Below are 93,931 nucleotides of genomic sequence, written 5' to 3' on the forward strand. Positions count from 1 at the left end.
GCGAATTCACCGGGCAGCACCGCGACGATCCCGCCGCCCACGCCGCTCTTCGCGGGCAAACCCACGCGGTAGACGAAGTCGCCCGCGGCGTCGTAGGTCCCGCAGGTCAGCATCAGCGCGGAGAGGCGCTTGGTCGAACTCGCGTCGAGCACGCGCTCGCCGCTCGCGGGCGAGACACCGCCGTTCGCGAGGAAGAGCGCCGCGCGCGCGAGCTCTACGCAACTCATCGAAATGGCGCACTGCCGGCAATACGCGTCTATGACGGCATCGGCGGGCATCTCCAGATTGCCGAAGCTCGCGATGAAATGGGCCATCGCGCGGTTGCGCTCGGCATGCGTGAGCTCCGACTGCGCGACGCGCAGGTCATAGCCGATGCCGGGCTCGCCCGAGAGCCGCCGCACGAAATCGACGAGCGCGGTTTCCGCCTGTACGAAGCGGCGGCACAGCACGTCGGTGACGACGAGCGCGCCCGCATTGATGAACGGATTGCGCGGCTTGCCCGCTTCGAATTCGAGCTGCACGAGCGAGTTGAACGCCGTGCCCGAAGGCTCGCGGCCCACGCGTTGCCACAGCGCGTCGCCGAGGAGCTGGAACGCGAGCGTGCAGGCGAAGAGCTTGGAAATGCTCTGGATGGAAAAGCGCATGTCGGCGTCGCCGGTGCGGTAGACATGGCCGTCCACCGTCACGATCGCCATGCCGAAGTGATCGGCGCGCACGTGGGCAAGCTCGGGAATGTAGTCGGCCACGCGGCCCGTGCCGAAATGCGGTTGCAGGTCGCGATGGATCGCTTCGAGGATGGGGGCGTAGTTGAATGTGTGATTCATGGGCGGCGCGGTGAAGTCGCGGCGGAGCGCCCGCCGCGGTCCACGCGATTGTAGCGGCTCCCTTCGCGTGCCGCGATCGTGGCCCTGCTGCGTACGAGCGCACAGTGCGCAGGCGCGTGCGTCGTGCGCTATTCGGCGTCCGCCTTTATCTCGCGCAAATGCTTGTACACCGTCGCGCGCCCCATGCCGAGCACCTTCGCCACGTAGTTGGCCGAGCTCTTGCCCTTGAACGCGCCTTCGGCATGAAGCGCCTCGACCAGTTCGCGCCGGTGCTCGCGCGTGAGCGAGTTGAGCGCGATCTGGCGTTCGCGCAGCCAGCCGTGCAGGAAGGTGTTGATGCGCTCCTGCCAGTCGTCCCTGAAAAGCTCCTCGGGCTGCGCGATCACGCCCGCGCCGCGCAGGAAGAGGTTGAGCGTGGCCTGCACGTCCTCGAAGGCGGCGATGTTGAAGTTGATGCACATGACGCCCGCGGCTCGCCCTTCGTCGTCGAAGAGCGCCGTGCTCACGCAGCGCATGCGCCGCCCGTCCCAGTTCACCTTTTCGTAGGGGCCGAGCAGCTTGTTGCGCGTGGTTTCCTCGACATCTTCGAGCGCCGAGTCGTCGCCGATCTCGCGCTTCGACAGGTTGTTCGAGATGTACGCCACCGTCTGGTCCGAGAGGTCGTGAATCACGACTTCCGCGAACGGGAAAAAGAGCGTCGTGATGCTGTCCGCCACGTGAGCGTAGCGCGCGAGCAGCATCTCGCGCGACGTTTTCGGGCTGGCGGACGGCTTCGCTTTCTCGTTGGCTCGTTTGTGCATCGGACTTTGACCGTGTTGCGGCGGGAAGGACGTCGATGATACTGCGTTCGGCTTTGTTAGCGGCTTTCGCGCAGATGCGCGTACAGCGCGTGCGCGACGGCGATATCTTCGAGGCCGAGGCCGATCGAGCGGAAGAACGCGTGGCGCGCATAGGCGGGCCGCGGGCACGCGTCGTTCGCGAGTTCCGCGAGATCGCCCACGATCGCTTGCGGCGACCAGCCATGCTCGCGCGCGGCCAGCACCATCTCGCCCGCGCTTTGCGGCGTGGTGTGGCGATAGTCGCAGTAGACGTCGAGCGAGGGCAGCGCGGCCGGATCGATCTCGTGCGCCAGGGCGACGTTCGTGCTGATCGACGTGATGAGCGCGGGTTTCGTGAGGGCGTCCAGCGCGAGCACGGGTTTGCCCGAGGAGGTGCACAGCATTACGACGTCGGCGTCCTGCACGCAGGCTTCGGCCGTCGCGGCCACGCTCGCGCGTGCGTCGAGCGCGCGGATTTCGGCCTGCCGCCGTGCGTCTTCGGCCAGTTTCGGCGAGTACACGCGAATGCTTTCCCACGCGCGCAGCGGCGCCACATGGCGAAGGTGCGCGAGCGCGACGGCGCCCGAGCCGATCACGGCAAGGCGGCGCGCCTCGCGCGGCGCGAGCTGGTCGACGGCGAGCGCCGTGGTGCCCGCGGTGCGCTCGGTGGTGAGCAGCGCCGAGTCGCACCACATGAGCGGCTGGCCCGTTTGCATCGACATCAGCGCGGTCCATGCGGTGATGACGGGCGGCTCGCCAGCGGCGCCAGCGATGTACGGCGAGAGCTTCGCGCCGAACACGCCGGCCTCGGCGAGCACGCCGAGATAGGTGATGAAGTCGCCGGCCTGCTTCGGGAACAGCGCGAGCGTCTGCGGCGGCTGGACGGCGTCGCCGCGGCCGAGCGAGGCGAACATGCGCGCAAGTTCGCCTCGCACATCGAGAGCGGGCAGGGCCGCGCGCACCTGCGCGGCTTCGACGACGAACGGTGCAGCGGCGGGTTGGGACGTCTCGTTCATGTTGGGGCTCCAGAGTCGTGCTGTAGACATTTTTGTCCATTCTAGACTTTATTTTTATTTTTCGTCTATAGTGCTCCTGCGGCCGCGGCTCTCGGGAGAGGGCGCCGCAAAAAGCGCATGGCGCTCGAACGGATACTTATTACGAAACAAGGTGACGACGATGAACAGGAAGACGATTCGCTTCGCGGCTGCGGCCAGCCTCGCTTGCTTTGCGGCGATGACGGCGGGCGCGGCCCACGCGCAGGACCCGAAAACGCTGCGTTTCGGCGTGGAGGCATCCTATCCGCCGTTCGAGAGCAAGACGCCCTCGGGCGATCTGCAGGGCTTCGACATCGACATCGGCAATGCCGTGTGCCAGAAGCTGCAGATGAAGTGCGTGTGGGTGGAGAACAGCTTCGATGGCCTGATCGCCGCGCTCGAGGCGCGCAAGTTCGACGTCATCAACTCGGCGATGAACATCACCGACAAGCGGCGCCAGCAAATCGCCTTCACGCCCGCCATCTACGTGATGCCGATCCAGATGGTCGCGAAGCGCGGCTCGGGCCTCGAGCCCACGGCCGCGAGCCTGAAGGGCAAGTCGGTCGGCGTGCTGCAGGGCTCGACGCAGGAAGACTACGTGCGCAAGCACTGGGGCACGCAGGGCGTGAACATCGTCACCTACGAGAACCAGGACCAGATTTTCGCGGACCTCGCGGCCGGCCGTCTGGACGCCGCCGTGCAGGAAGTGCAAACGGCCACCGACGGCTTCCTTTCGAAGCCCCAGGGCAAGGGCTTCGATTTCGCGGGCGCGCCGCTCAAGGACCCTGCCACGCTCGGCGAAGGCACGGGCTTCGGCATGCGCAAGGACGACGCGGCGCTCAAGGCCAGGGTGGTCGCGGCGATCGATTCGCTGCGCCAGGACGGCACGCTCACGAAGCTGTCGATGAAGTACTTCGGCCGCGATATCGTCGCGAAGTGATTTTGCTTACTTCGGCATCCAGAGTAAATCTATGACAAGGAGCGCGATCGTTCTCGGCGCGGGCATCGTGGGCGTGAGCGTCGCGCTGCATCTGCAGGCGCGCGGCGTGCAGGTCACGCTCGTCGACCGGCGCGGGCCCGGAGAGGAAACGAGCCATGGCAATGCGGGGCTGATCGAGTCGTCGTCGGTCGTGCCGTACGGCTTTCCGCGCGACTGGCGCACGTTGCTGCGCCTCGTGCGCAACGACTCGACCGTGCTGCGCTACGACGTGCGCTCGCTGCCCGCGTACGCGCGCTGGCTCGCGTCGTTCTGGCGCGAGTCGTCGCCGGCGCGGCTCGCGCTTGCCGCGCGCGACATGCTGCCCCTCATCGAGCGCAGCGTGGCCGAGCACGACGCGCTGATCGCGCGCGCGGGTTTGCGCGAGATCGTGCGGCCCACGGGCTGGCTCGAAGCGTGGCGGTCGTCCGCTGGCTTCGAGCGCGAAATGCGCACGGCGCAGGGCGTGGCCGACGCGCACGGCCTGCACGTGCGGATGTTCGACGCGCCGGGCTTGCGCACGCTGGAGCCGTCACTGGCCGCAGGCTACGCGGGCGCGATCCACTGGGTCGATCCCGCGAGCGTGGCCGATCCCGGCGCTTTGACGAAGGGTTATGCCGCGCTGTTCCTGCGCGAAGGCGGCGCGCTCGCGCGCGGCGATGCGCGCACGCTTGCGCGCGAAGGCAAGGGCTGGCGGGTGCAGACCGACGCTGGCCCCGTGAGCGCCGAACTCGCGGTCGTGGCGCTCGGGCCGTGGTCCGATTGTGTGACGCAGCCGCTCGGCTACCGCGTGCCGCTCATGGTCAAGCGCGGCTATCACATGCACTACGCGAGCGAGGCGTCTGCGCCGCTCGTGCGCCCGGTGGTCGACATCGAGGGCGGCTATGTGGTCGCGCCGATGCGCCGCGGTTTGCGTCTCACCACGGGGGTGGAGCTTGCCACGCGCGAGCGTCCGCCCAACTATGCGCAGCTCGATGCGGCCGAGCGCGAGGCGCGCCCCGTGTTCGGCCTCGGCGCGCGGCTGGACGATACGCCGTGGATGGGCCTGCGCCCCTGCACGCCCGACATGCGCCCGCTGCTCGGGCCCGCGCCGCGCCATGCGGGGCTGTGGTTCGCCTTCGGCCATAACCATCACGGGCTCACGCTCGGGCCGGTCACGGCGCGCCTCGTTGCCGAGCAGATCGTCGGCGAAACCCCGTTCGTCGATCCCACGCCATATTTGCCCGCGCGTTTTGGCTGACACATCGATACGCCATCGACGCGACACCGAGGCGAGGCGGGTCAATGCGCGCCCGCCGCGCCGCCTGCGCCGCCCCTCGTCGACTTCGTGATCCAGATGAGCGGAATGATCATGAGAAAGATGATCGCCGAGATATAGAAGATGTCGTTCAGTCCCATCATCGCGGCCTGCGTCGTGAGCTGAAAATCGAAGAGCGCGCGCGCGGAGGGCTCGCTCAGGTGCAGCACCTTCTGGGTCTGGTCGATTGCCTGGACGAAGGTCGGATTGTTGACCGATGCCTGCTCGGTGAGCCGCGCGTGATGGAGGATCGTGCGGTTGTTCCACGCGTTCGTGGCGATCGACGTCCCCACCGCCCCGCAGAACACGCGCACGAAATTCGAGAGGCCCGCTGCCGCCGGCACGCGGCTCGGCGGCTGCCCTGCAAGAATGATCGCCGTGAGCGGCACGAAGAAGAGCGCCATCGGGACGCCTTGCAGCAGCGTGGGCAGCACGAGGTGGAAAGTGTCGATCTCGATCACGTACTTCGATCGCATGTAGAACACCAGCGCGAACAGCACGAACGCGATCGTCGCGATGATGCGCGCGTCGGAGCGCGGCAGCAGCCGGCCCACCACGGGCGAGAGCAGCAGCGCGAAGACGCCGAGCGGGGCGGTGACGAGGCCCGCATCCACCGAGCGGTAGTTGAGGTACTCCTGCATCCACTGCGGCAGCAGCACCAGATTGCCGAAGAACACCGCATACGCCACCGAGATCGCGATCGTCCCGCCGAGGAAGTTGCGCTGCCCGAAGAGCCGCAGATCGACGATCGGATGCGCCTCGGTCAACTCCCACACGAGAAAGAACGCGAAGCTCACGAGCGCGACGATGCCGAGCGTGACGATCACGGGCGAGTTGAACCAGTCGAGGTCCTTGCCCTTGTCGAGCATGATCTGCAGCGAGGCGACCCAGGCAACGAGCAGAGCGAGCCCCACCACGTCGATGGGCGGCTTGCGCGTGGCCGATTCGCGATGGCGGTAGATCGACCACGTCACGAAGGCCGCGAAAAAGCCCACCGGTATGTTGATATAGAAGATCCACGCCCAGTTGTAGCTGTCGGTGATCCAGCCGCCGAGCGCGGGCCCCGCGATCGGCCCGACGGTCGTCGTCATGGCCCAGAAGGCGAGTGCGCTGGCCGATTTGTCCTTCGGCCAGGAGCCGAGCAGAATGGCCTGCGAGAGCGGAATCAGCGGGCCGGCCACGGCGCCTTGCAACACGCGCGCGACGAGCAGGAAAGGCAGGCTCGGGGCGATGCCGCAAAGCCACGAGGCGAGCACGAACGAGAGGATCGAGGTGACGAAGAGGCGCACCTGCCCGAAGCGCTGCGTGAGCCAGCCGGTGAGCGGAATGGACACGGCGTTGGCCGCCGCGAACACGGTGATGACCCACGTGCCTTCATCCACGGAAACACCGAGATCGCCGGAGATGGTCGGAATCGCGACGTTGGCGATCGACGTGTCGAGCACGTTCATGAAAGTCGCGAGCGAGACCGCGACGGTACCGAGGATCAACTGGCCTCCGTGGAGCGGAGGCGGCGGCGCGGGCGGCGCGGATGACGCTGCGGGCTGGCTCAAGCTTGTTCTCCGTGGGTCCGGTTTGAGGCACAGAATACCTGCATTCGCCCGCGGCGAAACGGGCGCCTGGAAGCATCCCCATGCCGCGCAGGGTCATCGCGACAGCGAACTGGCACCCGGTGGAGGGGCTTTACGTAACGTGAGGAAATGCAGTCTTTCATACACGCGGCGGGGGGCGCGCGTATCCTTGCGCCTGCCGCACCGCGCATAATGCGAGCGCTGGACACACAATACTCACAATTCGACAACGCCCTCGAGGGGAGACCCGACCATGAGCTGGGAAGCATTCGAAGGAGGCTGGCGTCTTGCGCCCGCCGCAGGCGCCGCGCGCGCACTCGTCGTGCTGCTGCACGGCGTGGGCAGCAATGCCCGGGACCTGACGCCGCTCGCCGATGTCTGGCGCGACGCGCTGCCCGACGTCGCGTTCGTTTCGCTCGATGGCAGCGAGCCGTTCGATGGGGGCTTTGGCGGCCGACAGTGGTTCAGTCTGCGCGATATCAGCGAGAGCAATCGGGAGGCGCGCGTGATTGCCGCCTCTCAGGTGTTCGAGCGCCGGCTCGGCGCCGAACTCGCCCACTGGGGCCTCGGCTCTGACGCGCTCGCGCTCGTCGGCTTCTCGCAAGGCTCCATCATGTCGCTCTATCACGTGGCCACGCAGCCCTCGGGCGCCGCGGCCGTGGTCGCCTATGCGGGCCGGCTCGTCACGCCCGTGGTCGCGAAGAGCCGCACCGTGCTCACGCTCGTGCACGGCGAGGACGACGAAGTGATTCCGGCCAGCGAACTCGAGCGCGCGGCCTCGGCGTTCAGCGACGCGGGATTTGCGGTCACTGCCTTCGCTCTGCCGGGCGTCGGCCATACGATCACGCCCCAGGGCGTCATGCTCGGGCGCGACGCGTTGGTTCGCGCGCTCGATCACGCTTAGCCGAGGCGGCGTCGACACGAGGTCGGACCCCGTTAATCGGCGCAAATCGGCACAAACGAGGCATCCGCTGCGTGGGCGGGTGTCTTATTTCGGCCACTTTTGCCGGCTAATCTATGCAGTTTTTCTGGGCACGGTTAAAGTTCGCGCCGGTCGCGGCCGTTAAAACGGGGAGTCGCCGCGAACCTATGGGCCGCGTCGGCCCGTTCCGCCCGGCGCGCGGTGACTTCGCGCTGGATAGACGAGGACGCCATCGGGAATGCCATCCGGCGGTGTTTCGTCTGCCGGGCTGCTAAAAAAACGCACATCAGACCAATATGGCCCGAGCCAAGCCGCATTCCCTCTTTTCCAAAAGCCTGTTCCGCCAGGACGTGGCGCTCGATCTTGGCACGGCCAACACGCTGATCTATACCGCCGACAAAGGCATCGTGCTGAACGAGCCCTCCGTGGTCTGCTTCGAGCGCCGCGTCGGCGCGAGCGAGACGACGGTCGCCGCCGTGGGCAGCGAGGCCAAAGATCTTCTTGGACGCACGCCGGGCAACCTCGAGACGGTGCGTCCGCTTTCGCACGGCGTGATCGCCGACTTTTCCGCCGCCGAGCACATGATGCGCCGCTTCGTGGCGATGGCGCAGCCGCGCCGCCTGCTCGGGCGGCGCGCGGCGTTCACGGTGTGCGTGCCGGCCGGCGCGACTCGCGTCGAGCGCCGCGCCGTTCGAGAGGCGGCCTTCGCGGCGGGGGCGGCGAGCGTGAACCTGATCGGCGAGTCGCTGGCTTCGGCGCTGGGTGCGGGCCTGCCGGTGCACGCGGCGACGGGTTCGATGGTCGTGGACATCGGCGGCGGCACGACGGAAGTGGGTATCGTCGCGCTCGGCGGCGTGGCGTGCAGCGGTTCGGTGCGCGTGGGCGGCGACCAGTTCGACCGCGCCATCGTCGATTACGTGCGCGCGCTGTACGGTGTCGTGCTCGGCGATCAGACCGCCGAGCATGTGAAGAAGACGATTGGCTGTGCGCTCTACGGCGAGCCGATCGAACGCATGCGCGCGACCGGGCGCAGCATGGAAGACGGTCTGCCGCGCACCATCGAGATCACGAGTCACGACGTGGTGGACGCACTGGCCGCGCCGTTGCGCGTGGTGATCGGCGCGGTGCGCCAGGTGCTCGAGACGGCGCCCGCCGAACTCGTCACCGATATCGCCGACAGCGGCATCGTGCTCACGGGCGGCGGCGCGCTGCTCGGCAGGCTCGACCAATGCCTCGCGGCGGAGCTTGGCGTGGCCGTGCGCGTGGCCGACGAGCCGCTCACCTGCGCGGTGCGCGGCGCGGGCGCGGCGGCGTCGCTCATGAGTGAGCACGCTTTCGAGATGGTCGAGTAAGCGGCCGCCCGCCGCCTGCATAAAGACGCTGGCGGGCGCATGAGGCAGCACCCTCAGCGCACCGGCATTTCGCGGCGCGGGCATGGGACAATACGCCACTTTGCCGGCGTGCGCCGCGACGGGCCTCCCTTTGCCGCGCGCCGCCGATCCGTTGTTTCCTTATCGTCCAGCCGTGAACCCAGCCGCTTTTCCGGCCCCCGGTACGTTCATCGAATTGCCCGGCGGCTTGCCCATGCCCTATGTCGAACGCGGCGAGGGCGAACTCCTTCTCTTCGTGCACGGCTCGCTTTGCGATTACCGCTACTGGCAGCCGCAGCTTGCGGGTCTCGCGCGGCAGTATCGCTGTGTCAGCGTGAGTCTCACGCACTACTGGCCTGCCGGCGACGCGGCGCGTGGGCAACCCTTCAGCTGGCGCAGCCATGTCGACGAACTGGCGGTGTTCGTCGATGCCCTCGGCGCGGGGCCGGCCCACGTGATCGGCCATTCGCGCGGCGGCAGTGTCGCGTTCCAGTTCGCGCGGCGCCATCCGCGGCATGTGCGCACGCTCACGCTCGCCGATCCAGGCGGCCCGGTGCAACAGCCGGGACAGACGCTCGCCACGCTGCCGGAGACCGTCAACGCCCTGCGCGCGCGCGCGGTGACGCTGATCGAGTCGGGGCAGGTGGATGCGGGGCTGGAGTTGTTCGTCGATTCGGTGAGCCGTCCGGGCTTCTGGGCAAAGAGCACGCGCGCGTTCCGCCGCATGGCCACCGATAACGCGCACACGCTCGGGCCGCAGTTCAAGGATCCGCTGCCTGCGTATACGCGCGAGAGCGCCGCCGAGGTGCAATGTCCGGTTCAGCTGATCGATGGCGCGTTGAGTCCCGAAGTGTTTCACCGGGCCGTGGCCGCACTCGACGCGTGGCTACCCGACGCGCGGCGCGCCAGCGTGGCGGGCGCATCGCACGGGATGAATCTGGCGCGGCCCGCGGCCTTCAACGAATTGATCGATCGATTCGTGAGCGGCCACGGGCGCTGAAGCGGGAAGGGCGGGCCCTTCCGTCGGTTCCTTTGATGCGTGAAATGTCGTAGTCCGAACGACTTCCGCTCAATCGCGGCCGTGCGCGTGGGCGTCGAGCTTGTGCTCGGCAGCTTCGCCCACGAGGCCCGCGTAGTAGAGATGGACGCCGATCGCGAGCGAATCGTTGCGGATTTCGTGGAAGGCCTTCCATGCCTTCACGGGATCCTTGAACACGAGATAGTGCGCTTCCTGCGCAACCAGGCGGGCCACCTGATGCAGGCCGTGACCGTGCAGCGCGTCCACGAGGGCGTCGAGGCTGCGGTGCGTGCGCGCGTCGGTACGCGGATACAGCATGTGCAGCACGGCGACGCGTTCGCTGGCGAGCGCCGCCGAAAGCGCGACCACGATGTCCTGGTGATTGAGTGCCGTGACGACGGCGCCCGCTGCTTGTTCGTCTTCCGCGAACAGGGTGTCGACCGAAATGTTCATCTGTTGCTTCCTTACGTTTTTGCTTTAAGCGTGCGTGGTGATGAAAAGCCCGCGAATGAGAACGGGTTCATTACAAAATGCAAGTAATGGAAAACCCTTGCATGTCAAGCAGTATCGCAAAGGTGGGGTGCGACATGTTGCGCTGCAGAGCAAAATATTGTTGCGGGAATCGACGTTAAGGAAGCCGCAAGGTTCGCAGTGTTGCGGGGTGGAGGAGGGATTGTTGCGAGCTGCGCTATCAATCGATGCTGCACCGCGCCTTAGAATGCGGCGAGCGGTCGCGGCAACGCCGGCCCGGACGATGAAAGACCGGCGGCTGCGTCCTGTTGCGAAATGACAGCAATTCAAGGACATCAAATGATCGATTCGAAGACACACGCCACGCTCACGATCCCCGGCTTCGCTGAAGGCGTTCAGTTGCCGGTCTACAAGGGCGCCATGGGCCCGGAAGTGATCGACATCCGCAAGCTGTACGGCCAGACCGGCATGTTCACGTATGACCCGGGCTTCATGTCCACGGCGTCGTGCAACTCGGCGATCACCTATATCGACGGCGACAAGGGCGAGCTGCTCTATCGCGGCTACCCCATCGACAATCTCGCGCAGAACGCGGACTTCCTCGAGAGCTGCTACCTGCTGCTCAAGGGCGAGCTGCCCACGCAGCAGCAGAAGGACGAATTCGTGGCCTCGGTGAAGAACCACACGATGGTTCACGAGCAAATGCACTTCTTTTTCCGGGGGTTCCGCCGTGACGCACATCCGATGGCGATTCTGGTGGCGGCGGTCGGCGCGCTGTCCGCGTTCTATCACGACTCGCTCGACATCAACGACCCGCGGCATCGCGAGGTGTCGGCGATCCGCATGATCGCGAAGCTGCCGACGCTCGTGGCCATGGCGTACAAGTATTCGATCGGCCAGCCCTTCGTGTATCCGCAAAACGACCTCTCATACAGCGCGAATTTCATGCGCATGATGTTCGCCGCGCCCACCGAAGAGTACAAGGTCAACGACGTGTTAGTGCGCGCGCTCGACCGCATCCTGATCCTGCACGCCGACCACGAGCAGAACGCTTCGACGTCGACTGTGCGTCTCGCGGGTTCGTCGGGTGCGAATCCGTTCGCGTGTATCGCCGCGGGTATCGCGTGTCTGTGGGGTCCGGCGCACGGTGGCGCGAACGAAGCCGCGCTGAACATGCTGGAAGAAATCGGCTCGCCGGACAAGATTCCCGAGTTCATCAGGCAGGTTAAGGACAAGAACTCGGGCGTGAAGCTGATGGGTTTCGGCCACCGCGTGTACAAGAATTACGACCCGCGCGCGAAGCTCATGCGCGAGACTTGCTACGAAGTCCTGAACGAACTCGGCCTGCACGACGACCCGCTGTTCAAGCTCGCCATGCAGCTCGAAAAGATCGCACTCGAAGACGAATATTTCGTGTCGCGCAAGCTCTACCCGAACGTCGACTTTTACTCGGGCATCGTGCAGCGCGCGCTGGGCATCCCGACCTCGATGTTCACCTGCATCTTCGCGATGGCGCGTACGGTGGGCTGGATCGCGCAGTGGAACGAGATGATCGCCGACCCCGAGCAGAAGATCGGCCGTCCGCGTCAGCTCTTCGTCGGCGAAACGCCGCGCGCAGCGTTGCCGATCGCACAGCGCTGAAGCTTGCGGCGCGCCGCTAAAGGCGTGCTGCGCGTACATTGAACGATATTGCCTCCACGGGCGCCCGCACGTCATACCGTGCCGGCGCCCGCAATTTTTTCCGCGCACGTTCCTTGCAGACGCCGCGCATCGCGTCGGTTTCGATGCCTGCGTCATGCATTCATCGCCAACGCATCCGCCGAAGCCACTACAATCGAGCGGAAGCGAATGTACCGTAACTCACCTTGATGTGACCGGAGGCATGCAATGCAGGATCCTGAAACACTCGGTGGCGTCACACGCTCGAGCGGCGTGGATCATCCCGTGCAAGACGCCCGGGAAGCCGATAGCGCATTCATCGCGCCCGAAACCCCCGAACTCGCGAGCGCCGACCAGCACGTGCTGAAGTCGGGCGGCACTTTCATCGTCAACGATCCGCTCGGCGACATCACGGGCATCGACGACGGCCTCTTCGTCAATGACACGCGCGTGCTCTCGTCGCTGCGCCTCACGTTTGGCGGGCGCGTGCCTTCGCTGCTCTCGGGCAGCGTGAGCAGCGACAACGCCGTGTTCACCGCCCACCTCACGAATCGTCCGCTGCCGCCGCTCGGCGGCGCGACCACGCCGGAAGGCGTGATTCACGTGGAGCGCGAGCGCGTGCTCTCGGGCACGATGTTGACCGAAGCCATCGAACTCACGAACTACGGCACGCAAGACGCCGTGGTGCCGCTTTCGATCTCGTTTGCAAGCGACTTTCGCGACATGTTCGAAGTGCGGGGCCTGAAGCGCGAGAAACGCGGCACGCTCATGCCGCCGCGCGTGGAGGACGGCGAGGTGCGGCTCGAGTACATCGGGCTCGACAAGGTGGCCCGGCGCGTGCGCATCGAGTTCTCGCCCGCCCCCAGCAAGCTGTTCGCCGACCGCGCCGATTTCACGGTGGATCTCCCTCCGCAGGCCTGCGTCTCGATCTATCTCACGGTGGCGATCGAAGTCGAGGCGCTGCCCGGTGCCGCGCCGGGCACGCAGAGCGCGGGCATCTTCCAGCCCGCGCATTGCCTCGCAAACTCGAAGGAGCAGCGCGTGGGCCGCGCGGCCGTGCGCGCCGCGCTGGTCGATTCGCATATCGTCATGCGCGAACGCCGCCGCGCCGCAGGGCGCCTGCGCTCCAGCAATCCGCTTTTCAACGCGTGGATCAACCGCTCGATTGCCGACCTGGGCCTGCTGACCACCGATCTGCCGACCGGCCCGTATCCTTACGCGGGCATTCCGTGGTTCTCCACGCCGTTCGGCCGCGATGCCGTCATTACTTCGCTGCAGACGCTGTGGCTCACGCCCGAACTCGCGCGCGGCGTGCTGCGTTTTCTCGCGGAGCACCAGGCGCGCGAGGACTCGGCGTTCCGCGACGCGGCGGTCGGCAAGATCATGCACGAGATGCGCAAGAGCGAGATGGCGGCCACGGGCGAAGTGCCGTTCGCGCTCTACTACGGCGGGGTGGACACCACGCCGCTCTTCGTCGTGCTGGCGGGTGCCTACGTCGAGCGCACGGGCGACCTCTCGCTCATCGACGAACTGTGGCCCTCGCTCGAACTGGCAACGGCCTGGGTCGCGGGTGTGTGCGACCGCAACAAACTCGGCCTGCTCGACTATCGGCGCGAATCGGAGGGCGGGCTGGCGAACCAGGGATGGAAGGACAGCCACGATTCGGTGTTCCACGCAGACGGCCGTTTCCCCGATGGCCCGATCTCGCTCGTCGAAGTGCAGGCGTATGCGAGCGCGGCGTTCGAGACGATGTCGCGCTTCGCCACGCATCGCGGCCAGGTGGAAGACGCGGCCCGCTATGCCGCGCGCGCCGCGAAGATCCGTCAATGCGTGGAAGAGAAGTTCTGGATGCCGGAGTCGGAGTTCTACGGCATTGCGCTCGACGGTCATGGCGAACTGTGCCGCGTGCTGGCGTCGAACGCGGGGCATCTGCTCGCGTTCGGCCTGCCGCAGGAGGAGCGCGGCCGCGCCGTGGCGGAAATACTCGAATCGGCGCTCTTTCACACGGGCTGGGGCGTGCGCACGCTGGCGGCGAGCCAGGCCCGCTTCAATCCCATGGCCTACCACAACGGCTCGGTGTGGCCGCACGACAACGCACTGTGCGCGCGCGGCCTCGCACGCTATGGCCGCAAGGCCGCGGCGGTGCGTCTCCTGCAGGCGCTGTTCGAGGCCGCGGTGACGTTCGACATGCGTCTGCCCGAGCTTTTCTGCGGCTTTCCGCGCCGCCGTGGCGAGCCGCCCACCGCGTATCCCGTCGCTTGTCTGCCGCAAGCCTGGGCCGCGGGCTCGCCGTTCATGATGCTCGAAGCATGTCTGGGCGTGACCATCGACGCGGCGCGCAACGAAGTGCGTGTCGAGCAGCCGATGCTGCCCGAAGGCATCGACTGGATGGAGGTGGGGGATCTGCGCGTGGGCAAGAATACGGTGACGCTCATGTTCCGCCGCGTGGACGGCAAGGTCGTGGCGTCCGCCGATCGCAGCGACGTGAAGGTGGTGGCGCTGCTTTGAGCGTCAGCGCGGGCGCCGCATTCCATTGGCGGCCCGCGTCAGCGCTTCATTCTTGCTTGCCAGGCGGGTGATCGACGCGCTCCAGTGCGAACCGGGGCGCAACGCGACCCGTCTCGACGCCCATCGTGTTGACGATGGGCGGGGCGTCAAATTTGCTTAGTCCTGCGATCTGTTCCGTGGTGCCGATGCCCAGTTGCCTGAGCACCGCCACGACGGTTGTATAAAGCGCGGTCTGATCGCCGTCTTCGATCTTGATCGCGATACCCAGAGCGGGGCCGCCCGTGTGCCGAGCGGTCGCTGCGCTTGCGCGCACGCCGATCGCATAGCTGCCCGCCGCGCCCACCTTGCCGACGAGCGCGCCTTCGAACGCGCGCATGAGCGCCGTGCAGAAGCGGCCTTCGCCTGCCACGAGTTCGGGGTATGACGTCATCGCGCGATAGATGTGCGCGAGCGCCTGCGTGCGCGTGTCGGTCGGTGCGCTTGCGGCATCCGCGCGATCCTGCGCATCGGCGAGCTTCACGAAGAGCCGCGCGAGCCGCTCCAGCGGGAACGCGGGCGTGGGCAGATTGCAGCCGTCGATGGCCCACTCGACGCCCGTCTCCGGAAGATCGCAGACCTCGGCCACGACACGCTTCACATGCTGCTGCAAGGGGTGCGACGGGAGATGGTAATCGGCCAGCGCGGCGCCGATGGAACGCGCGCCGGCCAGCATGCCCGCGTGCTTGCCCGAGCAGTTGCTGCACACCGCGCCCGGCGTGAAGTCGCGTTTGATCCACGCCCTGTACACGGCGTCGGAGAGCGGCGCGTGGCCGCCGCAACGCAGGTCCGCTTCTGAGGCGGCAACCTTGGCCAGCATCGCGCGCACGCGTTCGATATGGCGGTCCTCGCTGCTGTGCGAGGCGCACATGAGCGCGAGATCGGCGTCGTCGAAGCCGAAGCGCGCGAGCGCGCCGGTCTCGGCGACAGCGAGCGCCTGCGCGGGCTTGGCCGCCGAGCGCACGAGCGTCATGCGATGCGGATTGCCGAGCGCGTAGAGGAGGCGGCCATGGGCGTCGACCACGGCGATGTGGGCGACATGCGTGGTTTCGATCACGTCGCCGCGCAGGACTTTTATGGCGGGTTGGGAGGCGCTCGTCGTCATCGCTGAATTACCTTTGATCTCGGGTTTCGATCTCGCTTGCCGCCTCAGGAACGGCGGCGAAAGCGCGCGTTGCGCGCGGTCGCCGTGCGATTCTAATCCGTGCGCGCGGACGGTGGACGCGCCCGCATCCTCTCAGCGCATTTGCCGTGCGACGCGGCAAGCCGCGAGATCCCACGCGCCGCTGCCTACCGTCTTCAGCAGCACGGGACTGTCGTAACGTGCCGCGCCGGCTGCCACGGCGGCGCCGATCGAGCGCACGTTCGCCCAGTCGATGCCGGCCTGAAGCAGGTCGCCGGCTTCTTCGCGCGCGGCCGCCAGGTCGTCGACGAACAGGCGGCTCGCGCGCACCGTTTCCTGCGCGATCTCGGCGGCGTCCGGGGTGAAGGAGCCGACGCCGATCACCAGCCGGTCCTTGCGCGCCGGGCACTCGTACACGGGCGTCTTGCTCGTCGTCGCGGCGATGACCGTATCGACCTCGTCGGGCACCGCGCCGCGCGCGGGCGTCAAGCGCACGCCGGATTGCGCCATGCGGGCGCGGAATGCTTCTTCGGAAGCCTCGGTCCTGCCTTTTACGTAGAGCATTGCTTCAGGATGCAACTGGCCGATCGCCTCGGCATGAAACCGCGCCTGCTGTCCCGTGCCGATCAGGAGAAACGCGCGCGGCTTGCCGGCGTGCAGCAGGCGCACGCCCAGCATGGAGAGCGCAGCGGTGCGCCGGCCGGTCACCGTCGGGCCGTCGAGGATGAACTCGGGCTGGCCCGTCGCGCCATTGCATACCGTCACTGCGCCGAAGATCGTCGGCATACCCAGCGCCACGTTGGCCGGGCACACGCTCACGAGCTTGTGGATGGCGATGTCGTCGGCGCTGGCGGGCATCGAGAGCATGACGCCGTTGCCCTTGAGCGGCACGCCCGTGCGCACGGGGGCGTGAATGCGGCCCGCGTCGTGTTCCTGCGCGGCCGTGGCGAGGGCGTCGATCAGCACGCCGAAGTCGAGCAGGCGCGCCGTGGCGGCTGCGTCGTAGATTGCGATGGGCTCCATCCAGTGTTCTCTCCTGACGAATGTTGCGGTTGCGGTGTGGCTTCCGCCCACCGGCTTCGAAGCCGAGCCTCAAAACCGGTCGATGCGAAACGGCGCGAGATCGATGGCGGGCGCGACGCGCGCCATCAATTGTGCGACGAGTTCGCCGGTGAGCGGCCCGAGCGTGAGGCCCAGATGCTGATGGCCGGTCGCCACGAACGCGTTACGCACGCCGGGCATCTCGCCGATCACCGGCAGATAGTCGGGCAGCGTCGGGCGCTCGCCGTACCAGCGGCTCGCGACCTGCGGTGCGCTCGCGCCGGGAAAAAGCGTTTGAAACTGCGTGGCGAGCAGATCGGCGCGGTGCCAGTCGGGCGCGCCGCGCGCGCCGAGTTCGACGGTTCCGGCAAGACGAATGCCTTGCGCCATGGGATTGCAGGTGAAGCCGCGCTCGACGAAGCTCACGGGCACGCGCAGCGTGTCTTGCGAGGGGGCGGCGAGCTGCACGTGATAGCCGCGTTCGTTGGTCAGCGCAATGTTTGCGCCGAGCTGGCTCGCAAGTTCGGCGCTGCGCGAGCCGGCCGCGATCAGCACCTTGGCGACGGTGCGAGTCTCCCCATTCAGCATGACGCCGATGCGGCCATCGGGGAGGGCGCGCAACGATTCGACGGCGGCGCGCGTGAAGCTCGCACCCGCCGCGAGCGCCGCTTCGAAAATACGCTCGACGACCTGCTGCGGATGCGTGACCGAAGCCATGCCCGGAAAATAGCGCGCATGGCTGATATGCGGCGTGAGCGACGGCAAATAGTCGCGCCGCACCTGCTCAGCCGTGAGATTCTCGTAGCGCACGCCATGCCGTTCGAGCAGATCGAGCTGCGCGCGTTCCGTTGCGCTCGCAACGGGACGCTCGTACACATAGAGCGAGCCGATGTCGCGAAAGAGTCCCGTGGCGATGTGTCTGTCGAGCAGACGGCGCCAGGCGTGCGCCGCCACCGTGACCAGGCTCGCGAGCGCGCGCGTGTTGCGCCGAAAGCGCGGGCGCTGCGCCTGGGCGACGAACTCCAGCAACCAGGGCGCCATGCGCGGGACGCTGCGCTTGTGCAGACGCAACGGGCTGTCGCGGCGCAGCAGCATGCGGGGCAGGCCGGCGATCGTATCGGGGCTCGCGAGGGGCGCGACGTGGTCCACCGCGATCAGTCCCGCATTGCCGGACGAGCAGCCTGAACCGGGCGGCGCGCTGTCGACGATATGCACGCGCATGCCGCGCTGCGCCAGGTTCAGTGCGGCGCATGCCCCGATGATGCCCGCACCGATGACGACGACGTCTTCCATGCCAGTCTCGCGACGAAGAAGTGGTTTGGTCCGATGCTAACCCAACTATTTCCGATAAGAAACTTTTTTCTTATCGTATGTTGCGCGGTGGGCTACCGGGATCAGGCACGACCTTGCGAGGCGTTATAGGCGCTCGCGTGCTCGAGCAGCCATGCGCGAAAGAGTTCCAGCGGCTTGCCGTGGCTGAGCTCCGTGGGATAGACGAAGTAATAGCCGCCATCGGCCACGGCCGCGGTGTCGAACGGAATGACGACGCCAAACCGTTCGAGCTGGCCTTCGACGAAGAACTTCGGCACCAGTGCGATGCCGAGCCCGGCCGCTGCTGCGGCGATCAGCATCGTATGCAGTTCATAGCGCACGCCATGCATGGTGGCGCTGTCTTCCACGCCGAGATCGGAGAACCAGCGCGTCCAGGCGTCGGGCCGTGTGGTGGAATGCAGCAGCGGGTAGGCGAGCAGTTCATGCGCTTTCTTGATGGGACGCGCGAGCAGCGATGGCGAGCAGACGGGCACGACCTCCTCGCCGAACAGATAGTCGGCCGAGGTGCCGGGCCAGGTTGGCTTGCCGTAGTGGATGGCGGCTTCGAAATGCGATTCCTCGAACGAAAACGTCTCGGTGCGCACGCCCATGTTCACGCGCACGTCGGGCGTGCGGTCGTAGAAGTCCTTGAGGCGTGGAATCAGCCACTCGGAGGCGAAAGTCGGCAGGACGGCCAGTTCCAGGTAGCCGCCGCCACTGCCGTGCGCAATGATGGAAAGCGTGTCGCGGTCCAGATTCTCAAGCGCACGGCGCACCTGCGTGCTATAGAGCCGGCCCGCACGCGTGAGCACGACCCGCTGCTTGGCGCGCACGAACAGGCGCACGCCGAGGTTCGATTCGAGCGTGGCGATCTGGCGCGACACCGCGCTTTCGGTGAGGAACAACTCCCTCGCGGCGTGCGTAAAGCTCTCGTGCCGCGCCGAGGCCTCGAACGCCGTGAGCGCACCGATGTTCGGGATCTTGAACTTGCGCATGTTGATTCCATAAACTCATCAAGTGACAATTTAATCTCGCTTTACGCGGCGTGCAACCATTCGAATAATTCATTTTACGTATACCCGGCCACGACACATGGCCGGTGGCCTGTTTGATCACCGCTCTTCGGCGGTCGTTTCCTGTGAGACTAGCGATGCACAATTCGAACGTAGAACGCTTGTTGTCGGCGCTGCTCGGCCACGAGAAAACCGAAGCCCTTTTTTCGACGCTCAACTTCCCTTCGATTCTCGAAGACTGGGAAGCCGGCACCGTCACGCGCGCCGAGCTCGCGCAGGCAATGAACATGGCGCTGTTCGAAGGCCTGCTCGCGCGTTCGCCCAATGGCCGCACCTACACGAACGACGCGGTGGCGCAAGGCGGCACGGTGTATTTCGATCACGGGGCGCTGCGCACGGTGCGCTGGGCCCATAACGGCGCGCTGCCTCCGGGCGAAGCGGCGTTCACGCGCATCCTGCGTCCGCTCGGTTTTCGCTTGAACGGCCGCTATCCGCTCGACAAGCTCGGCATGACGGGCCGCGCCTATGCCCACGAAGACGCGCCCGACGAGATCGCGCAATTCTTCGTGAGCGAACTGCACCCCGAACGCTTTTCTGCTGCGTTCCAGCAGGCGGTGACGAACGTGGTGGGCGCGTCGAAGGATCCGCTCACGCCGCTGGCCATCGCACAGCTTTCCGAACTGGAGCGCGATGGCTCTCTGCCGCTCGATGCGGCGCTGCAACTGCTGCCCGTGATCGTCAGTGCGTTCGCCCGTCAGCACGAGGCGCCATTTATTTCGGATTACGAGACGTTGCTGCGTGAATCGGCGGAGATGGCCTGGATCGCGACGGAAGGCAATGCCTTCAATCACGCGACCGACCGCGTGGAAGACGTCTTCAAACTGTCCGACGACGAGAAGGCCAAAGGCCGCCCGATGAAGCCCGAGGTCGAGCGCTCGCGCTCGGGCCGCGTGTTTCAGACGGCGTATCGCGCTGACACCGTGGTGCGCGAGTTCCGCGCGGCCGACGGCCAGCGCGTGACGCGCGAGGTGCCGGGCTCGTTCTATGAGTTCATCACGCGCAAGCGGACGTTCGATCAGGTCACGCGCCGCTGGCAGACCGATTTGCGCTTCGACGCGGGCAATGCCACCGGCATCTTCAAGATGACCGCGAACGCGGCATAGAACGTGGCCTGACCGTGCCGGATCAAATGCCCGGCGCGCCGCGATCGCCATCGCGCGTGTCCGGGTGCGGCTCGTTGATGAGCCAGAGGACTTCGGCGTCTTCGTCGCTCGTGGAAACGGCCGCATGCCCCGTGCGGCTGTCGAAATAGATGCTGTCGCCCGCTTCGAGGTGGGTCGGCGCGTAAAGCTCCGAGTAGAGGCAAACCGAGCCGCTCAGCACGTAGAGAAATTCCTCACCCTCGTGCCGGCCCCATTCCGTGAACTCGTCCAGCGAGTGCGCCGTGACGCGGATGCGAAACGGGTGCATCGACTTGTGCGCGAGTTCCGTTGCCAGCAGTTCCATCTGATAGCAGCCCGCCGAATGCTGCTGGCCGCCGCCCTTGCGCGTGAGTGCGCGCCGTCCGCTCGCGCGTGGTTTCGGCACCGAACCGAACAGCTCGCCCAGATCGATCTTCAGGCCGTGAACGATCTTCTGGAGGACGTCGAATGTCGGCGACATCACGCCGTTTTCCACTTTCGAGAGCGTGGAGCGCGACACGCCGCACGCGCGGCTGGCCGCTTCGAGTGTGTAGTCGTGCTTCAGACGGGCCGCCTTGACGCGCTTGCCCAGTTCCACCGATGCGTTTTCTGCGGGCTTGAGAGATGGGGTTTCCATGCGGGAAGTGGGGAGGTGTTCGCCGGTTGTTCGTATCTTACTCTTTGTTTCCGATCATAGCATTCGCGTTTCGAGTGGCGTTCATCGGTACCGCGTTGTTATGAATAGCATGACGCAGCAAGCGGCGAGGATGATGATTCTGATGCGAACCGCGATTGCACGAGGCATGGAATCCGCCGCTCCATGAAGTCAACGCACAATCCGGTGTATCCGCGCAACCGGGTATCTCCCAATGCCTGCGAGGTGACGCTTCATATCGGCGCACCACGCGTGAGCATGGGGCTTGATGAGAAAAACGAATCATGTGGTGATTAGATTTCGTTTGATGCGCCTCAACGGGCTGCCGACAATCCGCTTACGTCCCGCCCCCTGGCAGCGCGCGGCGAGAGACGAACGCCGTGCGCCGAAGGTCCGTGCGACTGACGGGACGCATCGAGTGCCGATTTCCCATACCGAAGGAATATCCTATGCATCCCCGTTTCCTTGCTTCTCGTCGTGGCTGCGCGATCGCAGCGTCGTTGATGTTGGTTGCCGGCGCCGTGAGCGCGCAGGAACGGGTCGTGAAAATCGGTGTGGCCAGCCCGCTCACGGGCGGGGGCGCGGCGTATGGCAAGGACATCGAGAACGGCGTGCGTCTCGCCGTGGACGAAGCCAACGCGAAGCATCCCACCATCGGCGGGAAGCCGGTCAAGTTCGTGATCGATTCGCAGGATGACCAGAGCGACCCGCGCATTGGCGTGCAGGTCGCGCAGCAACTCGTGGACGACAACGTGGCCGTGGTGATCGGCCATTTCAATTCGGGCACGACGCTGCCGGCCTCGAAAATCTACGCGAAGGCCGGCATTCCGATGATCACGCCGGCGGCGACCAACCCGGCCATCACGCAGGGCGGCTTTCCGAGCCTCTATCGCGTGATCGCCACCGATGCGCAGAACGCGGGCAACGCGGGCAACTATGCGGCGACGGTGACGAAGGCGAAGCGTATTGCCATCATCGACGACCGCACGGCCTTCGGCCAGGGCGAAGCCGACGAGTTCGAGAAGGCCGTGAAGGCGGGTGGCGGCACGATCGTGGCGCGCGAGTTCACGAACGACAAGGCCGTCGATTTCAGCGCACAACTCACGAGCATCAAGCGCACGAATCCCGACCTCGTGTTTTTCGGCGGCCTCGACGCGCAGGCGGCCATGATCGTCAAGCGCATGCGCCAGCTCGGCCTGAAGGCGCAGTTCCTCGCGGGCGGCGGCGTCATGGATGCGAACTTCATCAAGCTCGCGGGCGATTCCGCCGAAGGTGCCTCGGTGTGGGAATACGGCCAGCCGCTCGACACGCTGCCCAAGGGCCGGGACTTCGCTGTGAAGTTCAAGCAAAAGTACGGCATCGACATGCTCGCCTACGCGCCGTTCGCCTATGACGCGACGTGGGTCGCCATCACGGCGATAGAGAAGGCGGGTTCCACGAGCCCGGCCGACTTCAACGCCGCGCTGAAGGCGACGAGCTATGACGGCATCACGGGCAAGATCGCCTTTACCGCCCAGGGCGATCTGAAGGGGCCGAGTTCGACGCTCTATCAGGTCAAGAACGTGGCGTGGGTGCCGGTCACGACGCGCACCGCCGACTAAACCCGGGAACCGGTGCCCCCCGGCTGACGCCCGCCTGGTCGGGCGTCAGCAGTCTGTTTCCGATAGGAAATGCATCATGCGCCCGCGCTGCGGGCGTATGGTTTGGCAACAGGCGCGGTGCGGCCCGAAGCTCCGCCCATGCAATGCGCGTAAGATGGCTAAATTGCCGTAATTTTCGTATTGTCGCCGCCCCATTGCGCGTGTATAGTTTCCGAAAGTAGCAATGTTTCGTATCGGAAATTCTTTTGAGGGATTGTACCTATGAAAGCTTCCACCATCCTGTCGGATCTCGGTATTTCCCACCTCACGGAAGCGGGCGACATCGCCGTGCATTCGCCGATCAACGGCGAGCTGATCGGCCGCGTCGCGAGCCAGTCGGCGGCCGACGTCGACGCCGTGCTCGCGAAGGCGCAGGAGGCGTTCAAGACCTGGCGCAATGTGCCGGCGCCGCGCCGCGGCGAACTCGTGCGCCTGCTCGGCAACAAGCTGCGCGAACAGAAGCGCGCGCTCGGCAGCCTCGTCACGCTGGAGACCGGCAAGATCTTCCAGGAAGGATTGGGCGAAGTGCAGGAGATGATCGACATCTGCGATTTCGCCGTTGGCCTCTCGCGTCAGCTTTACGGTCTCACCATCGCTTCGGAGCGTCCTGGCCACCGCATGGCCGAGACCTGGCATCCGATGGGCGTGTGCACCGTGATCTCGGCTTTCAACTTTCCCGTTGCCGTGTGGTCGTGGAACGCCGCGCTCGCGCTCGTGTGCGGTAACGCCGTCGTCTGGAAGCCCTCGGAAAAAACGCCGCTCACCGCGCTCGCCGTCAACAAGCTTCTGCAGGACGTGCTCAAGGAATTCGGGGATGCGCCTGAGGGCCTGACGAGCCTCGTCATCGGTGGCCGCGAAGTGGGGGCGAAGCTCGTTGCGGACCCGCGCTCGAGCATCGTGAGCGCCACGGGCAGCACGGAAATGGGCCGCACGGTCGGCGTGGAAGTTGCGCGCCGCTTCGGCCGCTCGCTGCTCGAACTGGGCGGCAACAACGCGGGCATCATCTCGGCGACCGCCGATCTCGAACTCGCGTTGCGCGGCATCCTTTTCTCGGCCGTGGGCACGGCGGGACAGCGCTGCACGTCGCTGCGCCGCCTCTTCGTGCACGAGAGCGTGTACGACAAGGTGACCGAGCGCCTCAAGACGCTGTACGGCAAGGTTGCGATCGGCAATCCGCTCGAACAGGGCACGCTGATGGGGCCGCTCATCGACGAGCAGTCGTTCACTCGCATGCAGGCGGCGCTCGAGCAGGCGAAGCGCGAGGGCGGCAAGGTGTTCGGCGGCGAGCGTCATACCGTGGCGGGCAACGAAAAGGGCTTCTACGTGCGTCCGGCAATCGTCGAAATGCCTTCGCAAACCGAAGTCGTCCTGAAGGAAACCTTCGCGCCCATTCTCTACGTGCTCAAGTACCGCGACTTCAACGACGCCATCGAGGCGAACAACGCGGCCCACCATGGCCTCTCGTCGTGCGTGTTCACGACGGACCTGCGCGAGAGCGAGCGTTTTCTCTCGGCCTCGGGCAGCGATTGCGGCATTGCGAACGTGAACATCGGGCCGAGCGGCGCGGAAATTGGCGGCGCGTTCGGCGGGGAGAAGGAAACGGGGGGCGGGCGCGAGTCGGGCTCCGATGCGTGGAAGGCCTATATGCGCCGCGCGACCAACACGGTCAACTATTCGTCGGCGCTGCCGCTCGCGCAGGGCATCGATTTCAACGTCGAATAAGCGCGTTTGGCGTGGAGGTCCGGGCGCATCGCGCGCCCGGACCCTGCACTGATTCACTCGATGTCGTCTGGCGCACGCGCGCAGCACTTACCCGTTCTGGAGCAAGTCGTGAGTTCTCAAGTCGTTATCGTTGGCGGCGGAGTCATCGGTAGTTCTATTGCTTACTTTCTGCGCGCAACCGACCCAACGGTTTCGGTGACCGTGTTCGAGCGCGACCCGAGTTATGCGCGCTCGTCTTCGGCGCTTTCGGCCGCGTCGATCCGGCAGCAGTTTTCCACGCCGCTCTCGATCCAGATGTCGCTCTTCGGCATCGAGTTCCTGCGCGGCATTGGCGAGCGGCTCGAAGTCAACGGCAGCCGTCCGTCGATCGATCTGCACGAGGGCGGCTATCTTTTCCTCGCCACCGAGGCGGGCGATGCGACGCTGCGCGAAAATCACGCGCTGCAGACGCGCCTCGGCGCAGACATCGAACTCATGTCGCGCGACGCGTTGCAGGCGAAGTTTCCATGGCTCAACGTCGAGGATCTCGCAAGCGGCGCGTATGGCCGCAGCGGCGAGGGCTGGTTCGACGGCTACGGCCTCGTGCAGGCGCTGCGCAAGAAGGCGCAGTCGCTCGGCGCGCGCTATGTGGCGGCGGATGTGACAGGCGTCGTGCGTAGTGGCCGCAAGGTCACGCACGTGATCGCGAGCGACGGCGAACGCCATGCGTGCGACACGCTCGTGAACGCGGCAGGCGCGTGGGCACGCAAGCTCGCCGTGATGATGGACATCGACATTCCGGTTTACGCGCGCCGCCGCAGCATTTTCAATGTGTCGTCACCGGCGCGGCTGACCCATTGCCCGTTACTGATCGATCCGTCCGGCGTGTATTTCCGCCCCGAGGGCAACACGTACATTACCGGCACGTCGCCGAGCCCGGAAAACGATCCCGATGACCTGCCGCTCGACGAGGTCGATCACGCCATTTTCGACGACGTGATCTGGCCCACGCTGGCGCACCGCGTGCCGGAGTTCGAGGCGCTGCGCGTGGAGAATTGCTGGTCCGGCTACTACGAGTACAACGTGCTCGACCAGAACGCCATCATCGGGTATCACCCGGCAATCGACAATTGCGTGTTCGCCAACGGCTTCAGCGGGCACGGTCTGCAGCAAGGGCCGGCAACGGGGCGCGGTGTGAGCGAACTGATTCTGAATGGCAGGTACACCACGCTCGATCTTTCTTCGCTCGACTGGTCGCGCGTGCTGGAAAATCGTCCTATCGTCGAGAAGAACGTGGTGTGATGCCGCAGTGACGATCGAGTCAGGCGACGCAAACTTGAGGCCCGTATCACGGGCCTCTTTCGTTTGACCCGCCGCCTCGCCATGAACGAAGGCGCGCGGGACGCTTGATGAGCAAACCGCAAGATGTGGTGATTAGATTTCGTTTGATGCGCGCAGGCGGCCCGACCACAATCGAAGCTTATCCGGCCACCGCCATTGACGACATGTACGACTTCACCGCACCTTTCCAGCATCCGGCCGGTTCGCCGATTCGAGAGCTTTTCAGGTACCTGGCACAACCAGGCATGATTTCCTTCGCCGGCGGCTATCCCGCCAGCGATCTTTTCGACGAGGAAGGGTTGCAGGCGGCTGCCGCGCGCGCATGGCAGGCCCCCACACAATGCCTTCAGTATGGTCCGACCGACGGCTTGCCGGAGCTGAAGGCCCAGATCCTCGCACTCATGGCGCGGCGCGGCGCGATATGCGCGCCCGAGGAAATGCTGATCACCACGGGCTCGCAGCAAGGGCTCGATCTCTTGTTGCGTGTGCTGCTCGATCCGGGCGACACGGCGTTGACGGAGCAGCCTGCCTATCCGGCCACGCTGCAGGCCCTCAGGCTCCAGCAGGCGCGTGTCGTGACGGTGCCGGTGGACGGTGACGGCATCGACGTCGATGTGCTCGCCGCCCGGCTCGCATCGGGCGTCATTGCGCGGCCGAAATTGCTGTACACCGTGCCGACCTTCGCAAACCCTACCGGGGCCACGCTCACGCGTGAACGTCGCCTCGCGTTGCTGCGCCTCGCCGTTCAATACCGCTTTGTGATCGTCGAGGACGATCCCTATGGCGATCTGCGTTTCGCCGGCCAGGCCATGCCCTCCCTGCTCGCGCTGGCGAGCGAAGTGGAGGGTGCGCGCGCCTGGGTCGTGCATTTTTCGAGTCTTTCGAAAGTCGTCGCGCCCGGCTTGCGCGTGGGCTGGACGATCGCCCCCGCCGAAATCGCGCGGCGCTGCGTGATCGCCAAGCAGACCGTCGACCTGTGCAGCACACCGTGGACGCAGGCGATCGCCGCGCACTATCTGGAAGCGGGCTCGCTCGAACAGCATCTGCCGCGTATCACACAAGCGTATCGGCGCAAATGCGAGGCGCTCTGCGATGGCCTGCGCGCGGAATTCGAGGGCGAAATCGCGTTTCATCAGCCCGAAGGCGGCATGTTCGTGTGGGCGCGCATGCCGGGCCTGGCGATCGATGCGCTTTTGCCGAACGCGATCGCCAGCAACGTAATATTCGTGCCGGGCAAGGCGTTTTTCGCCGACCATCCGGATAGCGCCTCGCTGCGCCTTTCGTTTGCCGCGCCGAACGTTGACGAGATTCGCGAAGGGGTGGCGCGTCTGAAGCAGGCGGCGCAGGCTACGCGCGCGGCGCAGGTCGCGTCGGCGCGTGCGTGAAGTGCATTGAATCGCGGCGTTGCCCCTCCAGGGGCGTGTCACGCGGCAGACCGGCTTACCGAACGAGGAAGCCGTAAGTCAGCGGGTCACGCTCGTCTACGATCCACGTTGCGAAGCCGCACACGAACGCGTTGCCTTCGACTTCCGGAATGACTGCACGGAAGCCGCCGACCGTCGTTTCGCCGAGCACACGTCCCTTGAAGACGGTGCCGATGATGGATTCGTTCACAAGGGTCTCGTCCTTGCCGAGTTCGCCTCGCAGATACAATTGGGCGACGCGCCCGCCGGTTCCGGAGCCGGTCGGCGAGCGGTCCACCTCGCGGTCCGCAAACACGCAGCAGTTCGCTTGCGTCGAGCCCGGGTGTCGCGGTGCGCCGGCAATGATGGTTCCGTATATGTGATTGATCTCCGGAATCTCGGGATGGACGACAGGGTACGCCTTGTTGGCGGCTTCCTTGACTTCGGCGCCGAAGCGGATGAGCGCCTCGGCCGACGACTCGCGAACTTCAAGACCATGCGGGTGACCGTCTGTATAAAAATAGAACGCGCCACCGAAGGCGATATCGCCCTTGACGGTGCCAAAGGAAGGCGTCTCGACGGTCACATCCCGCTTCCAGATGAAGGACGGGACGTTCACGAACCGCACATTGCCGGCGTGCTCGCCATCCCACTGAACGTATGCCTCGATGAAGCCGCAGGGAGCGTCGATGCCGACCCGCGTTTCCGGCACCTGGCGCTGCACCCAGCCAAGCTCGACCGCGGCGGTGGACAGTGCGATGACGCCGTGTCCGCAGTGATCGCTATAGCCCTCGTTGTGGAGGAAGATGATGCCGAAGTCGGCGCTCGGGCTGACCGGTTCGGTCAGATAGCCGCCGTACATGTCGGCATGGCCGCGCGGCTCGAACATCAACGCGGTGCGGATTTCGTCGGCGTTTTCCTTGAGCCACGCACGACGCTTGACGATGGTGTCGCCAGGGAGGCGGGGGAGGCCGCTGGTGACGATGCGGAAGGCTTCGCCGCCGGTATGGACTTCGACTGTCGAAATGGTACGCGTAGTTTTCATGGTGTTTTCACGTGCGATGCGTGGTTGTAACGACATCCGTCTGGCTCGTCCTGCGCGGGTGAAACATAGGCGCCGGGCGCGGGCTTCCAATGCGCGAGGACAGGCAAGCAAGCGTCAACGGAGAAAGCGCCATAAACTGTAGCGGAAATCGCGAGCGGAAAGGCTTCAGCATGGCGACATGCGTTTGTGCATACGCTCGACGCACCGTGGTCTCCGTCAACGACAGCAGGGAGGCGCAATCGTGGAACTGACCGACTTCGACCGGCTGACCTTTGACTGTCATGGCACCCTGTTTGACCGGAAGAGCGGCATTTTCGATGGCCCAAAGACCCTGCTCGAACACGCCAGGGCGCCGCTCGCACGCGACCAGGTGCTTGACGCACGTGCACGCCACGAACCATGACCACGCCTTCGGGACAAGATTCGCTGATAGCACGTCTTGCGCAGGCTCGGCGGCTGCTCGCACTCGCGCAAACGGGTTTGCACTACGCAACGAGCCCCTTCGACACGGAAAGATACGCCGAGATCGCACGCATCGCGCATCTTCAACTTGCAGAGATGGCTTCCATGCAAGCATGCGATGTCGCCGCGCTCTTCGCGTCGGAAACGGGCTATGCCAACCCCAAGCTCGATGTCAGATGTGCCGCCTTCAACGAGGCCGGGCAAATCCTGCTCGTGCGGGAGGCCGTGGATGGCTTGTGGTCCCTGCCCGGCGGGTGGGCCGATGTGGGCGTCTCGCCCGCCGAGAATGCGGCGAAGGAAGCCCGCGAAGAAAGCGGCTATACGGTGAACATCGTCCGGCTGCTTGCCGTGTGGGATATGCTCAAGCACGGTCATCCGCCTTCCGTGTTTCACATCTGGAAGCTGGTTTTTCTTGGGGAAATCGTGCAGGCGGGCGAGATATGCGGCGCTGAAACCGACGCAGTCCAGTTTTTCGACGTCGATGACCTTCCCGCTCTATCGCAGGGGCGAATTCTCCCTGAACAGATTCGACGCCTGCATGCGTTGCGCAACAGCGGCGATGTCGAATTCGACTAGGACCAGCGGCGCAGTACGGCCGTTTCGTTAGAACGCTACATTTGTGTCGACCTTATCGAATGCAAAGCGAACCGCAAGTCAGTGTGATCCGGCAGATTCCGCGCAGTGTCTGGGTGCTCGGGTGTGTCAGTCTGTTCATGGACATTTCGTCCGAAATCATTCACAGCCTGCTGCCGATGTTCCTGGTGGCAAGCCTCGGCGCGAGTGCCGGCGCGATCGGCATCATCGAAGGCGTCGCCGAGGCAACGGCCCAGATCGTCAAGGTGTTTTCGGGCACGCTGAGCGACTATCTGCACAACCGCAAATGGCTCGCAGTGGCCGGCTATTCGCTCGGCGCGTTGAGCAAGCCCATTTTCGCCATTGCGCCGACGGTTGGGGTCGTGGTCACGGCTCGTGTCATGGACCGGGTCGGGAAGGGTATCCGGGGTGCGCCTCGCGATGCGCTCATCGCCGATGTCACGCCGCCGCAACTGCGCGGTGCGGCCTTTGGCCTGCGTCAGGCGCTCGACACGGTCGGCGCGTTGCTCGGGCCGCTGCTGGGCGTCGCCATCATGCTGGTGTCGGGAAACAACTTTCGGCTCGCATTCTGGATTGCCGTCATTCCCGCAGTGCTCACCGTCACACTGCTGACATTCGGTGTCAGGGAGCCCGTGCATGAGGCTTCCGTCAAGAAGGGCAATCCCGTGACCTGGACGCGCCTCAGGCAGCTCGGCACGAACTATTGGTGGGTGGTCGGCGTGGGCGCTGTTTTCGCGCTGGCGCGATTCAGCGAGGCGTTCCTGGTGCTTCGCGCAATGGGCAGCGGCGTATCGATCGCGCTGGTTCCGCTCGTCATGGTGGCGATGAATTTCATCTACGCACTCTCGGCATATCCGTTTGGCAAGCTCGCGGACACGATGAGCCACACCCGGTTGCTGATAGCCGGCCTCGTCGTATTGATCGGCTCCGATATCGTGCTCGCGCACGGCGCGCACTGGAGCCTGGTCCTCGTGGGAGTTGCACTGTGGGGGCTGCACATGGGCATGACCCAGGGTCTGTTTTCCGCGATGGTCGCCCACACGGCGCCGCCAGATCTGCGGGGCACCGCGTTCGGCTTCTTCAATCTGCTGAGCGGTGTGATGACGCTGGCGTCGAGCGTCGTCGCGGGCCAGTTGTGGGAACGTTTCGGCGCAGCCACTACGTTCTACGCAGGCGCCGCATTCTGTGCGGTTACCGTTGTGCTGCTCCTGGTCCATCCGACGCCGATCGCCAGCGAGGGGCGCTAAGTCAAGGACGTAGCCACCTTTCGATCGGGAATCACGTGGCTGGCTTCTGGGAACGGGCGGCCTCGTGCTGCGCGGCCCGTTCCTCTGCATGGGCCTTCGCAAGGTGATGTCCGACGATGCAGCCGCCTACCGCGCCCGCGACTGCGTGGTGACCCGCATAGTGTCCCGCGACACCGCCGACGACCGCGCCCTTCAGGCAGCCGGCGGCGTGGGCCGATCCGGCTGCCGCCAGTGCCAGACCAGCAGCCGCGGCAAGTGTCCTGATACGGTTATTGAAGTTCATGTGCTCAGCTACTGATGTGAAGGTTCAGCGGTGAAATCGGCTCAATAGCCCCAGCGATCATGGTCGCGCCAGGCTCGCTCACGCCATTGGTGCTCGCGCCGTTCGTGTTCTCGCCATTCGCGTTCGCGCCACTCACGCGCACGCCAGTCGTCGTCGCCGCGCCAGGCGACCGCGACCGGTGGAGGCGCATACTCAGCGGGCGGCGGAGCGACATAAACAGGCTGGGCCGGGGCGTAGGCCACGCCAGGTACTTCAACGCCCAGTGCTACATCTACGTGGGCGAACGCTGCGCTCGACGCTGCCAGCGCCGCCGCACCCAATACCACGCCGAGAATCGTCCTTTTCATTTCGCTGCTCCTGCGCACTTGATGTGCGTTGCTGGTGGGTACGGTTCGCAGTGTAGGCGGCGGACCCGGACACAGGTGCAACGGCGATGCTAGATTCGTAACGTTGCATTATCGGGTCTGCGCGTTCGGTTTTGCAGCCACGAATCCTGCAAAGGCGTTGGCTTGTGATAAGCACCCCGCGAGCTAACGCGGACAAAAAGAAACGCCAACCTGAAGCGGTTGGCGTTTTGCGTGGGGTATTGCGAGTATCAGAACTGGTTCATGGTGTTGTCTTTACCCGCCGCTTTCAGGGCTGCTTCGCCGCTGAAATACTCCTTGTGGTCGTCGCCGATGTCCGAGCCGGACATGTTCTGGTGCTTGACGCATGCGATGCCCTGGCGGATTTCCTTGCGCTGCACGCCAGCCACATAACCGAGCATGCCCTGGTCGCCGAAGTATTCGCGGGCCAGGTTGTCGGTCGACAGTGCCGCGGTGTGGTAAGTCGGCAGCGTGATCAGGTGATGGAAGATGCCGGCTTCGCGCGCCGCATCGGCCTGGAAGGTGCGGATCTTTTCGTCGGCGGCGAGCGCCAGTTCGCTTTGGTCGTATTCCGCGCTCATCAGTTGGGCGCGATCGTATGCCGACACATCCTTGCCTGCGGCTTTCATCGCGTCGTACGCCTGCTGACGGAAGTTCAGGGTCCAGTTGAACGACGGGCTGTTGTTGTACACCAGCTTGGCATTCGGGATGACCTTGCGGATCTCGTTCACCATGCCGGCGATCTGGCCGATATGCGGCTTTTCGGTTTCGATCCACAACAGGTCGGCGCCGTTTTGCAGCGCGGTGATGCAATCGAGCACGCAGCGCGCTTCGCCCGTGCCGGTGCGGAACTGGAACAGGTTGCTGGGCAGGCGCTTGGGACGCAGCAGCTTGCCGTCGCGCTTGATGACGACGTCACCATTGCCCAGTGCGTCGGCCGAAATTTCGTCGCAGTCGAGGAACGAATTGTATTGGTCGCCCAGGTCGCCCGGCGCGTGGGTCACGGCGATCTGCTTGGTCAGACCGGCGCCCAGCGAGTCGGTACGGGCCACGATGATGCCGTCGTCCACGCCCAGCTCGAGGAAGGCGTAGCGGATGGCGCGGATCTTGGCGAGGAAGTCCTCATGCGGCACGGTGACCTTGCCATCCTGGTGGCCGCACTGCTTTTCGTCGGACACCTGATTTTCGATCTGGATGCAGCATGCGCCTGCTTCGATGAACTGCTTGGCCAGCAGGTAGGTGGCTTCGGCGTTGCCAAAACCCGCGTCGATGTCGGCGATGATGGGGACGACGTGGGTGATGTGGTTGTCGATTTTTTCCTGGATGGCGGCTTTGGCAGCGCCTTCGGCCGCGTCCAGCTGGCGGAACAGGCCACCCAGTTCACGGGCGTCGGCCTGGCGCAGGAAGGTATACAGCTCGCGGATCAGTGCGCTGACGGCGGTCTTTTCGTGCATCGACTGGTCCGGCAGCGGGCCGAACTCGGAGCGCAGCGCGGCCACCATCCAGCCGGACAGGTAAAGGTAGCGGCGCTCGGTGCTGTTGAAATGCTTCTTGATGGAGATCATCTTCTGCTGGCCGATGAAGCCATGCCAGCAGCCCAGCGACTGGGTGTACTTCGACGGGTCGGCATCGTAGGCGGCCATGTCGGCGCGCATGATCTTCGCGGTGTACTTTGCGATGTCGAGGCCCGTTTTGAACTTGTTCTGGGCGCGCATGCGGGCCGCAGACTCGGGATTGATGGCATTCCACGCGCTGCCTTGTTTCTCTTTCAACGCAGCAACTGCCTTGATGTCGTCTTGATATTGGGCCATTTGGTTCTTCCAGGAGTGAGCGAGTTTGAAAAATGGCTGAATGTCCCGTTGTGGCTGCCGGAACACACTGCATGAGTGAATTGTAGGCTCCTTCCGCGTCCAAGAGTTATGTCTTATATAAGACATATGACTTAATTTTGTGGTTATTTTTCAATCGGTTATAGGTAGCATATCGTGATGTGAAACGGTATTTTGGTAAATGGAAAGGATGCGTTTGGAGAAATCGGGCGGAATCTCACAATGTGAAATCCGCTTTCGAGGATCGGAAAAACGCCAGGCATGGAGGGGAGGTCGCAGAAGGAAAGGGCTCGAGCCTGACCGCGACCCGGCGCGGCTGCGCCGCGTGAGCGCTGGAACCGGCGGCGCGCTTTCGACTGGGCTAGCCGTGCGCCCGACGGGCTGCGGGAACAAGTTGCGCAGTCACTGCAAGAAGTCACTGTATGAACGCCGGCGGGCTCCCGTGTAGCTCCGACGCGCATGGCTTCAGGGTTGTCTGCCGATGGCGGTGCTGCGGACCTGCGTTGCCGCGTGGCGCATTGCGCGCCTGACGCGCGGCTGAAGGCGCGCGAGCTCGAGGTCTTCTGCGATGTCAGCGCGATACGACGACTATGCCGTAGCCGCGAAGATGGAGCGTATCGGGATCGCGCCGCGGCGGCATTGGGCAAGCGAAACCGGGAATCCGCCGTGTTTCGTCCACACAAGAGCGACGGCGCGTATCTACCGCCGCGGGATGAACAGGGTCGGTCATCGGCCTTGTGACACGTAGCCTTCCGAATGGATCAGGTCGGACTTTGCACCGAGCGCTTTCGCCTGGGCGGCGCAGGCCTCGGTGAAGTCCGGGCTGCCCGCAATGAACACGCTATAGGCGCTGAGATCCGGAAACAGTGCTGGCAGCAGGGCTGGAATGCGCCCGCTCCTGAAGCCCGGGGCCTCGCTACGGGTCAGCGTCGGAATGTAGCGGAAATTCCGGTAGAGACTCTGCCAGTAGCCGAGCACGCCGCTGCCGTAAACGTCGCCAGGCGTTCTTGCCGAAAACAGCAACGTTACGGGTTGTTTGTAGCCTCGACGTAAGGCGGCCTCGGTCAACGACAGGATGGGCGCCAGGCCCGAGCCGGCCGCCATGCACAACACCGGAGTCTCGGAAGACGGATCACCGATGAACGTGCCGTACGGGCCCGAAAGCCTGACGACATCGCCGACCTTGAGTTGCTCGTGGATCCAGACAGACGTCGCGCCACCATCCAGTCGGGTTACCTGCAATGCGATCTCGCCATCGGGCCGTGGTGCATTCGCAATGGAATAACAACGGGCTGGCGCCCCCGAAAAGTGATCGCCTAGCGTCACATATTGCCCGGGCCAGAAGCGCATGACCGGCTCGACGGGCCGCAGGCGGAGTTCGACGATACGCTCGGTCCGACGGATGCGGTCGACGAGGATGTAGGTCATGGCCTCCTTCGGCGGAAAGAGTCGGGGTCTCGAGCCGTCGAAGTCCCATTCGATCTCGAGCGTCTTCGACAGGGGCTTGGCCATGCACATGAGGCCATAGCCTTGCTGGCGCTCTTCCTGGGACAAGGCCATGTCGAGCACCAAACCCTGATCGAACTCGCCCGAGCGCACCTTGACCTTGCATTCGCCGCACGCGCCGGCGCGGCAGTTGTTGGGCAGCGCGTAGCCTTTGCGCTCCAGGGCCTGCAATACGGTGTCGCCGGGCAGGCAGTCGACGGTCTTGCCCGATGGCATCAGACGGATTTCGCTCATTCTTGAGTTCGCAGATAAGAAAGGGACTGCAGCCGCGGGGCGGCTGCAGCGTCGCTCAGAGGGTCGCGCGACTCAGAACACCGGGATGATGTCCTTCATGTCGATATCCCGGATCTCCTGGCCGGTGATGCCCACTTCGGGAATCGCCGGGAAGGGGATGCCGTAACGGTCGAGTACGCTCTTGAGGTTGAGCATCGCATTGCGCCAGTTCTCTTTTTTCGTTTCGTACTCCGGAATCTGGAAGCCGGCCTTGCGAGCCACCGTTTCGCCTGCGCGCTGGTTGGCGATGAAGTCTTCGGGCAGATCCCAGAAGTCCATCGGTGGCTCGAACAGCACGGCGGACAGAAAGAGGTACCCGGCGCGGACCTGCTTGGTGATGAGCGCTTTGTTCTCCAGTTCCATTTTCGGGTAGTCGCGCTCCATCAGTGCCATGCAGATGGCCATGTGGCGGCCTTCGTCCCGGCCGATGTTCCGGAAAGCTTCCTTGAAAACGGGCTCGGTGCAGCCGGCGGCCATCTGATGAAAGATGGTGGCCGCAGCGATTTCGCCCATCAAAAATGAGCTGAACAGGACGGCCAGCGGATACTTCGGCACGGCGGCCTTGTAGCCCGTCCAGTAACGTCCGCCGTTGTAGTAGAGCCACTTCGCATTCTTCTGCAGGCGTTTGCCGAGCTCGGTTTTGGGCGAATACGTCAGCGGGTCGGGGTGCTCCAGCAGGCGCGTGATCGCCGCGCCGCACATCTGCTCGTGGTTCTGCTCATCGCGGGTCACCGAAAAGAAACAACGGCGTACCGCGTCTTCTTCATGCACCTCGTAGGTCTTGATGAATGCCTCCGCGAAGACCGGCGGCGCGGAAGCATCGAACACGGACAGCAGGGTCCACCAGTATGCGATGGCCTCGCGCTCTTCCCAGTTGTAGCGGGCCGGGTCGAACGTCGCCCAGGGGAGCTTCTTCACATCCCAGTATTCACGCTGTGACGCGTCCCAGACTTCTTCCAGCTTGGCAGTGCCTGCGTGCCAGCTCAACGGGTAGACGTTGGGCTGTTCGGTGGCGGGCGGGAACTCCATGGTGCGGGCGAGTTTCTCGTTGTGACTCACAGACGTGTCTCCTTGAGGCGAAAGCGACGCTTGACAAGAGGGCCCGCCGAAGAGGGGCGGGCAAAGGTAATTAATTAACCGACCGGACGGTAAATTAATGTATCGCATCGAACGTCGTTTTTTATTGATTTAAATCAACTCGGCGGAGGCCGCACCGGTGAGGACGTGACGAAGCAATGCGGGCCTCACGCAAGCATGCACAAGGGCACGTTTCTCTGCATGAGCGCGCAAATCTGGAATCAGGAGTCGGCAAACCTGCGTCGCATTACCACTGAAAACCTGCAACGCGGCGAGTGGTCGAGGGACCAGGTTCGCGAGGGAATCCGCGATCTGCTGGGACAGATGCCGCGCCTTGCTCGCTTGCCAGGCTCCTCTCACTCTCATGGCGGAGACCAGGAGAAAGTATGGACACCTGCAAGGCGCGGGGAACGTCGCGGACGGCCGCTTCCGCGGATGAAAGTTCGCTTCAGTTCTATCCCGCCTCGGTAATCGCGCGGTAGATCGATCGTTTGGGCGCTTTCATCACCCGCCGCACGATCGGCTCGAATACCTCGATTGGACACGTCCTGGCAGTGGCGTCGAACGCCGGATCGTCGTACCGATCCACGAACTCGAGCGTGCGTTGATAGTGGGGATGCTCGCTGAGCTGATCGCGCATATGGCGGTCCATGCCGATGTGGTGAAAGAAGTTGTGCCCCTGAACGATTCCATGGTGCTCGATCATCCAGAGGTTAGCCTCGGAGACAAATGGTTTCAGTATGGCGGCCGCGATTTCAGGATGGTTGTACGAGCCGGTCGTGTCGCCGATATCGTGCAGCAGCGCGCAGACCACGTACTCATCGTCGCGGCCATCCCTTAGTGCCAGCGTGGCGGCCTGCAGGCAGTGTTGGTAGCGGTCGATCGGGAAGCCGCTGAACTCCCCGTCGAGCAGTCTCAGGTGCGCAAGAACTCGCTCGGGCAGTCGGGAGAAATACTCGGCAGCTTGAGGCTTGATGATCTCCCAGTCTTCGCGGGTACTGTCTTGCATGCGTGTGAACGTTGCGCGTTTCGGTTTCATCGGTGAGGTAGTGAGTGTGGTGGTGTAGAGGGATTCAGGCGATCGACGGAACAGCGCGAGCGCCGCCGACGATTCACTCAATCGATTCACTCAATCGATTCATTCAAGCCCGATTCCCGCGCGCCGTAATCGGGACGCGCCTGGTGCGGCGGCCGCTCATATCACCGCGCCGCCATTGGGGCTGATGACCTGGCCGACGAAGTAGTGATCGCCGGCGAGGAACGTCGCGACCGCCGCATATTCGTCCATGGTGCCAAAGCGCCCCGCGGGTATGAGCTGCCAGAAGCGGTTGCGTGCCTCCTCGCCGATCGAGTCGAGGTATTGTTCGAAGAACGGTGTCTGCACGCCGCCAGGCGCGAGCGCATTGACGAGAATGTTTCCGCCGGCAACTTCGGCAGCCACGGTCCTGGTGAAGGCGATCACCGCCCCCTTCGACGCGCTGTAGTGCGGACTATGCGCGCTAATGGTCGAAAACCCGGCGACCGATGCGAGATTCACGATGCGCCCGTAACCTTGGGCCTGCATCAGCTTGAGCGCTTCGCGCGTGCAATAGAACATGCCGTGCACGTTGACGTCCCAATAGCGGTGCCAATCCTCGTCCGTGATCTCGCTCGTGAAGCCGAGCGCCTGCCTGGGTTGCGGGGTCGTGATATACGCGTAATGCCTGTTGCGGCGCATCTCGTCTGCTGCCGCTGTCGGGCCCAGCGCCGCGTTATTCACGAGGATGTGCAGGGTGCCAAAGCGCTCCACGATCGTTGCGAACATCTCGCGGACCCTGGCGCTCGAAGTGATGTCGCAAGCGAGCGCGATACAGCGCGCCCCGATGGCTTCGACCGCTTCCCGCGTTTCTTCGAGGGCCGGCTGGTCGACATCGCAGATGACGATGTCCGCGCCCGCTCGCGCGAAATGCCGTGCGATCACGCCGCCGAGGCCGCGACCGGCGCCGGTGATGAGTGCGACGCGCCCCTGAAGGGGACGCGCGTTAGCCAGCGCTCCACTGGAACGTTCGATCTGCTCGTTTTTCAGCATAGATTTCTCCGCTTTCGGGTAACTGTGTTCGCCGCGACGCTCAGGCACGACGCATCAAGCTGTAGCTTTGTGCCGTCGGACCACCGTCGGGCATGCTGGCGAGGAACAGGGCCAACGGCACCACGTCTTCCGGTTGCTTGGCCCACTCGCCGGGCGGCATCGGAACGTCACGGGTCATCGCCGTCTTCACCGGACCTGGGATCAGTTCGTTGACGCTGATGTTGTAGTCGAGCAGTTCCACCGCAAGCGACTGGGTCAGCATCCAGAGACCGCTCTTCGAGCAGGAGTACGCGGAAAACCCGGCAACGGGACGGTTACGCTGGCCCGAGCCGACCATGATGATCTTGCCCGCCCCGCGCCGGCGCAGATACGGGATGGCCGCATGCGCGGTGTGATAGGCGCCAGTCAGATTGATGTCGATCGTCTTGCGCCACTCGGCCGGGTCGCTGTCTTCGATCCTGCGCAGGTCGGAGGCGACACCGGCGTTGGCAACCACGATATCGATGCCGCCGAAGACTTCGCTTGCGCGCCGGAACAACGCGACTGTGTCGTCGTAGTCACCGACATTGGCCGTCAGGGCAAGCGACGCCCCTCCTGCTTCACCGATCATGGCAGCGGTTTCGACGATTTCCCCTTCGCTGCGCGCACTGCATACCACCGAGGCGCCGGCGCGCGCATAGGCAAGCGCAATTGCGCGGCCGATGCCGCGGCCAGCACCCGTGATCACGGCCACTTTGCCGTCGAGCGAGGAAGAAGTTTGGGTTTGTGTCATGAGACGACTCCTGTAGGGATAGCGAGGCGGATCGCGCCGCCGCGCAACTATCGTGTTGATTCGAAGCGGCGCAGGTCGCGCTCATAGGTCGCTTTGGCGCAGCCGAAGGCCAGCGCGGCGCCAACTGAGACCAGCGGAATCCACTGCAGCGCGCCGAGCAAACCGATGCGGTCTGCGAGCAGGCCGGTCACATAGGGGCCCGGCGCACCGCCGAGCAGGTTGTTCGCGAGCGTCAACGTGGCGAGTGCCGTCGCGTGGATCGAGGCTGGCACGAGGTTCGTTGCCATCGCACCGGCCGGCCCCCAGGTGCCGGCGGCGAGAAACACACCGGCGGCGATGACCGCGAACTGGGCGGCGCCCGTCTCCATGCGCATGCCGATCATCAGCAGTACGCATGATCCGAGGCAGTACCCGATCGCCAGCGTGACCTTGCCGCGCGGCGAGTTGCGCGCGACCCGGTCCGCGACAACCCCGCAGAGCGACATGCCCACGCCGCTCACGATCAGCATGAGCGCGGCCGCGAGTGCGGACTTCGCCGGCGCCATATGATGGTAGCGATTGAGGTAGCTGGGCAGCCACGCGATGATGGCGTAGGCGGTGAACAGTTGAAGACCGCTCCCCACGTAGGTGAAAACCAGCGTGGGCGTACAGAAGAGCGATTTGAGAAGCTCCGGCAACGTTTGAGAAACGCCCTTTGCACAGCGCTCATGTCGACGCGCATGGCGTTTCACTCGGGCTTCGGTAACGGTTGCGGCGCACGCCAGGACAAGGAGCAGGCCGAACAGCGCCATGCCCACGAATGCGACGCGCCAGCCAAAGCGTGCCGCAATCACGCCGCCGGTTGCCATGCCGAGCACCGAACCCAGCATTCCGGCGGAGGTGAAGGCGCCCGTGAGCGTGGCTCGCATCGATGCCGGAAACACGCTCAGGATGATGGCGAGACCGACGCTGCCATAACCGGCCTCGCCAATCCCCACTAGCAGGCGCGCAGTGAGCATGTGACCGTAGTTCCTGGCGAGCCCGCACCCGAGCGTGGCGAGGCTCCAGAAGAGCGCCATCAGTACGACGCTTCGAGTCCGGTTCCAGCGGTCGGCGACCAGGGCGACCGGAAAGGCCAGCAACCCGACCATCAGGCCAACCACGCCGCTGAGCAGACCGAGTTGCGCGTCGGTCAAGTTCCATTCGGACTTGAGTTGCGGGAATACCGCATTGAGCACCTGTCTCGACATGTAGTCGGAGAGCATCAACCCGAAAATCAGCCCGAAGACTACCCAGGCATATACGCGAGGGTGGGTGGGCCGCACAGTGACGGCGGCCCCTGTCAACGAACCAACGTTTTCTTCCAGCATGCTGACCTCTTGTCGTTTGCTACCCGCAATTCGTTGCATCGCAATGGGATGCTGTTCTATCGATCGCCCGCACCCAAGTGCATTGGCGTGTTCGAAGTCTCAGCGAAAGGCAGGCATGGAATTTGACTTTTTGTGGCAACGTTTTTACATTTGGTGGCATTGGTGGAGACCCCTATGCCTTCCTTGTTGAGAAGCGCCAGCCTGACCAACTACGTTGATATCGCCCGCGAAGTGGGGCTGGATCCTCACGAGCAGCTGCGGCGTGCCGGCATCAGCGGCGCAGCCTTGCTCGATCCGGACATTCGTCTGCCGGCGGGGGCGGCGATGCGCATGCTCGAAGAATCGGCAAAGATCAGTGGTGCAGAAGATTTCGGCCTTCGCATGGGGGAGACGCGCCAGCCCGCCAATCTCGGTCCGCTGGCCATTGCCCTGCAGGAGGAGCCCACGCTGCGGCGGGCGCTCGAGTCGTTTTGCCGTTACGTGCGTCTGCAGAACGAGGCGATGGGCGCGCGCGTGGAGGCGACAGGCGACATCGCGGTGCTCATGGTCGAAGTTCTCAATGCGGGGCCCGGAACGTTTCGCCAGTCCATCGAACTGGTCGTCTGCGTACTGCACCGCACGCTCACCAGACTTCTGGGCAGTGACTGGAGGCCGCGCGGTATCTGCTTTTCGCACCCACCGCCGGCCGCGCTCGCCACCCATCGGCGCGTCTTCGGCGTGCCCGTCGATTTCAATAGTGACTTCAATGGCATCGTGCTGAAACGATCCGATCTGGATGCACCGATCTCGTCGTATGACGCGTTGCTCGCTTCACATGCGCGAGATCTCCTCGATGCGAAGCTGGCGCAATCGCACGCGAGCGTGCCCGAGAAAGTAAGGGAACTGGTCTTTGCGCTGTTGCCGGTTGGCGAATGCGATTCCGAACGGGTGGCGCAGGAACTGGGCATGCATAGAAAGACCCTGTACCGGTACCTTGCCGCGCATGGACATACGTATCAAACGCTCGTCGACGAAGTGCGTGCCGAACTCGTGACGCGCTATGTCGAAGCCGGCGAGCGTCCCTTTACCGATGTGGCGAGGCTGCTGGGCTTCTCGTCGCTGAGCGCGTTCTCGAGGTGGTTCTCGAGCCGGTATGGATGCACCGTGTCCTCGTGGAGACGTGCTAGCGGTTCCAAGGCTTGAAAGCTTGTTCGCTGGAACCGCCAGCGACGCCGGCGCCTGCGGCTCACTCTTGGTCAGGGCTGGCTCACGGTGATGTTGAAAGTCACATCTTCTGTGAAGACACCCGGAATGGAACCGATCACATGAATCGTGTGCGGCCCCAGTGGGAGCGGTTTTATCATCAGCCAGTATCCGTCGCTTATGGCCATGCCTGAACCTGCACCAGATAGCGGTGGAGAGTCCGTTACGAAGAAATTGTTATGCGGTACAGAGAATTGAAAGAACGGCGATTGCACCCGGAATGGAGATGACGGCGGCTGCACTCCACTGACTGGTATGTTATCAATCGTGGCACTCACGGAGGTGACGAGGTTAATTATGTTTTTGGCACACACGCGGCAATCAGATTCAACTGAACAGCCAGGACCGGTCGGATTTGATGATGAAAAAGCACCCGCCGGTAGCTCGTAGGTGGAGCAGTCCGCGTTAATAATCGGCACAAAAATGTATTTCCCGGCGGGCACCTTGCATTGCTCGATTGCTGGCTTTGCGGCCAAAGAGCCTGATGGACCGGTCAGGAACCAGACCGGTCCAGACTGGTTGACGCTACAGTGTGTTCCGTCGTTGTAACCCGAAGGGTTCGGCCGAGGCGGCCCATACGGTATTGCAAGTAACCATTGCCACCACGCCGCAGACCACTGATTGTAGGTCATCCCGTCGACCGTTTGCTGCGGCGGTACGATAACTGTGTCCTGGCCATCAGCCAGCACCTCCTGGCTCGCGACGCCGAAGAGGATGCCGACCGTTGCTAAGGCGAGCGCATGTCGCCGAATCTTTGTGTTGCAGTTCATTATGACCTCCATTGAATGAACGACCAACGGTGCTGCCATCAACTGAGCTGACAATAAGGTTTAAGTTACTGTCCGTGGCGTGCGCATTCCAAGGCGCTCTGCCAGGTCGGACAGAAATGGTGCCTGTCTGGATGGCCTGGTCACAACCACTGGTGCAGCTGGTGCCGTCTGGAGCGGAGGGCCGAGTTGATGACGTGCTATGCGCTCGTGCCGCCGATGTTTGCAGGGCGTTCTTGAGGTCACCCGCAGTTCGCACTCTTCTAAAGCACACACATCCCCTGGGCTTAACGAGCAAGCAAGGCCTGGCTGACCGCCAGGCCCATCCTTTCTACGATGCACGCAGTTTTTAGTTGTCGTAGTCCAGCGTCGCAGGGTCGCTGTTCTTAAAGATTGGATACCACGGCGACTGTAACGGGCCGCCCGTGGAGTTGGCCGGCACGATGACGTTGCACTGTATGGTCGGGCTCGTAGTCGTGGTCGTGGTATTGCAACGCCGCACCTCACCTGTCGTCGTCTTGTCACTACCCGTGTTAGGCGAACCAGTGATTGGGACGTACAGATACCCGCCCGGCCCGAAGATGATTGCTTCTGCGTATGACCTGAGCGAACCGGCTACATCCAGCTCGACCTTGTCGAGCAGGTGACCGGTCTTTCCGTCAAGCTTCAGTATTTTGTCGGTGTCCGTGGCCCCAGCACGGAAGCTCGTCACCCACAGATTGCCTTTGCTGTCAAAGACCAAGCCCTCAGGGCGATGCAAATCGGGGACTGTTGCATCGGACGCAAATACGTCAACGAATGCATTGGTCCGTGGGTCGAAGCGCAAGACGTAGCCAACTGAAGGGTCATGTGGGTCTTTCGAGACGGGGCATGCTCTTGCAGAGACGTACAGTAGTCCGTCGGGTCCGAAGACAACTCCACGCGGGTAAAACCCCGGCTTGAAGTTCTTCCGGTTGAGGTTACCCTTGAAAGCACCCGCCGCATCATATTCCTTTACGTCGCCTTCGTTAGCACATTTGTTGTTCGCCACACCATCATCGGCCACATAAAAGTAGTTGTTTGGGCCGCCGCGCACGATGCCGCGAGGCGAGAAAGGCGCGTTGGGGTCAGTCGAAGAGACTAGTTTGCCGATAAATGTACCGGTCTTCGCATCAAAGCGCATCACCTCACCGTTATTTGGAGTGTTTACGTTCTGATTGACGACCACGAGCTGCCCATCTGTAAAAATCATTCCCCGTGGCCCGGTCAGTCCGGCAGCCGCCGCCCCGGAAGCCACGAAGGGGCCAATGTATGCCCCAGTCAAATTAAACTGCTTGATGGAATTGTCTCCCGCGTCGCCAATGAACAGCTGCTGTGCGGTTGAAGATTGACTGACCATCAACGCACTGAACCCCACCGCTGCCGAAAGCAGCATGGAGCGCAGCACGCCTTGAGTGAACCGACATGTTGTATGCCAGGAGCGACTGCCTGAAGAGACAAGAGAATATGCAAACATTTGACGCCTCCATTTGGTATTTACCACTTGGTGTCGCAACAAGAAGGTCGGGTAGAGCCGGCGCGATGTCCTGGTTGCGCTATCCGCCGTTTGCCAGCGTCGACGAAGCTGAATTGTCGGCTGCGGAACCGGCGGGACCTGCGTTTCCGCCGCCGCATGCGCTCAATGTCGTTGCGACCAATAGGGCAAATGCTGTTGCGTGCATGGTCCTAAGCAAGATGTAATGGATCATTACGGACTCCTAAAGGAAAACAAGAAAACGCATTCTGGCGAGTTGACAGGTGACAATGGACTTCGCATGTCGCGACGACCATCTCCAGATAGACCGGTAGGTGAACAAACGCAATCGCCGCGCACTCCGCGCTTTGTGAGCGGTGCAGACGGGCGCACGTGAGCGCCGGATAGGGCGCGCCGAGGCGCTATTGGCGGGAAAACAAGAGCCTGTGCAGTAAGCAGGTGTCCATGGACACCAACTCTTGTTGGTTCACTATATCGTCCTGGACACCAACTTAGCTAGCAAACCAAGGTGAGGCGTACGTTCTAATATATGAGTAAAGCCTAGGGCAGCGTTTGGTAGATTACAACCCACGACGATTATAAATTTGAGGATTCGGAATGGCTGAAGTCGTTACCGAATACAAACGCCGAATTCCATGAATATTACAAAGATTTTAATACGAAGATTTTCGGGAGCTTTCCTCCTGTCACAAGTAAAGCGCGCCCCGATGGCGATAACGGAGCCGGCGAGGTGTTGACGCCGGCAATCGAAATAAAGGGCTGTTGAAACGGCGAACTATTAGCAGCACCCGCCACCTGCCTCCCAATTGCCTGACCGCCACATGGAGGCCGTTGGCGCCTCAAATGGTATCTGCCTCGTCAAGTGGTTTCATTGTCATCGGTGGACCGACGGCGAGCGACTCGCGCCGCTGGCCAGGCTCGACGTCCAGTTGGCAGCCATGGCGACAACGTGCCCGTGCGCCTGAAGCTCCTGCAGGTGCTTGTACTTGTCTTCAGGTAGCACGCCGGCCTTGACGCCATCAAGTGCGAGTGCCTTCGCCACCGAGTTCGCGGTGACGGAATTGTCGCCGGTGAGCATCACAATCTGCACGCCGGACTCTTTCAGCAGACGCACCGCGTCCGGCGTCGTCCCTTTAACGGGTCCGCTACCCCGATGTAGCCAGCAAGTTCGCTGTCTATCGCGACATACATAACCGTTTGCCCGGCCTCGCGCAGCGTGTCGGTATTTTCTTCGACCGACCCGAACAATTGATTTTCCGCTCTTCCATCAGGCGCACATTGCCCAAGGAGACCGCGTATCCCTCGAGTTTTCCTGTCACGCCTTTGCCGGGCACCGAGTCGAAAGCGTCTACGCGACTCGTCTCTGTTCCAGCGTCTTTCGCGTGCATGATGATGGCTTGCGCGAGGGGGTGTTCGCTCGCGCCTTCGAGACTTGTAGCGTAAGCAAGCACCTGGGATTCGGACCAGCCAGCCAGCGCAACGACAGTCTGTCCGCGCGGTTTGCCCTCCGTAAGGGTTCCGGTCTTGTCGACCACGACGGTGTCGACCTTCTCCATCAACTCGAGGGCTTCCGCGTCCTTGACGAGCACGCCTTCGCGAGCGCCGCGTCCAATCCCGACGATGATGGAAACCGGGGTGGCCAAGCCGAGCGCGCACGGACAGCATTGTTTTTGTCGGGACAGGAATCGTTTGCCAATCACCAATCTGTCCCGACTTGCAACATCTGACAACACGAGTGGTAACATTTGTTGTCACCCACTGCCCGAGCATCGCATGCCAGACAGTTTCGAACAGCTCGCCGCGCTGATCCGCGCACGCTTCGCCGATTTGAGTCCGCAGTTCCAGACCGGCGCCGCATTCCTGCTCGACCACCCCGACGAAGTGGCCGTCTCGTCGATGCGCAAGGTCGCCGAGCGCGCCCGCGTGCAGCCTGCGTCGCTAGTGCGGCTCTCCCAGCTACTGGGCTTTCCGGGCTGGAACGAGCTGCGCGACCTGTTCGTCGCGAGAGTGCGCACGCGGCCCGAGCCCCTTTCTTCGCGGGCCCGCTCGCTCGTGGCGGGCAGCACGAAGGACGGCCTCGCGCGCGAGATGCTCCTCGCGCAGCAGCATAATCTGGAGGCGAGCGCCGCCCAAAACACCCACTCGATGGTCGAGGCCGCGCGCCTGCTGCGCCGCGCGAAACACGTGCACGTGGCGGGCTTCCGCTCGTGCTACGCGGTGGCGTTCGGGCTGGTCTACGGCTATCGGTTCTTTCGCCCTTCGGTTTCGTTGCTGGGCGGCGAGGCTGGGACGCTGGAAATGCAACTGCTCGGCATCGAGCGCGACAGCGCGACGATTGTTGTGAGCTTCGCACCGTATTCGGTCGAGGCGGTGCGCGTGGCAGAGGCCGCGCTCGCGAAAGGCGGCCGACTGATCGCGATCACCGACAGCGCCGTTTCGCCGATTGCGCTCCATGCCCACAAGGCGCTGATCTTCACGCACGAAAGCCCGTCGTTTTTCCCCTCGCTCGTGGCGGCCACGGCCCTGGCCGAATCGCTCGTCGCGCATCTGCTGGCGCTCGAAGGTTCGGGCGGGATCGCCCAACTCGAACAGGCCGAGCGTTCGCTGAACGCGCGTGGCGCCTACGTGCCCTGAGGGCGGGGCGCTCCCTTCGATCCTCTGTGTTCCCGTTCCCGGGTACCGTTGCGAAACGGCATCCGGCTTCAACTTCTTCGCTCATATCTCGTTTGTTGTTGTTTGTGCTTTTGTTGACAACATATGTTGTTTGGCCGTATAAAACGCAATGCAGAGGACTGACGCAAGAACGGAGCGGGAAAATCGATGCGCCACCGATTCGTCGCGCGACCGCCCGCTCCGGCTCGGCGAGTTGCTGCCCTCGGGCGTACGTTTCACGACCGCGCGGGCACTGGGATGCCTGGCTTGCGCAACGACCCCCACGATCCCGAAGACGAAAACAGGCTCGCCACCGCATGCATGCGCATCGAGCGGCGTGGTGTCGCGCTGGACGTTGGGCAGGCCGGCGCGCGGGTGCTCGGCTTCCATATCGATTCGGATGCGCGCGAGGCTGGCGACGCGGCGCGTTGATCGTCCACCGACTTCATCGAGGACCCTATGACCATGGCGTCTCCAACCAAAGTGTTTCATCGGATGCCGAGACAAACCTTGCCCGTCGCGGTGGCGGGGGAAGGCATCGAGATCATCGATTCCACCGGCAAGCGCTACATCGATGCAAGCGGCGGCGCAGCTGTCTCGTGCCTCGGCCATAGCAACCCGCGCGTGATCGAGGCGATCAAGCGTCAGGCACAACAGCTGCCGTACGCGCACACCGCGTTTTTCACGACCGAGGCGTCGGAGCAGCTCGCTGATCATCTCGTTGCCGCCGCGCCGAAGGGGCTTGACCATGTGTACTTCGTGTCGGGCGGTTCGGAGGCGATCGAAGCCGCGCTCAAGCTGGCACGCCAGTATTTCGTGGAAAAGGGCGAACTCGCGCGCCGCCACTTCATCGCACGCCGCCAGAGCTATCACGGCAACACGCTCGGCGCGCTCGCGATTGGCGGCAATGCCTGGCGCCGGGAGCCGTTCCTGCCGATCCTGATCGAGTCGCATCACGTCAGCGCGTGCTATGCGTACCGCGAGCGTCACGAAGGCGAAACCGACGAGGCCTACGCACAGCGTCTGGCCGACGAGCTCGAGCAGAAGATTCTCCAACTGGGGCCCGACACGGTGGCGGCGTTCATCGCGGAGACCGTTGTGGGCGCAACGGCTGGCGCGGTGCCGCCGGTGCGCGAATACTTCCGCAAGATCCGCGCGGTGTGCGACCGTTACGGCGTGCTTCTCATCCTCGACGAGGTCATGTCGGGCATGGGCCGCACCGGCTATGTGTTCGCGTGCGAGGAGGACGGCGTTACGCCCGACCTGCTCGCAATCGCCAAGGGCCTCGGTGCGGGCTACCAGCCGATTGGCGCGACACTCGTGAGCCAGCGTATCTACGAGACGATCGTTGGCGGCAGTGGCTACTTTCAGCACGGCCACACCTACATCGGCCACGCCACGGCTTGCGCGGCGGCGCTCGAAGTGCAGCGTGTGATTGCCGAAGAGAACCTGCTCGACAACGTACTCGCCCGCGGCGAGCAACTGCGCGCGCTTTTGCGCGAGCGCTACGCAGCGCATCCCTGGGTGGGCGATGTGCGCGGCCGCGGACTGTTCGTCGGTGTCGAGCTCGTGAAGGACCGCGCCACGAAGGCCACATTCGACCCGGCACTCAAGCTCCACGCGGCGATCAAGCGAGAGGCGTTCGCGCGTGGCCTGATGGTCTACCCGATGGGCGGCACGGTGGATGGCAGAAACGGCGACCACGTGCTGCTGGCGCCGCCTTTCACCTGCACGGCGCAGAACATCGACATCATCGTCGATCGGTTGGCCGCCGCAATCGACGGCGCGCTCGTTATGGCAGGCGTGGCGCGCCCGGCGTGAGGCGTGGTGCTACGATTGATATGCAACTAACTGCCAAAACCACGCGTCCACCGCGAGCGGTCGCGCGCGACCGGCCATGATACGCAACGGAGCAGATCGATGACCCAAGACCAGAAGACACGGCTTCCCGCATTTGAGTTTGCACTTGCGTCCCCCGAGCAGAAGGCCGTGCTCGACGAAATCCTTTCCGGTCCGCGCGGGAATCTCGACGGACCCTTCCTCGGCTGGATCCATAGCCCGCAACTCGCGCAGCACGCGCAGCGCCTGGGCGCGTTCTGCCGCTACCGGACCGGCCTGTCGATACGGCTCTCCGAACTCGCGATCCTCGTCACGTCGGTGCACTGGCGGGCCCAGGCCGAGTGGTACATCCACTATCCGATCGCCCTGAGGGCGGGCGTGCCGGAGGCGCTGGCCGAGCAGATCCGCACGGGCGCGACGCCGCAGTTCGACGAGCCTGACGATGCGCTGATCTACGCGTTCACGACCGAGCTGTACGAAACGAAGCGTGTATCCGACGCGACCTATGCGCGTGCCGTCGAGCGCTTTGGCCATGAAACGACGATCAACCTGGTCGGGCTACTGGGCTACTACGCGCTGGTGGCCATGACACTCAACGTTTTCGACATGCGCGCCGAGGGTCAGACGACCCTGCCGTTTGGCGAATAAGCGCGGCGCGCCCGCGCAAGCTTCGCTCGAAGCCCCCTTCGGTCTTCCGAAGTTTTTTCAGTGCGATTCCGCACGCGTGACAACCATATTTCAGGCAAACCTGTTTGAACCCGGCAATTCCTGATGATTTGGCCGGAGCGGTGCACCACGCATCCGCCGTTCAGCGATTAATCGAACGGACGGTTTTATCTGCGCAGAAAACGTTTCCACACCTGTCGCTGCGTGGGTGGCATTTTGAACGAGGCCGTGAACCCGGTTGCCATGGCGACGCATTCATAGAAGCTGTGGCGCGGCATTTTCAGCAAATACGCTCGAAATAATATGACTGTTTGAGCGCGCAAGTTTGCCCGGTACGTTTTGCCGCACATGTATGGTATTCCGCGTAATTTGTGCGGAGCGCCACTGGATACGGTTCGGCCGAGCCGCGAATAACAGGGTTTTCAGCAAGTCTTATGAAAATCGCTTGCGCGCATTAATTCCAGTTGTTAGTCTTGCCAAACTTATTAATGACCGCGGCATTCTCATTCCGAAAGCGCGGTAGGGTGGCGAGATGTTCGTCCCGCCCAGTCTTTTCTCTGTGCGCCTTTTTTAACGGGGAACTTCATGCTTGATACGACCATCGACGTAGCCGAAAAGCCGCACGCCGCCATGGCCGGAATTGGCGACGTCGTCACCCTGAAGTCGGGCGGTCCGCGCATGACCGTCATGTACGCCGGTCCGGTCGGATTCGCCAGCGGCCACTGGTTGATTTGCCAGTGGTTCGACGAGCATGGCGAATTGCGTCAGGACATGTTCTCGCAGGACATGCTGCGGATAGAGCCTCGCTCGATCCCGGCGGCGTTCGTCAAGATGCGCAATCCGGCTGGCGGAAGGGCCGTGGGCGGAATCTGAACGGTAACCCCATCGCAGGCTGGGGCGGATCCGCTCGGGCGGATCCGGTGGTTCTGCAGATTTGCATAAGCGGCCGGGCCTGTGGGTCCGGCTATTTATTTATCGCTGGCCCTCTGCGGCGATACGCACGGCAAGACCCGCAAGCACGGTGCCCATAAGCCAGCGCTGAAGCTGGAGCCATCTCGGCCGCCCCGCGAGGAAGGTCGCAATCGTGCCAGCCGTCATGGCAACGGCGGCGTTTACGCTAATCGAAAGCGCGATCTGAATGCTGCCGAGCACGACCGACTGTGCCAGCACGCTGCCCTGTTGCGGGTCGATGAACTGCGGCAGCAGGGACAAGTAGAGAACGGCGATCTTCGGGTTCAGCAGGTTGGTGACGAAACCCATCAGAAAAAGCTTGCGAGGCCGGTCGGCCGGCAATTCGCGCACCTGGAACGGCGAGCGGCCGCCTGGCTTGAGCGCTTGCCACGCGAGCCAGAACAGATAGAGCGCGCCGCCCAGGCGCAGTGCGTCGTACGCGAACGGTACGGCCATGAGCAACGCGGTAATGCCGAACGCCGCGCACAACATATAGAACACGAAACCGAGGGCGACCCCGCCCAACGAGATCAGCCCCGCCTTGCGCCCCTGGCAAATCGAGCGCGAGATCAGATAGATCATGTTGGGTCCGGGCGTAAGCGCCATGCCGAGGGCGACGGCGGCGAAGGCAAGCAGCGGGGCGGCGTGTGGCATCTCGGGTTCCCTGTTGAGTGTTGCCCAGATGGGTCGGGCGGCGCGCGCCGGATTGGCGCGGCAAAAGTGACCTGTTTCCTGTGATTATTTCATGTGGAGCTGGCGCGTGCGCGCCGTGGGCGCCGCGTTGGCCGGACGGATAAGCCGAGAGGGCCTCAGTGCGAGGAGCGCTCTCGCTCGGCGCTGCGCGTTTTGCGCGCCTGAATGCGGTCGTCGAGCCGTCTCGAGAACAGGAGCATGCCTAGCCGCCGGCTGCGCTCCTTCGTTCGCCCGCCGAGATCCCTCGGCGGATTTGGTTGTAGCGCCCAGAAAAGTGCCAGCAGCCAGCCGAGCACTGTCCAGCCGAGCACGGCATTGAAGACGGCGATGATCAGCAGGTCGTGGCGCTGGCGCCGGTCGGCGATCAGCGCGGGCAGAAAGTAGAGCGCGACCACCGCTGCGAGGACGACGATCTCGAAGACGGAACGGCTCACCATGGGTCGCTCTCCGTAAATAGGGGAAATATGCCCGACACATCATTGTCGCGCGGATCGTCGCCGGGCGCATGGCACGCCCTGGCCGGACGGCTAGCGGTCGGTGCGAGGGGGTGTCGGCGGGCGTGGGTTCGGGTCTATCATCGGGTTTTTGATCGCACGGAACCGACATCATGATCTCCGACCTGTCAGAGGCCACCCGCCATCTGGATCACGACGCGCTGCGCGCCTTTATCGAGCGGAAATGGCAAGACGAGATCGTACCCGCATTGACCGACTACATCGCGGTGCCGGCCAAGAGTCCGGCGTTCGACCCGCAGTGGGCGCAGCACGGCTATCTCGAGCGCGTCGTGCAGGAGGCGGCGAAATGGGCGGAGCAGCAGCCAGTGCGCGGCCTGAAGCTAGAGATCGTGCGTCTGCCCAATCGCACGCCGGTGATCTTCTTCGAGGTGCCCGCCACGCGCTCCGGCAGCACCGAGACGGTCGTGCTCTACGGCCATCTGGACAAGCAGCCGGAATTCGCGGGCTGGCGCAACGATCTCGGCCCCTGGACACCCAAGCTGGAAGATGGCCGGCTGTATGGCCGTGGCGGCGCCGACGACGGCTATGCGATCTACGCGAGCGTCACGGCGCTCGCCGCGCTCGACGCGCAAGGCATCGAACGGCCGCGCTGCGTGGGCCTCATCGAGACCTGCGAGGAGTCGGGCAGTTACGACCTGCTGCCTTATGTCGATGCGCTGCGCGAGCGGCTCGGCACCGTGGGCCTGGTCGTTTGCCTCGATTCCGGCGCGGGCAATTACGACCAGCTCTGGCTCACCACTTCGCTGCGCGGGCTCGTGGCGGGCGATCTCGAGGTCGAAGTGCTCGAAGAGGGCATTCACTCGGGCTCGTACGGCGGCATCGCCCCTTCCAGCTTCCGCGTGATGCGGCAACTCTTCGAGCGTCTCGAAGACGCCGCTAGCGGCACACTGCTGCCCAAGGGCTTTCATTGCGCGATTCCCTCGCAGCGCCTGAGCGAAGCCGAGGCCACGGCGAAGATTCTCGGCGAGGGTGTATGGAAAAGCTTGCCTTGGGCGTGCGGCCAGGACGGCCGGCGCGTGCTGCCTACCACTACGGATCCGCAGCAGGCGCTGCTCGATTCCACGTGGCGGCCTTCGCTTTCGGTCACCGGCGCAGCGGGCCTGCCCGCGCTCGCCGACGCCGGCAATGTCTTGCGCCCGCGCACGGCGTTCAAGCTCTCGCTGCGTCTGCCGCCGCTCGTGGAGGCAGCGAAGGCCGTGGCGGAACTGAAGGCGCTGCTCGAGTTCGATCCACCCTACAACGCGAAGGTCACCTTCAGGCCAGACGCAGGCGCGGCCAACGGCTGGAGTGCCCCGGAACTCGCCCCCTGGCTAACCGAAGCGCTCAGCGCAGCCTCGCGCACGCACTTCGGCGCGGATTGCGCCTATCTTGGCCAGGGCGGCACGATCCCGCTCATGAATGTGCTGCAGGCGGGCTTCCCCAAGTCGCAGTTCATGGTGTGTGGCGTGCTTGGCCCCAAGTCCAACGCTCATGGACCGAACGAGTTCTTGCACGTGCCGTATGCGAAGAAGCTCACGGCCACGGTTGCCGAGGTAATCGCCGCAGCACCTTGACCGGGTGCCACGGCGCGACCCGACGGCCGCAGCTTGCACTGCGGGAGACGCATCAGCGGCGTTGACGTGCCGGTGCGTCGTTTGCAGCATGGCCGTCGCCATGGCATGAGCAGCTTTCGTCGTCGATGGGTTGTTCCAGACTTTTCATGATCCCGCACCCGGCGCTGCTGCTCTGATGGGTGCGGCAGCTCTCGCGCAACGTGCGCAACTGCTGCTCCAGCACGCGCATCGATTCGATTTGCTCGTGAATGCGCGCGATCTGGTTGTCGATCAACTCGTTGACTTCGTCGCAAGGCTGGCCAGGATCGGCCTGGAAGCGGCGCAGCATGCGGATGTCCGCCAGCCCGATGCCGAGCGACCGGCAATGGCGGATGAAGTTGAGCTGCGCGGCGTGGATGGCGGTGTAACTCCGGTATCCGTTGGTCTCGCGCGCGGGCTCGTCCAGCAGGCCCTCACGCTCATAAAAGCGCACCGTTTCGACATCGCAGTTTGCGAAACGCGCCAGTTCACCAATTCGCATGGTCGCGGTTCTCCTGAATCACTTGACCCTGTAGCCACTACAGGCTGTTCAATGATTTTGTCACTTTGGGGAGAAATCGGCGATGAACCATGGCTTCTTGTCACGGCTTGGTGTCGCGCAGCGCTTGCGTGCGCGTGACGAAGAAAGGGCGGCCGGAGGCGCCAGCGGCGCGTGTTGCGAGGCGGACAGGGCCAGCGCGCCTGCTGGCGGCTGCTGCCACCAGCATGGGCATGAAGATCACGGCCACGATCACGATCGCGGCCACAGCCACAGCCACAGCCACGATCACGGCCATGCCGAAAGCTGCTGTCACAGCGCCGCACAGGAGCGCGCGCCGGAGCACGCGCGTTGCCAGGCACCGGCACCCGAAGGCGCCAGGCGCGCGCGCTGGCGCATCGACAACATGGATTGCCCGACCGAGGAGCGTCTGATCCGCAACCGGCTCGAGCCGATGCCGAGTGTCGTGCGTCTCGACTTCGACCTGCTCGCTCGCGAGCTGACCGTGCATCACCGGCTCGACGATACGCAGCCGGTCGTCGATGCATTGCTCGCTCTCGACATGTCCCCGCGCGCGCTCGATGCGACCGCTGCGGTGCAAGGCACGCCGCCGGCCTCGCCCGGCATCGCCCTGCGCCAGAAGCTGCTGCTCGCTGCGAGCGGCATCGCAGCCGCAGGCGCCGAGGTGCTTGCGTGGAGCACCGGCCACGAAACCGGCCTGCCGGTGCTGGCCTGCGCGGTCGTCTCGCTGTTGTGCGCGGGGCTGCCCACGCTGCGCAAGGGCTGGATTGCGCTGCGCAATTTCACCATCAACATCTATTTCCTGATGTCGCTCGCACTCATGGGCGCGGTCGCGATCGGCAAGTGGCCCGAGGCCGCGATGGTCGTCTTCCTGTTCGCACTCGCGGAGGAAATCGAGGCGCTATCGCTCGAACGCGCGCGCCACGCCATCCGCGCGCTCACCGCGCTCGCGCCCGAAACTGCCGAGGTCTGGCAGGCCGGCGACGGCGTCGCCGCGACGGGCGAATGGCGCGAGTGCGCGGTGAGCGCGGTAGTCATCGGCAGCCGCATCCGGGTGCGCACCGGACAGCGCGTGCCGCTCGACGCGCGCGTCACCGCGGGCCGCGCCGCGCTCGACCAGGCGCCGATCACGGGCGAAAGTCTGCCCGTCGACAAGGAGGCCGGCGCGGCGCTGTACGCGGGCAGCATCGTCGTCGATGGCGTGGTCGAGGCGCTCGTCACCGCCGCCGCGCAGGACAGCACGCTCGCGCGCATCGCGGCCGCGGTGCAGGAGGCGCAGGCGCAACGTGCGCCCACGCAGCGTTTCGTCGATCAGTTCGCCCGCTATTACACGCCGGCCGTCGTCGCACTCGCCGTGATCATCGCGCTTGCCGGGCCGCTCGCATTCGGCGGCGCATGGAGTGCCTGGCTCTACAAGGCGCTCGTGTTGCTCGTGATCGCCTGTCCGTGCGCGCTCGTCGTCTCGACGCCGGTGACGGTCGTGAGCGGCCTCGCCGCCGCCGCGTCCCACGGCATGCTCGTGAAGGGCGGTGTCTGGCTCGAACGTGGCCGGCTCCTCAAGGCCGTCGCGCTCGACAAGACCGGCACGCTCACCCGCGGCGAGCCCGTGCTGACCGACGTGCTCGCAGCGCCCATGCGAGCGCTGGCTACCGCTGGCGCGCCAGCCGAAACGCCGCCGCTTTCGGTTGACGAGGCACTGCGCATCGCCGCGAGCCTCGACGACGCGAGCACGCACCCGGTCGCGCGTGCGTTGGTCGAGGGCTGGCGGGCGCGTCAGCCGGATGCGCGCCTCTTCCCGGTCGATCAGTTCGCGGTGCTGGGCGGCCGCGGCGTGCAGGGGCGCGTCGACGGCGCGCGCTGGAGCCTCGGCAATCACCGTCTGGTCGAGGAACTCGGCTTATGCTCGCCCGAACTGGAGGCGCAACTCGCGGGCCTTGAGCTTTCGGGCAAGACCGCGATCGTGTTGTGCACGCCGGAGTCGGCCGTTGCCGTATTCGCCGTGGCCGACGCGCTGCGCGAAGAGAGCGCGCCGGCCGTGCGCGCCTTGCGCTCGCTTGGCGTCACGCCTGTCATGCTGACCGGCGATAACGTATCGACTGCGCGAGCGATCGCCGATCAGCTGGGCATCGACGATGCGCGCGGCAATCTGCTGCCGCAGGACAAGCAGGACGCGATCGCCGCGCTCTCCGGGCAGTACGGCATGGCCGCGATGGTCGGTGACGGCGTGAACGACGCGCCCGCCCTCGCGCGCGCCGATATCGGCTTCGCAATGGGCGCGGCGGGCACGGCCACCGCACTCGAAACCGCCGACGTGGCGATCATGGACGACGATCCTCGCAAGATCGCTGCGTTCATCGGGCTTTCTCGCAAGACTGCCGCGGTGCTCATGCAAAACATTGCGTTCGCGCTCGGCATCAAGGCCGTCTTTCTCGTGCTCGCGCTGGCAGGCGAGGCCACGCTCTGGATGGCCGTGTTCGCCGACGTGGGCGCGAGCCTGCTCGTCGTGGCGAACGGCCTGCGTGTGCGCCGGCATTTCGGTGCGGTGCGACAGGCGATGAAGCCTGCATGAGAAACATCCGTGCGGCGACTCAACGCAACTAACAGCCAAACCCGCGGCGGTGCTCCGAACGCGGCTCACCAAGGCCTGGTGAGCCGCGCGCGCAGCGCGGCTCGCGTGCCTTCGTCGAATTCGCCGAGAAAGGCGAAACGCCCTGCAATCAGGGTCGCGGCAGGCACGCCGTCGCGGAACACGATGCGGTTGCCGACTACAGCCGGCACCTTTTCCCCCGGCAGCAGCGTGCCGACGAGATTGAGCGGATCGGCCGCGCTTACGCACACAAGCTGTCCGCCTTCTCCTGGTGTGGGCGCGCGCCGCCGTACGTCGCGCAGCAGCGCCACGGCTTCGGGTAGCGCGAACTGTTCGCCCGAAATACCGGTGATGAAGCGCCCGCCGCGCGCTTCGCCGCGCGCCTCCATCCGATGCAGCACGCGCAAAACGTCGCGCCAGGGTGGCAACCAGGGCGCTTCGCGCGCGAGCAGATGCCAGCTGACGACGCCATACCGGCGCAGCAGGACGTCGGCGATATGCGCCAGCCGTTCCGGATCGGCGGGCGGACGGCGAGCCGCCGCCGTGGTGGCCGACGGTCTGGCGCGCGCGAGCGCTGGCGCGCAGGGGGCGGCGACGACGTTGCCGTTCGAAGCAGCCCGCGCTTTCCCGACGAACGACGTTGCATCCTCGGTGTCCGTGAGCGGGGCGGCCAGCGTATCCGCCAAAGGGTCTGGCAACTGAGCCGCCAACGGATCTGCCAACGGATCTGCCAACGAATCTGCCAACGAATCTGCCAACGAATCTGCCAACGAATCTGCCAACGAATCTGCCAATTGAGCCGCCGAAGAAGTCGCCAACGGCACGCGCCGCAGTGTCGCCCAGCGCCCCGCGTCGGCCATGCCGCCCGCGAGCGGCGCGAAACCGCGTGGCCGGCGCCGGCCGGGATGCGCGCCGCGCTGCGCCGCCGGCTTCACGAGTGTCCGCAGCCCGGCGAAGCTGTCCGCGTTCACGAGCCCTGCCGCCACCAGTTCGCCCAGTGCGTTTTCCAGTTCCACGCCGAGCAGATGCGCATCCGCGGTCAGCTCGTCGAAGAACATTGCGCCGTTTCGCATCAGCGCCTCATACACGCGCCGCGCGCGCGCCGACAGACCGGCGGTGTCGGGCGCTTCGACGAGCGCCATCCAGTGCGCCAGTTCGCGGCGCGAGAGCAGCACGACCGGCGTGCTGCGCACCGTCGACGCCGCCGCCGCGCGCGCGGGCAGCCGCGCCCAGGCGAGATGCCCCGAGCGGCATAGCTCGTCGAGCAGCATCGGCGTGTAATCGTCGATACGAGCCGGCAGGATCTCGTCTTCCCACGCGAGCGCGGAGGCCTCCCAGCCTTCCAGCTGGTCGAGCACGGCAGCCAGCGCGTCGCGGCCCGACCCGCGCGTGCCGGGCGCCACACGCTGCCATTCGAACAGGAAGCGCATGAAATCGTGGCGCTCGACGGGCTCGATCTCGCGTCTGAGCTTGCGCACCGTGTAGCGGTGAATGCGCGCAAGCAGATGGCGTTCGCACCATTCGTCCTGGCCGCCTCCCATCGCGGCAGACGTAAAGCGCCCGCGCATCACGGCGCCTTCCGCTTCGAGGTGCGTAAGCGCGAGCGCCACCACGCTTGCTTCGAGCGCAAGCGGCCGCGCCGCCTGCGCGACCGTGAGCGGTCCGAACCCCGACAGGCGCGCACGCACGATCTCGACGAGCGCCGCTTCCTCGGTCCACGCCTGCGCATATTCGGGCGGCGGCGTGAGCGGCGGCTCGCACTGCGCCTGCGGATAAATGGCCTGCACGCATGCCAGCCTCTCCACGGCCACCCACAGCGCGTCATGCTCCGCAACCGGAACGCGCGTCGCGCGACCTTGCGCCGCCAGGTCGCCGAGCCATGCGAGCCACTGCGGCTCGCGCTGCGCCTCGCTTTGCGCAAGCGCGCCGAGGCTCGTGAGCGCGTCGTGCATTTCGTCGGCATCACGCGCCTGGGGCCAGGCTTCCTCGCGCACGCTTGCGATCGCTTCGGGGTCGAGCGCGCCGAGATCGTCGGTGGACTCGGGGTCGCTCCAGCGGCGCGACAGCACGGCCTGCGTGCGGCGTTCTTCTATCGGCGCGTCGTCGAGGAACGCATATGGGCGTGCCGTGAGGATTTCGGCGGCGAGCGGCGAGGGGGCTGGCAGCTCGCGCACCACGAGCGTCACCTCGCCCGCTTCGATGCGGCGCAGGAGCGCGATCCATGCTTCGGAGTCCATCGCGTCGTGCAGGCAGTCGTCGAGGGTCTGGTCGACGAGCGGATGGCGCGGCACGTCTCGCTCGCCCGCGATGTTCTCGACGCACGCCGCCTGATCGGGGAACACGGCCGCGAGCAGATCCTCGCTGCGCATGCGCTGGATCTGCGGCGGTGTCTTGCGTCCGCCGGTCTGGCGCGGCAAGGCCAGCGCCGTGGTCGCGTTCCAGCGCCAGCGCACGCCGAAGAGCGGCGCGTCCAGCAGCGCCTGGACGAGCAGATGCTCAGCGGAGTTCGAATGCAGATAGCGCCACACCTCATCGAGCGCGAAGCTGTGCGCGCCGGTGAGCGAGAGGATGATGGCGTCCTCGGTCGCGGCGGCCTGCAGCTCGAAATTGAACTGGCGGCAAAAGCGCTTGCGCAGCGCGAGACCCCACGCGCGGTTCAGCCGGCTGCCCAACGGTGCGTGGATGACGAGCTGGGTGCCACCCGATTCGTCGAAAAAACGCTCCATGACGAGCGTGTCCTCGGTCGGCAGCACGGTGAGCGCGGCGCGGGCACGCGCGAGATATTCGACGATCTGGCGCGCGGGGGCATCGTCGATATCGAGCGTGGCGGCAAGCTTTGACGTGGCGCGATCGACCACCGGGGAAGATGGGGCATCGTCCGCCGCGCCGGCGCTCGCGCTTGCGGTCGTGCTCGCGCTCGCCTCGATCAACGCCGCCTCGACCTGCTTGCGCAGCCGTGAAATCGCGTGCGAAAGCTCGTCGCTGCGGCCCGGTGCTTCGCCGAGCCAGAACGGAATGTTGGGCGGCTGCCCCTGGGCATCTTCCACGCGCACGCGTCCAGCCTCGATGCGCAGAATCCGGTACGAGGCGTTGCCGAGCTGGAACACGTCGCCCGCAAGGCTTTCGACGGCGAAGTCCTCGTTGACGGTGCCGATCTGCACGCCTTGCGGCTCCAGCAGCACCGAGTAATCGGCGTTGTCGGGTATCGTGCCGCCCGAAGTCAGCGCGACGAGCCGGGCGCCGCGCCGCGCGCGCAGCGTATGGCTCACCACGTCGCGGTGCAGGTAGGCCGCGCGCGGCCCGTGACGGCTCGTGTAGCCCTCGGCGAGCATGCGCAGCACCGCATCGAACTGCGCGCGCTCGAGCGTCGCCCACGGCGTGGCGCGCCGCACGAGCGCGTAGAGGGCATCTTCTTCCCATGCCTCGCAGGCCACTTCGGCGACGATCTGCTGCGCGAGGACATCGAGCGGCGCATGCGGCAGGGCGAGGCGATCGAGTTCGCCGCGCCTCACGCTGTCGAGCAGCGCCGCGCATTCGATCAGATCGTCGCGCGAAGTCGGGAAGATCCGCCCCTTCGGCACGCCGCCGACCTGGTGTCCCGAGCGCCCCACGCGCTGCAGGAAGGCCGCGATCGAGCGCGGCGAGGCGATCTGGCACACGAGATCGACGTCGCCGATATCGATGCCCAGTTCGAGCGATGCCGTCGCCACGAGCACGCGCAACTCGCCGCGCTTCAGGCGCTGTTCGGCGAGAAAACGATGCTCGCGCGCGAGGCTGCCGTGGTGCGCGGCCACGGCCTCGGCGCCCAGGCGGTCGGTGAGATGGCGCGCCACGCGCTCGGCCATGCGGCGCGTGTTGACGAACACGAGCGTCGTGCGATGCATGGCGACGAGTTCGGCCATGCGGTCATACACGCGCTCCCACACATCGTTCGCCATGATGGCTTCGAGCGGCACGGGCGGCACTTCGATCGCGAGGTCGCGTGTTCGCGTATGTCCGACGTCGACGATCTCGCAGGCGGGCGCGTTGGCGTTCGGATCCTGTGCCGCTTCGCCCATGCCCACCAGAAAGCGCGCGACGGTCCCGATCGGCTTTTGCGTAGCCGAAAGCCCGATACGCAGCAGGCGCGTGCCGCACAGCGCATCGAGCCGCTCGAGGCTCAGCGCGAGGTGGCAGCCGCGCTTGTTGCCCGCGAGCGCATGGATCTCGTCGACGATCACGGTGCGCGCGCCAGCCAGCATGCGGCGGCCCGACTCGGAACCGAGCAGCACGTAGAGCGACTCGGGCGTCGTCACGAGGATATGCGGCGCGCGTTTTCTGAGCGCGGCGCGCTCGGGCTGTGGCGTGTCGCCGGTGCGCACCGCCGTGCGGATCTCGACCGGCGGCAGGCCGAGGCGCGCGAGCTCCGCGCCGATCCCTTCGAGCGGCCGCTCGAGATTGAGCCGGATGTCGTTGGAGAGCGCCTTGAGCGGCGAAACGTAGACCACGAGGGTCGTATCGGGCAGCGCGCCGCGATTCGCGAGGCCTTCGCGCACCAGTTCGTCGAGCGCGCCGAGAAACGCGGTGAGCGTCTTGCCCGAGCCCGTCGGGGCCGCGACGAGCGTTGCGCGCCGGCTCGCGATAAGCGGCCAGGCGGCGCGCTGGGCGGCGGTGGGCGCGTCGAAGCTGCGCCGAAACCAGCCGGCGACGGCCGGATGAAATTGCGCGAGCACGTCGCCGGCGCCCTCGTCATGCGCGGCGAGAGCCGGTGCGTGCGGATCGTTGACAGGTGTGGGCGAGGTCATCCGGATGAATAGCGGCGACGGGGCGTTCGCGGCTCGTGCGGTCGTGCGTCGCGGTGGTTCGTGCACGCCTGCAAGTCTCGCAGCTTTCGCGGGCCCTTGCCAGGCACGAACCCAGGCACGAACCCAGGCGAACCGGGTGCGCATCAGGCATGAACCCTGCACGATCGCCGGCCGGCATCCGGCAAGCGCGGCGCGATCGCACGCAGTATCCTCGCCGCGTTGGACTTTCCCTCGACCCACGACGGAGTCACACCATGCGCTACAACCCCTTGGGCCGCACCGGCCTGTTCGTTTCGGAACTCTGCCTCGGCACGATGACGTTCGGCGGCGGCGCGGGCATCTGGAACCAGATCGGCGATGTCCAGCAGTCCGACGCCGAGCGCCTGGTCGGCCGCGCGCTCGAAGCCGGCGTCAATTTCATCGATACCGCCGATGTCTACTCGCAGGGCGTCTCCGAGCAGATTACCGGACAGGCGCTCAAGAATCTCAAGATCCCGCGCGAGCAGGTCGTGATCGCGACCAAGGTGTTCGGCGAAATGGGATCGTCGCCGAACGAGCGCGGCGCCACGCGGTACCACATCATGGACGGCGTGAAGGCGAGCCTGAGGCGCCTGCAGCTCGACCACATCGACCTCTACCAGATTCACGCATTCGATCCCGTCACGCCCATCGAAGAGACGGTGCGTGCGCTCGATGCGCTCGTCCGGCAGGGGCACGTGCGCTACGTCGGCGTCTCGAACTGGGCGGCGTGGCAGATCGTCAAGGCGCTTGGCGTGGCGCACCGCGAGGGGCTCGCGCGCTTCGAATCGCTGCAGGCCTACTACACGATCGCGGGGCGGGATCTCGAACGGGAACTCGTGCCGATGCTGGAAAGCGAAGGCCTCGGGCTCATGGTCTGGAGCCCGCTCGCGGGCGGGCTGTTGAGCGGGAAGTACGGGCGCGACAAGCAAGGCGAGACGGGCAGCCGCCGGACCACGTTTGACTTTCCGCCGGTGAATCGCGAACGGGCTTGGGATTGCCTGGACGCGATACGGCCCATCGCCGAGGCGAAAGGCGTGTCGGTCGCGCAAATCGCGCTTGCCTGGCTGTTGAATCAAAAGGCGGTGACCTCGGTGATCATCGGTGCGAAGCGCTTGGATCAGCTCGACGACAACCTCGCCGCGACGAAAGTGAAGCTCAGCGCGGAGGAAATCGGCGTGCTGGACAAGGCGAGCGCGTTGCCCGCGGAGTATCCCGGCTGGATGCTGGCGCGCCAGGGCGAGCAACGGCGCGCGCAACTCAGGCAATCGCGGCAAGGCGACGAGTGAAGGAGGACGGAGGCGCGCCGGCGAAGCATTGCCGTTTGTGATGACTCGATGGTCTCACGGGTCACACGCCCGGACGCTCCGTGCGCGTCCGGGCACGGGGCTCTCTGGCCCGGCAGGGCCCTTAGCTCGCCGCCGAGACCTTCAGGTGGTTCTTCACCGAGGTCACGCCCGAGACCCCTTCCACGACCTGTTTGGCGTTGTCGCGGTCCTCGGCGGTCGGCACGGTGCCCGTGAGCGAGACGACGCCCCTATGCGTTTTCACGTGGATGTGCTCGGACTTGACGTTCTTGGCGCCGAGCAGTTCGGCCTTGACCTTGGTCGTGATCGTTGCGTCGTCAACGTGCTGGCCCATGGATTCCGAGCTGCCGGAAGGCGCGGTGCTATGCGTCGTCGTGGTCTGCGCACCGGCCATCAGTGCGAACGTCATGCAGGCGGCGCCGGCCGCGGTCTTGAGAATCAGGATGCGCTTCATGGCTGCTCCTTTTCTGGTTGCGGTCGCTGGTTTTCCCGCAAGGTTCGTGCCGCCCAACGCTCGATGCGCGCAGCGCTCCATTGAAAGCCCGCTGGAAGCTGCTGCAACGCGCCGCCGTTCAGGATGACAGCGAGGATGACAGCGCAGTCTGCGCGGTCTGGGTTTCCGTCCTCCGCCGGACACAATTTTCCGCATGCGTTGTAAAAATCTCCACGGTCGAGCCGCGAAAACGGTGTGCGAACCGGGCTGTGCAAGTGGCGATCCCGTTTGAGAACAGGGGCTTGTGAAAACTGGCATGGGTGTTGCGTCAGGGCGATCACCTACTCAATTCAACACAAACGGGATTGCCATGCCTTCCATCGCGTTACACGCGCGCCAGCATTTGGCGCTCACGCCGCGTCTTCAACAGGCGGTGAGGCTGTTGCAACTGTCATCGCTCGAATTTCAACAGGAACTGCGCGAAGCGCTCGACACCAATCCGTTCCTGGAATACGTGCCACCCGCCTCGGAGACAGGCGAGGCCGCCGAAGCGGCCGATGGCGCCGCGGGCATCGGCTCCGCAGCCGCCCCAGTGGCCGAGGCCCCGGCCATCGCAACAGACGGCGCGGTCGAGTCCGGCCTCGATGCCGGCATGGCCCAGGACGCGGCCCCGTATTCCGAGCCCTCGTACGGTGAGGGCGAGTCCGCCTACAGCGACGACGGCTCGGGCTACACCGCCGAGTTGCCTTCTCCGGGCGGCCTGCGCACCTCGAGCTATCGGGGGGGCGAGGATGGCGAATCCGAAGCTTCCGACTGGGTGCGTGTGCCGATTTCGCTGCGCGAGCAACTGCATGACGCGCTGCGTCTGTCGCCGCTCGACGACCTCGACCGCGCGGCGACGCAGGTCGTGATCGAGGCGCTCGACGAGGACGGCTATCTGCGCCAGGATCTCGCCGATCTCGCCGACGGGGAGGGCGCCGACGACGGACTCGACGAGGACCGTCTGCGCGTGGGATTGCGCGTGGTGCAGACGCTCGATCGCCCGGGCATCGGCGCGCGTTCGCTTTCCGAGTGCCTCGCGCTCCAGCTCGACGCCATGCCTCACGACACGCCGCATCGCGAACTCGCCATGCAGATCGTCACGCAGCACCTCGAACGTCTCGCGCGCCGCGAACATGGCGAACTGCAGCGGCAACTCGGCTGCGACGCCGCCTCGCTGCAAGCCGCGATCGCGCTCGTGCGCCGCCTCGACCCGAAGCCTGGCAACCACTACGGGCGCGCGGACGGCGGCTATGTCGTCCCTGACGTGATCGTGCGCCAGGTGCGCGGCAAGTGGGTGGTGAGCGTGAACCCTGCCATCGAGCCGCGCGCGCGCATCCACAAGCTTTATGCGGAGATGTTCGCGCGCTCGGACCAGACGAGCCGCTCGCCGCTCGCCCAGCAGTTGCAGGAAGCGCGCTGGCTGATCCGCAATGCGCACAAGCGCTGCGAGACGATCTTGCGCGTGGGCGAGTGCATCGTCGCTCGGCAGAAGGCTTTCTTCCAGTACGGCGAAATCGCGTTGCGCCCCATGCTGCTGCGCGACGTCGCCGACGAACTCGGGCTGCACGAATCGACCGTCTCGCGTGCGACCGGGAACAAGTACATGGCCACACCGCGCGGCATTTTCGAGTTCAAGCGCTTCTTCCCGCGGGAACTGGAAACGCGCACGGGCGGCACGTGCTCGGCGGCGGCGGTGCGCGCGCTCATCAAGGAGATGATCGACGCCGAGGATCCGCGCGATCCCCTTTCCGACGTCAACCTGACGCAGGAACTCGAAAAGCAGGGCGTGCAGGTGGCGCGTCGCACGGTCACGAAGTATCGGCAGATGATGAAGCTGCCAGCGGCCGAGATGCGGCGGCAGATTTGAGGCGCGACAAACGATGAAAGCTAACGCGTGCCCAGACGTTCGATCAAGGCCATCGCCGCCGCCGGGTTCCGTTCCTTGAAGCCGCTGATGACGTAGAGAAAAACGTCCCGGCCAGTTTTCGCGGCGACCGGCTTCGCATAGGTCGGGAGATCGCCGGGCGTCTCGCCGCGCGACCAGGCAAGCGCGCGCTCGGCCCAGCGGTCGAGATCGGCGGATGCATAGCCTTGCGCGTGGCTCTGCGCAGTGCCCATGATCCGTGCATAGACGAATGGCGCGCTGATATCGGCGATCAGCGGGTAATCGGAATCGCCGGAGACGACGATGGCCGCATTGTGCTCGCGGGCGAGCGCGACGAATTCCGGCGTACAAAAGCTCGCATCGCGGACTTCGAGCGCGTGCCGCAGCGGACGGCCGTCGCCCTCGCGCGGTAGCAGTTCGAGAAATCTCGCGTAATCCTCAGGATCGAATCGCTTGCCCGGCGCGAGCTGCCAGTTGATCGGCCCGAGCTTGCCGCGCAGGTTCAGCACGCCGCCGTTCATGAAACGCGCTATCGCGGCGCCGGCTTCGGCCAGCACGCGGCGATTCATTGCAAAGCGGGGACCCTTCACGGAGAAGACGAAGTCGTCGGGCGTTTCATCGTGCCAGCGCCTGAAGCTTTCCGGGCGCTGCGCGCCGTAATACGTACTGTTGATCTCCAGCGTCGAGAGATGGCGGCTTGCGTACTCCAGTTCGCGGCGCTGCGCGAGTCCCTTGGGATAGAACGCACCGCGCCACGGCGCATAGATCCAGCCGCCGACGCCCACGCGAATCTGGCCCTGCCGGGATTTCGAACGGGATGAAGACGCCATCGGAACTCCACTGCCGTTGCCGGAAGGCGCAGTGTAGCGCAACGCTGCGGCCGCGCCACGGTCGTCGCGTCGGCGCGCGTGTCGGCATTCGTCGGCCATTTTAGGCATCGTCCGATATTTTCTTGTCGGCTGGGAGGCTACTGTAGTTGTGTCAGACAACCTCATATGGATCATCAGATGTCTTCCCGCATATCTCCGGAACTGACAGATGCGCAATGGCGCAGCATCGAGCCGATGTTTCACGAAATCCGCGTCGATCCTCGTCGTCGCGGGCGCCCTGCACATAATCCCCGCCTCGTTTTCGCGGGAATCCTCTGGGTGCTGGCGACCGGCTCGGTCTGGTCGAAAATGCCCGAGTGCTATCCCGATTTCCGAACCTGCCATCGCCGTTTCAAGGTGTGGTTCGAGGCCGGCCTTGTCCATCGCGCCATGGAACGTCTGCACGGCGAGGAAGGGCTGCTGCTGTGCGAGGCGATCTCTGCGCGCATGCGGCCGTGGTCTGCGCCGGTCGGCCGCAGGCCACGCTTTCCGGTCGCTTCCACGCTGCGTTGGCCGCTCGTGCGTCCGTTCGTCGAGCGTTGATCGTCAATCGTTGATCGTCGAGCGGGCAGCTGCTGGGTTCCGGCAGCGGTTGATGGGTCCGCTGGTGGGTCAAATTTTCCCGCCTTCCGCGTGCAGGCGCCCGAACAGCGGCGCCCACCATTGCGGACGCGAAAACGCCTCGATTGCCACATCGGTATCAAGATCGACGGTGTGCTGCCGCTCGTGCGCGTCGAGCGCATCGGCTTGCGCGATCTGTGCGGCGAGCACTTCAGCGCCCGCGTCGGAAGCGTTTCGCGGCCCGCGCGCACGCGCATTCACGCGCTCGGCAAGTCGAGCATGCGGTGCGTGGAAGTTCAAGATCAGCATCGGCCGGTTCAGCTCGTGCGCGAGTGCTGCGAAACGCGCACGATGCGCTGCCTTCAGAAACGTAGCATCCACGAGCGTCGTATAGCCCGCGTTAAGGACATCGCGCACATGCGCGACAAGACGTTGGTAGTGGGCGTCGAGCGCGGCTTGGGTGTAGGCGCCTGGCGGGAGTGCGTCGAGCGCGGGCGCGGCGAACGGCGCGCGGCGCTTTCGTTCGAGATCGCTCGATACCCTGATGGCCCCGCTCATGTCGGCGAGCGCACGGCTCGCGACCGATTTTCCCGAACCCGAGAATCCGTGGCACAGCAGAAGCCACGGCGCACGCTCGCGCATGTCACGCGCCTCGTTTGCCGCCAGGTTGAGGTACGACGTGATGCCGCGTGCGGCAGCGGGCGCGTCGCACATTTCAGGCGGCTCGGCCTTGAGCAACGCCACCCGTGCCCGCACAAGCGCGCGATAGACGACGTAGAGCCGCAACGCCGCGAGTCCCGCGAAATCCCCCGTTGCTTCGAGGTAGCGATTGACCAAACGATGCGCGTGCTCTTCGTCGCCGTGCGCGCGCAGATCCATCAGCAGGAAGGCGAGATCGCAGGTCACGTCGATCCAGCGCAGCTCGTCGCTGAATTCGATGCAGTCGAACATCAATGCGTGCTGGCCGCTTCGCACGATATTGTCGAGATGGAGATCGCCGTGGCAGGCGCGCACGTACCCCTGCGCGCGACGTGAGTCGACGTGGAGCGCGAGTCTCGCGAGTTCGCTTTCGCACGTTGCGCGCAACGCCGACCGACCCACGGCATCGGCGGTGCGCGGGTCGTCTTCGAGAGGCGCGAGCGCCGCGAGGACCTGGTCACGCAGCAATGCCGCGGAGCCGAGCCGTGCCACGGGCGCCCGCGGCCCATTGCCGGCCCGGCGCGCGTGGCGATGACTAGCGGCCAGCTTCGTTGCAGCCGCATCGATGTCCGAAGCGCTCAGTTCGCCGTGCGAGAGCAGGTTCGAAAACAACAGGCGCTGGTCGAAGCGTCGCATGCGGACCGCATAGTCGATGACTTCCGCGTCGTCGCGTCGGGGAGGAGGCGCCCGTTTGCAGATGCCACGCCCGAGTCGGCAACGCCGTCCATCGAAAAGCAACTGGCGAACATCGCAATAGATCCGTCCCGCAAACGGCGCATTCAGGCGAATTTCAGCTTCGCAGCATCGGCGTCGAGCTTCGAGTCCAACGAAATCGACAAAGCCGAAATCGACAGGCTTCATGATCTTGTACGCATACCGCCCGGCGAGATAGACGACGGAGATATGCGTTTCGATGCGCACGACGCGCCCGGCCGGATGCGCGTAGGTCGACGCGCGCGAGAGCGCCGCGTCCACGAGGCGGCCGTGGCGGTGCGCCGCGCGCAGACGGTTGAGGACGTGGCGTGAGGTCGGGTTGTCGGACATCGGCATGAATAGCTTGGGAATCCGGGGGCGGCAGCAATGCGGCGTACGGACGAGCATACACGCGAGCGGGTGCCTGAAGCCCGCTGTGCGGCATAGCGCCGCCTTGACTGAAACGGCCTGCGACGACCCCGGGATATTGCACGTTTTGTGCGATCCGGCGAGGCTGCGCGATACTGTCAAGTTCAACCAAAGGGGAAGCTCGAAAGACATGGCGCATTTCGACGTATTCAACGGCGACGCGGACGGCATCTGCGCACTGCATCAGCTGCGCCTCGCAAGGCCGCGAGAGGCGACGCTCATCACCGGCGCGAAGCGCGACATCGCGCTGGTCGGGCGCGTGCCCGCCCGGCCGGGCGACTCGCTCACGGTGCTCGACATTTCCTTCGACGTAAACCGCGCGGCGCTCACGGCGCTGCTTGCCAAGGGTATCGAGGTCGAATATTTCGACCATCATCATGCGGGTGACCTGCCCATATGCACGAATCTCGTGGCGCATATCGACACCACGGCGCAGGTCTGCACGAGCGTGCTCGTCGACCGGCACCTCGCGGGCCGCTACCGGGCGTGGGCGATCGCCGCCGCGTGGGGCGACAACCTCCCGGACACCGCGCGCGCCCTGGTGCAGCAGGCCGGGCTCGACGCCGCGCAGGCCGGGCAGCTGCGCGAACTTGGCGAGTCGATCAACTACAACGCCTACGGCGACTGTGTCGAAGACCTCGTGATCGCGCCGCTCGATCTGTACGCTGCGCTGAAGCCGTACGCGAGCCCGTTCGATTTCATCGCCGCAGAGCCCATCGTGGGGCAACTTGCCCGTTGTCGTCGCGACGACCTCGAACTGGCCCAGGCCATTGCGCCGCTCATCGCGCTGCAGTACGGCAGTGTGTGCGTGCTGCCCGATGAGCCGTGGGCGCGGCGCGTACGCGGCGTGTTCGCCAACGTCCTCGCAAACGAGGAGCCTTCGCGCGCGCACGCGGTGCTGAGCGTGAACCCGGACGGCAACTATGCGGTGAGCGTGCGTGCGCCGCTCGCCCAGCCGCGCGGCGCGGACGAGCTCTGCCGCGCATTCCCCGGCGGCAACGGCCGGGTGAGTGCGGCAGGCATCGACTGTCTCGACTCGAAGCGGCTCGATGCGTTCGTCGCGGCGTTCGCGCGCGTCTTCGGGCGCTCCAAGCCAGTGTCGGCGTGATTTCACCGGACCTGACCCGAGCGCGGCCGGGCAGACCCGAGACGATTCGCCGCCGCTTGACGAGACGTGCATGCGCCAGCTGCGGTTGCGAATCGGGCACGCGGCACGCGATGAGCCGCCCGACCGCCTAACATGGTTTCATGAGGGTAGATGCGGCGCGAGGGCCGCACCCAGGCGAGGAGGATGGCGATGCGGGCAATGGTGTTCGACGGCGGGAATCCGCGGCTGCGTGAAGCGGAGTTACCCGACCCGGCGCCGGGCGAGGGCGAACTGCTGCTCGACGTCCGCGCGTGCGGCGTGTGCCGCACCGACCTGCACGTCGTGGACGGCGATCTTGAGCACCCGAAAAAGCCCGTCATTCCCGGTCACGAGATCGTCGGCACGGTCGCGGCGCTCGGGGCGGGCGTGACCGGTTTCGCGACCGGCGACCGCGTGGGCGTGCCATGGCTCGGTCACACCTGCGGCCATTGCCGCTTCTGCGCCGACGGGCGCGAGAACCTCTGCGACGCACCCGGCTTCACCGGCTACACCATCGACGGCGGCTACGCCACGCGCACCGTCGCCGACGCCCGCTACTGCTTTCATCTGCCGCGCCAGTACAGCGACGTCGAAGCCGCGCCGCTCCTGTGCGCGGGGCTCATCGGCTATCGGTCGCTCGCGATGGCGGGTGACGCGCAACGCATCGGCATTTACGGTTTCGGCGCGGCGGCGCATATCGTCGCGCAGGTCGCGCGTCAACAGGGGCGCACGGTCTACGCGTTCACGCGTCCCGGCGATACGGCGGCGCAGCAATTTGCCCGGCGCCTTGGCGCGGCATGGGCGGGCGGCAGCGACGAACGCGCGCCCGAGGCGCTGGACGCGGCGCTGCTGTTCGCGCCGGTCGGCGCGCTCGTGCCCGCCGCGCTGCGCGCCGTGACGAAGGGCGGCACGGTCGTGTGCGGCGGTATCCACATGAGCGACATTCCCTCGTTTCCCTACGCGTGGTTGTGGGAGGAGCGGCGCATCGTTTCGGTGGCGAACCTCACGCGCGAGGACGGCACGACCTTCATGGCGATCGCCGCGCGCCACAAGCTCGAAATCGAAACCACGCCGTATCCGCTCGTGCGCGCCAACGAGGCGCTGGCCGATTTGCGCGAGGGGCGGCTGACGGGTGCGGCGGTGCTCACGATGCGATGAGCGTGCCGCCGCCCGGATCCATGGCGCGGTCGATTCAATGGGATGGCGAAGGTGACGCTCGGTGACGGAATGGCGACAACGCGTCGCACCGACCCGTGCGCGCATCCGCACCCAAATGCGCTACAAAGATTTTTAGATGGCGCGCGCTCCGAGAGCCGGCGCGCCTTGCAACGGCCGGCCGACCGTCGCGCGGGACGCTCACGAAGTCCGCGCGCGGCCATGCCGCGCATCATGGGCGACGCCCGGGAGGTCCACGATGTACAAGCAGATTCTGGTAGCGGTAGATGGCAGCCGTAGCGGCCGGCGCGCACTGGACGAGGCCGTGAAGATCGCGAAGGCGACCGGCGGCACGGTCCAGGCGCTTTGCGTGGTGCGGCATCCGGCGCGGCTCGCGGACGTGAGCGCCGGTTTCGCGGAGGAGCAGGTGCGCAGCTCGGCCGAAAACGATGCCGCGACGGCGGCGCTCGAAGAAGCCAGGATGGTCTTCGCGCAGGCCCAGGTGGCGGGCACCACGCGCGCGGCGGACGCCAGCGGCGAGGAGATCGCCGTGGTGATCGCGCGCATCGCCGCGGAGGACGGCGCGGATCTCGTCGTGATGGGCACGCGCGGCCTTTCGGGCGTGAAGCGACTGTTGCTGGGGAGCGTGGCCGAATCGTTCCTGCGCATGGCGGACCGGCCGGTCATGCTGGTGCGCGACGAAGAGGTGTCGGCGGCCTGAATCGGGCGCCCGGCTTCACTGGCCGATCACCCGGCCGATCCACCTCCCCGTGAGCGGAGAGGGCGCGATCGGCCGGTAAGCATTTGCGGAACTTTTGTCCGCCCGGACTCCCGTTATCTTTTGCGTTCTCGCTGCATGCGTTCGGCGGCCTGGCGATCGGTCGCGAATAACTGCGAGAAACGTCGTTTGAATCGCTGCGCATCAGCCATCCCGCAATGTGACGCGATCACGCGGCGAATTGACCAATCGTCACGCGCGAACCCATCTTCGTGCCTATGATGTTGGCTTGGGCCGGCTATCTTGTGAACACGCGGCACTCCGAAGCATTTCGTCCACCATCGTCGCGCGTGAAGCGCTTTCCTTTCGCTCGCCGCAGTTCCGCCGCGGTCCCCGACCGCGGCAAATGCATTGGGCCGTGAGCCGGGCGCAAACTACTTATGGAGGAGATTGACATGCCAGCTGCTTCCCCATTCTCATCCGGTGCGCCGCTTGGCGCCGCATTTGATACATACCGCACCAGTGCCAATGCTGCGCTGCAATGGCTCGTCGGCCAACAGGAATGGCGCGAGCGGGTTCTGAAGCTGGAGCAGCGCCGCGTCGAGCGCGATCGCGAAGCGCTGCAGGGCGCCATCGAGGCGCTGCGCACCGCGCGCGACTGGACCGATTTCGCGATCGCCACGCAATCGGTGTGGCGCGAGTATGTCGGCGCGTGCACGTCCCTCTGGCAGGAAGGCGCCGCGGCGGCGATGCAAGGCGCGAGCATGTGGTCCGACACGGCCCGCGACGTCACGCAGCAGTGGCAGCAGGCCTGCGCGGGTGCGCAAGCAGGGGCAGCCAACGCACCGGGCGCGCTGCCGATGCGCGAGTGGATGGCCGCTTTCGAACGTGCAATGAACAGCGCGACGAACGGCGCCGCTTATCCGGCGAGTTCCTCGGGCGCCGGCCGTGCCCAGGGTGCGAACGCAGGGGGAGGTCAGCATGGCCACTAAGCGCGTTGCCTTCGTGACGGGCGGCATGGGCGGCCTCGGCGAAGCGATCAGCCGGCGCCTGCATGACGCGGGCATGACCGTCGCCGTCTCGTGCTCGGCCGCGAGCCCCCGAGCGGATGCCTGGCTTGCCGCGGAGCGCGCGGCGGGCCGCGACTTCGGCTGCCATGAAATGAACGTCGCCGACTGCGAGGCGTGCGAGCGTGCGGCGCAGCAAGCGCTCGGCGATCTCGGGCAGGTCGATGTGCTCATCAACAACGCCGGCATCACGTGCGACCGCAGTTTCGTGAAGATGTCAAAAACCGATTGGGACAGGGTGCTGCGCACCGACCTCGACGCGCTCTTCAATGTGACGAAGCCGTTCTTGCCCGGCATGATCGAGCGAGGCTTCGGGCGCATCATCAATATCGGCTCGGTCAACGGCTCGCGCGGCGCGTTCGGGCAGACCAACTACGCCGCGGCGAAGGCGGGCATGCATGGTTTCACGAAGGCGCTCGCACTGGAAGTGGCCAGGAAGGGCGTGACGGTCAATACGGTGTCGCCGGGCTACCTCGCCACGCAGATGGTGGAAGCCGTGCCGAAGGACGTGCTGGATTCCCGCATCCTGCCGCAGATTCCGGTGGGCCGCCTCGGCCAGCCGGCCGAGGTCGCGGCGCTCGTGGCGTTCCTCTGCTCGGACGACGCGGCGTTCATCACCGGCGCCGACATCGCGATCAACGGCGGCATGCACATGCAATGACGTGCCGCGCGGTCAAGAATTTTTTTGGCTGCATCGAGAAGGGGGCTTGTAAACGGGCCAGGTGCCTGCATGTTGGAACCATGAGCGGCATCGGCCGCGCGGCGAGAGCGGCGCGTTTCGTTGCCGCCGATTTTCCATCGGCGTCCGCAGCGGGGCATTGCGCACCGGCGCCGACCGTGTGGAAATTGAGGAGTCCGTTGCAGTGCATATCGTTGCGCGGGTAAGGAAACCGTTCGGTCCATGGAGGCATCAATGAGCAATATCTCTCGCTATGATCCGTTTTCGCTGGACGGTGTGCCCGATCTGTTTCAGGGACTATTCCGTCCGTTGCGCGCGGCGGGCGTGGAAACACAGGCGGCAAGCGTTCGCGTCGACGTGACGGAAGACGAGGCCGGCTACACCGTAAAGGCCGAAATGCCCGGCGTAGAGAAGAAGGATATCGACGTCAAGATCGAGGGAAATCTGGTTTCGATTGCGGCAAAAGTCGAGCGGGGCGGCGAGTTGAAGGAAGGCGAGCGCGTCGTGCGCCGTGAACGGTATTCGGGCAGTGTGAGCCGCGCATTCACGCTCGCTGCGGAAATCGACGATGAAAAGGCGAGCGCCCAATACAAGGACGGCGTGCTAACCCTTACGCTGCCGAAGCGGGCGGCTGGGGCCCGTAAGCGCCTCGAAATCAACTAAGGCCGCAGCGATCTCGGCCGGCGGTGCGCAACGGTGTCTCAAGCAGCTGCGCGCCGTTTTCATTTTCCTCATGCTCAGGTGCTTTCGTGTCGCGGCGGGCAACGCGTCATCGATGTTCGGCGCGTAACACGGTGCAACACAACTGTAGCGAAACTGTCCGATTGACTCGCTATGCTGGGCAAGACTGCTAAATGCAGGACTGGAGAAATCCGATGCTCAGCCACCATGAACTGGCGACGTTACTGCTGATCCGCGACGCGAACACGCCCATACAGACGCTCGATTCCGACTTTCTGGCGCTTCACCGCTACCGGCTCGTCGAAATGGACGAAGCGGGCGGCGACTCCACATTGCGCCTCACCAACCGCGGCCGCGAACTGCTGCGGCGTCTCACGCATGAGGGCGACGAGCGCAGTGCTTGAACCGGGGCCTCTTGCATGAGGCGAGGCCAGGTCTCGCGCATCGAGCGATGTGGAGTGCGTTGCGCTACGCTCGTGACATTCCTGTCATGCGGCGCATGGTTCGCTACGGCACAGTGCTGGTCCTTTGATGCAGCGAGGTTTCCGGGCTTCGCGCCACGAAGCCCGCAATCGAGCCCGCCCAGCCCGCCTTTCGGCTACTCGTTCCCGCCGTAGCCAAGTGTGGCTGGGTCGGAGTTCTTGAAGATCAAGTAGTAGGGCGCTTGCAACGGATTGCCCGCCGGTGCAACAATGTCACAGACCTTTGTCTTGACGAGGTTTGCAAGGGAGTATGCACCGCCGCGTAAGCAAAGAAGCAAGGGGTTTCATATAAGGCTCCAGTTGTATAGGAATGCAAACGAAGATGAATAACGTTATCGATGCCATGAATCGGAGGCGCTGCTCTGCAAAACGCAAATACAGGATAACGAACCAATGAGGAACTGATTTAAACGAAAAATCAGTGTTTTTTACATTCTTAAGATGATTCGCGGGCGGCGGGAAGGGCCTGGCACTCGAAGCAAGGCATGCTTTTCGTGTTGCCTATGTCAATCTATTTTCGGGCATCGGAGAGGGCTCCCGATTGCCGAAGGACGGGAAGTCGCTATTGCTACCCCACGTGAACTATATTGTCTCGACTTACGATTCGCCTCCATCAAATGATGGAGAGCAACTATGAATACGCTGTCAACGACGCCGATTCGCCCCGCCGATGCGCGCTCTGCCGCGTCTGCAAAATCGCGACCCCGGCGCGCCGAATGGCGTGCCGCGCGTCGTTACCTTACTTGCCGCGTGACTTTTTCTCCAGATAATCGCGCAACACGATCGCGTGATTGCGCTCCGTGTCGTGCGAGCCATAGAGCAGGGTGATGTGCCCCTCGGCGGCCGCCTGGGCGAGCGGCTGCCAGGCGTCCGGGCTGGCGTTCAGTTCGGCCAGATAGCGCTTCTTGAATTCGGTCCACTGCTCAGGGTCTTTGTGGAACCATTGGCGCAATTCCGTGCTCGGCGCCACTTCCTTCAGCCATTCCACGTTCGCGAGCCTTTCTTTGCTCAGGCCGCGCGGCCAGAGGCGGTCCACCAGAAAGCAGTGGTGCCCGTCGTCCGGCAGGGGTTCGTAGACACGCTGGATATCGATTGCGTGTTTCGTCATCGTCGAGTCCTTCATTGCGGATTGCACGGATTGCTCATCCCGCGCCGCGGATTTCGTTGGCGCAAAGAGCGCGCCCACGCGTTCCTGCAAGGCCGGCACCACCTCGTGCCCGAACCACGGGTGGCGTTTGAACCAGGCCTGGTTGCGCGGCGAGGGGTGCGGCAGCGGCACGAAGTCAGGCGCGTACTCGCGCCATGCCGCGACGGTTTCGGTGAGGGACGTCTTGCGCCGGTCGCCCAGAAAGTAACGCTGCGCGTACTGGCCGACCAGCAGCGTGAGGCTTACGTGCCCCAGCTGTCCGACGAGCTCTTCGTGCCAGAGCGGCGCGCATTCCGGGCGAGGCGGGTTGTCTCCGCCGCTGCCGCGGCCGGGGTAGCAAAAGCCCATCGGCACGAGCGCGACCTGGGCGGCGTCGTAGAACGTCTTGCTATCGACGCCGAGCCAAGCGCGCAGGCGCTCGCCGCTTGCATCGTCCCAAGGGATGCCCGATGCATGAACCTTCGCGCCGGGCGCCTGGCCCACGATCAAGAGACGCGCCGTCGCGCTCGCCTGGAGTACCGGACGCGGGCCGAGCGGGAGCGCGTGCGCGCAGGCGCGGCACGCGCGGATTTCCGCGAGCAGTTCTGGGAGAGGGCGCAGCGCTCGGGTAGTCGGCACGACAGGCGGAGGAAATGAGCGGGACAACCAGTCTACCAAAGGGGTTGCCTTCCGATAGGCGGGCATCGTCCGTGATGCCGCCCGGCGAACGGGACGCAGCCTGCCCGGCTTCGCCGACTCGCTGCCGATCGCGTATCGATGGCGCGCTGCGTCATGTTCGGGAGGCCATTTGCGCTTTTCCTGTACTCTCGCCAGTGGTCAATCCCGAACGGAGCCGCGATGCCTGCCGAAGCCGAGCCGTCACCCCGCACCGAACCCTTGCTCGTCGATCTCGCGCTGCAAGGCGGCGGCTCGCACGGCGCGTACACATGGGGCGTGCTCGATCGCCTGCTCGATGAGCCCTGGCTGCAGATCGAGGGCATCTCGGGCACGTCGGCCGGCGCGATGAACGCGGCCGTGCTCGCGAGCGGCCATGCGCGCGACGGCGCGGCGGGCGCGCGCGACGCACTCGAGCGCTTCTGGCGCCGCGTGGCCGACGCCGCACGCTTCAGCCCGTTCCGGCGCGGCCCCATCGACGTGCTGCTCGGCCGCTGGACGCTCGATCATTCGCCGATGTTCGTCGCACTCGACATGATGGCGCGCGTGGTGTCCCCTTACGACCTGAACCCGGGGAGGGTGAACCCGCTGCGCGCGATCCTCGCCGAGATCATCGACTTCGACGCGCTGCGCAACTCCCGCATCAAGCTCTTCGTCACGGCCACGCGCGTCAGCAACGGCCAGGCGCGCGTGTTCCGCAACGCCGACCTGACGCCCGACGCGTTGCTCGCGTCGGCGTGCCTGCCCACGCTCTTCCAGGCCGTCGAAATCGACGGCGAGGCCTACTGGGACGGCGGCTACACGGGCAACCCCACCATTACACCGCTCATCCGCGAGACCGCTGCGGTCGACGGCATTCTCGTGCAGGTCAATCCCGTGGAGCGCGCGGGCACGCCGCGCTCCGCGCGCGACATCATCAACCGCATGAACGAGATCGCGTTCAATTCGCCGCTCATCAAGGAGTTGCGCATGATGGCCCTGCTGCACAAGGTCGCAGACGCGGGCAGCGAGGAAGGCCGCCGCTGGGCCAACATGCGCCTGCATCGCGTGCATAGCGAGAAGCTCGCCACGCTCGGCGCCTCGTCGAAGCTCAACGCGGAGTGGTCGTTCATCTCGATGCTACGCGACGAGGGCCGCCGTGCCGCCGACGAGTTCCTTGCGCAGCACGGCGCGCAACTCGGCAAGACGTCGACGTTCGATTTCGAAGCGCTGCTCGACGGGGTGCTGCAATGAGCGCCGGCGCGTTGGTCATCGGACTCGGGGGCATGCTCGCGAGCCTCGCGCTCCTCATCTGGCTTGCGTTTCGCGGCTGGAGCGTGCTGCTGCTCGCGCCGCTGTGCGCGATAGTGGCCGCGCTCGTTTCGGGCGAGCCGGTGCTCGCGCACTGGACACAGACGTTCATGTCGAGCACGGGCCGCTTTCTCGCGCAGTTCTTCCCGATCTTCCTGCTCGGCTCGCTGTTCGGCAAGCTGATGGAAGACAGCGGCTCGGTCGATGCCGTCGCGCGCCTCATGATCGACAAGCTGGGCACACGCCACGCGATCGTGGCCGTGGTGCTGGGCGGCGCGCTCGTCACCTATGGCGGCGTGAGTCTCTTCGTGGCGTTCTTCGTGCTCGCGCCGATGGCGCAGGCTCTCTTTCGCTCCGCCGATATCCCGCGCCGCCTGATGCCTGCCGCGATCATGCTCGGCACGTCCACGTTCACGATGTCGGCGCTGCCCGGCACGCCGGCGCTGCAAAACGCGATTCCGATGCCGTTCTTCGGCACGACGCCGTTCGCGGCGCCCGGCCTCGGTGTCATCGCGAGTCTCGTGATGGCGGGCTTCGGCCTGTGGTGGCTCGGGCGCGCGGCGGCGGCGGCGCGGCGCAATGGCGAGGGCTTCGTCGAGCCGGACCACGGCGGCGCCGACGACGAAGCGCGCGGCAAGTCCTCGCTCGTGCGCGAGCGCGCGAGCCTCGCGCAGGCCTTCGACCCTGCCGAGATCGGCACCGGCGCGGCCGTATCGGACCACGCCGGACCGCCAGCGCCGTTCGTCGCGCTTGCGCCGCTCGTCGTCGTGGTGGCGATGAACTTCGTAATGAACGTCGTGGTGTTCCCGCGCATCGACGCTTCGTATCTCGCCGAACCGCGCTGGGGGGCGACCACGCTCTCGGCCGTGGCGGGCGTATGGGGCGTGTCGGTTGCGCTCGCGCTGGGCATCGTCGTGCTGGTGGCGTTGAACCGCAGGCGGCTCGGCACGCTGCGCGACAGTGTAGATGCGGGGGCCAACGCATCGGTGCTGCCGGTGCTCAGCGTGGGCAGCCTCGTGGGCTACGGTGCGGTGATCGCGGCATTGCCCGCGTTCGAGGCCGTGCGCGACTGGGTGCTCGGCATCGGCGGCGGCCCGCTCGTTTCGCTCGCCGTGGCCACGAACCTGCTCTCCGGGCTGACGGGGTCGGCATCCGGTGGCCTGACCATCGCCCTCGACGCGCTCGGCGGCACCTATATGCAGCTCGCTGCCCAGCACGGGATCGATCCCGCCTTGCTGCACCGCGTGGCCGTCATGTCAGCAGGCACGCTGGACAGCCTGCCGCACAACGGCGCCGTGGTCACGCTGCTGGCCGTGTGCGGCTCGACACACCGCGAGAGCTACGGCGACCTCGTGGTCGTGAGCATCGTCAGCGCGATCATCGCGCTCGCCGTGGTGATCGTGCTGGGCTCGCTGTTCGGCAGCTTCTGAGGCTTGCACGCGCCGCTGCGGCGAGCGCGCACGCGCGGCACCAGAGCGCGAACGTCCGCAGATGCCCGCGGAGCAGCGGCCGTTGGCAAGGGGGCTTCATGAAATTGCTTGCTGTCCACCCGAGCGGACTGATGTACACGCGCGTATTCCTGAGGCTCGAACCGCTGGGCCTCGAAGCCGTGGCAGGCACGGCGCGCGACGCGGGTCACGACGTGCGGCTCCTCGATTTGCAGGTTCAGACGCACCGCGACCTCATGCGCACGGTGCGTGGCTGGCAGCCCGATGCACTCTGCTTTTCCGGCAATTATCTGGCCAACATTCCCGAGATCATCGACCTTTCGAAGGCCGTGAAGGCCGCGCTGCCTTCGTGCTTCGTATTCGTGGGCGGCCACAGCGTGTCGTTCACCGCGCACGATCTGTTGCGCCATGCCGAAGGCGCGATCGACTGCGTGCTGCGCGGCGAAGGCGAGGCTTCCGTGACTGCGCTGCTCGACGCGGCGGCGCGCGGCGAAGGTCTGCTCGCGGTGCCCGGCGTCGTGACGCGCGAGGGCTCCGGGCCGCCGCCGCGTTTCGTCGAGAACCTCGATCCCGTGCGGCCCGCGCGCGATCTGCTGCGGCATCGGCGCAAGTATTTCATCGGCACGCTCGATCCTTGCGCCTCCATCGAATTCGCGCGGGGCTGCCCGTGGGACTGCACGTTTTGCAGCGCCTGGACGTTTTACGGGCGCAGCTATCGCACGCGCAGCCCCGAAGTCGTCGTGGAGGAACTGGCGGCGCTGCGCGAGCCGGGCGTGTTCATCGTCGACGATGTCGCGTTCGTGCACGCCGAGCATGGCATGGCGATAGGCGAAGCGATCAAGCGGCGCGGCATTGCGAAGCGCTACTACCTGGAAACGCGCGGCGACGTACTTCTGCGCAACAAGGACGTATTCCGCCTGTGGGCGTCCATCGGTCTGAGGTACATGTTCCTCGGCCTGGAGGCGATCGACGAGGCAGGGCTCAAGGCGTTTCGCAAGCGCATCAGCCTCGACCGCAATTTCGAGGCGCTCGAATTCGCGCGTTCGCTGGGGATCACGGTGGCGATCAACTTGATCGCCGATCCGGACTGGGACCGTGGGCGCTTCGAAACGATACGCCAGTGGTGCCTGGCGATCCCGGAAATCGTCAATATCAGCGTGAACACGCCGTATCCCGGCACGGAGAGCTGGCAGCGCGAGGGCCGCCGGCTCACGAGCCTCGACTATCGCCTTTACGACATCCAGCACGCCGTGGTGCCGACCCGGCTCCCGCTGCCCGAGTTCTACGCGGAGCTCGTGCGCACGCAGCAGGTGCTCAACCGCAAGCATCTGGGCTGGACCGCGCTGCGTGGCGCGGCGGGGCAAGCCGCGCACTTGCTGTTGCGCGGCCAGACCAATTTCGTGCGCATGCTGTGGCGCTTCAACTCGGTGTTCGATCCGCGCCTGCAGATGGCCGACCACGCGCGCGACGTCCGCTACGAGATGACGCCGCCGCCCGGCATGAACGGCGCGCGGCAGACCGATATGAAAACCGTCTATATTCATGGTCCCACTGGCCGCAGGGGCCGCAAGATCGACGACGCGACGGAGAAGTTCGTCGACGAGACGCGCATGGGCCTCGGCTGAAGTCTCGTTTGCGCTTTGTCCATCTCGCCGGGTTGTCGGCTCGTTGCCGCTCGAATAAAAATGCGGCGACGGTATCGATCCGCCGCCGCTGCGCGCCGTGCTGCGCGTTGCTCCGTTTTAGCTCTTCGTCGCCGCTTCCATCCAGCCATTTTCCTTGCTGACCTGCGCGACTTCCTTCGCGATCGAGCGGGCCAGTTTGCCGGCGTCCGAGGAGAGCGTGTCCCGCTTCGCTTCGGAGGCGCCGTGGAGACCGCCGCCAACCACGGCCGCCGTCGCGACATGACCCGCAGCCGCGCCCACGCCGGCGGTTTCCGCCATGCCGGGCATATGGCCGCTGTCCGCCTTCGTTTCGAAGCTCAGGAGCGGCTGGGGCGCGGCGCCGTTGGCCGGCTGGTACAGCACGGCGATCGTCGCGCCTACTTCGCTCTTGCCCGCGCCGAGGCCGATCAGCATGCGGCGGCGGCTGCTGCCCGCGTCCATCGAGTCGATGCGGCCTTCCACGATCAGGGCGCTGCGGCCGGCGGGCGCGGGACCATCCATGCGCACGGCGGGCAGGCCGATTTTCTGGAGTTCGCTCACGAGTTGATCGGCGAGATGCTCGCGCGTTTGTTCCGCCGCCTGCTGTTGCTGCTGCGCCGAGGACTCGCCGCTCTCCATCGCCTTGAGCCTGTGCATCATGCCGGTGTTGTCGAGCTGCACCTGGCCGGCGCTGGCGTCGAACGCGTAGACATAGATGACGTCGGCGTGCAGTTGGGGGAACGGTCCGTTCGTCTGCACGACCGGCGCAGCCGATGCGCAGCCGCTCGCGAAAAGCGCGCCCGCGAGAAACGCGGTGCCCGCGATGCGCTTGACCTTGTTGACGAGGAACTGGATGAGCGTTTGCATGTCGATGTCCTTTAACTGAAAGCGTGTCTCGTGTCTGCCGATACTCGCAAATCAGTAAGGATGGCGAACTATCGACCGTGGTGCTTCGGCGTCTGGGCTCCGGTTTGCTACGTTCCGTTGCTCAGGCTCAGGCGCAAGTATGGGGGGAAGGGCATGTGAAATCCACGCGCAAATTATGTCGAATCATGTCACGTGCGCTCGGCAGGCTGCGCGTCTTTCGGGCCGGCGGCGGGCCGGTTCAGCGGCAGGCGCACGACAGCTTCGAGGCCACCCCCTTCGCGGTCGCGGAAGTTCAGCGAGCCGCCGTGCAGTCGCGCGATTCGCTCGACGATGGCGAGCCCGAGCCCCGAGCCGCCCGAGTGCGTGCGGGCGTTCGCGCCGCGGCTGAAGGGCGATTTCAGACGCTCCAGCGCTTCGGCGCGGATGCCGTTGCCCCGGTCGGCAACGACGATGCAGGCAGCGTCGCCGTCTCGCCAGGTGCGAATCGTCAGACCTGTGCGGCCGTAATTCACAGCGTTCTGCATGAGATTCATCAAGAGGCGCATAACGGCGACGGGCCGGAATTCGAACACCGGCAATTCGCCCTCGTCGAAGTCGAATTCGTGTCCGAGTCCGGCGAAATCGGCAACGAGTTGGCCGGCGAGCGCGTTGAGGTCGCCGGGCTGCGGCGCTTCGCGCTCGCCGCTGCCTGCGTAATCCATGAACTGCTGGAGGATCGTATCGATCTGGTCGAGGTAGCTCTCTGATGAGGCCACGAGCGCATCGTTGCTGCCGCGCGGCAGCGCCATCGCAATCGCGAGGCGCAGTTTCGTGAGCGGCGTGCGGATATCGTGCGAAACGCCGGCCAGCATCAATGCGCGCGTGGCCTCGGCCTGCTGCAGCGCTTCAGTCATCTGGTTGAAAGCGCGGCTCACCTGGGCGATTTCGGTCGGGCCGTCGGTGGGCAGCGGCGCGGGCTTTTCGCCCGCGCTCACGCGCCGCGCCGCGCGCGCGAGCTTGCGCAGCGGCTCGTTGATGTGGCGTTGCAACAGGTAGCCGGCGAGCGCCGCTAGCAGAGCGAGCGCAGCGGAGAGGGCCAACGCGGGGGTGATGCCGCTCGCGCGCACGTCGGCGGTCATCGGGAGTGCGATCCATATGGGCTCGCCCGCCGCGTGAAGGCGGATCCACAGGTGCTCCTGCGCGGCTTCGTCGTCGGTTGCGAGCGTCTTCCCGTCGCGGCTCTCCTCCCAGCGCACCAGCAGGTCGGGCGGCAGATGGCGTTGCAGCGCTTCGACGAAGACGTCGCGCTGCCACGTGCGAAAAAAGTCGCCGAGGCTCGGGTGGGTATCGGCAGGCGTGTCCGGTGGCGCTGCCGCCCGCGCGTTCAGGCGCGCGGTCGCAGTACGGGCCTCGGCGGGCGGCATGGACGCGAGCGTCATATCGAGCAGCTTCACGTAGTCCGCGAAGATGATCGACGCGCGCTCGATGCGCGGGCGCTGCACGAAATGCAGCAGCACGCTGATCGAGCAAATTTGCGAGAACGCGACGAGCGCCACCAGCAGCGCAATGTTGCGCGAGAGGAGCGAGCGCGGAATCCCGAGCCGCATTACGGTTCGACGCCGGCCACCAGCATGTAGCCGATGCCCCAGACCGTCTTGATGAAGCGCGGTTTGGCCGGATCGTCCTCGACGATCTGGCGCAGGCGCAGGATCTGCACGTCGACGCTGCGGTCGAGCGCATTGTGGTCGCGCCCGCGCGCGCGGGCCAGCAGGTTTTCGCGGCTCACCGCGCGATTGGGCGACGAGCCGAGCGCATGAAGCAGCAGCATCTGCGCCGAGTGAACTTCGACCGGTGCGCCGTCGCGGTAGAGCGTCTGTTTGCCGACGTCGAACGTGAAGTCGCCGAAGCGCAGCATCTGCGACGTGACGGTCGGTTCGGCCGCGGCCATCTTCTGGCGGCGCAGCAGCGCACGGATGCGCGCGACCAGCTCGTCGGGCAGGAACGGCTTGGCGAGGTAGTCGTCGGCGCCGGTTTCGAGGCCGATCACCTTGTCGGCGGCGTCGCCCTTGGCGGTGAGCATGAGGATCGGCAGCGTCTGGCCTTCGGCGCGCAGGCGGCGGCACACCGTGAGGCCGTCTTCGGGCTCCATCATGAGATCGAGCACGAGCAGGTCGTACGGTTCGCGCTGGAGCAGGCGGTCGAGGCGCTTGCCGTCGGCGACGGCGCGCACCTCGAAGCCCTGGCTCGTGAGGAAGCGCTGCAGCATGTTGCGCAGCTCGGCTTCGTCGTCGAGCACGATGATCCTGCCTGCCTGCTCCATGGGACGCCTCCGGCGTTCATCGGGCTGCTGCGCGCGCTCGCATGAAGTCCTCGATCTGCGCGAGGGTGACGAAACCGGCCTGCTGCGCGTCGATTTCCTCGAAGTGCTGCGCGACCATCGGCATGCCCGCCTGCGCCTGCTCGCGCGTGAGCTTGTCGTCGTGCGTGGTGTTCGCGGCGGCGAAGCGGCTCTGCACTTGCGCCATCATGCGCTCGACGCGCGCGCTGCCGTTCGCGGCGCCGCTTGTGGGTCCGCTTGCGGCCCCGTTTGCCGGCCCGTTTGTCGCTCCGCTCGTGGCACCGGCGTTGGCCGGCCAGGCCTCGGCCGACGCCGGCAGCGAAACGGCTGCTGAAACGATACACAAAACGAGCGATGCGATCATCTTCTTCATGATGTTCTCCGTGAGACGGCCGACACAGCTTGCCGGCCGGTTGATTAAAGCGGGTGCGAAACGAAGGAGGAAGGGCGGCGTCTGCGGGAGCGAAGGCGAAGCCGCCTCAGAGGGGGCACGCCCAGTGGGGCACGCCCAGTGGTTCACGCCCAGTGGGCGGGCACCCAGACGCGGCCAACCCAGTGCCCCGGAACCCACACGGCGGGACGTGGCGCGATGTACACGGCGCGCGGCAGCGGTTGCCCCACATAGACGACCTTGGGCGCCGGCGGAGCCACGTAGATCACCTTCGGCGCGGGCGGCGCGACATAGACAGTCTTCGGCGCGGAAGGCGCGATATAAACCGTCTGCGGTGCTGGTGCCGGGGCCGGTGCGACGACCACCGTCTTCGGCGCGGGCGGCGGCGGGGCGACGTACACGGTGCCCGGCGGCGGCGTGACGATCACCGGCGCGGGCGCCGGGGTGCCCACGACGGCGACCGTCGCGCCCGTTGCCGTGACCGTGCCGGCTGTCGAAACCGTACCCCCAGCGACCACGGTCGTGCCGCCGGTGGAAACGGTGCCGCCGTGGACGACGGTCGTGCCGCCGCCCGTCGTCACCACGCCGGTTCCGACGCCCGTGGCGCTGCCCGAGTGGTAGACGCTGCCGCCCTGTGTGCCGGTGACGGTGCCCGATCGATAGCACGTGCTGCCCGCGCAGGCGGTGGACGCCGAGTGCCCGTAAGTGTTGCCGTTGCCCGTCGTGACCGTGCCCGTCGACGAGTACTGGCCGGGCGCGCTGTGCGTCACGCTGCCCGAGGTGCTCGCGCTGCGGCCATCCGAGCCGTCGAGCGAGCCGGTGTGCGAGCAGGTCCCGTTCGCGCAGCTCGTATCGCCCGAGTGCTGGACCGAGCGGCCGTTCGGGCCATAGGCGGTGCCGCTGTTGCTGAACTGGCCCGGCGCGGTGCGCGTGACCGAGCCGCTGTTGGTCGCGACGCCGCCCCAGGGGCCAATCGCGCCGCCCGCATGCGAGCAGGTGCCGCCGCTGCAGGAGCCGTAATGCGCGCCGCTGTAGGTGCCGTGCGGCGTGTAGGCCGTGCCGTGGCCGGACCAGCCCGCAAACGCGGGGGCGCTGGCAAAGCCGATGAGCGCGGCGACGACGAGGGGGAGCGTTTTCATCAGAGGTCCTTGAGGTTCGTTTCCGGGCACGCCGTGGCGTGTCAGCGGGACGAACTATAGGGCGGCCTTCTGCTCCCGTCGCCTCATAAAGGATGTCGCGGTGTTACACGGCGCGAGACGCTGGCCTCGCCCGCCGCACCTGCACGGCGCTGCGGGCAGGTGGCGGCACTGCGCGGGCCGTGCCGCATGACATATCGCGACATACTTTGCGCGTGGTTTTTCGCGCGGTGCGCCACTACAGTGCCTCTCATCCGACGCGCCGCCGGCTCGCTTCCGTGCAATACGCGTCTTCGTTCACCGCGCCCTGCGCGCTCATCGCACACCATCCATCATGCACACCACCGGAAAAATCGCGCTCTATGTCACGCTGTTCGTCGTCATCGTCTCGCTGATCGAGGCGTGCGTGCTCACCTTCGGCAAGCGCCGCGAACACGACGCGGCCTTCGATTGGTCTGAAGTTTGGCTCTCGCTCGCCGACCTCACGGGTCGCAAGCTCTTCGCACTCCTGCCGCTCTCGCTCGCCACGCCTGTCTTCGATTTCGCGTGGGAACACCGGCTCTTCACGCTGAATTTCGACAGCGTTGCGCTCGTGCTGCTCGTTTTCCTGGGGCAGGAGTTCTGCTATTACTGGTATCACCGCGCCTCGCACCGCATCCGCTTCTTCTGGGCCACGCACGCCGTTCATCATTCACCCAACCAGTTGACGCTTTCGTCGGCGTACCGCCTCGGCTGGACCGGCAAGCTCGCCGGGCCGGTCATGTTCTTCGCGCCGCTCGTGTGGCTCGGCGTGCGCCCTGAAGTCGTGCTCGCTATCCTTTCGTTCAACCTGCTCTATCAGTTCTGGCTGCACAACACGTGGATTCCGAGGCTTGGCTGGCTCGAACATGTGTTCAATACACCGTCGAATCATCGCGTGCATCATGCGTCCAACGTCGACTACCTCGATGCGAATTATGGCGGAGTCCTGATCGTCTTCGACCGCCTGTTCGGCACGTATGTAAAAGAGCGCGCCGAGGAGCCGTGCCGTTACGGTCTCGTGACGCCCGTGCGCTCGCGCAATCCGTTCGTCGTCGAATTCGAGCACTGGGCGACGCTCGCGCGTGACGTCTTCACGGCGAAGGACATCTGGACTGCCGTGCGCTACGTGTTACTGCCGCCGGGCTGGCGTGCGGACGGCGGCGGCGAAACCACCGAGAACCTGCGCAAGCAGCGCGCGCTCGCAACGGTGCGCACGCGAGGTTGATCGAAGAGCGCGCCTCGCGTAACGTGGCCACAGCGGCGCTCGTCTGGATCACGCGAGACTCATCGAAAGAACGGCGCTGAAAGAACGTCACTGAAGGAACGTCACTGAAGGAACATCATGGAAACCGGTTTGAATGGCAGGATGGTCGCGGTGACGGGCGGCTTCGGCATTCTCGGCATGGCAACGGCGCAACTGCTGGCCGAACGCGGCGCCCGCGTGGCGCTCATCGGCCGAGGCGCCGCGCCCGATGCGGCGTCGCTGCCTGCCTCGCTCGCTGGCGCGCTTTGCCTCGCTGGCGTCGATCTTGTCGATGCGCAGGCCGCGCAGGCCGCCTGCGCCACGCTGGACGAGCGCCTCGGCGGCCTCGATGCGCTCGTCAACGTGGCTGGCGCGTTTCGCTGGGAGACCATCGGCGAAGGCGACGCGCGCACCTGGGACCTGATGTTCGATTTGAACGTGAAGACGGCGCTCAATGCCTCGAAGGCCGCGCTGCCTTATCTGGTGAAGCGCGGTGCGGGCCGCATCGTCAACATCGGCGCGGGCGCGGGTCTGAAGGCGACGCTCGGCACGGGGGCCTATTCGGCTTCGAAGTCGGGCGTGGCGCGCTTGACGGAAGCGCTCGCTGAGGAAGTGAAGGACAAGGGCATCACCGTGAATGCGATTCTGCCGGGCATCATCGACACGCCGCAAAACCGCGCCGACATGCCGGACGCCGATTTCACGCGCTGGGTGCAACCGCGCGAGATCGCCGCTGTGATCGCTTTCCTGCTGGGCGCGGACGCCCAGGCGATTACGGGAGCGCTTATTCCGGTGAACGGGCGCTTGTAAGCAAGACGCCGCCGGCCTTGCGGGTCGCTCGGGACTACGCAGCGCGGGACTCACGGCACGGCGCGCTAGTGGCCGTGTCCGCCGCCGCCGTGGCCCATGCCGCCACCGCCGCCTTGCCACGTGCTGCCGCCGCCGCCGTGCCAGCCGCCGTGGCCCCCGTGCCAGCCGCCATGGCCGTCGCCATGCCAGCCGTGGTGATAGCCGCCGCCACCCCCCCAGATGGCGATACCGCCATACCCCCCGCCGACATATCCGGGGTAGGGGTCGTAACCGTAGGCGTACGGATAGCCGGAATCGTATGGATAGCCGGAATAGTAGGGGTAGCCGTACCCATAGTCGTAATAGCCGGGATAGCCCGGGTAGGGAGCGGCGCAGCCTGCGAGAACTGCGGCCGTCCCCAATGCTGAAATTAGCCGCAACACGATGATCTCCGGAGATATACGTTTGAAACTGTTTGGCGCAGACAGGTTCAGACGCAATTGTGTCCGCTGGTTACCGCGGTCGCCTCTACGCGCGGCCGAACGGCAGACGGTCGAAGAACCGGACCGCCACCATCTTCGTGCCAATGAGCGCAAGCACGATGCCGGGCGGCATGAGACGGTTTTCAGGCGCGCAGCCGCGGCGGTAGCGCTCGCGCGCCGGAAGGCAGCGCGGCTTCGGCGCGAGCGAGCCGCGCCTCCATGGGCAGGCGCGGCATGGCTGCGGGCGCGACCATGCAACGCTTATTCCCGCATCGCCGGCCGAACTCGATGTACGATGCCTGGTCCTATACCCCCAAGGATGAGCGGCCGTGGCCGGCGCAGCAGGCCATGCCCGCTATCCTGTAGCGCCTCGCGCGCGGCCCGTCCGGTCGAGCACCATCGGGCCGACGCAGGCAATCGATGCCACATTTGCACAGGAATCCCCTAATGCGCCGACGTCAATTCCTCCTCAGTTCCAGTGCCGCCCTTGCCGCCGGCGGTCTCGCGCTTGCCGGCTGCACGACGACCCCGCTCGGCTCGCAGAACAGCGCCTCGCAAAACGCGGCGAAGCGCAACTCGATCGACGCGGGCGTCGACGCCACGCTCGCGCGCCTCTACGACACCGTGAGCGGGTCGCAGGAACTGATCTCGAAGTCGAGCGGCGTGCTCGTCTTTCCGCAGGTATTGGCGGCGGGCTTCTGGATCGGCGGGCAGTACGGCACCGGCGCGCTGCGCGTGGGCGGCCGCACCACGGGCTACTACAGCACGGTGGCGGCCTCGTTTGGCCTGCAGATCGGCGCGCAGTCCAAGGCGATCATCTTCGCGTTCATGAATCCGGTCGCGCTCGATGCGTTCACGAACAGCCAGGGGTGGTCGGCGGGCGCGGACGCCACCGTTGCGCTCGTCACCGTGGGCGCGAACGGGAAAGTCGATACCTCGACCGCCACGAGCCCCGTGGAAGCATTCGTGCTGACCAACGCGGGCCTGATGGCCGGGGTGTCGCTGGAAGGCGTGAAGGTGTCGCGGCTCGTCATCTGAAGCGAGCGAGATCAGCAATGAAGGGAGACCCTCGCATGGCGACGCCCACGTACCGCCGCAAGCACAAGATTCACTTCTCGGAATGCGATCCCGCAGGCATCGTGTTCTACCCGCAGTACTTCGTGCTGTTCAACGATCTCGTCGAATCGTGGTTCGACGAGATGCTGCCGCAAGAGGGCTATCACGGTGTGATCGGCGCACGCCGCGTGGGCATGCCGACCGTGCGGCTCGAAGTGGATTTCAAGGCGGTCAGCAAGATGGGCGACGAGGTCTGGCTCTCGCTCGACGTCGTACGGCTCGGCGGGGCCTCGCTCACGCTCGCGTGGGCCTGCACGGGCGTGGACGGCGTGCTGCGCATGGCGGCGCGCCAGACGATCGTGACGACCTCGCTCGACACTCACAAGTCGATCGGCATTCCTGACGATATTCGCATGGCGATCGAAAAGTCGATGGCGGCCCCCACGCGCGAATGACGCCAGGGCAATGATCAGGCGGTCCCGCCGAGCGCCGCCTGCAACGTCGCAAAAGTCTTTTCGTCGGTGCGTTCGAATTGCAGTGGCGTAACCGAAACGCGCCCGGCGTTCACCATGGCCGTTTCGGTGTCGGGCCCGTTTTCGCGCGGACCGCGATTGAAGCGCAGCCAGTAGTAATCCATGCCGCGCGGGTCGATTTGCGGCACGACGTCGATGCCCTGCACGAGCCCGACGCCCTGGCGCGTGACCGTGAGCGGCCCGGCGGCGCTCGCGTCGATATCGGGAAAGTTCACATTGAGGCAGACGGGCGCATCGTGCGCGACGGCAGCGAGGCGGCGTATCACATCGGGCGCGAGCGCGCGGGCGGTGTCCCAGCGCACGCGCTCGCGGTCGCGAAAGGTCTGGCTCAACGCGATGGATGGCAGGCCGAGCAGGAGCCCCGTCATGGCCGCGCCCACCGTGCCCGAGAACATCGTCTCCACGCCGAGGTTGCCGCCGCGGTTGATCCCCGAGAGCACGAGCGAAGGGCGCACATCGCCCATGAGCTGACGCACCGCCATCACCACGCAATCCCCCGGCGTGCCGACCACGCCGAAGCGTCGATCGCCGCGCCGGCTCACGCGCAGCGGCGAATGCAGGCTGATCGAGTGCGAGGTGCCGCTCTGGTCGTGTTCCGGTGCGACGACCCAGACTTCATCGGCGAGTTCGGCGGCTACGGCTTCGAGCACGGCGAGGCCGGGTGCCTCGATACCGTCATCATTAGTGAGGAGCACGCAGGGCAGTTTCGTTTCGGTGGCTGACATGACTGGCTCTTTTTCGTTGCAAGGTCGGGGACAACGCCATTATTCCAGAGTGCGTTCGGGCGCCATATCCGGGATAGACTAGCGCGTCGGCGCCATGAGGCGCGCCCTGCTGTGAGGAGAAGTACGTGAAGCCGCAAGCCATGCCGGACCTTGCCCGCATCCTGTTCATCGTCGCCATACTCTGCGCGCTGACGATCGGCAGCATCTATGTCATGCGCCCGTTTCTGCCGGGGCTCATCTGGGCCACGACCATCGTCGTCGCGACCTGGCCCGCGATGACGGCCATCGAGCGGCGTTGCGGCAACCGCCGCTGGCTCGCCACGCTCGTGATGCTGTTGATCCTGCTCGTCGTGATCGTCCTGCCGCTCTACGAAGCCATCTCGACGCTGGCCTTGCACGGCGGCGAGATCATGGACCTGATCCGCAAGCTGCCTGAATACGCGCTGACGTCGCCGCCGGCCTGGGTCCACGACATTCCCGTGGTCGGCACGCGTATCGTCGACAAATGGCAGGAGTTCTCCGACGCCGGTCCGAGCGGTCTGCTCGCGCAGCTCGAACCCTACGCCTCGATTGCGGCGCACTGGCTGATTGCGCATGCCGCCTCGGTCGGCGTGTTCGTCGTGCACATGTTCATCACCATCATCATCACGGGCATTCTGTATAGCAAGGGCGAGAGTGCCGCGGCGTATGTCACGCGGTTCGCCATTCGCGTCGCACCGGCTTATGGCGAGCAGGCCGTCAAGCTCGCGGGCGCTTCGATTCGCGCGGTGGCCCTTGGCATCGTCGTGACGGCGATCCTGCAGTCGGCGCTCGGGGGCATCGGCCTGTGGGTGGCGGGAGTGCCGGGAGCGGCCGTGCTCACCGCCTTGATGCTCATGCTCTGTCTCGCGCAGATCGGCCCGACGCTGCCGCTGCTCGGCGGCGTGATCTGGCTGTTCATGCACGATGCACATCTCGCGGCCATCCTGCTCGCGGTGTGGGCCGTGATGGTCGCGATGCTCGACAACCTCGTGCGTCCCGTTCTGATCCGGCGCGGCGTCAACCTGTCGATGCTGCTGATTCTCGCCGGCGTGCTCGGCGGGTTGTTCGCGTTCGGCATCGTCGGGCTCTTCATCGGACCGGTGATTCTCGCCGTTTCGTCCACTTTGCTGACCGCGTGGATAGGCGATACGGCCGCTGGCGCACGCGGCGCCGGCGAGGCGGCAGCCATCAAGACGCCTGATCGAACAAGATAGCGCGACCCGCAAGCCGTTCGTCTCCTTGACGACGCGCCGTTCGATTCGACGTTACGATGACGTCTGAACTTCAGTGCGGCATTCGTTAGAGCATTCAGGCGGCGCTCCTGCGGGCACCCTTCGTGCGGCCCTGGTCCTCGGTCCGCGCACGTCCGCGCGTCGCGCACCGTTTCCAGGAGACGAAATGGCTCAGTTCAACTGCGATATCTGCGGCGTGCGCCCCGCGACGGTGCGGGTCGCCGTGTTGCAGGACGGCAGGCGGCGTTTTCTCGACGTTTGCGACTATCACTACGCGCAACTCACGCGGCATCAACGTACCTTGAGTCCACTGGAGGCGCTGTTCCGCGGTTCACAGCAGACGGACGGCGCGGGTGGAGCGTCGCCCGAGCTTGCGCCCCAGGCCGTGGAAGCCGGCGACGGCGCCAGCGTCGAGCGCTATTTGAGCGACGTGGCGCGCGAATTGCTGCAGCGGGCTGCCGAGCGGGCCGTGCAGTTCGGGCGCCGCGAGGTCGACACGGAGCACCTGCTCTACGAACTCGCGGGTAACGACGCGGGCGCGGCGATTCTCAAGCGCCTCGGCATCCAGCCCGACGACGTGCGCGCATTCATCGACGCCAATGCGCAAAAGCGCGAAGGCGTAAGCGCGCCCGAAGACGGCCGCATCGGCGTCTCGCCGCGCCTGAAGGGCGCACTCGACCGCGCCTTTCTCGTCTCGCGCGAACTGGGCCACAGCTACGTGGCGCCCGAGCATCTGCTCTTCGGGCTCACACAGGTGCCGGAAAGCTTCGCGGGCTATCTGCTGTCGCGCTACGGCGTCACGCCCCAGAACGTGCTGCAGCGGCTCGTGGAAGCCCAGGGCGACAAACGCGAGCGACCCGCTGCGAAAGGTCCGAGCGCGACGCCGCAACTCGACCAGTACAGCCGCGACCTCAGCGCGCTTGCGAGCGAGGGCAAGCTCGACCCCGTGATCGGCCGCTCGAGCGAGATCGAGACCGTGGTGGAAGTGCTCGCGCGCCGGCGCAAGAACAACCCGGTGCTGATCGGCGAGCCGGGCGTGGGCAAGACGGCCATTGCCGAGGGCCTCGCGCAGCGCATGCTCAACGGCGACGTGCCCGAATCGCTGCGCGGCCGGCGGCTCGTCGAGCTGAACGTCAACGGGCTCATCGCGGGCGCGAAGTATCGCGGCGAATTCGAAGAGCGCGTGAAGGGCGTGATGGAGGAAATCGCGGCGCAGCGCGAGAGCCTCGTGCTCTTCATCGACGAGGTGCACATGATCGTCGGTGCGGGTCAGGGCGGCGGCGAAGGCGGCCTCGATATCGCCAACGTCTTCAAGCCAGCCATGGCGCGCGGCGAACTGAACCTGATCGGCGCGACGACGCTCGCGGAGTACCAGAAGTACATCGAGAAGGACGCGGCGCTCGAACGGCGCTTTCAGCCCGTGTTCGTGTCCGAGCCCAGCGTGGATCAGACGATCAACATCCTGCGCGGCCTGCGCGACAAGCTCGAGGTGCATCACCATGTCACCATCCGCGACGACGCGCTCGTCTCGGCGGCCGAGCTGTCGGACCGCTATGTAATGGGGCGCTTCCTGCCGGACAAGGCGATCGACCTGATCGACCAGGCGGCCGCGCGCGTGCATCTGTCGGCTACCTCGCGGCCCGCGGCGATCCTCGAACTCGAAGCGGAACTGGCGCAGCTTCGCCGCGAGCAGGACTACGCGGCGACGCGCAAGAACTTCGAGCGCGCCCACGCGCTGGACGAGCCGATCGCCGGGAAGGAAAAGGCGCTCGCACAGGCCACCAATGACTGGAAAGGGGAACTCGGCACCGTGACCTCGGATGTGACGACCGAGGACGTGGCGGAGATCGTCTCGAAGCTCACCGGTGTGCCGGTCACGCAGCTCACGGCCGAGGAGCGCACGCGTCTGCTGGAAATGGAAAAGCGCCTGCACGAGCGTGTGATCGGCCAGGAGCAGGCGATCGTCGCGGTGAGCGACGCGGTGCGGCGCTCGCGCGCCGGGCTGCGGCGCGGTCGGCGGCCCACGGCCGTGTTCCTGTTTCTCGGGCCGACCGGGGTCGGCAAGACCGAGCTGGCGAAGGCGCTGGCCGAAGTGGTGTTCGGCGACGAGGACGCCATCGTGCGCATTGACATGAGCGAGTATATGGAGCGCCATGCGGTGTCGCGGCTGATCGGGTCGCCGCCGGGTTATGTCGGCTACGACGAAGGCGGACAGTTGACCGAGAAGGTGCGCCGCCGCCCTTATTGCGTGATCCTGCTCGACGAAATCGAAAAGGCTCACTCCGATGTCTACAACGTACTGCTGCAGGTGTTCGACGACGGCCGCCTCACCGACGGCAAGGGACGCGTGGTGGACTTCAGCAACACGGTCGTGATCGCGACGAGCAATCTCGCTTCCGACGTGGTCTCGGGCCAGAAGCGCTCGGGGCCGGGCTTCCTTTCGAGCGCCGAAGGATCGATGCAAGGCGCGGTGATGGGAGAACTGCGTCAGCATTTCCGGCCCGAGTTCCTGAATCGCATCGACGAAATCATCGTGTTCCAGCCGCTCAGCAACGACGAGCTGCGCGCGATCGTGCGGCTGCAGCTCGAGCAGGTCCGGCGCATGGCGCGCAGTCAGGATATCGAATTGACGTTCGACGAAAGCGTGACTGAGCATCTCTCCGCAGAGGGGTATCGACCGGAATACGGTGCGCGTGAACTGAAGCGGCAGATCCAGCAGGCGGTGGAAAACGAACTGGCGAAGGCGATGCTCAAGGGCGACGTGAAGGAGGGCGCGAAAGTCGTTTGCCGCTATGATGCCGCGGCTAAACGCATGGCGTTCGCATTGCAGGGAGCGGGCAAGGACTGATGCGATCCGTGCGTATGCCGTTCGCAGCGTGTGCGTCCTCCGTTAGCGGATGAGTTTGGGGCGCGAGACGGGCTTGACGCCCGGGCGTTCGACGGCGCGCCGGATCTTCGAAAGGAGGTCGTCTTCGCCAAAGCGCCGGTCACCGGCGAGCCGCGCCGCAACGCTGCGGTATGCGTCCCGGAGGCGCGCCATGATGGCCTCGCTTTCGGCTGTGCCGAGTTCGAGGCGCCGCGCGAAAGCAAGGAGTTCGGCGGTCAACGGGAAGGTCTTGCTGCGGTTGAGGCTGAGCGCCATGCGCCCGTCCAGCTCGGGATAGATGTCCGTGCAGACTACATCGAACACCGGAGCGAGCCTGCGCGGCCCGGTTGGATCGGCATAGAGGATTCCCAGGTTTTTCATGTGGGCATCGCCGTCGCGCAGCAGGCAAGAGAGGGCGATGCGCTCGAAAAGGCGCCGCTTCTGCACCGGGTCCGAGCGCGTGTAGATGTCGACGGCCTTGGCGATCATTTCGTAGCTCCCCTCGTACTTCGCCTTGCCGGTGAGCACGCTCATGTCCTCGAATCCGAGGGGCGTGCCGTTCGCCTCGCGGTCGAAGCGCGACATGACGAAGAGCTTGCCGTCGTCGGAAAGCCAGAAGTCGGGAACTTCGAGCGCCGCCTCCTTCGCCACCGACATGCAAAAGAACTCGTTGCGCGCGAGCCCGGGGAAATCATCGCCTTCCGCTTTCACGATCACCGTGCGAAGCGGCAGCGCCGTGTGCTCCGCGGGCCGCGCGGCGGGTTGACCGGCGAGGGGAACAACCGCTTTCGGCTGGACGCCGGAAATGCCGGAGCCCAGCGCATAGCGGTCGATCAGGCGCTCGAACAACCGGCCCGAGGGCGAAGAGAGCAGTTCTTCCAGGCGCTCGCCTTCCCTCTCCGGCACGCGCTCGCCCGGCACCGAATAGGTGAGCCGCCCGATCTGGTTCCGGCCGGCGAGAAAGAGCAGGAACATGTCACTCGGCGCGCCGTAGCGCGCGAGCCGTTCCTCTATCACGAAGCGCAGGTAGCCCTCAGGCCGGTTCATCGCGAAGACGCCCATCAGGTCGCCGCTCGCGTAACTCTGGCGGCGCACCGGCATGGTGAGCGATACGCCAGCGACGTCCGGCACGTCGCCGTAGTT

General features: G+C 65.4%; 81 protein-coding genes and 2 pseudogenes. 41 read left to right on the forward strand and 42 right to left on the reverse strand.

Features of this window, described 5'->3' with window-relative positions; genetic code table 11:
• The 3 genes from BMI01S_RS13350 to BMI01S_RS13360 all read right to left on the reverse strand — a co-directional run.
• The coding region (locus BMI01S_RS13350; protein ID WP_042289471.1) for a glutaminase at positions 1–824 on the reverse strand (824 nt) is incomplete at its 3' end.
• Between the two features lie 128 nt (positions 825–952).
• The gene (locus BMI01S_RS13355) at positions 953–1,564 is read right to left on the reverse strand and encodes a helix-turn-helix transcriptional regulator (RefSeq protein WP_028230411.1); all 612 of its coding nucleotides are present in this window, start codon (positions 1,562–1,564) and stop codon (positions 953–955) included.
• 116 nt (positions 1,565–1,680) lie between these two features.
• Positions 1,681–2,658, reverse strand: a complete 978-nt coding sequence (locus BMI01S_RS13360; protein ID WP_028230412.1) for an ornithine cyclodeaminase family protein — start codon at positions 2,656–2,658, stop codon at positions 1,681–1,683.
• 160 nt (positions 2,659–2,818) lie between these two features.
• Between BMI01S_RS13360 and BMI01S_RS13365 the strand changes: the two genes are divergently transcribed.
• A complete protein-coding gene (locus tag BMI01S_RS13365) occupies positions 2,819–3,616 on the forward strand; it encodes an ABC transporter substrate-binding protein (RefSeq protein ID WP_028230413.1) in 798 nt (265 codons plus the stop codon).
• Between the two features lie 31 nt (positions 3,617–3,647).
• The gene (locus tag BMI01S_RS13370) at positions 3,648–4,892 is read left to right on the forward strand and encodes an NAD(P)/FAD-dependent oxidoreductase (RefSeq protein ID WP_028230414.1); all 1,245 of its coding nucleotides are present in this window, start codon (positions 3,648–3,650) and stop codon (positions 4,890–4,892) included.
• 41 nt (positions 4,893–4,933) lie between these two features.
• On the opposite strand, the gene BMI01S_RS13375 is transcribed toward BMI01S_RS13370, so the two are convergent.
• Positions 4,934–6,502, reverse strand: coding sequence for a DHA2 family efflux MFS transporter permease subunit (locus BMI01S_RS13375; RefSeq protein WP_028210284.1), 1,569 nt, complete (start codon positions 6,500–6,502; stop codon positions 4,934–4,936).
• A 271-nt stretch (positions 6,503–6,773) separates the two neighbouring features.
• Between BMI01S_RS13375 and BMI01S_RS13380 the strand changes: the two genes are divergently transcribed.
• The 3 genes from BMI01S_RS13380 (at position 6,774) to BMI01S_RS13390 (ending at position 9,812) form a co-directional block, all read left to right on the forward strand.
• On the forward strand, positions 6,774–7,424 hold the full coding sequence (locus BMI01S_RS13380) for an alpha/beta hydrolase (RefSeq protein WP_028230415.1): 651 nt from the start codon (positions 6,774–6,776) through the stop codon (positions 7,422–7,424).
• 314 nt (positions 7,425–7,738) lie between these two features.
• Positions 7,739–8,794: a rod shape-determining protein gene (gene mreB / locus BMI01S_RS13385; protein ID WP_028230416.1), complete on the forward strand. Its 1,056-nt coding sequence runs from the start codon at positions 7,739–7,741 to the stop codon at positions 8,792–8,794.
• Between the two features lie 232 nt (positions 8,795–9,026).
• On the forward strand, positions 9,027–9,812 hold the full coding sequence (locus BMI01S_RS13390) for an alpha/beta fold hydrolase (protein WP_028210281.1): 786 nt from the start codon (positions 9,027–9,029) through the stop codon (positions 9,810–9,812).
• A gap of 69 nt (positions 9,813–9,881) precedes the next feature.
• Here the strand turns inward: BMI01S_RS13390 and BMI01S_RS13395 are convergent, their stop codons facing one another.
• Positions 9,882–10,283 carry a hypothetical protein gene (locus tag BMI01S_RS13395; protein WP_028230417.1) on the reverse strand — a complete coding sequence of 134 codons (402 nt, stop codon included), beginning with the start codon at positions 10,281–10,283 and terminating at the stop codon, positions 9,882–9,884.
• 357 nt (positions 10,284–10,640) lie between these two features.
• Here BMI01S_RS13395 and gltA point away from each other — a divergent pair, with 357 nt between their 5' ends.
• Together gltA and BMI01S_RS13405 are read left to right on the forward strand one after the other, a co-directional pair.
• A complete protein-coding gene (gene gltA / locus BMI01S_RS13400; RefSeq protein ID WP_028230418.1) occupies positions 10,641–11,942 on the forward strand; it encodes a citrate synthase in 1,302 nt (433 codons plus the stop codon).
• A 246-nt stretch (positions 11,943–12,188) separates the two neighbouring features.
• Complete coding sequence (locus tag BMI01S_RS13405) at positions 12,189–14,468, forward strand: amylo-alpha-1,6-glucosidase (RefSeq protein ID WP_028210278.1); 2,280 nt, start codon at positions 12,189–12,191, stop codon at positions 14,466–14,468.
• Between the two features lie 46 nt (positions 14,469–14,514).
• Here the strand turns inward: BMI01S_RS13405 and BMI01S_RS13410 are convergent, their stop codons facing one another.
• From BMI01S_RS13410 to BMI01S_RS13425, 4 genes are all read right to left on the reverse strand, one after another.
• Positions 14,515–15,609, reverse strand: coding sequence for an asparaginase (locus tag BMI01S_RS13410; protein ID WP_028230419.1), 1,095 nt, complete (start codon positions 15,607–15,609; stop codon positions 14,515–14,517).
• 132 nt (positions 15,610–15,741) lie between these two features.
• Positions 15,742–16,650 (reverse strand): bifunctional Delta(1)-pyrroline-2-carboxylate/Delta(1)-piperideine-2-carboxylate reductase, encoded by a 909-nt coding sequence (gene lhpI, locus BMI01S_RS13415; RefSeq protein WP_028230420.1) that lies wholly within the window; start codon positions 16,648–16,650, stop codon positions 15,742–15,744.
• Between the two features lie 69 nt (positions 16,651–16,719).
• Positions 16,720–17,961 (reverse strand): NAD(P)/FAD-dependent oxidoreductase, encoded by a 1,242-nt coding sequence (locus tag BMI01S_RS13420; RefSeq protein ID WP_028230421.1) that lies wholly within the window; start codon positions 17,959–17,961, stop codon positions 16,720–16,722.
• Between the two features lie 101 nt (positions 17,962–18,062).
• Entirely contained in the window at positions 18,063–18,974 is a 912-nt protein-coding gene (locus tag BMI01S_RS13425; protein ID WP_028230422.1) for a LysR family transcriptional regulator, read from the reverse strand.
• 155 nt (positions 18,975–19,129) lie between these two features.
• Between BMI01S_RS13425 and BMI01S_RS13430 the strand changes: the two genes are divergently transcribed.
• Positions 19,130–20,155 carry a DUF1338 domain-containing protein gene (locus BMI01S_RS13430; protein ID WP_028230423.1) on the forward strand — a complete coding sequence of 342 codons (1,026 nt, stop codon included), beginning with the start codon at positions 19,130–19,132 and terminating at the stop codon, positions 20,153–20,155.
• A gap of 22 nt (positions 20,156–20,177) precedes the next feature.
• On the opposite strand, the gene BMI01S_RS13435 is transcribed toward BMI01S_RS13430, so the two are convergent.
• Positions 20,178–20,810 carry a helix-turn-helix domain-containing protein gene (locus BMI01S_RS13435; protein ID WP_042289481.1) on the reverse strand — a complete coding sequence of 211 codons (633 nt, stop codon included), beginning with the start codon at positions 20,808–20,810 and terminating at the stop codon, positions 20,178–20,180.
• Between the two features lie 467 nt (positions 20,811–21,277).
• Here BMI01S_RS13435 and BMI01S_RS13440 point away from each other — a divergent pair, with 467 nt between their 5' ends.
• The 4 genes from BMI01S_RS13440 (at position 21,278) to BMI01S_RS13455 (ending at position 26,895) form a co-directional block, all read left to right on the forward strand.
• A complete protein-coding gene (locus BMI01S_RS13440; RefSeq protein WP_028210272.1) occupies positions 21,278–22,429 on the forward strand; it encodes a branched-chain amino acid ABC transporter substrate-binding protein in 1,152 nt (383 codons plus the stop codon).
• Positions 22,430–22,690: 261 nt separating this feature from the next.
• Positions 22,691–24,190, forward strand: coding sequence for an L-piperidine-6-carboxylate dehydrogenase (gene amaB, locus BMI01S_RS13445; protein WP_028210271.1), 1,500 nt, complete (start codon positions 22,691–22,693; stop codon positions 24,188–24,190).
• A gap of 108 nt (positions 24,191–24,298) precedes the next feature.
• The gene (locus BMI01S_RS13450) at positions 24,299–25,471 is read left to right on the forward strand and encodes an NAD(P)/FAD-dependent oxidoreductase (protein ID WP_028210270.1); all 1,173 of its coding nucleotides are present in this window, start codon (positions 24,299–24,301) and stop codon (positions 25,469–25,471) included.
• Positions 25,472–25,674: 203 nt separating this feature from the next.
• Positions 25,675–26,895 (forward strand): aminotransferase-like domain-containing protein, encoded by a 1,221-nt coding sequence (locus tag BMI01S_RS13455; RefSeq protein WP_028230424.1) that lies wholly within the window; start codon positions 25,675–25,677, stop codon positions 26,893–26,895.
• A 55-nt stretch (positions 26,896–26,950) separates the two neighbouring features.
• On the opposite strand, the gene lhpH is transcribed toward BMI01S_RS13455, so the two are convergent.
• Entirely contained in the window at positions 26,951–27,958 is a 1,008-nt protein-coding gene (gene lhpH, locus BMI01S_RS13460; RefSeq protein ID WP_028210268.1) for a trans-3-hydroxy-L-proline dehydratase, read from the reverse strand.
• A gap of 241 nt (positions 27,959–28,199) precedes the next feature.
• Between lhpH and BMI01S_RS40775 the strand changes: the two genes are divergently transcribed.
• Genes BMI01S_RS40775 through BMI01S_RS13470 form a run of 3 tightly spaced genes read left to right on the forward strand, consistent with a single transcriptional unit; the run spans position 28,200 to position 30,261 of the window.
• Complete coding sequence (locus tag BMI01S_RS40775) at positions 28,200–28,361, forward strand: HAD family hydrolase (RefSeq protein ID WP_154671162.1); 162 nt, start codon at positions 28,200–28,202, stop codon at positions 28,359–28,361.
• Entirely contained in the window at positions 28,358–28,996 is a 639-nt protein-coding gene (locus BMI01S_RS13465; RefSeq protein ID WP_042289484.1) for an NUDIX hydrolase, read from the forward strand. Before BMI01S_RS40775 ends, BMI01S_RS13465 begins: the two co-directional genes overlap by 4 nt.
• Positions 28,997–29,055: 59 nt before the next feature.
• Entirely contained in the window at positions 29,056–30,261 is a 1,206-nt protein-coding gene (locus BMI01S_RS13470) for an MFS transporter (RefSeq protein ID WP_028230427.1), read from the forward strand.
• Positions 30,262–30,292: 31 nt separating this feature from the next.
• Here the strand turns inward: BMI01S_RS13470 and BMI01S_RS38970 are convergent, their stop codons facing one another.
• From BMI01S_RS38970 to BMI01S_RS13515, 9 genes are all read right to left on the reverse strand, one after another.
• Positions 30,293–30,544, reverse strand: coding sequence for a hypothetical protein (locus tag BMI01S_RS38970; protein ID WP_081715852.1), 252 nt, complete (start codon positions 30,542–30,544; stop codon positions 30,293–30,295).
• A 41-nt stretch (positions 30,545–30,585) separates the two neighbouring features.
• Entirely contained in the window at positions 30,586–30,891 is a 306-nt protein-coding gene (locus BMI01S_RS38975) for a hypothetical protein (RefSeq protein ID WP_081715851.1), read from the reverse strand.
• Positions 30,892–31,139: 248 nt separating this feature from the next.
• Positions 31,140–32,720, reverse strand: coding sequence for an isocitrate lyase (locus BMI01S_RS13485; protein WP_028210263.1), 1,581 nt, complete (start codon positions 32,718–32,720; stop codon positions 31,140–31,142).
• Positions 32,721–33,464: 744 nt separating this feature from the next.
• Complete coding sequence (locus tag BMI01S_RS13490; RefSeq protein ID WP_028230429.1) at positions 33,465–34,478, reverse strand: 2Fe-2S iron-sulfur cluster-binding protein; 1,014 nt, start codon at positions 34,476–34,478, stop codon at positions 33,465–33,467.
• 72 nt (positions 34,479–34,550) lie between these two features.
• Positions 34,551–35,576: a hypothetical protein gene (locus BMI01S_RS13495; protein WP_244145306.1), complete on the reverse strand. Its 1,026-nt coding sequence runs from the start codon at positions 35,574–35,576 to the stop codon at positions 34,551–34,553.
• Between the two features lie 472 nt (positions 35,577–36,048).
• On the reverse strand, positions 36,049–36,633 hold the full coding sequence (locus BMI01S_RS13500) for an HD domain-containing protein (RefSeq protein ID WP_028230431.1): 585 nt from the start codon (positions 36,631–36,633) through the stop codon (positions 36,049–36,051).
• Between the two features lie 156 nt (positions 36,634–36,789).
• The gene (locus BMI01S_RS13505) at positions 36,790–37,662 is read right to left on the reverse strand and encodes an SDR family NAD(P)-dependent oxidoreductase (RefSeq protein ID WP_081715850.1); all 873 of its coding nucleotides are present in this window, start codon (positions 37,660–37,662) and stop codon (positions 36,790–36,792) included.
• A gap of 40 nt (positions 37,663–37,702) precedes the next feature.
• On the reverse strand, positions 37,703–38,395 hold the full coding sequence (locus BMI01S_RS13510; RefSeq protein WP_244145305.1) for an SDR family NAD(P)-dependent oxidoreductase: 693 nt from the start codon (positions 38,393–38,395) through the stop codon (positions 37,703–37,705).
• A gap of 86 nt (positions 38,396–38,481) precedes the next feature.
• Entirely contained in the window at positions 38,482–39,783 is a 1,302-nt protein-coding gene (locus BMI01S_RS13515) for an MFS transporter (protein ID WP_042289487.1), read from the reverse strand.
• Between the two features lie 174 nt (positions 39,784–39,957).
• On the opposite strand from BMI01S_RS13515, the gene BMI01S_RS13520 reads away from it, so the two are divergent.
• Positions 39,958–40,965 carry an AraC family transcriptional regulator gene (locus BMI01S_RS13520; protein WP_028230434.1) on the forward strand — a complete coding sequence of 336 codons (1,008 nt, stop codon included), beginning with the start codon at positions 39,958–39,960 and terminating at the stop codon, positions 40,963–40,965.
• Between the two features lie 53 nt (positions 40,966–41,018).
• Here the strand turns inward: BMI01S_RS13520 and BMI01S_RS40780 are convergent, their stop codons facing one another.
• The 3 genes and pseudogenes from BMI01S_RS40780 to BMI01S_RS38980 form a co-directional block, all read right to left on the reverse strand.
• On the reverse strand, positions 41,019–41,795 hold the full coding sequence (locus tag BMI01S_RS40780; RefSeq protein WP_154671163.1) for a hypothetical protein: 777 nt from the start codon (positions 41,793–41,795) through the stop codon (positions 41,019–41,021).
• 346 nt (positions 41,796–42,141) lie between these two features.
• The gene (locus BMI01S_RS13525; RefSeq protein ID WP_036044456.1) at positions 42,142–43,287 is read right to left on the reverse strand and encodes an NHL repeat-containing protein; all 1,146 of its coding nucleotides are present in this window, start codon (positions 43,285–43,287) and stop codon (positions 42,142–42,144) included.
• 946 nt (positions 43,288–44,233) lie between these two features.
• Positions 44,234–44,966: pseudogene (locus BMI01S_RS38980) on the reverse strand (HAD-IC family P-type ATPase); the annotation flags it as partial.
• A 112-nt stretch (positions 44,967–45,078) separates the two neighbouring features.
• Between BMI01S_RS38980 and BMI01S_RS13540 the strand changes: the two are divergent.
• Positions 45,079–45,939 carry a MurR/RpiR family transcriptional regulator gene (locus BMI01S_RS13540; RefSeq protein ID WP_028210252.1) on the forward strand — a complete coding sequence of 287 codons (861 nt, stop codon included), beginning with the start codon at positions 45,079–45,081 and terminating at the stop codon, positions 45,937–45,939.
• Between the two features lie 81 nt (positions 45,940–46,020).
• On the opposite strand, the gene BMI01S_RS40785 is transcribed toward BMI01S_RS13540, so the two are convergent.
• Entirely contained in the window at positions 46,021–46,347 is a 327-nt protein-coding gene (locus BMI01S_RS40785) for a hypothetical protein (RefSeq protein ID WP_154671164.1), read from the reverse strand.
• A gap of 75 nt (positions 46,348–46,422) precedes the next feature.
• Between BMI01S_RS40785 and BMI01S_RS13545 the strand changes: the two genes are divergently transcribed.
• From BMI01S_RS13545 to BMI01S_RS13555, 3 genes are all read left to right on the forward strand, one after another.
• The gene (locus tag BMI01S_RS13545; protein WP_036044500.1) at positions 46,423–47,778 is read left to right on the forward strand and encodes an aspartate aminotransferase family protein; all 1,356 of its coding nucleotides are present in this window, start codon (positions 46,423–46,425) and stop codon (positions 47,776–47,778) included.
• A 99-nt stretch (positions 47,779–47,877) separates the two neighbouring features.
• Positions 47,878–48,444, forward strand: a complete 567-nt coding sequence (locus BMI01S_RS13550) for a carboxymuconolactone decarboxylase family protein (RefSeq protein ID WP_028210250.1) — start codon at positions 47,878–47,880, stop codon at positions 48,442–48,444.
• Between the two features lie 603 nt (positions 48,445–49,047).
• On the forward strand, positions 49,048–49,335 hold the full coding sequence (locus BMI01S_RS13555) for a YodC family protein (RefSeq protein WP_036017998.1): 288 nt from the start codon (positions 49,048–49,050) through the stop codon (positions 49,333–49,335).
• Between the two features lie 99 nt (positions 49,336–49,434).
• Here BMI01S_RS13555 and BMI01S_RS13560 read toward each other — a convergent pair whose 3' ends face one another.
• Positions 49,435–50,067, reverse strand: coding sequence for a LysE family translocator (locus BMI01S_RS13560; protein WP_028230439.1), 633 nt, complete (start codon positions 50,065–50,067; stop codon positions 49,435–49,437).
• Between the two features lie 155 nt (positions 50,068–50,222).
• The gene (locus BMI01S_RS13565) at positions 50,223–50,543 is read right to left on the reverse strand and encodes a superinfection immunity protein (protein ID WP_028210247.1); all 321 of its coding nucleotides are present in this window, start codon (positions 50,541–50,543) and stop codon (positions 50,223–50,225) included.
• Positions 50,544–50,713: 170 nt separating this feature from the next.
• Between BMI01S_RS13565 and BMI01S_RS13570 the strand changes: the two genes are divergently transcribed.
• A complete protein-coding gene (locus tag BMI01S_RS13570) occupies positions 50,714–52,174 on the forward strand; it encodes a M20 family metallopeptidase (RefSeq protein ID WP_028230440.1) in 1,461 nt (486 codons plus the stop codon).
• A gap of 52 nt (positions 52,175–52,226) precedes the next feature.
• Here BMI01S_RS13570 and BMI01S_RS13575 read toward each other — a convergent pair whose 3' ends face one another.
• Together BMI01S_RS13575 and BMI01S_RS42975 are read right to left on the reverse strand one after the other, a co-directional pair.
• The gene (locus BMI01S_RS13575; RefSeq protein ID WP_028210245.1) at positions 52,227–52,694 is read right to left on the reverse strand and encodes a Cd(II)/Pb(II)-responsive transcriptional regulator; all 468 of its coding nucleotides are present in this window, start codon (positions 52,692–52,694) and stop codon (positions 52,227–52,229) included.
• 100 nt (positions 52,695–52,794) lie between these two features.
• Positions 52,795–52,989: a hypothetical protein gene (locus BMI01S_RS42975; RefSeq protein WP_238327627.1), complete on the reverse strand. Its 195-nt coding sequence runs from the start codon at positions 52,987–52,989 to the stop codon at positions 52,795–52,797.
• 108 nt (positions 52,990–53,097) lie between these two features.
• Here BMI01S_RS42975 and BMI01S_RS13585 point away from each other — a divergent pair, with 108 nt between their 5' ends.
• A complete protein-coding gene (locus BMI01S_RS13585) occupies positions 53,098–55,281 on the forward strand; it encodes a heavy metal translocating P-type ATPase (protein WP_042289496.1) in 2,184 nt (727 codons plus the stop codon).
• A gap of 65 nt (positions 55,282–55,346) precedes the next feature.
• Here BMI01S_RS13585 and BMI01S_RS13590 read toward each other — a convergent pair whose 3' ends face one another.
• A complete protein-coding gene (locus BMI01S_RS13590) occupies positions 55,347–60,083 on the reverse strand; it encodes a DEAD/DEAH box helicase (RefSeq protein ID WP_036044463.1) in 4,737 nt (1,578 codons plus the stop codon).
• Between the two features lie 254 nt (positions 60,084–60,337).
• Here BMI01S_RS13590 and BMI01S_RS13595 point away from each other — a divergent pair, with 254 nt between their 5' ends.
• Positions 60,338–61,390, forward strand: a complete 1,053-nt coding sequence (locus tag BMI01S_RS13595) for an aldo/keto reductase (RefSeq protein ID WP_028230442.1) — start codon at positions 60,338–60,340, stop codon at positions 61,388–61,390.
• A 121-nt stretch (positions 61,391–61,511) separates the two neighbouring features.
• On the opposite strand, the gene BMI01S_RS13600 is transcribed toward BMI01S_RS13595, so the two are convergent.
• Positions 61,512–61,862 carry a BON domain-containing protein gene (locus BMI01S_RS13600; protein WP_028210243.1) on the reverse strand — a complete coding sequence of 117 codons (351 nt, stop codon included), beginning with the start codon at positions 61,860–61,862 and terminating at the stop codon, positions 61,512–61,514.
• Between the two features lie 349 nt (positions 61,863–62,211).
• On the opposite strand from BMI01S_RS13600, the gene BMI01S_RS13605 reads away from it, so the two are divergent.
• Positions 62,212–63,750 carry an RNA polymerase factor sigma-54 gene (locus BMI01S_RS13605; protein ID WP_028210242.1) on the forward strand — a complete coding sequence of 513 codons (1,539 nt, stop codon included), beginning with the start codon at positions 62,212–62,214 and terminating at the stop codon, positions 63,748–63,750.
• A gap of 20 nt (positions 63,751–63,770) precedes the next feature.
• Here the strand turns inward: BMI01S_RS13605 and BMI01S_RS13610 are convergent, their stop codons facing one another.
• On the reverse strand, positions 63,771–64,598 hold the full coding sequence (locus BMI01S_RS13610) for a DUF72 domain-containing protein (protein WP_036018060.1): 828 nt from the start codon (positions 64,596–64,598) through the stop codon (positions 63,771–63,773).
• A gap of 177 nt (positions 64,599–64,775) precedes the next feature.
• Between BMI01S_RS13610 and BMI01S_RS13615 the strand changes: the two genes are divergently transcribed.
• On the forward strand, positions 64,776–65,180 hold the full coding sequence (locus tag BMI01S_RS13615; RefSeq protein ID WP_051381350.1) for a transposase: 405 nt from the start codon (positions 64,776–64,778) through the stop codon (positions 65,178–65,180).
• Positions 65,181–65,249: 69 nt separating this feature from the next.
• On the opposite strand, the gene BMI01S_RS13620 is transcribed toward BMI01S_RS13615, so the two are convergent.
• A complete protein-coding gene (locus BMI01S_RS13620) occupies positions 65,250–66,947 on the reverse strand; it encodes a bifunctional aminoglycoside phosphotransferase/ATP-binding protein (protein WP_051381352.1) in 1,698 nt (565 codons plus the stop codon).
• Between the two features lie 202 nt (positions 66,948–67,149).
• Between BMI01S_RS13620 and BMI01S_RS13625 the strand changes: the two genes are divergently transcribed.
• The 7 genes from BMI01S_RS13625 to BMI01S_RS13655 all read left to right on the forward strand — a co-directional run bounded on the left by BMI01S_RS13625 (position 67,150) and on the right by BMI01S_RS13655 (position 72,849).
• Positions 67,150–68,127, forward strand: coding sequence for a hypothetical protein (locus tag BMI01S_RS13625; protein WP_028210240.1), 978 nt, complete (start codon positions 67,150–67,152; stop codon positions 68,125–68,127).
• Positions 68,128–68,316: 189 nt separating this feature from the next.
• The gene (locus BMI01S_RS13630; protein ID WP_028210239.1) at positions 68,317–69,303 is read left to right on the forward strand and encodes a zinc-dependent alcohol dehydrogenase family protein; all 987 of its coding nucleotides are present in this window, start codon (positions 68,317–68,319) and stop codon (positions 69,301–69,303) included.
• 256 nt (positions 69,304–69,559) lie between these two features.
• Positions 69,560–70,021 (forward strand): universal stress protein, encoded by a 462-nt coding sequence (locus BMI01S_RS13635; protein ID WP_028210238.1) that lies wholly within the window; start codon positions 69,560–69,562, stop codon positions 70,019–70,021.
• Between the two features lie 452 nt (positions 70,022–70,473).
• A complete protein-coding gene (locus BMI01S_RS13640; protein WP_028230443.1) occupies positions 70,474–71,010 on the forward strand; it encodes a hypothetical protein in 537 nt (178 codons plus the stop codon).
• Positions 71,000–71,746, forward strand: a complete 747-nt coding sequence (gene phbB / locus BMI01S_RS13645) for an acetoacetyl-CoA reductase (RefSeq protein WP_028210236.1) — start codon at positions 71,000–71,002, stop codon at positions 71,744–71,746. The genes BMI01S_RS13640 and phbB overlap by 11 nt, the downstream gene beginning before the upstream one ends.
• A 252-nt stretch (positions 71,747–71,998) precedes the next feature.
• Complete coding sequence (locus BMI01S_RS13650) at positions 71,999–72,427, forward strand: Hsp20/alpha crystallin family protein (RefSeq protein WP_028210235.1); 429 nt, start codon at positions 71,999–72,001, stop codon at positions 72,425–72,427.
• Between the two features lie 212 nt (positions 72,428–72,639).
• Positions 72,640–72,849, forward strand: a complete 210-nt coding sequence (locus BMI01S_RS13655) for a hypothetical protein (protein WP_028210234.1) — start codon at positions 72,640–72,642, stop codon at positions 72,847–72,849.
• 817 nt (positions 72,850–73,666) lie between these two features.
• Here BMI01S_RS13655 and BMI01S_RS42980 read toward each other — a convergent pair.
• Entirely contained in the window at positions 73,667–74,050 is a 384-nt protein-coding gene (locus BMI01S_RS42980) for a DUF488 domain-containing protein (RefSeq protein ID WP_306303690.1), read from the reverse strand.
• Between the two features lie 45 nt (positions 74,051–74,095).
• Positions 74,096–74,692: pseudogene (locus tag BMI01S_RS42985) on the reverse strand (uracil-DNA glycosylase family protein); the annotation flags it as partial.
• Between the two features lie 219 nt (positions 74,693–74,911).
• On the opposite strand from BMI01S_RS42985, the gene BMI01S_RS13665 reads away from it, so the two are divergent.
• The 3 genes from BMI01S_RS13665 to hpnR all read left to right on the forward strand — a co-directional run bounded on the left by BMI01S_RS13665 (position 74,912) and on the right by hpnR (position 79,091).
• Positions 74,912–75,961 (forward strand): patatin-like phospholipase family protein, encoded by a 1,050-nt coding sequence (locus tag BMI01S_RS13665; RefSeq protein WP_028230444.1) that lies wholly within the window; start codon positions 74,912–74,914, stop codon positions 75,959–75,961.
• Positions 75,958–77,448 (forward strand): GntP family permease, encoded by a 1,491-nt coding sequence (locus tag BMI01S_RS13670; RefSeq protein WP_036044465.1) that lies wholly within the window; start codon positions 75,958–75,960, stop codon positions 77,446–77,448. Before BMI01S_RS13665 ends, BMI01S_RS13670 begins: the two co-directional genes overlap by 4 nt.
• A gap of 98 nt (positions 77,449–77,546) precedes the next feature.
• Complete coding sequence (gene hpnR, locus BMI01S_RS13675) at positions 77,547–79,091, forward strand: hopanoid C-3 methylase HpnR (RefSeq protein WP_028230446.1); 1,545 nt, start codon at positions 77,547–77,549, stop codon at positions 79,089–79,091.
• Positions 79,092–79,208: 117 nt separating this feature from the next.
• Here hpnR and BMI01S_RS13680 read toward each other — a convergent pair whose 3' ends face one another.
• The 5 genes from BMI01S_RS13680 to BMI01S_RS13700 form a co-directional block, all read right to left on the reverse strand.
• The gene (locus BMI01S_RS13680; protein ID WP_028230447.1) at positions 79,209–79,976 is read right to left on the reverse strand and encodes a DUF4410 domain-containing protein; all 768 of its coding nucleotides are present in this window, start codon (positions 79,974–79,976) and stop codon (positions 79,209–79,211) included.
• A 188-nt stretch (positions 79,977–80,164) separates the two neighbouring features.
• A complete protein-coding gene (locus BMI01S_RS13685; RefSeq protein ID WP_028230448.1) occupies positions 80,165–81,562 on the reverse strand; it encodes an ATP-binding protein in 1,398 nt (465 codons plus the stop codon).
• Positions 81,562–82,275, reverse strand: coding sequence for a response regulator (locus BMI01S_RS13690; protein ID WP_028210229.1), 714 nt, complete (start codon positions 82,273–82,275; stop codon positions 81,562–81,564). The genes BMI01S_RS13685 and BMI01S_RS13690 overlap by 1 nt, the downstream gene beginning before the upstream one ends.
• A 16-nt stretch (positions 82,276–82,291) precedes the next feature.
• On the reverse strand, positions 82,292–82,666 hold the full coding sequence (locus BMI01S_RS13695) for an EF-hand domain-containing protein (RefSeq protein WP_028210228.1): 375 nt from the start codon (positions 82,664–82,666) through the stop codon (positions 82,292–82,294).
• 143 nt (positions 82,667–82,809) lie between these two features.
• Entirely contained in the window at positions 82,810–83,823 is a 1,014-nt protein-coding gene (locus tag BMI01S_RS13700; RefSeq protein ID WP_028210227.1) for a hypothetical protein, read from the reverse strand.
• Between the two features lie 331 nt (positions 83,824–84,154).
• Here BMI01S_RS13700 and BMI01S_RS13705 point away from each other — a divergent pair, with 331 nt between their 5' ends.
• Both BMI01S_RS13705 and BMI01S_RS13710 read left to right on the forward strand, forming a co-directional pair.
• Positions 84,155–85,066, forward strand: coding sequence for a sterol desaturase family protein (locus BMI01S_RS13705; protein ID WP_028230449.1), 912 nt, complete (start codon positions 84,155–84,157; stop codon positions 85,064–85,066).
• Positions 85,067–85,183: 117 nt separating this feature from the next.
• A complete protein-coding gene (locus BMI01S_RS13710; RefSeq protein WP_028210225.1) occupies positions 85,184–85,894 on the forward strand; it encodes an SDR family NAD(P)-dependent oxidoreductase in 711 nt (236 codons plus the stop codon).
• 65 nt (positions 85,895–85,959) lie between these two features.
• On the opposite strand, the gene BMI01S_RS40790 is transcribed toward BMI01S_RS13710, so the two are convergent.
• The gene (locus BMI01S_RS40790) at positions 85,960–86,316 is read right to left on the reverse strand and encodes a hypothetical protein (protein ID WP_028210224.1); all 357 of its coding nucleotides are present in this window, start codon (positions 86,314–86,316) and stop codon (positions 85,960–85,962) included.
• Positions 86,317–86,802: 486 nt separating this feature from the next.
• Here BMI01S_RS40790 and BMI01S_RS13720 point away from each other — a divergent pair, with 486 nt between their 5' ends.
• Together BMI01S_RS13720 and BMI01S_RS13725 are read left to right on the forward strand one after the other, a co-directional pair.
• A complete protein-coding gene (locus BMI01S_RS13720) occupies positions 86,803–87,393 on the forward strand; it encodes a BPSL1445 family SYLF domain-containing lipoprotein (RefSeq protein ID WP_028210223.1) in 591 nt (196 codons plus the stop codon).
• Positions 87,394–87,428: 35 nt separating this feature from the next.
• A complete protein-coding gene (locus BMI01S_RS13725) occupies positions 87,429–87,866 on the forward strand; it encodes an acyl-CoA thioesterase (RefSeq protein WP_154671165.1) in 438 nt (145 codons plus the stop codon).
• A gap of 14 nt (positions 87,867–87,880) precedes the next feature.
• Here BMI01S_RS13725 and surE read toward each other — a convergent pair whose 3' ends face one another.
• A complete protein-coding gene (surE, locus tag BMI01S_RS13730; RefSeq protein ID WP_028230450.1) occupies positions 87,881–88,669 on the reverse strand; it encodes a 5'/3'-nucleotidase SurE in 789 nt (262 codons plus the stop codon).
• Positions 88,670–88,809: 140 nt separating this feature from the next.
• On the opposite strand from surE, the gene ydiK reads away from it, so the two are divergent.
• Complete coding sequence (gene ydiK / locus BMI01S_RS13735) at positions 88,810–89,904, forward strand: AI-2E family transporter YdiK (protein ID WP_036018052.1); 1,095 nt, start codon at positions 88,810–88,812, stop codon at positions 89,902–89,904.
• A 184-nt stretch (positions 89,905–90,088) separates the two neighbouring features.
• Positions 90,089–92,770, forward strand: coding sequence for an ATP-dependent Clp protease ATP-binding subunit (locus BMI01S_RS13740; protein ID WP_028210219.1), 2,682 nt, complete (start codon positions 90,089–90,091; stop codon positions 92,768–92,770).
• 42 nt (positions 92,771–92,812) lie between these two features.
• Here the strand turns inward: BMI01S_RS13740 and BMI01S_RS13745 are convergent.
• Positions 92,813–93,931: type II toxin-antitoxin system HipA family toxin (locus BMI01S_RS13745; protein WP_042289504.1), on the reverse strand; the 1,119-nt coding region annotated here is incomplete at its 5' end.

This window comes from Paraburkholderia mimosarum LMG 23256 = NBRC 106338 (genome assembly GCF_000739815.1).
GTDB classification, from domain to species: Bacteria; Pseudomonadota; Gammaproteobacteria; order Burkholderiales; family Burkholderiaceae; genus Paraburkholderia; species Paraburkholderia mimosarum.

Excerpts from the sequence above, each read along its gene's own strand:
- BMI01S_RS13545 (WP_036044500.1), top strand. The coding sequence starts at position 46,423 with ATGGCGTCTCCAACCAAAGTGTTTCATCGGATGCCGAGACAAACCTTG.
- gltA (WP_028230418.1), top strand. The coding sequence starts at position 10,641 with ATGATCGATTCGAAGACACACGCCACGCTCACGATCCCCGGCTTCGCT.
- BMI01S_RS13635 (WP_028210238.1), top strand. The coding sequence starts at position 69,560 with ATGTACAAGCAGATTCTGGTAGCGGTAGATGGCAGCCGTAGCGGCCGG.
- BMI01S_RS13740 (WP_028210219.1), top strand. The coding sequence starts at position 90,089 with ATGGCTCAGTTCAACTGCGATATCTGCGGCGTGCGCCCCGCGACGGTG.
- lhpI (WP_028230420.1), bottom strand. The coding sequence starts at position 16,650 with ATGGAGCCCATCGCAATCTACGACGCAGCCGCCACGGCGCGCCTGCTC.
- BMI01S_RS13390 (WP_028210281.1), top strand. The coding sequence starts at position 9,027 with ATGCCCTATGTCGAACGCGGCGAGGGCGAACTCCTTCTCTTCGTGCAC.
- BMI01S_RS13690 (WP_028210229.1), bottom strand. The coding sequence starts at position 82,275 with ATGGAGCAGGCAGGCAGGATCATCGTGCTCGACGACGAAGCCGAGCTG.
- BMI01S_RS13605 (WP_028210242.1), top strand. The coding sequence starts at position 62,212 with ATGCCTTCCATCGCGTTACACGCGCGCCAGCATTTGGCGCTCACGCCG.
- BMI01S_RS13425 (WP_028230422.1), bottom strand. The coding sequence starts at position 18,974 with ATGCGCAAGTTCAAGATCCCGAACATCGGTGCGCTCACGGCGTTCGAG.
- BMI01S_RS13485 (WP_028210263.1), bottom strand. The coding sequence starts at position 32,720 with ATGGCCCAATATCAAGACGACATCAAGGCAGTTGCTGCGTTGAAAGAG.
- BMI01S_RS13355 (WP_028230411.1), bottom strand. The coding sequence starts at position 1,564 with ATGCTGCTCGCGCGCTACGCTCACGTGGCGGACAGCATCACGACGCTC.
- BMI01S_RS13720 (WP_028210223.1), top strand. The coding sequence starts at position 86,803 with ATGCGCCGACGTCAATTCCTCCTCAGTTCCAGTGCCGCCCTTGCCGCC.
- BMI01S_RS13575 (WP_028210245.1), bottom strand. The coding sequence starts at position 52,694 with ATGCGAATTGGTGAACTGGCGCGTTTCGCAAACTGCGATGTCGAAACG.
- BMI01S_RS13405 (WP_028210278.1), top strand. The coding sequence starts at position 12,189 with ATGCAGGATCCTGAAACACTCGGTGGCGTCACACGCTCGAGCGGCGTG.
- BMI01S_RS13655 (WP_028210234.1), top strand. The coding sequence starts at position 72,640 with ATGCTCAGCCACCATGAACTGGCGACGTTACTGCTGATCCGCGACGCG.
- BMI01S_RS13625 (WP_028210240.1), top strand. The coding sequence starts at position 67,150 with ATGGCGCATTTCGACGTATTCAACGGCGACGCGGACGGCATCTGCGCA.
- BMI01S_RS13710 (WP_028210225.1), top strand. The coding sequence starts at position 85,184 with ATGGAAACCGGTTTGAATGGCAGGATGGTCGCGGTGACGGGCGGCTTC.
- BMI01S_RS42980 (WP_306303690.1), bottom strand. The coding sequence starts at position 74,050 with ATGAAGGACTCGACGATGACGAAACACGCAATCGATATCCAGCGTGTC.
- BMI01S_RS13615 (WP_051381350.1), top strand. The coding sequence starts at position 64,776 with ATGTCTTCCCGCATATCTCCGGAACTGACAGATGCGCAATGGCGCAGC.
- BMI01S_RS13570 (WP_028230440.1), top strand. The coding sequence starts at position 50,714 with ATGATCTCCGACCTGTCAGAGGCCACCCGCCATCTGGATCACGACGCG.
- BMI01S_RS13440 (WP_028210272.1), top strand. The coding sequence starts at position 21,278 with ATGCATCCCCGTTTCCTTGCTTCTCGTCGTGGCTGCGCGATCGCAGCG.
- BMI01S_RS13360 (WP_028230412.1), bottom strand. The coding sequence starts at position 2,658 with ATGAACGAGACGTCCCAACCCGCCGCTGCACCGTTCGTCGTCGAAGCC.
- BMI01S_RS13665 (WP_028230444.1), top strand. The coding sequence starts at position 74,912 with ATGCCTGCCGAAGCCGAGCCGTCACCCCGCACCGAACCCTTGCTCGTC.
- BMI01S_RS13650 (WP_028210235.1), top strand. The coding sequence starts at position 71,999 with ATGAGCAATATCTCTCGCTATGATCCGTTTTCGCTGGACGGTGTGCCC.
- BMI01S_RS13630 (WP_028210239.1), top strand. The coding sequence starts at position 68,317 with ATGCGGGCAATGGTGTTCGACGGCGGGAATCCGCGGCTGCGTGAAGCG.
- BMI01S_RS42975 (WP_238327627.1), bottom strand. The coding sequence starts at position 52,989 with ATGGCCGTGATCGTGGCTGTGGCTGTGGCTGTGGCCGCGATCGTGATC.
- BMI01S_RS13590 (WP_036044463.1), bottom strand. The coding sequence starts at position 60,083 with ATGACCTCGCCCACACCTGTCAACGATCCGCACGCACCGGCTCTCGCC.
- BMI01S_RS13595 (WP_028230442.1), top strand. The coding sequence starts at position 60,338 with ATGCGCTACAACCCCTTGGGCCGCACCGGCCTGTTCGTTTCGGAACTC.
- amaB (WP_028210271.1), top strand. The coding sequence starts at position 22,691 with ATGAAAGCTTCCACCATCCTGTCGGATCTCGGTATTTCCCACCTCACG.
- BMI01S_RS13705 (WP_028230449.1), top strand. The coding sequence starts at position 84,155 with ATGCACACCACCGGAAAAATCGCGCTCTATGTCACGCTGTTCGTCGTC.
- BMI01S_RS13520 (WP_028230434.1), top strand. The coding sequence starts at position 39,958 with ATGCCTTCCTTGTTGAGAAGCGCCAGCCTGACCAACTACGTTGATATC.
- BMI01S_RS13685 (WP_028230448.1), bottom strand. The coding sequence starts at position 81,562 with ATGCGGCTCGGGATTCCGCGCTCGCTCCTCTCGCGCAACATTGCGCTG.
- BMI01S_RS13430 (WP_028230423.1), top strand. The coding sequence starts at position 19,130 with ATGCACAATTCGAACGTAGAACGCTTGTTGTCGGCGCTGCTCGGCCAC.
- BMI01S_RS13500 (WP_028230431.1), bottom strand. The coding sequence starts at position 36,633 with ATGAAACCGAAACGCGCAACGTTCACACGCATGCAAGACAGTACCCGC.
- BMI01S_RS13470 (WP_028230427.1), top strand. The coding sequence starts at position 29,056 with ATGCAAAGCGAACCGCAAGTCAGTGTGATCCGGCAGATTCCGCGCAGT.
- BMI01S_RS13670 (WP_036044465.1), top strand. The coding sequence starts at position 75,958 with ATGAGCGCCGGCGCGTTGGTCATCGGACTCGGGGGCATGCTCGCGAGC.
- BMI01S_RS13640 (WP_028230443.1), top strand. The coding sequence starts at position 70,474 with ATGCCAGCTGCTTCCCCATTCTCATCCGGTGCGCCGCTTGGCGCCGCA.
- BMI01S_RS13465 (WP_042289484.1), top strand. The coding sequence starts at position 28,358 with ATGACCACGCCTTCGGGACAAGATTCGCTGATAGCACGTCTTGCGCAG.
- BMI01S_RS40785 (WP_154671164.1), bottom strand. The coding sequence starts at position 46,347 with ATGGAAGCCGAGCACCCGCGCGCCGGCCTGCCCAACGTCCAGCGCGAC.
- BMI01S_RS13540 (WP_028210252.1), top strand. The coding sequence starts at position 45,079 with ATGCCAGACAGTTTCGAACAGCTCGCCGCGCTGATCCGCGCACGCTTC.
- BMI01S_RS13695 (WP_028210228.1), bottom strand. The coding sequence starts at position 82,666 with ATGAAGAAGATGATCGCATCGCTCGTTTTGTGTATCGTTTCAGCAGCC.
- BMI01S_RS13435 (WP_042289481.1), bottom strand. The coding sequence starts at position 20,810 with ATGGAAACCCCATCTCTCAAGCCCGCAGAAAACGCATCGGTGGAACTG.
- BMI01S_RS13610 (WP_036018060.1), bottom strand. The coding sequence starts at position 64,598 with ATGGCGTCTTCATCCCGTTCGAAATCCCGGCAGGGCCAGATTCGCGTG.
- BMI01S_RS13600 (WP_028210243.1), bottom strand. The coding sequence starts at position 61,862 with ATGAAGCGCATCCTGATTCTCAAGACCGCGGCCGGCGCCGCCTGCATG.
- ydiK (WP_036018052.1), top strand. The coding sequence starts at position 88,810 with ATGCCGGACCTTGCCCGCATCCTGTTCATCGTCGCCATACTCTGCGCG.
- BMI01S_RS13560 (WP_028230439.1), bottom strand. The coding sequence starts at position 50,067 with ATGCCACACGCCGCCCCGCTGCTTGCCTTCGCCGCCGTCGCCCTCGGC.
- BMI01S_RS13380 (WP_028230415.1), top strand. The coding sequence starts at position 6,774 with ATGAGCTGGGAAGCATTCGAAGGAGGCTGGCGTCTTGCGCCCGCCGCA.
- BMI01S_RS13680 (WP_028230447.1), bottom strand. The coding sequence starts at position 79,976 with ATGCAAACGCTCATCCAGTTCCTCGTCAACAAGGTCAAGCGCATCGCG.
- BMI01S_RS13620 (WP_051381352.1), bottom strand. The coding sequence starts at position 66,947 with ATGCCGATGTCCGACAACCCGACCTCACGCCACGTCCTCAACCGTCTG.
- surE (WP_028230450.1), bottom strand. The coding sequence starts at position 88,669 with ATGTCAGCCACCGAAACGAAACTGCCCTGCGTGCTCCTCACTAATGAT.
- BMI01S_RS38975 (WP_081715851.1), bottom strand. The coding sequence starts at position 30,891 with ATGAAAAGGACGATTCTCGGCGTGGTATTGGGTGCGGCGGCGCTGGCA.
- hpnR (WP_028230446.1), top strand. The coding sequence starts at position 77,547 with ATGAAATTGCTTGCTGTCCACCCGAGCGGACTGATGTACACGCGCGTA.
- BMI01S_RS13365 (WP_028230413.1), top strand. The coding sequence starts at position 2,819 with ATGAACAGGAAGACGATTCGCTTCGCGGCTGCGGCCAGCCTCGCTTGC.
- BMI01S_RS13525 (WP_036044456.1), bottom strand. The coding sequence starts at position 43,287 with ATGTTTGCATATTCTCTTGTCTCTTCAGGCAGTCGCTCCTGGCATACA.
- BMI01S_RS40780 (WP_154671163.1), bottom strand. The coding sequence starts at position 41,795 with ATGAACTGCAACACAAAGATTCGGCGACATGCGCTCGCCTTAGCAACG.
- BMI01S_RS13370 (WP_028230414.1), top strand. The coding sequence starts at position 3,648 with ATGACAAGGAGCGCGATCGTTCTCGGCGCGGGCATCGTGGGCGTGAGC.
- BMI01S_RS13725 (WP_154671165.1), top strand. The coding sequence starts at position 87,429 with ATGGCGACGCCCACGTACCGCCGCAAGCACAAGATTCACTTCTCGGAA.
- BMI01S_RS13700 (WP_028210227.1), bottom strand. The coding sequence starts at position 83,823 with ATGAAAACGCTCCCCCTCGTCGTCGCCGCGCTCATCGGCTTTGCCAGC.
- BMI01S_RS13550 (WP_028210250.1), top strand. The coding sequence starts at position 47,878 with ATGACCCAAGACCAGAAGACACGGCTTCCCGCATTTGAGTTTGCACTT.
- BMI01S_RS38970 (WP_081715852.1), bottom strand. The coding sequence starts at position 30,544 with ATGAACTTCAATAACCGTATCAGGACACTTGCCGCGGCTGCTGGTCTG.
- BMI01S_RS13515 (WP_042289487.1), bottom strand. The coding sequence starts at position 39,783 with ATGCTGGAAGAAAACGTTGGTTCGTTGACAGGGGCCGCCGTCACTGTG.
- BMI01S_RS13585 (WP_042289496.1), top strand. The coding sequence starts at position 53,098 with ATGGATTGCCCGACCGAGGAGCGTCTGATCCGCAACCGGCTCGAGCCG.
- mreB (WP_028230416.1), top strand. The coding sequence starts at position 7,739 with ATGGCCCGAGCCAAGCCGCATTCCCTCTTTTCCAAAAGCCTGTTCCGC.
- phbB (WP_028210236.1), top strand. The coding sequence starts at position 71,000 with ATGGCCACTAAGCGCGTTGCCTTCGTGACGGGCGGCATGGGCGGCCTC.
- lhpH (WP_028210268.1), bottom strand. The coding sequence starts at position 27,958 with ATGAAAACTACGCGTACCATTTCGACAGTCGAAGTCCATACCGGCGGC.
- BMI01S_RS13455 (WP_028230424.1), top strand. The coding sequence starts at position 25,675 with ATGTACGACTTCACCGCACCTTTCCAGCATCCGGCCGGTTCGCCGATT.
- BMI01S_RS13490 (WP_028230429.1), bottom strand. The coding sequence starts at position 34,478 with ATGAGCGAAATCCGTCTGATGCCATCGGGCAAGACCGTCGACTGCCTG.
- BMI01S_RS13395 (WP_028230417.1), bottom strand. The coding sequence starts at position 10,283 with ATGAACATTTCGGTCGACACCCTGTTCGCGGAAGACGAACAAGCAGCG.
- BMI01S_RS13420 (WP_028230421.1), bottom strand. The coding sequence starts at position 17,961 with ATGGAAGACGTCGTCGTCATCGGTGCGGGCATCATCGGGGCATGCGCC.
- BMI01S_RS13555 (WP_036017998.1), top strand. The coding sequence starts at position 49,048 with ATGCTTGATACGACCATCGACGTAGCCGAAAAGCCGCACGCCGCCATG.
- BMI01S_RS13410 (WP_028230419.1), bottom strand. The coding sequence starts at position 15,609 with ATGACGACGAGCGCCTCCCAACCCGCCATAAAAGTCCTGCGCGGCGAC.
- BMI01S_RS13565 (WP_028210247.1), bottom strand. The coding sequence starts at position 50,543 with ATGGTGAGCCGTTCCGTCTTCGAGATCGTCGTCCTCGCAGCGGTGGTC.
- BMI01S_RS13505 (WP_081715850.1), bottom strand. The coding sequence starts at position 37,662 with ATGCTGAAAAACGAGCAGATCGAACGTTCCAGTGGAGCGCTGGCTAAC.